Source organism: Ruegeria sp. O4 (assembly GCF_056535125.1).
This window is the reverse complement of record NZ_JBQERO010000003.1, coordinates 1-111,306: the sequence shown is the minus strand read 5'-3', so window position 1 is coordinate 111,306 and position 111,306 is coordinate 1. Positions and strand designations below refer to the sequence as shown.

The following is a 111,306-nucleotide window of genomic DNA, read 5'->3' as shown; positions in this document are numbered from 1 at the left end:
TGGGCATGGATACGTTCCCGGGCTTCTTCGCGCATGGTTTCGGCAACACCGATCCAGTGATTGAACTCGTCCGGCGGAATAACCGACAAGATCGTCACGCCGCCACCTGTATGCGCGGCACGCATCGCGGCGAACCGCATTGCGTTCAGGCATTCACGGCTGTCATCCAGAACAACTAAGAACTTACGCATGGGTGTCCTCTTCAATTTTAAGGGATCATGCCCGAGCGTTTGCGTGCTGGCAACTCGGACACGTTCATGTCGATGTACTAGCGTTCGCTTGCAGCCCAGTCCCAGTAAAGTGCGCGGGCACGGCGGGCAATGGGACCAACCTGAAACTGTGTGTCCTCCAGCGCAGTCACCGGTGTGATCTTGCTCATATTGCCGGACATGAAAACCTCGTCCGCCTGGTGAAAATCCTCGAAACCCAAGACCGTTTCATGAACTGTAACACCATCCTCGCGCAGATTCTTGATATGTCGCGCCCGCGTGATCCCTGCCAAAAATGTCCCGTTGGGGATCGGAGTAAAGACCTCGCCATCCTTTACCATGAAGATGTTGGCCGTTGCCGTTTCGGCCACATTGCCCATCGCGTCAGCGACCAGAGCGTTCGAGAATCCTTTGGAGTGTGCCTCTTGCAACATGCGCGCATTGTTGGGGTAGAGGCACCCGGCCTTGGCATTGACCACAGCCGATTCCAGTACCGGGCGACGGAATCGCGTGGTCGCCAGCGTGGCCGAAGCCGTTTCAGGTGCCATTGGGATTTCTTCCAGACAGATGGCAAACCCTGTGCTGTTTTCCTGCGGAACGATTGCCGTGCTATCGCCGTCAATGCCCCAATACATCGGGCGGATATAGACAGCCGTGTCAGGGCTGTAGGCTTGCAACCCTTCATGCACCAATTCGACCATCTGCTCGGTTGTCATGGTCGGTGTCAGCATCAGGGCTTCGGCGGACCGGTTCACCCGGGCGCAATGCGCGTGCAGATCAGGGGCCAACCCGTCGAAATAACGGGCGCCGTCAAAGACCGAAGACCCTAGCCACGACCCGTGATCCGCTGCGCGCATGATGGGAGTATCCCCGTCATGCCATTGGCCCTGAAAATAGGTCCGGATGTTTTTGCCGGTTGCCATGACGCCCTCCTGTGGTTCAGGCAGACCCTAGGAGGGCGTCAGGCGAAGGTCCAGTGCATTCAGCGTGATGCTGATCCGACCATACCGACGATTTCATAGGTCTTTTGCAGGATCGGAGCGGCGATCTGACGCGCGCGCTCGGCTCCGTGAGCCAGAATCCGGTCAATCTCGGCCTGTTCCCCCATAAGACGCGACATCTCAGTCGAGATTGGGGCCAGCTTGGCGACTGCCAGATCAGCCAACATCGGTTTGAAATCACCGAACTGCTTGCCCCCAATTTCGGCCAGAACCTGGTCGATGCTCTGGTCGCTGAGTGCTGCGTAAATATTGACCAGATTGCGCGCTTCCGGGCGGCCCTCCAGACCTTCGACATCCGACGGCAAAGCGTCAGGGTCGGTCTTGGCCTTGCGGATTTTCTTGGCGATCGCATCGGCATCATCGGTCAGGTTGATCCGGCTCATGTCCGAGGGGTCGGACTTTGACATCTTCTTGGACCCATCCCGCAAGCTCATGACCCTTGTGGCTGACCCTTCGATCACCGGCTCGGTGATGGGAAAGAAATCGACGCCAAAATCGTTGTTGAATTTTATGGCGATGTCGCGGGTCAACTCCAGATGCTGTTTCTGGTCTTCTCCAACTGGCACATGGGTTGCGTGATAGATCAGAATATCGGCTGCCATCAGAGCAGGGTAGGCAAACAGGCCAAGCGAAGCGTTCTGCTGGTTTTTGCCCGCCTTGTCCTTCCACTGGGTCATGCGCTGCATCCAACCCATGCGCGCGACACAGTTGAATATCCAGGCCAGTTGCGCGTGTTCCGGCACCTGACTTTGGTTGAACAAGATTGATTTTTCCGGGTTTAGACCGGAAGCGATGTAACCGGCACAAAGCTCCCGCGTTGCATGCTGCAACTCGGTTGGGTCTTGCCAGACGGTGATCGCGTGCAGATCGACCATGCAATAGATAGTCTCAAATTCCTCGCTCTGCATTCTCACCCAGTTCCGAAGCGCCCCGAGATAGTTGCCGAGATGCAAATTGCCCGAAGGCTGCGCACCGGAAAACACGCGTGGCGTGAATTGGGACTCAGTCATCAAAGGGAACTCCTGTCTGGAAAAATCAGCCCCCGTCGCTTACCCATGAGGCAAAGGGACGTCAACAGCCGCGAAAGGCCAGCCCAATGAGCAGTGAGCATTACACACCGCCTGTGAACCCTCTGCCACCTGCTGTGGTGGCGTTGGTTCTGTTCATCATCGGGATAGAAATTGCCTTCACGCTGGGATCACGCGGGCTGGTCGGAGGGCCAACAGCGGTGGGCTGGCGGCTGGATGCGATCCAGCATTACGCGTTCTCGGCGGATATTTTCGACTGGATGGTTCTGAACGGGCGCTGGCCATTCGAACATGTCATCCGCTTCGTGACCTACCCCTTTGTATCCGCCAATTTCACCCAGGCGATTTTCGTCTGTGTTTTCGTGCTGGCGATGGGCAAAATGGTTGGCGAAGTGTTCGGCGGTTTCCCAATGCTGCTGATTTTTGTCGTGTCGGGCATTGGCGGCGCATTGGCCTACGCCGTGTTACTGGACCCGCGCTATCCGCTGATCGGAGGGTTCCCGCCTGTGTACGGTCTGATCGGCGCATTTACGTGGTTGTTGTGGCGCAAACTGTCACTTGTAGGTGCAAACCAAGCACGGGCATTTCAATTGATTGCCGTCCTTATGGGCATACAATTTCTTTTCGGCCTGATCTTTGGTGGCAACTGGGAATGGGTTGCTGATCTGGGTGGGTTTGCCACCGGTTTTGGCTTGTCTTTTCTTGTTGCACCGGGCGCTTGGTCCCGGATCGTAGGACGCATTCGCCGGGATTGATCAGGACCGGCGCAGGGCGTGTTTGAACTCCGACAGTTTGAAAGCGCCGAAGATATGGCCCAAAAGGAAATATGAGACGGCAGCGACCATGATCAGGACCAGCAGTGCCAGATAGCGCCAGCCGGGAACATCCAATGCCCACCCGAACAGGTAGAGCGCTGCGTATAAGATCGCGCCCATCCCAAGCGAAGCGGCGACAATCCGGCCTGCGCGCTTTTTGAACCGGACATCAAAGCGCGCCTCTTCACCCATACGTCGTGCGCCGAAAGCCAGTAGCACCACCATCGCCCACCCCGCAGTCGATGCGGCAATTGCTGGCGCGATCCAGCCCACCAGTGGAAACAGACCAAACGCCAGAGCTGCGTTCACGATCATCGCAACAACCGCGTAGTGAAACGGGGAACGTGTATCCTCGCGCGCAAAGAACAGCGGTTGCAGCAATTTTTGCAACATGAAGGCCGGAAGCCCGACCCCGTAGATGGCAACCGCAAGGGCCGTGGCGGCCGTATCCTCGGGGCCGAACTGACCACGTTCGAACAGCACCGATACGAGAGGGTATGGCATAACCACGAAGGCCACAGTCGAAGGCAGCGTTAGCAGCAGTGTGAACTCACCGGCCCGGGAAAAGGCATTGCGTGCGCCCTCTTTGTCCTCCGCACGCAAACGGCGGGACAGGTCCGGCAACAAGACTATGCCGACAGCAATGCCTACAACACCCAAAGGCAACTGGTAGAGCCTGTCTGCGGCAAAAAGCCAGCTGACGGCATTTTCGGTTTTCGATGCAACCAATTGCCCGACAACCAGATTGACCTGTGTGACCCCCATCGCCAGCGCGGCCGGGACCGCGATACGTACCATCCGTCGCATTTCGGGCGTCAGGCGCGGCATGCAGGGGCGGATGTGGATGTCGGCGCGTTCGGTTGCGATCCAGACCAGCGCCAGTTGCGCGACACCGGCGACCGGAATGACCGGGATCAGCCACCGGATCACCTCGCCGCCGGACATGGCACCGGCGATTAGGGCGGTGCAGGCGAAAATATTCAGCAAAACAGGTGCGGCTGCCGCCGCCGCGAACCGTCCGGTTGCGTTCAGAACGCCTGAAAACAAGGCAGCCAGAGACATGAACAGGATGTATGGAAACACAACATATCCATAGTCCACCGCCAGATCGAACCGTTCATCGCCGTAAAACCCTTCGGCGGTCAGCCACACCAGACCGGGCATGAAAACCATGGCCAGCCCGACCAGCGCAAGAACAGCCACGGCCAGAAGATTGAATGCGTCCTGCGCAAAACCCTGAGGGTTTTCGTCTGCTTCCAGTCGTTTGGAAAACATCGGCACAAAGGCCGCGTTAAATGCCCCCTCGGCGAAAAAGCGGCGGAACATGTTGGGCAGGCGAAAGGCTGCAACAAAAGCATCCATCACTGGGCCCGGTCCGATATAGGCCGTCAGCAGTATTTCCCGTAGAAACCCCAGAATTCGGCTGGCGAGCGTCCAGAAGCCGACCGTGAACAGGCCCGAGAACAAGCGTATTTGCTTCATGAGGCCGCACGCTCGGCGCCTTCGGTGATTGCCGTGCGCAACTTGGCCTCAAGCCCGCGCTGCTTGCTTTCCGAATAATATTTCAAGCCAAACATGTCCTTGACGTAGAACGTATCGACCACCTGTTCGCCATAGGTCGCGATCACGGCATTGGCGATATACACGTTCGCCGCGGCCAGGGTCCGGGTCAGATCAAACAGCAGGCCGGGGCGGTCGCGTGTGTCCACCTCGATGATCGTGTAGATTTCAGAACCCTCATTATCGAATGTGATATGCGTTGGTACGTTGAAAGCGCGTTCGCGTTTTTTGATTTTGTCACGCGACTTCAGCGCTTCCTTGGCGACGACTTCACCGCGTAGGGTCTTGTGAATCATCTGCGTCAGGCGTGGAAGGCGTGATGCCTCGAACGGGTGCCCTTCGGCATCCTGAATCCAGAATGCGTCCGTCACGTAACCGTCTTTGGTGGTATAGCTGCGGGCATCGACGACATTCGCGCCGACCAGGGCCAGTGCCCCGGCGATGCGGGCAAAAATACCGGGGTGATCGCCCATCGCAAAACAGGCCCGCGTCGCATCCCGGTCTTCATCAGGTTGCAGGCGAATTTCCATCGCGCCGGGATCGCCGCTTTGTTCCAGCGCGTGCAGCATCTCGGCAAACTCGATATGCGTCGCAAGATTCAGGCCCTGCCAATAAGGGGCGTAGTGGCGCCCGGTCTCGACCTTGAGGTCAGCTTTGGACCAGTTGTCCAAAGCACGGCGCAGCGCTGTTTTGGCTTCGGCCCCCCGGTTTGCCCGGTTCAGGTCTTCCATACCGGTTTCCAGTGCACGCTTTGTTTCAGCATGCAGGGCGCGCAGCAAGGTGGCCTTCCAGTTGTTCCAGGTGGTCGGGCCAACACCGCGAATGTCACAAACCGTCAGAACCGTCAGCAGATCCAGCCGTTTGGTTGTCTGAACGGCCTTGGCAAAATCGCGCACTGTCCGAGGGTCGGAGATATCGCGTTTTTGGGCCATATCGGACATAAGCAAGTGATAGCGCACCAGCCATTCAACGGTTTCGGAATCCGATTTGTTCAGGCCGAGCCGAGGCGCCACCTTGCGCGCGATCTGCGCCCCGAGAATCGAGTGGTCTTCGGGGCGACCTTTCGCAATGTCGTGCAAAAGAAGCGCGACATACAGCACCTTGCGATTGACCCCGCCTTTCAGAATCGAAGAGGCCAGAGGCAGAGATTCGACCAGCTCTCCGCGTTCGATCTGGGCAAGATTGACGATGCACTGGATCGTATGCTCGTCCACCGTATAGCTGTGATACATATTGAACTGCATCATTGCCACGATGTGCTCGAACTCGGGCAGGAAAGCGGACAGCACGCCCAACTCGTTCATCCGTCGCAATGCGCGTTCCGGGTTGCCGTGTTTCAACATCAGATCCAGGAAAATGCGCTGAGCTTCCTTGTCGCCGCGCATTTCGTCATCGATCAGATGCAGGTTCGCGCTCACCAGCCGCATGGCATCAGGATGGATCAGCATACCTGTCCGCAAACCTTCTTCGAACAGGCGCAGCAGGTTCATTTTGTCGGAGAGAAATTTCTCAGGTTCCACCAGATCCAGACGACCGTGAACCACCTTGTACCCTGCCTTGACCCGTCGACGCCTGCGGAAAATGCGTTCCAGCAGGGGCGCACCTTTCATGTGCAGCGCTTCGAGTTTGGTCAGGAAGATGCGCGTCAACTCACCTACGCGTGTGGCTTCGCGGAAATACCGCTGCATGAACACTTCGACCGCGCGACGCCCGGCGCGGTCCTCGTACCCCATGCGTGCGGCGACCTCGACCTGCATGTCAAAGGTAAGCTGCTCGGTCGCGCGACCGGTGACTAGATGCAGGTGCGAGCGTACAGCCCAAAGGAACTCTTCGGCCTGAACGAAGGTCTTGAACTCTTCGGGGGTGAACAAGCCTAAAGGCACCAGTTCGGCCACGTCCTGAACGCCATAGATATATTTCGCGATCCAGTAGAGGGATTGCAGGTCACGCAGGCCGCCTTTGCCTTCCTTCACGTTGGGTTCGACCATGTAACGCTCGCCTTGTTTGTGGTGGCGTTCGTCACGTTCGTGCAACTTGGCTTCGATGAACTCGCGTTCGGTTCCCTTGAACAGTTCGTCTTTCAGCCTTCGGTCCAACCCGTCCGCCAGTGCCTTGTCACCGGCCAGATAGCGTTGCTCCAACATCGCTGTGCGGATCGTGAAATCCTCGGCACCCAACCGCAGACAATCTTTGATCGTGCGTGACGAATGCCCGACCTTAAGCCGCAAATCCCACAGGATATAAAGCATCGACTCGATGACGCTCTCGGCCCATGCGGTGATCTTGTAGGGGGTGAGGAACAGCAGGTCGACATCTGAAAACGGCGCCATTTCCCCACGCCCGTAACCGCCAACAGCCAGAACGGCGATCTTTTCACCTTGGGTGGGTGTTGCAAGCGGATGCAGGCGTGTGCTTGAGACCAGCATCGCCGTCCCAACCAGTTGATCCGTCAGGTACGTATATGAGCGCGTGAGTGCGCGCGCGTCGAAAGGACGTTCGCCAAATGCCTCTGCAATGGCCGCGCGGCCAGACTTTTGAGCCTCGCGCAGAATGCGCACCGTCTCGGACCGCATTTTGGTGTTGTCCGGGCAGACCTCAAAGGCCTGAGCCAGTGCATCATTGACGGCAGTGCTGTCGAAGATGTCTCCGGCGGGGCAGATCAACGCGCTTTCGGGCACGTTGATCGCGCCCGTCAGATCAGAAACCGGCACCAGAGAAGCTTTGTGGGGCAGGGTCAATCACAACCACCTGTTTGTTCTGGATCGTGGCAACGGCCAGACCGCGTTCGTTGGTGCCGTCCGGGCGTAGGCGGAAGATGCCGCCAACACCCTGGAAACCGGCGTTCTGTGTCAGGGCCGAAGCGGTCAGGGCGTCAGATTTGCCCTGGCTGACCAAGGCACCAATTGCAGCGATGCCGTCATAGGCCAAGCCGCTGATCGGGTGCGGCGCTTCGCCGTAGGTTGCGTTGTAACGCTGACGGTAGGCTTGTGCCTTGGACGGGTCAGGCAACGCAAACCACCCCCCCTGAACCCCAGGAAGCTCCAGAGTTTGCGGCGGGATATCCCAACGTGTCAGGCCAATGAATTGCGTGGTTGCCGGAGAAACACCGGCCTCTGGCAGCAATTGCGAGAACAGCGGCAATGCCCCTGCCGTGGTCGCCGTCAGGAAGATCGAATCCGCGCCCGTCGAATCGACAGTGGCCTTGATCGTGGGAACCGCATTGATGACGCCCTGTTGCGACCGGTCGTATGCGACAGTCCCTGCATTGTTGACCCGGCTGTTCGCTATGGCATTGGCGATTGCGGACCGGCCCAACTGTCCTGCGGCGTCGTTGCTGTGCACGACCACCGTGTTGACCTTGCCCTGACTGCCCGCATAATTCACCAGCCGGTTGGCCGTGTTGTCAAAGGTCGGGCCCAATACAAAGACGTTGCCGCCTGCAATGCTGGCGTTGTTTGAAAACGAAAGAACGTTGACGTTCTTGCTCAGCACCGCCAATCCGGCAGCATTCGCTGCCTGGGCATATACCGGACCAATGATGATTTTTGCCCCGTCCGCAACAGCCTGCTGTGCAACGGCTGTCGCCGTGTTCGGGTTTCCGGCCGTGTCATAAACGCGTAAGTCGATCTGGACATTTGGCAAATCCGACATCGCAAGTCGCGCAGCATTCTCAAGGCTTTGCGCCAGCGCTGCATCACCAGATTGCGCAGATCCTCTGGGAACCAGCAAGGCGACAGGAACCGGCTTTGCGGTATTGATCGAGGGACCTCCGCCAAGACCACTCGGTTCACAGGCAGCAAGAAACGCTGCGGTCGTCAGGGTAGCGGCGACTTTCGCCAGCTTGCTTACGGGCTTGCAAACGGTAAACATCTAAATGAAAACTCCCTGATCCGGCGGCTGCGAATGCTTCTGTTCTGTTGAGCCGCGATAATAAACGTCACGCTGTGAGGGTCCAGCTTTGAATTTCCAAAAGATCAAGTTGGCTGCGGGCCTGTATTTTGTTGCCACTCCGATTGGAACAGCACGCGACATTACGCTCAGGGCCTTGGATGTTTTGGCCTCAGCCGATGTGATTGCGGCAGAAGACACCCGCAGTTTACGTCGCTTGATGGAAATACATGGCATTCCGCTGGAAGGCCGACGAATCCAAGCCTATCACGACCACAGCGGCGCAGGCGCACGCGGCAAGATCATGGAGGCGCTGGCGCAAGGGCAATCGGTGGCCTACGCGTCCGAAGCAGGAATGCCGCTAATTGCCGATCCGGGCTATGATTTGGGCAAGCAGGCCGCCGAAGCCGGGTATACCGTGACCTGCGCCCCGGGCGCGTCTGCCGTTGTAACGGCCCTGACGTTGGCGGGGCTTCCCACGGACGCCTTCTTTTTTGCAGGCTTCCTTCCCAACGCATCCAAAGCACGCCGCACCCGTATCGAGGCGTTGAAGGACATCCCCGGCACATTGGTATTCTACGAATCTCCGAAACGCGTTGCCGCCTGTCTGTCAGACTTGGCTGAATGCCTGGGGCCTGAACGGCAGGCCGCGCTTTGTCGAGAGCTGACGAAAAAGTTTGAGGAGGTCCGCCGCGGCAGCCTGTCCGAACTGGCAGAGGAGTATCGGGGCAAGACGGTCAAAGGCGAGATCGTCCTGCTGGTGGACCGCAGTCATTCGCAAAGTGTTAACGAATCCGATCTAGAAGAAGCTTTGAAACGAGCTTTGGAAAATCACTCGGTTCGGGATGCAGCGGATCTTGTCTCGGAAATGTACGACCTGCCGCGCCGACCGATTTACCAGAAAGCTCTGAAATTGGGCAAGGGATAACATGGGGCGGCGCGAACGACAGGGTTCGATCTCTTACCACGCCGGACAGGCCGCAGAGTCACAGGTCGCTGCAGATTACGAACGTCGGGGCTTTGCCATAGCGCATCGTCGCTGGCGGGGCGCTGGCGGAGAGATCGACCTGATTGCGCGCGACGGCGACGGGCTTGTGTTTATCGAAGTTAAGAAAAGCACCAGCTTTGAAAAAGCCGCTGCCCGGATCAGCCGCAAGCAGATCGAACGAATTTATGCCTCCGCCGCGCAGTTCTTGGAAAACGAGCCGGACGGGCAGCTGACAAACGTGCGCTTTGACGCGGCGCTTGTGGATGGTTCTGGCGCGGTTCAAATCATCGAAAACGCCTTTGGTTTTGGCTAAGCCCCATTGAACCCACAGGCGTGCTGGTCCATGTATCTGGCGGGAAACTGAGGGACATGCCATGAAAATCGCCTTTCAAATGGACCCGATCGGGGCCGTGGATATCAACGCCGACAGTTCATTCCGTCTGGCAGAAGAGGCACAGGCGCGCGGGCATTCTTTGTTTTTCTATGGTCCGGATCATTTGGCCTATCAGCAGGGTCGTATCACCGCGCGAGGTCACGACATGACTGTGCAAAGGGTTGCCGGAGATCCTGCGGTTCTGGGTCCCGAACGTGAGGTGGATCTTGCCGATTTCGATGTCGTCTGGCTGCGCCAGGATCCGCCTTTTGATATGCACTACATCACGTCCACGCATTTGCTGGATCGTCTCAAGGGTCAGACGCTGGTCGTCAACGATCCGTTCTGGGTGCGCAACTACCCGGAAAAGCTGTTGGTGCTGGATTTCCCCGACCTGACCCCGCCAACAACGATTGCGCGTGATTTGCAGACGATCAAGGCGTTCAAGGAAAAGCACGGCGATATCATCCTCAAGCCGCTTTACGGGAATGGCGGCGCGGGTGTGTTCCGGCTTGACGCCAATGACCGCAACCTGACTTCCTTGCATGAGCTGTTCACCGGATTCTCGCGCGAACCTTTGATCGTGCAGAAATTCCTGCCGGATGTCAGCAATGGCGACAAACGGGTGATTCTGGTGGATGGCGAAGCGGTCGGCGCAATCAACCGGGTACCCGCCAAAGGCGAAACGCGGTCGAACATGCATGTTGGCGGACGTCCGGAAAAGATCGGCTTGTCCGAACGCGATCTTGAGATCTGTGCGGCGATTGGGCCTTTGCTGAAGGAAAAGGGTCAGGTCTTTGTCGGAATTGACGTTATTGGCGACTATCTGACCGAGATTAACGTGACTTCACCGACCGGCATTCAGGAGTTGGAACGGTTTGACGGCGTAAATATTGCTGAAAAGATCTGGCAGGCCATCGAGGCCAAGCTTTAGGCCATAACCCGGGCAGAGATCCGAAAACTAAGTGCCTCGGCCACGTGTTGGCGGCGGATATCGGTCGCGCCGTCCAGATCGGCGATGGTGCGCGCCACCCTCAGGATTCTATGGAAGGCCCGGGCTGACAGGCCGAAACGATCTGCGGCTTTCAACAGCAGCTCTTTTCCTTCGGCATCGGGCGTGGCGATCTCTTCCAGTATTTTGCCTTCTGCATCAGCGTTTTGTCGTAACTCCGGCGTGTCACAAAACCGGTCTGCCTGAATGGCACGCGCCCTTTCGACACGTGCTGCAACCGTCGCCGAACTGTCGCCCGAAGGGGGCAGATCAAGGTCGGTAAAGCCCACGGGCGGAACTTCGATCCGCAGGTCGAACCTGTCCATCAACGGGCCCGAGATTCGGGTCAGGTAATCTTCGCCACATCCCGGTGCCCGCGAACAGGCACGGGACGGATCGGTCAGATAGCCACATTTGCAAGGGTTGGCGGCGGCGACCAGCATGAAACGACAGGGGTATTTCACATGGGCGTTCGCGCGCGCCACCATGACTTCGCCGGTTTCAATGGGTTGCCGCAGGGTTTCCAGAACGGTGCGTGGAAATTCGGGGAATTCATCCATGAACAGCACACCATTATGGGCCAATGAGATTTCGCCCGGTTTGGCCCCTTTCCCGCCACCAACTATGGCCGCCATCGAGGCCGTGTGGTGCGGTTCGCGGAACGGGCGAGTGCGGTTTATTCCGCCTTCATCCAGTAACCCACATAGCGATTGGATCATCGACGTCTCCAGGGCTTCCACGGCAGTAAGCGGCGGTAAAATTCCGGGAAGCCGCGCCGCCAGCATGGATTTGCCCGATCCCGGCGTGCCGATCATGATCAAGTGGTGACGTCCGGCGGCGGCGATTTCCAGGGCGCGTTTGGCGCGCTCCTGCCCTTTCACATCGCGCAGGTCGCGGTTGGACGGTGTCAGGTTCACTTCGCCGGGTTGTGCTGCTGGCAACGGGGATTGGCCCGAGAAATGCCGCACGACCTCTCCAAGTGATCCGGCGCCGATCACTTGAGTGGCATCTACCCAGGCCGCCTCGGCGCTGGAGGCGCGCGGACAAAGCAAGGCGCGGTCTTCTGAAGCTGCCGTCATGGCGGCAGGCAAGGCACCGACAACCGGAACCAGAGAACCGTCGAGCGACAACTCTCCCAATGCAACGGTGCTTTCTGCGGCATCGGCAGGGATGATGTCGAGCGCCGACAAAAGCGCCACCGCAATGGGTAGGTCGAAATGGCTGCCTTCTTTGGGAAGGTCAGCAGGGGACAGGTTGATGGTGATCCGCTTGGACGGCAGCGCGATGGCCATCGCGTTCAGCGCGCTGCGGACGCGGTCACGCGCCTCGGACACGGCTTTGTCGGGCAGGCCCACGATGGAAAAGGCTGGCAGTCCGGGTGAGACCGCGCATTGCACCTCGACCGGGCGGGCATCGACCCCTTGAAAAGCAACGGTGTGGGCGCGGGCGACCATGGCAGTCCTGTTTTGGTTAACAGGACGTTGCTGCCACGGTTCTGGTTTAAGAGTCGTTAACGGCTGCGCGCATGGCCGCGAATTTGGGCCATGCTTCGGGGTCGGCCACAGTTTTGTTCCGGCAGAATGGGTTGCAGAACCCCCAGCATTGCCCGTCAAGCTCCAGGAAATCGGTGACAGGCTTGCCGGAATACGGGCAGGCGGCGTTGATTGACGGACCACCTGAAACCGGCTTCGCAGCAGAAACACCCCCGACTGGCCAAGGGCCGGACGGCAAGTCCTGCGCGTATGGGAAGGTGTCATACTCTACGGTCAATCCCATGGCGCGCCACTGTCTGACGATGGGATCAGAGAGCAGTTCCATGCAATAAGCCCGGTTCGCCTCTGACACCGGCAGCCCATATCCTATAATCCGCGCAGCAACGGGTGTGTAGAAGACGTCTGCCAGTGAATAGGCACCAAATAACGGGCCTTGGTCTGCCCCTGACACGCTCCTCGCATGTGCCCAGAGTGTTTCAATCCTCTCCAGGTCTGACAAAGTCGCCTCAGACGGCGTAAAGCCTTGCCACACGTTGCGCAGCTGCATGGCGCATTCTCCACGCAGGGCGCTGAATCCGGCTACCATTTCGGCGCATAGCCAGCGGGCGGTTGCCCGGGCAGCGGCATCCGAAGGCCACAACCCGGCATCGGGGTGGCGTTCGGCCAGGGTTTCGGCCATCGCCAGGCTTTCCCCCACAACCGTTCCATCCGGCAGGCGCAAGGCGGGAACAAGGCGAGCAGGGGCCAGCGGTTCCATGTCTTGCGCCATGGTACCGGAATAGAGGCCGATCATGTGGCTGCGATAGGGCAGGTTGAATTTCTCAAGCATCAACCAGCCGCGCATTGACCAGCTGGAGAAGAGGCGATCGCCGATATAAAGGTCATAAGTCATGCGCGGACGATGCCTCAGCTTTGCGGACCGGTAAATCAGTGATTTGTGTTGGACCTGTTCACGGAAGGTGATTGATCGACCCGACAGTCCACGCCTCACCGTTGACAGCGATATCCGTCACCGAAAGGTTGTCGATCCGATGCGCAAAGGTCTGCTGCCCGTCCAGACCAAGGGCGCGCTGCACTTGTGTCAGGATCACGCCGAAATGCGCGACGATCACCAGATCGCGGCCCGTATGCGCGGACATAAGCGCGTCGATCGCGGAATCGACCCGGTCGCGAACCTCATTCCAGCTTTCACCTTGCGGTGGGCGGACATCACCGGGGTTGTCCCAATAGGCAAAAGCCAGCTCGGGGTCTTCGGCTTCAATATCGGCAAACCCGCGAAGCTCCCACCGACCGAAATGGATTTCCCGCAGGTCTGGATGATGTGGCAGACGGTGACGCTGGCCCTGAATGGCCGAAGCAGTGTCAATTGCACGCGACAGGTCGGACGAAATCACAAGTGCATCGGGTGGCAAATGATCGTGCAGGCGCTTCAGCGCTGATGTATCGCTTAGATCAGCAGGCAGATCGGACCAGCCAACCATCGTCTTTGCATGCGTAGGCCCATGGCGAACAAGATGCAGTCGCGTCACGGCAGCTGCCCTTTCAGGACCAACGGCAACCCGGCGGTCACTTGCACCACCAGATCAGCCTGTGCCGCAAGTGCGATGTTCAGCCGACCCTGCGCTTCGCGAAAGCGACGGGCAAGCGGGTTATCGGGAACAATACCGTGCCCGACCTCGTTCGACACGATCACTACCTGCGCTGTACATGCGCGCAGGGCCTTTAGCAGGTCAGTTTGGACTGCCCCCAGATCGGTTTCGGCCAGCAAATGATTGCTGACCCATAGAGTGGCGCAATCTACCAGACACACCTGATCCGAGGATAGGCTGGACAGCACCGGCCTCAGATCAAGGGGCTCTTCAATCGTGGTCCAACCGCCGCCCCGCTGTACCAGATGGCGATCAACCTTCTGCCGCATCTCGTCATCAAACACTTGTGATGTCGCTAGGTAAACTCGATTTTTCCCTGTGGAAACAACGAGGTTCTCGGCAAATGCCGACTTGCCCGAAGCAGCTCCGCCCAGAATTAAGGTTAAATCTGACGCCACAGTACTTACCTAAAGATGATCCAATTGGTGCTGTTTTGCGTATCGGTCATAGGTCGGCATGGCAAGCCCGGCCAACGCCTGCAAATCAGGGGAGAGGTTTATGGCACTGGACAACGCGACAGATTTTTCGATGTCCCGGCAAGCGATGAAGGCCGAGTTGCTGGATGCGGAAACGGAACTGAGGCTGGCCTATGCCTGGCGTGACCAGCGTGATGAACAGGCGCTGCACCGCCTGATCACAGCGTATATGCGGCTGGCAATTTCGATGGCGGCCAAGTTCAAACGCTATGGCGCGCCGATGAATGACCTTATCCAGGAGGCCGGTCTGGGTTTGATGAAGGCCGCAGACAAGTTCGACCCTGATCGTGGGGTGCGGTTTTCGACTTATGCGGTGTGGTGGATCAAGGCGAGCATTCAGGACTATGTGATGCGGAACTGGTCCATGGTGCGAACGGGGTCCACCTCGGCGCAGAAATCGCTGTTTTTCAACATGCGTCGGGTTCAGGCCCGACTGGAACGCGAGGCCGCGACCGAAGGGCTTGAACTGGACCGCCACCAGCTGCATCAGATGATCGCCACGGAAATCGGGGTTCCTTTGCGCGACGTTGAACTGATGGAAGGTCGGCTGTCAGGGTCGGATTTTTCACTGAACGCGGTGCAATCCGCCGACGAAGATGGGCGCGAATGGATCGATGCGCTGGAAGATGAACGCGAACAGGCCGCCGAAGCAGTTGAACACACCCACGACACCGAACAGTTGCGCCAGTGGTTGCTGATCGCGATGAACGCACTGAATGACCGCGAGCGGTTCATTGTGCGCGAACGCAAACTGCGCGAGCCTGCGCGGACACTGGAAAGTCTCGGCGTCGAGTTGGGACTGTCGAAGGAACGCGTGCGACAGCTTGAGGCCGCAGCGTTCGCAAAAATGCGCAAGAACCTTGAAGCCCAGTCGAACGAGGTGCAACACTTCATCGCATGAAACAGCTTGCGATTCTTGCGTGTGTTCTGGGCCTTACGGTTACAGCGGCGCGACCCGGACTGGCGGAAGGTCTTATTTCCGATGATGTGGCTCTCGCGATGCGGGACGCCGATGTGGTGATTCTGGGAGAGGTTCACGACAATCCCCGCCACCACCTCATTCAAGCCGAAGCGATAAAGGAAATCTCACCCTCGGCCGTTGTCTGGGAGATGGTCACCGAAGAAGGCGCGCAACGGCTGGCGCAAAAAGCCGTCTCCAACCCGGAAGAGTTGAGCCGTATTCTGCAATGGGCAGAAAGTGGTTGGCCACCGCTCAGGCTGTATTATCCGGTGTTCAAGGCTTCAGGCGCGCCGGTTTACGGGGCCATGGTGCCGCGTGCTGCCGCGCGGGGCGCGATGGAACGCGGGGCCGCCACGGCGCTGGGTGCAGACGCGGCGCGCTATGGTTTGACTGTACCGCTGACGCCCGAGGAGCAGGCGGCGCGCGAGGCGGATCAAATGGCCGCGCATTGCGATGCTCTCCCGCCGGAAATGTTACCCCAGATGGTCGCGATCCAGCGTTTGCGCGATGCGGTTCTGGCCCGTGCGGTGATGCGCGCGATGGAAGAAACCGGCGGACCGGTTGCCGTGATCACTGGGAACGGACATGCGCGCAAAGACCGAGGTATCCCGACATTTCTTGAACGCCTTCAACCCGGGTGGAAGGTGGTCTCGGTCGGACAGTCCGAGGACAACATCATCGACGGTGACTTTGATATCGTAATCGATAGCCCCACAGTTGAGCGTGAAGATCCCTGTGCGGCGTTTCAGGTTCAGAATTAATCGCTGGAACAACCTGATGGCCTTGCCTAATGTCGGGGCCGACCGGGACAGGAAGGGCTGAACATGCTGTCATCCAAACGCATTCTGCTGATCGTCGGCGGCGGCATCGCGGCCTACAAGTCGCTGGACCTGATCCGCAGGCTGCGTGAACGCGGCGCAGCTGTGACGCCTGTGCTGACGCGTGCGGCAGAAGAATTTGTAACACCTCTGTCCGTGTCTGCCCTTGCCTCAGAAAAGGTCTATGGCGATCTGTTCGATCTGACCGCCGAGGCCGAGATGGGCCATATCCAGCTGTCACGCTCTGCCGATCTGATCGTTGTGGCCCCCGCAACAGCAGACCTGATGGGCAAGATGGCCGGGGGGTTGGCAAATGACCTGGCATCGACCCTTCTGATGGCAACGGACACGCCTGTTCTGTGTGCGCCCGCGATGAATGTACGCATGTGGGAACACCCGGCGACACAACGCAACCTGATGCAGCTTCAAGCGGATGGCGTACGCTTTGTTGGCCCAAACGAAGGTGATATGGCCTGCGGTGAATATGGGCCGGGACGCATGTCGGAACCGCTGGAAATCGTCGCGGCGGTTGAGGCGCAGCTTGCGGCAGGACCCTTGGTAGGAAAGCGCGTGCTGGTAACTTCGGGCCCGACGCATGAGCCGATTGATCCGGTCCGGTATATCGCGAACCGCTCTTCCGGGGCGCAGGGTTCGGCCGTGGCACAGGCGCTTGCGGATTTGGGGGCCGAGGTGATCTTTGTCACAGGCCCCGCAGACGTACCGCCTCCGGCGGGTGTGCAGGTCGTGCCGGTCGAGACCGCGCAACAGATGTCGGACGCGGTTGATGCGGCGCTTCCCGTCGACGCGGGCGTGTTTGCGGCTGCGGTGGCAGATTGGCGCGTGGCCAGTGCGTCGGACAAGAAACTGAAGAAAAGCCGCGACGGTCTGCCGGTTCTGGAATTTGCCGAGAACCCCGACATTCTCAAACGCGTCTCGCGGATGGAAAATGGGCGCCCACCTTTGGTTGTCGGCTTTGCGGCCGAGACCGATGACGTGATTGAACACGCCACCGCCAAGCGACTGCGCAAAGGCTGTGACTGGATTGTCGCCAACGATGTCAGCCCTTCCACCGGGATCATGGGCGGGTCCGAGAATGCGGTTATCCTGATCTCGGACAGCGGAGCCGAGGAATGGCCGCGTATGGGCAAGGCTGAGGTTGCGCGGCGGTTGGCAAGCAGGATCGCAGACGCGTTGGCGGGCTGAAGGAAAGGCAAAACCATGGTTGCAATTCGAGTGATCCGCGAAGACGGGGCAGACCCCGCCGTGGCGCTTCCGTCCTACGAAACTGCGGGTGCGGCGGGCGCGGACGTGCGTGCCAACTTGCCCGAGGGGGTTTCGATCATGTTGGAGCCCGGACAGCGGGCGCTAGTACCGACCGGTCTGCGCATTGAAATCCCGCAGGGATACGAGGTTCAGGTTCGGCCCCGCTCGGGCCTTGCACTGAAACACGGGATCACGCTGCCCAATACGCCGGGCACTATTGACAGTGACTATCGCGGACCTCTGGGGGTGATCGTGATGAATGCCGGTCAGGAACGGTTCGAGATTGCCCATGGTGATCGTATCGCGCAGCTGGTAGTTGCCCCTGTCGTGCAGGCGGCATTCGAATTGGCTGAGGCATTGGGTGAAACAGATCGCGGGGCTGGCGGTTTCGGCTCGACCGGGCGCGGCTGATGCTGCTGGTTCTTGTTCTGGCAGCGGGGCTATGGGGCGTTGGCTATATCGCCGGCACGTCTAAATCGGCGCGCGTGCTGTCGGTGAGTGTGTTGTTGGTCGGGGTGGTCCTGTCTCATCTGATCTTGCCGGATGGGCACCCCCTGCGCGAAGCAACCGGTGGGTCTGCGGCGCTGTGGCTGATCCTTGCAGGTTTCGCGGCCATCGTTTTGCTGTATGGCCGTGTGCTGAAGGCCCTGCGCAACCGAGCGGTGCAGGCCTCCAAACCGGAAGCCGCCATGCCCTCTGACCGTTTCACCGAAACCGAACTGAACCGGTACGCCCGTCACATTGTGCTGCGCGAATTGGGCGGGCCGGGTCAGAAAAAGTTGAAACAAGCCCGTGTTCTGGTGATCGGTGCAGGAGGTTTGGGCGCCCCGGCGCTGCAATATCTGGCGGCCGCAGGTGTGGGTACAATCGGGGTCATTGACGACGATATAGTCGAGAATGCGAACCTGCAGCGGCAGGTGATCCACCGCGATGCTGATATCGATATGCCCAAGGTCTTTTCCGCCCAGCAAGCGATGGAGGCGCAGAACCCGAATGTGGTGGTTCTGCCCTTTCATCGCAGATTGAGCGATGAAATCGCGGCAGATCTTTTTGCCGACTTCGATCTGATCCTTGACGGTACGGACAATTTTGAGACCCGCTATCTGGCCAACCGGACTGCCGCCGCGCTGGGCAAGCCACTGATTTCGGGGGCCTTGTCGCAGTGGGAAGGGCAGCTCAGCGTGTTTGACCCAGTCAATGGCAGCCCGTGCTACCAGTGTATCTTTCCCGAAGCCCCAGCCCCCGGTCTGGCCCCGTCCTGTTCCGAGGCAGGTGTGATTGGCCCGTTGCCGGGTGTTGTTGGATCGATGATGGCGGTTGAGGCGATAAAGGTGATCACGGGCGCTGGCATGGCGCTGCGGGGCGAGATGCTGATCTACGACGCCCTATACGGTGAAAGCCGCAAGATCACGCTGACCCGCCGTGCCGATTGCCCCATTTGCGGTGCCGCAAGCAATTAACCTTTCTTAACGTGGGCTGGGGGTTCTGGAACACCCGGCCATGGCGAACTAGCTATTGGGTCAAAGGAGATCCGCATGACCAACCCGATCCTGTCCAACTGGACCACCCCATTCGAAATAGCCCCTTTCGCCGATATTTCGGACGAAGATTTTGCACCGGCTTTGGATCAGGCGATGACTGCGCATAACGCGCAGATCGACGCGATTGCAGCAAATGCAGAGGCCCCTACTTTCGCTAACACGGTCGAAGCCCTTGAGGCTGCGGGCGAGCAGCTGGACAAGGTTCTGTCGGTCTTCTTCACTGTTGCAGGCGCAGACAGCAACCCCAAGCGGGAAGAGTTGCAGCGCACGTTTTCCCCCAAGCTGTCGGCGCATTTCTCGGGAATTTCTTCGAACAAGGCGCTGTTTGAACGCGTTGCAAACCTTTGGGCGCGGCGCGAAAACCTGAACCTGACCGAGGAGCAGGCACGCGTTCTGATGCTGACCCATCGGGGTTTTGTTCGTGCAGGCGCGGCGTTGGACGGGGACGAAGACGCTCGTATGCAAGAAATCAAGTCGCGCCTCGCCTCGTTGGGGACGTCCTTTACCCAGAACCTGCTGGCGGATGAGCGGGATTGGTTCATGGATCTGACCGAACAAGATCTGCAGGGCCTGCCGGATTTCGTTGTGAATGCGGCACGGGCTGCTGGTGCGGAAAAGGGCGCCTTGGGGCCGGTTGTTACCCTCTCCCGGTCGCTGATCGTGCCGTTTCTTCAGTTTTCACCCCGTAGGGATCTGCGCGAAAAAGCCTATCGCGCCTGGGCTGCCCGCGGGGCGAATGGTGGCGAGACCGACAATCGCGACATCGCGGCTGAGATTCTGGGTTTGCGTGAGGAACGCGCCAAGCTGTTGGGCTATGACAACTTCGCCGATTACAAGCTGGAAACTGAAATGGCTCGTACTCCGGACCGGGTACGTGAGTTGTTGATGCAGGTGTGGGAACCTGCCAAGGCCCGTGCCGATGCGGACGCGGAATTCCTGACCCGGATGATGCAGGAAGACGGTGTCAACGGCCCGCTGGAAGCATGGGACTGGCGCTATTACGCTGAAAAGCGGCGCAAGGCGGAACATGATCTGGATGAGGCGGAACTGAAACCCTACCTGCAACTGGACCGGATGATCGAGGCATCGTTTGCTTGTGCAAACCGCCTGTTCGGGCTGGAATTCAAGCCTTTGAACGTGCCGCTTTATCACCCTGATTGCCGCGCGTGGGAGGTTACGCGCAACGGTCGGCATGTCGCCGTGTTCATCGGTGACTACTTTGCACGGGGGTCAAAGCGATCAGGTGCCTGGTGCAGCGCGATGCGGGCACAGGCCAGATTCCCGAAAGAACAGGCACCGATTGTCATCAATGTCTGCAACTTCGCCAAGGGTGATCCGGCGCTGCTGTCTTATGACGATGCACGCACCCTGTTCCACGAGTTTGGCCACGCCTTGCACCAGATGCTGTCCAACGTGACCTATGAAAGCATCTCGGGGACTTCGGTTGCGCGCGATTTTGTCGAACTGCCCAGCCAGCTTTATGAACACTGGTTGGAAGTGCCCGAAGTTTTGGCCGAGTTTGCCACCCATGCCGAAACGGGCGAACCGATGCCGCAGGAGATGCTTGAAAAAGTGCTGAATGCCGCCAATTTCGACCAGGGGTTCCAGACGGTTGAATATGTCGCCTCGGCCCTTGTTGATCTGGCCTTCCACGATGGCGACGCCCCGGCAGACCCGATGGCAAAACAGGCCGAGGTTCTTGCCGGGTTGGGGATGCCGCAAGCCATTGGAATGCGCCATGCCACGCCCCACTTTGCGCATGTATTTGCAGGCGATGGCTATAGCTCGGGCTACTACAGCTATATGTGGTCCGAGGTGATGGATGCTGACGCCTTTGCCGCCTTCGAAGAAGCAGGTGGTGCCTTTGATCCTGAACGGGCCAAAGCGCTGGAAGACAATATCTTGTCCACCGGCGGTTCGCGCGAGGCAGAGGATCTGTATCTGGCGTTCCGGGGACGATTGCCGGGCGTGGATGCCCTGTTGAAAGGCCGCGGTCTGATTGCGGCGTGACGTCAGTAGCCCAGCGTGCGGTCGACCAGGTGCACAAAGGGCTCGCCGGATTCCCCGCGCCGGATGTTTTCGCAAATGACCTGTGCGGCAGTGACCGGGCGGGTCTCGGACGCGATATGCGGGGTCACGGTGACATTCGGATGCGCCCAATAGGGGTGATCGGCGGGCAAGGGCTCGACACGGAACACATCCAGCGTTGCGTGGCCCACCTGGCCCGAGTTCAGGGCATCCAATAGCGCATCATCATCAATCAGCGGCCCGCGTCCCGGGTTGATGATCCGCGCACCTTTGGGAAGCAGGGCCATCGTTTCCGCATTCAGCGCGTTTTCAGTGGCAGGTGTATCGGGCAGCAACAAGACTACGATTTCGGCATGAGAAAGCGCCTGGCGCAGCCCTTCGGCACCATGCAGGCAGGTTACACCGGGGATGTCCTTGGCTGTACGGCTCCAGCCTAAGACCCGAAACTCAAGCGCGGTCAGCGCGCGGGCCACGGCTTCGCCCAATGCTCCAAGCCCCAGAATACAAACGTTGCGCTCTTGCGCCAGCGGCGGGATATCTGGGGTCCAGACACCGTCCTGTACCGTGATTTGCCGGTCCATCCCCAGATGGTAGCGCAACACGTGGCCAACCACCCACTCGATCATGCCTTGCGTCAGACCGTGATCCACCATCCGCGCCAACGGAACGGTCAGTGTTTCGTTACCCACGATTTTTTCGACACCGGCCCAAAGGCTCAGCACCGCTTTCAGGCGCGTGAAAGGTCTGAAATCCTGTACCCCTCCGTTTGGGGCGTAAACAACGTAATCGACCTGATCCGGTTCGAACTCGGTTCCTAGCTGGACGTCCAGACCCGCCTCATCAAGATATTGTGTCAGCAGCGGCTGATACACCGGCCAAAGGGCAGGCCGCGCGGAAAACAGGACGTTCACAGACATCAGAGCCCTTTCAGATCAACGGGGGCGGTGAATATGGGCGCTTTGGACGATGCCAAAGGCTGCCATCAGAACCAGCATGGCCGAGCCACCATAGCTGACCATTGGCAGTGGTACACCCACGACAGGGGCCATACCCATTACCATCGACATGTTGACGGCGAAAAACAGGAAGAAGTTCAACGCGATACCCAGCGTGACCAGAGATGAAAACCGGTCCTTGGTTGCCAGGGCCGTGACCATGCAGAAAACCAGAATCAAGGCATAAAGGGTCAACAGGGTCGTTCCCCCGACAAACCCGAACTCTTCGGCCAACGTCGTGAAAATGAAATCGGTATGCTTCTCGGGCAGGAAGTTCAGGCGGGACTGCGTGCCTTGCATGAAACCACGCCCGTTCCATCCCCCGGACCCCAAGGCAATCTTGGACTGGGTAATGTGGTATCCGGCCCCCAATGGGTCGGTGGACGGGTCCAGAAAGGTGTCGATGCGCCGAAACTGATAGTCCTTCAATAATTGCCAGTCGGTCCCACGGCTGTTGAACACAGCGGCGATCAGGCCCACGACAGCAGCAATAACGGCGGCAAAATAGGCCCAGTGAACCCCTGCCAGAAACATCAACCCACCTCCTGCGGCCAGAAGCAGGATGGATGTGCCAAGATCGGGCTGTTTCAGAACCAGCAAGGTAGGCAGGATGATCAGGACAACCGGGATAAGAACCCAAAGCGGACGAGACGTTTTGTGCGAGGGAAGCCAGTCGTAATAAGCTGCAAGCAACATGACCAGCGTGACTTTCATGACCTCTGAGGGTTGCAGGCGCATAAACCCAAGGTCGATCCAGCGCTGCGCACCCATGCCGATGGTGCCGAACAGTTCAACAAATACCAGCAAAGCCACCGAGCCGAGATAGGCCAGCACCGACATGTTGCGCCAGAACCAGATCGGAACCAGTGCGATGATGAACATCACTGTCAGGCCAAGCCCGAAACGTTCCATTTGCGGCTCGGCCCAGGGCGTCCACGAACCGCCCGCAACAGAATACAGCATCAGAAAGCCCGCGCTGGCGGTGCTGATCAGCAGCAACGTCAGCGGCCAGTTCATATACAGGAACTTGCGAAACCCCGACGGCGTGGATTTGACGGCATATTCAAGATAGCTCATGCACGGTCCTTTCCATCCGGTCGCGCCTTGGGGCGCTTGTCACCCTCCAGCCGTTTTTGCTGTTCCTTGATGCGTTCGCGGTCGGCGACGGGGTAGGCTTCAAGCGGCGGTGTGCCGTCATAAAGAGCTTGCAGCATGATGTCGCGTGCAACCGGGGCTGCGGCTGTGGACCCGCCGCCGCCATGCTCAACAACCACGGCCACGGCGTATTTTGGGTTGTCATACGGTGCAAAGCAAACGAACAGCGCGTGGTCGCGACGCTCCCACGGCAAGTCCTCGTTTCGGATCACGCCTGCGGCCCGTTCTGCTTTGGTGATGTTTCGAACCTGGCTGGTTCCGGTTTTCCCCGCCATCCGGAACTCATCCGCGATGATGCGGCTTCGATATGCCGTTCCCCGCCTGTCATTCGAGACCGAGAACATGGCCTTGCGGACCTGTTCCAGATTGTAAGAATTAAGGCCCAGTGGTTCTCCGGCGCCCGAGGGTTGTTCAACACCGTCGATCGAGCGTACCAGGCGCGGCGTGACTGCGCGACCGGTGGCGATGCGGGCTGCCATTACAGCCAGTTGCAACGGCGAAGCCAGCATGAAGCCCTGACCGATGGACGCGTTGGCCGTATCGCCCACAAGCCACTCCTGACCGTGCGTGCGCCGCTTCCATTCCTGATTGGGAGCCAGCCCATCTGCCACCGCCGACATCGGGATGTCATGCTTGACCCCCAGTCCCAATGTGCGGGCCATGTCAGAGATCTTGTCGATGCCAACCCGCAGAGCCACGTCATAGTAATAGACATCGCAGCTGCGTTTCAGCGAAAGGTTTAGGTCGACCGTCCCGTGCCCGCCACGCTTCCAGCAATGGAAACGACGGCTGCCGACCTTCAGGTGTCCGGGGCAGTACACGGTATTGCCGGGGGAAACTACGCCAGCTTCCAACGCGGCCAGCGCGGTGACCATCTTAAAGGTCGATCCCGGAGGATATGTGCCTTGCACGGATTTATTCGCCAGCGGTCGGTACTTGTCCTCTGTCAGTGCCCGGTAATCTGCGACCGAAATGCCACGAACAAAAAGGTTCGGATCGAAACTGGGTGCAGAGGCGACCGCACGCAAGTCACCGGTTTCGCAGTCTATGACAACTGCGGCCGCACTTTCACCCGCCAGTCGCGCCTGTGCATATTGTTGCAGATCAGCGTCGATGGACAGTTGCAGGTCTGCGCCGGGTTGTCCTTCCTGCCGGTCAAGCTCGCGCATGACGCGGCCCGTCGCGTTGACCTCGACCCGCTTTGCACCGGCCTTGCCGCGCAGTTCGATTTCCTGCTTGGCCTCAAGGCCAACCTTTCCAATCTGGAACCTTGGAATGCGCAATACCGGCTCAGGGTCTTCTATCTTGCTGAGGTCATAGTCGCTGACCGGGCCGACATAGCCCACGATATGTGCGAAATCCTCGTATCGTGGGTATTGCCGTGTCAGGCCGACCTCGGGCGTTACGCCCGGCAGCGCCGGAGCATTGACCGCAACCTTCGAGATATCCTCCCACGTAACCTGATCCGCCAGCGTCACCGGCAGAAACGGGGCCGAGCGGCGCATTTCAGTCCTGGCGCGCTCGATCTCATCTTCGTTCAGAGGGATCAGTTCCGACAGTTTGGCGATGACTTTTTCCACGTCATCGGCGTCTTCACGAACGATGACGATGCGATAGGAAGGTGAGTTCTGGCCGATGATCTGGCCGTTCCGGTCATAGATACGCCCACGGGTCGGCGGGATAAGCCGGATGTTGATACGATTTTCTTCGGCCAACAGGCGGTATTCGTCGGCCTGTTCGACCTGCATGAACCGCATTCGTGCGGCCAAACCGCCTATGAACACCGCCTGTAGGCCACCCAGCAACAGCGCTCTGCGTGGCAGGCGCTTATAGGCAAGGCCCTGGGACTTGGGTTTACGCTGTTTCATGCCCGGCTTCCCACAGCGCTGACATCAGCAGCGGATATGCGGCGAACCCCCAACGCGCTTTGGCTAAGCATCACGACCAACGGGTAGACAGCGACCGTCAGCACAAGCTGAATCACGACCGGCCCCAATGCGGCCTGTTGCACGGACATCACCGATAGTACGACCCTGTTCATCAAAATGACCGCCGTGATCACAATGCCGACAGACATCCATTCTCCGGCAAATCCCGCATCCCTCATACCCAACGCCGCTGACCGCAAATAGGCCGACCCGACTACGGTCAGCGCTGCCAAAAGGCCCGGTGGACGTTGCAGTAGAAAGTCGGCCATCAGCATGACAAGCGCAACCAATACAGTCGGGACGTAATCGGGCCGTCGCAACACCCAGGCAAAAGTCAGGGCAATCAGGACGTCGGGAAAAGGCCAGCGATCGGGTTGAGCGTCCAACGGCAACAGATGCAGAAACAGCACAGCAAAAGCCAGCAAGGCATAAAGGCTGCGCATGGCCCAGATTTGCGAGGCCGGTCTATCCATCGCTGACCTCATCCGGGGTCAGCGCCGCCTCTGGGCGGGTGGGGCCTACGATACTGCCCGGATCCTGAATGGGCGGAGCCGAGTGAAACCGCAGAACCCTGAGAAATTCGAGCCTTTCGAAATCTGCCGACAGGCGGACCCGCAGGCGCCCCCCGGGATCTGCCGCGATTTGACCGATCAACAGGCCCGCAGGAAACACGCCACCATCACCCGAAGTGATCACACGGTCCCCGGGGCGAACCAGCTCGCGGTTTTCAAGAAACTCCACCGCGGGCGCGGGGTTGTTGTCGCCTTTGATCAGCGCGGTCTGGCCAGAAGGTTGAATGGTTGCGGGAATCGCGCTGGTGGCATCCGTCACAAGGATCACGCGTGCCGTGTCAGGGCCAACACCTGATATCCTGCCGACCAGGCCAATGCCGTCCATCGTGGCCCATCCATCCACGATCCCGTCACGCTCTCCGACATTCAGCAGAACGGATTGCCGGAATGGCGACCCGCTGTCGGCCATGACAACGCCGGTGATATAAGTCAGACGCGGGTCAAGGCGGACATTGTTCAAATCCAGCAGTCGCGCGTTTTCCTGTTCAAGCTGCAAAGCAGCCTCTTTCCAGGCGCGCATCAGGCGCAGTTCGCTACGCAGTTCCCGGTTCTGCTCGCTCAGGCGCTGATAGCTTTGGAAGTCACGCACCAGATTGACGGCGGCAGTCACGGGGACCATGGCCCATTCCATCGACGGTACAACCGTATCCACGATCCGCGCGCGGAACCGTTCAACGCGCGGGCTGTCGATGCGCCACAGAAGGAAGATACCAAGCAGGCACAGCACAACAATCCCCAGCAACAAACGTCGCAGGGGGGTCGTGTACTCATCGCGCTGTGATCGGTCTTTTGCCACAGGTTACCTTCCCGTGCTGCTCGCGCCGATATAACCCTATCTTCCGAGGGTGCGCGCCTTAGCTTTCGTAGTCAATCGCGTGGCGCAGCTGTTTTTCATATTCCAGTGCTTTGCCGGTGCCCAAAGCCACACAATTCAGGCTTTCGTCCGCAATGGATACCGCCAGGCCGGTCTGTTCGCGTAGGGCCAGGTCCAAATCGCCCAGCAGCGCGCCGCCGCCGGTCAGCATCACACCACGGTCGACAATGTCCGCAGCCAAATCGGGGGGCGTTGTCTCAAGCGCGGTCATAACCGCCTCGCAGATCTGTTGCACGGGCTCTGACAGCGCTTCGGCCACCTGGGCCTGGCTGATCTCGATTTCCTTGGGCACGCCGTTCAACAGATCACGCCCCCGGATATGCATCGACTGACCGCGCCCGTCGTCGGGCATGCGGGCGGTACCAATGGTTGTCTTGATGCGTTCAGCCGTGGATTCACCTACCAGCAGGTTCTGCTGGCGACGCAGGTAGGAAATGATGGCCTCGTCCATCCGGTCACCACCAACGCGGACCGAACGGGCATAGACAATGTCTCCCAACGACAGAACAGCAACCTCGGTAGTGCCCCCGCCAATATCAACAACCATGTTGCCGGTCGGGTCGGTGATCGGCATGCCGGCCCCGATTGCGGCCGCAATCGGTTCGGCAATCAGGCCCGCGCGACGGGCACCTGCTGACAGGACCGACTGCCGAATTGCACGTTTTTCGACCGGGGTTGCGCCATGAGGAACGCAGACAATGATCTTGGGTTTCGAGAAGGTCGAGCGTTTGTGCACCTTGCGGATGAAGTGCTTGATCATTTCTTCGGCAGTGTCAAAATCCGCGATCACACCTTCGCGCATGGGGCGGATGGCTTCGATCGAACCGGGCGTCCGACCCAGCATCAGCTTGGCATCTTCGCCAACTGCCAGAACTTTCTTCACACCGTCCTTGACGTGGTAGGCCACAACCGAAGGTTCAGACAGGATGACACCGCGCCCCTTGACGTAAACCAGCGTGTTTGCTGTTCCAAGGTCGATAGCCATGTCCGCTGTGAACAGGCCGCCCAGATTGCCAAAGATCCCCATGTTTTCCCTGATCCTGTAATGTCGGTTTTCTACTGCCCGCGACTCGACGGTTCCGGGACGGATGACTTATAGGGTGCCATCACGCCCGGTAAAAGGGCTGATTCCGCGACAATCAGCACCTTTCCGCCTTATTGAATGGGACTTTAGAAGGCAAAATGCTCTCTTATCAACACATTTACCACGCCGGGAATCTGGCGGATGTCCAAAAGCACGCTTTACTGGCGTGGGTGCTGGATTATCTGACACGCAAGGACAAGCCGCTCAGCTATATCGAAACGCATTCCGGGCGTGGGTTGTATCGGTTGGATGCAGACGAATCCATTCGGACAGGAGAGGCAGAGGCAGGGATCGGTCGCGCACAGCGGGAAGGGTGGTTCGGGCCCGACCACCCGATGGCGCAGGTCCTGAAGCAGGTAGAGGCCCGGTACGGCGACATGGCCTATCCAGGATCGCCGATGATTGCTGCGACTATGTTGCGGGAACAGGACAGTTTGCACCTCGCGGAACTGCACCCACAGGAATTTGCGGCCCTGTCGTTGGCGATGTCGCCGTTTGGGGCGAAAGTCTATCAGCAGGATGGGTTCGATCTGGCGCAGTCCTTGCTGCCTCCAGCTCCGCGCCGGGGCATGATGCTGATTGACCCCAGTTACGAGGTGAAAGCCGATTATGACCGCTTGCCCGGCATTATCGCCAAGCTGCACCGCAAGTGGAATGTGGGCGTGATTGCCCTTTGGTACCCGATCCTGACGGACAATCGACATGCTGGGATGACTGCGGCTCTCAAATCGCGAAACTACCCCAAAGCAATTTGCCACGAAGTGACATTCCCGCCTGCGCGTGAGGGGCACCGGATGATTGGGTCAGGTATGTTTGTTGTGAACGCGCCGTTCTGTATCGGCGACGAAATGAACCGCCTTTCCAAGCTTTTCGCGCAGCTTTAGCAGCAGACGAGACGCTGGTCGGGATAAAGCACCCAATCCATCACCGTGGGTCGTGTTGGATTTTCCGGGCAACCAAACTTGCGGTTGCCCGGATGATTTATGCAATCACGTCAGGTCTTTATAGCTGATCTCGCGCGCATCCGCGCCTGGTCCAGCTTTTTCACGGCGCACAATCAGGCGGTTGAGAGCGTGGATATAAGCCTTAGCTGACGCCACGACGGTGTCGGTGTTTGCCGACTGGCCGGTTGCGATCATGCCATCCTCTTCCAGGCGCACGGAAACCGTCGCCTGTGCGTCCGTGCCCTCGGTTACGGCATGAACCTGATAAAGCTGAAGGCGTGCCGTGTTGGGATAAATCGCACGGATCGCCTTAAAGGTCGCATCCACCGGGCCGTCGCCATGTTCAGTGGCGGTTTTGTCCACGCCTTCAACCTCCAGCTCGACCGTCGATTCCGCCTGACCACCCGTGCCGCAAGTCACCTTCATCGAAACCAGTTGCAGGTGGTCGTCAGCCTCGTCCAGCGTCATCAGTGCAATGAGATCGTCGTCGAACACCTCTTTCTTGCGATCTGCCAGATCCTTGAACCGGACAAAGATATCCTTGAGCTGGTTGTCGCCCACCTCAAACCCCAGCGTTTCGAGCTTGTCGCGCAAGGCTGCGCGGCCCGAATGTTTGCCAAGCGGCAAGGATGTTCCCGAAAGACCAATGTCCTCAGGACGCATGATTTCAAAGTTTTCGCGGTTTTTCAGCATCCCGTCCTGATGGATGCCACTTTCATGGGCAAAAGCGTTCTTGCCGACAATTGCCTTGTTGAACTGCACCGGAAAGCCCGAGACCGTCGCAACCCGACGCGAGATGTGCATGATCTTGGTGGTGTCGATGCCAGTGTGCCACGGCATGATATCGTTGCGCGTGCGCAGTGCCATGACAACTTCTTCCAGCGCCGTGTTGCCAGCGCGTTCGCCCAGACCGTTGATGGTGCATTCAATCTGGCGGGCACCACCTGCCACAGCGGCCAGCGAGTTCGCGGTCGCCATGCCAAGGTCATTGTGGCAATGGGTGGCAAATATCACGTCATCCGCCCCCGGCACCGTTTCGATCAGACGCTTGATCAGGTCCGCGCTTTCCACCGGAGCGGTATAGCCCACCGTATCCGGGATGTTGATCGTGGTTGCCCCGGCCTTGATTGCGATCTCGATCACACGGCAAAGGTAATCCCATTCGGTTCGCGTCGCGTCCATCGGGGACCACTGCACGTTTTCGCACAGGTTGCGCGCATTGCTGACCGTTTCGTGGATCTTGTCGGCCATCTCGTCCATGGTCAGGTTCGGGATGGCGCGGTGCAGCGGCGAAGTGCCGATGAATGTGTGAATGCGGTTCTTCTCGGCGTGTTTTACCGCCTCCCAGCAGCGGTCGATATCGGCAAAATTTGCACGGGCCAGACCGCAGATGCGGCTGTTTTTCGACCGCTGTGCAATTTCGGTCACAGCCTTGAAATCGCCTTCGGACGCGATGGGGAAACCGGCCTCGATGATATCGACGCCCATGTCGTCCAGCAGCTCGGCGATTTCGAGCTTTTCGTCATGGGTCATGGTGGCGCCGGGGCTCTGCTCGCCGTCGCGCAAAGTGGTATCGAAGATCAAGACGCGGTCTTGGTCGGTCACGTTGGTCATGGGGTTCTCTTTCTTCTTCTGTCCTAAAGCCTATGGCGCGCTGGCGTCCTCCTCTGAGCGGGCGCGCCGGATGGCACGCTCAGAGGCGGATTAGGATCAGTAGGCCACGCAGCGACGCACCGCGAAGGGCGGTGTCGACACAAGGGATATCTGCGCGGTTGATCATGGGATTGAGGTTATACAGAGCCCGCCGGGAATGAAAAGAACCAATTTGCAATACGCGAACTTCTGGCAACTGCCCTTGTTTCGACCGCCTTGATTGTTTGCACAGCGCCGCTAGCTGATCATGGATGGAAACTGCATTGATAATTGGTGCTTCTGGCGGGATAGGCGCAGCTGTTACCGGACGGCTGGTTGAGCAGGGCGTTTCGGTCACGCGGTTGTCCCGGTCGGAGGACGGCTTTGACCTGACCGATCCGGACGGGGTGATGCTGAAGCTTGAAAACCTACCAGGTCAGTTTGATCTGATTCTGGTGGCTTCGGGCGCCTTGGAGATAGACGGCTCTGTGCCGGAAAAGACCATTCGGGCGATTTCAGCCAACGCCATGATGGATCAGTTTGCGTTGAATGCCGTTGGTCCGGCATTGGTGCTAAGCCACGCGTATCATCTGTTGCCGCGACAAAGACGATCTGTATTCGCGGTGCTTTCGGCGCGGGTGGGATCAATCGGGGATAATCGGATAGGTGGTTGGATCAGCTACCGAGCGGCCAAGGCAGCGGTCAATCAGGTCGTCCATACCGCCGCAATTGAATTGGCCCGAACACATAAACAGGCGATTTGCGTCGCCCTTCACCCCGGCACGGTAAAAACAGAGTTCACGAACAAATACCTAGGTCGTCATCCTGCCGTCGAACCTGAAGCCGCCGCCGATAACCTGTTGAACGTGATACGCGGGTTAACGCTCGCTGATACCGGAGGGTTCTATGATTGGGCCGGTAAGCGGGTCCCGTGGTGAGCCTTCACCCGTCCGAGGTTCCGGTTGCCTCAGTATTTGCATCAGGGTTGGGTTGCGGGGCAGGGGTGTCAGCGTCGCTCTGCTGGTCCGAGGTCTGATCTGGCAACACGCCGTTTTCCCAGACACCGCTTTCCTCCTGGCCGTTGGCATAGCGCATCGTCCCACTGCCTTGCCGTTTGTTGTCGACAAAGCTGCCCTCATACACATCCCCGTTCGAGTAGGTGGCGGTACCCACGCCGTTGATTTTTCCGTCCGACCAGTCGCCCGTATACTTGAACCCGGCAGGGGTTACGATTTCCCCTTTGCCGTGCCGTTTTCCGTTCAGGAAATCACCGGTGTAGACCGTGCCATCGGAATAGGTCGCCTTGCCTTTGCCCTGACGCACGCCTTCAACCCAGTCGCCGTCATATACCGAGCCATCTGCGCGCGTAACCACACCCTTGCCGTGGCTTTGCGCGTTTTTGAATTGGCCTTTGTAGATTATACCATTGGTATAGGTGGCCGTGCCCTGACCCTCGATAACACCCGCGATCCATTCGCCTTCATAGGTCGATCCGTCCGGATAGGTGATGCTGCCGTTTCCTTCGGCCAGATCGGCAACAAAATCGCCGACATAGACAGATCCATCCGGATAGGTCACTTCGCCAAGACCTTCAATCTGCCCGGCGTTCCAGTCGCCGGTATACACAAAGCCGTCCGTTCCGGTGAACGTTCCTTTGCCGTGGCGACGGTCGTCGACAAAATCGCCTTCGTACACATCCCCTTGGGCGTGGGTCACTTTGCCCTTGCCGTGGCGGCGCCCTTCTTGAAGTTCGCCTTCGTATACATCGCCATTGGAATAGGTCAGGCTGCCCGTCCCGGTGATCTGGTCCCCGGACCAATCCCCTGAATACACCATTCCGTCGGGCATCGTCTGCGTGCCAGTGCCATCGCGCATGCCTGCGCTGACGTCGCCCTCGTAAACGCTGCCATCGGCATAGGTGATCCTTGCTTTGCCCTGCCGCTCACCGTCGACCCAGTCGCCGTCATAGATATATCCGTCGGGAAAACTCAGCACGCCCTTGCCATGTCGCTGGGCGTTCCTGAATTCACCCTCATAGCGCGTGCCGTTCGTGAATTCAGCGATGCCGGTGCCGTTGATTGACCCGTTGGACCAATCGCCCTCGTAGCTGCTGCCATTGGCATAGATAATCTTGCCGCGCCCTTCGGGCTGACCCTTGGCGAACAGGCCTTCGTAGACTGACCCGTCGGGGTAGTGTGTCGTACCCTGACCCTGAATCTCGCCTTCTACCCACTGCCCCGTGTACTCAAACCCATTCGGCAGCCGATACGTTCCTGTCCCGTGCCGCAACCCGTTCTCATAAGTGCCTTCATAGACACCGCCAACTTCATCATCCTTGACGATGACGGTCCCGTCCTGCGCGAAAGCAGTGGCAGCTGTCAGGCTCATCCCCGCCGCCAAAATTGAGTTTCGGATCACGTTCATTTCTGGTCCTGTCTGCCCGGTCGTCGCTGGTGATATCTCTTTCGCAAAACTAAGGTACCGTTGCGGGCAGAGCAACGGCTTTTGCCGCATTGGTCTTTTACTCGCGCGGTGATCTGCTAAATGGCAATAGGACTTACGAGGCAAGAGGGCAGCATGGCCGACCGTTTCCGCATCACTCTGGCGCAACTGAATCCGACCGTTGGCGATATCGAAGGCAACGCGGCAAAGGCCGTTGCGGCATGGGAGCAAGGCAAGGCAGCGGGCGCGGATCTGGTGGCCTTCCCCGAGATGTTCATCACCGGCTACAACACGCAGGATCTGGTTCTCAAACCGGTATTCCACCGCGCAGCCATGGCTGCGGTCGAAGCGCTGGCCGCAAAATGCGCTGAAGGTCCTGCAATCGCCATTGGTGGTCCCTGGGTCGACGATGGAAAGCTGTACAACGCCTACCTGATCCTGAAGGGTGGCCGGATCACCAGCAAGGTTCTGAAGCACCACTTGCCGAATGAGACGGTGTTCGACGAAGTGCGCTTGTATGATGCGGGTCCATTGGGTGGGCCGTATTCGGTAGGGAATTTCCGGATTGGCAGCCCGATCTGCGAAGACAGCTGGCACCCGGACGTGGCAGAAACGCTGGAGGAAACCGGGGCCGAGTTTTTGTTGATCCCCAACGGGTCGCCTTATTTCCGGGATAAATACGATGTGCGACTGAACCATATGGTCGCGCGCGTGGTCGAAACCGGCTTGCCGCTGATCTACTTGAATATGGTTGGCGGGCAGGATGATCAGGTCTTTGACGGTGCCAGCTTTGGCCTGAACCCGGGCGGGGAACTGGCGTTCCGGATGCCTGTTTTTGACGAACTGCTCTCGCAAGTCGATCTTGAGCGCGGCGAAGACGGCTGGCGGATCGCATCAGGTGAAATCGTGCCTCAACCGGATGAGTGGGAGCAGGATTATCGCGCAATGGTGCAGTCCCTTCGCGACTATATGGGAAAAACCGGTTTCAAGAAGGCGCTGCTGGGCTTGTCCGGCGGGGTCGATTCCGCGCTGGTTGCGACCATTGCGGTCGATGCCATCGGGGCCGAAAATGTCCGCTGCGTGATGCTGCCGTCGGAATACACCAGCCAGGCCTCGCTTGACGATGCCGAGGCGGTCGCCAAAGCGCTGGGCGTGCATTATGACTACGTGCCGATCTCGGACAGCCGCGCAGCCGTCACCAGCACTTTGGCACCGCTGTTTGCAGGGCTGGATGAAGGGTTGACCGAAGAAAACATTCAATCCCGCCTGCGCGGGTTGCTGTTGATGGCGATCTCGAACAAGTTCGGCGAAATGCTGTTGACCACCGGCAACAAATCCGAGGTCGCCGTGGGCTATGCCACGATCTATGGCGACATGAACGGCGGCTATAATCCAATCAAGGATCTGTACAAGACCCGTGTGTTCGAAACCTGCCGCTGGCGCAATGCCAATCACCGAGACTGGATGATGGGCCCTGCAGGCGAAGTGATCCGTCCCTCTGTCATCGACAAACCGCCCAGTGCGGAACTGCGCGAAGATCAGAAAGACAGCGACAGCCTGCCGGATTACCCGGTGCTGGACGGAATACTTGAGATCCTGGTCGATCAGGACGGATCGATCGCGGATTGCGTCGCCGCCGGGTACAACGAAGCAGATGCGCAGCGGGTCGAACATCTGGTCTATATCAGCGAGTATAAACGGTTTCAGTCCGCCCCCGGTACGCGCCTGAGCAACCGCGCGTTCTGGCTGGACCGGCGGTATCCGATTGTGAATCGCTGGCGTGATCGCCCCTGATTGCCGCAATTCGTGCGCTGACTTGGAAACAGTAAAGTTTCCCTCCCTTTGATTGTTTTCCGATTTCTCGTTATGGGCCTGCCACGGGCGCGAAAACCGGCCTCTGACTTGTCGCAGTGACAACTTTCTGCCACATTTTAGCTTGAAAATTGCCCTATGTGGGGCGGGTGCGACGCAATTCTCAAAGTCGCGAGTTGATTTTGATGAAGTGTGACGCATCCGGGGTTGGATGTCTGAGTAAATGGTTTGGTTTTGACATGTATGAGGAATATCAAGGATCGCATCATGCTCTTTTGAAACGGCGGACGATGGAATCTCCGCCGCAGGAGCTGGATGAGGAAAAGCTGGAAGCGGCGATTGCCGGTGTCCTGAATGAACAGCGGCTGTCCGACGAACAGGCAGCGGCGTCGCTTCGGGCTGAGTTTCCAAGCTTGTTGCCGCAGAAGGACGTAACCGCGCAGACCGTGCAAAAAGACACCGGATTGACCGCGAAGCTGCGTCAGAAATGGGCGGAACTGTCCGGCGCAGCGTGATGTGCTGAGGATTTTCGTTGCCATTGGCGTCTGGGCCACAGGCGTAAAAATAGTGCCGACGTTGTGACAATTCGTGTTGCCAAACTTCTGGGTCTTGGTCCCCATACGGGTTCAGGCGACAGAGTATTGCGTATTTATGACGGCACCAAAACCGAACCCCGTAGAATCCGATCTTGCCCTTCCCAAATCTGTTGATGTTGTCGTTGTTGGCGGCGGCATAATCGGCGTTTCAACCGCGCTGGAACTGGCTGAACGCGGCGCTTCCGTCCTTTTGTGCGAAAAGGGGCAGATTGCAGCTGAACAAAGCTCGCGCAATTGGGGGTGGGTGCGTTTGGGCATGCGTGACCCCCGCGAAATTCCCCTGATGCAAGAGGCGTTGCGGATCTGGCAGACCCTTGATGCCCGCCTGGATGGCAATACCGGCTATTCGCAATCCGGCATTCTTTTCGGCGCGTCCGGCAAGCGGGGAGAAGTCAACCTGAAGCGTTGGATGCGCCATGTGGAAGGATTGCAGACCGGAGCAAAAATGGTGTCGGGACGCGAGTTGGCAGAGTTGTTGCACGGGCACGAAACCGGCCTGACATCTGCTCTTTACATGCCGCAGGACGGGCGGGCTGAACCGCAATGGGCCGCCCCGGCCATCGCCGAAGCCGCACGTCGTCTAGGTGCTGTGATCATGACAGGCTGTGCTGTGCGAAGTGTGGACATTCAGGATGGGCGTATTGCTGGTGTATTCACCGAACGCGGCAAGGTCGCCTGCGGGCGCGTGGTTTTGGCGGGGGGTGCGTGGTCGCGTCTGTTTGCGGGCAATGCAGGTATCAACCTGCCGCAGCTTAAGGTTCTGAACACAGTTCTGCGGACCTCTCCGGTGAAAGATGGGCCCGAAACTGCGCTATGGTCGGATGATTTTGCAATCCGAAAGCGCGCAGACGGCGGGCACACCATCGCGTCCGGGCATCAGAACACGGTTGATATCGTGCCAGACAGTTTCCGGCTGGGGTTGCAGTTTCGTTTTGCCTTTGCGCAGGAATGGAAATCCCTGCGTTTTCGCTGGTCAAAACAGTGGGCTATCGAGGCCCGTCAGAACAGAAAATGGTTGCCGACCGACGTGACCCCGTTCGAGCTGTGCCGGGTTTTGGATCCTGAACCTTCGCAGAAGTTTTTGCGACAAGCCTGGGCCAGTGCACGAAAAGGGTTCCCTGCCTTGCAGGACAGTGAAATCGTCCAAAGTTGGGCGGGTATGATTGATGTTACCCCCGACGCCATTCCCGTAATCTCGGGCGTGGATGACATGCCGGGTATGTATATCGCCACAGGTTTTTCCGGCCACGGCTTTGGCATCGGGCCCGGCGCCGGCCGCCTGACGGCTGACCTTGTCACTGATTCAACCCCTTGTGTGGATCCGACCGCGTTCCGTCTGTCTCGGTTCACTGACGGCTCAAAAGTGCGACCGGATCCGGGTTACTAGGGGCTTAGCCCATCATCTGATAGCTGACCGGAACAAAGCGGAAGCCCTCGCCCCGTGTCTCGACAAAGCCCGCGGCAGGGAAGGGCATGTGATAGCCGACCATCGGCATCTTGTCGGCTGCCAGCATGCCAAGAACTTTACGGCGCGCGGCTGTTGCGGCGGCCTTGTCCATGTCAAACCGAACCTCCCATTCCGGATGGGCAAAGGACCACACGTAATGGTTGGCCAAATCCGCTGTCAGCAAAAGGCGCTGTCCGTTGCTTTCCAGATGATAGACAGTATGGCCCGGAGTATGGCCGTGGGCCGCAACCGCAGTTATGCCCGACGCCACTTGCTCTCCATCACCGATAAAGCTCATCTTCTCGGCCAGCGGCGTGACTTTTGCGGCCACAAGATCACCGACATTGTTTCCGGCCTCTTGCGCGGACCAGAAATCGTATTCCGTTGCCGAGGTCACATAGCGTGCGTTGGCAAAGGTCGGTGCGCCATCCGTTGTCATGCCGCCTATATGGTCTGGATGCATATGGGTCAGCACGACAACGTCGATCTGATCCGGGCTGACACCTGCATCGGCCAAAGCGGCTTGAATGCCGCCTTGCCCCAGACCGGTGTCGAACAACACCAGTTCCGATCCGGTGTTGACCAGTGAGGGGGTAAAGAAGAACTGGGCAGTGTCGGCGGGAATAAAGTTCTCAGCCGAAACCTTTGCAAAGTCTTCATCAGACGCGCCACCGCCAAAGATATCCTTGGCGCCGTCACGCGGCAGGCTGCCATCCAGCAGGGTCGTGACGGTAAAGTCGCCGACCTTGAAGGATTTGGCGATGGTCGAGTTGGCCTTGGCGTCAGAGCCTGCGGCCAAAACCGGCGCTGCTGTTGTGGCAAACGGTAAGGCGGCAGCAGTTCCCAAGGCGGCGCGGCGCGTAAGTTTGATTGTCATTATCGTTCTCCCTGTCAGAACACCTTTAGAAAAACTAGAACGGTGTGAGATTCTGACCAGATGTTACGACATCCACGTAGGGTGCATGGATGAACAATACGTGTTAATTTTTGTTCATGTCGCGATCGCAGAACAAAACCGTTCCAACAGATCAAAGTGTAGAAGACTTCCTTAATTCGGTCCAATCAGAACGTCGGGCCGAGGAGGCGCGCGCTCTGGATGAACTGTTTCGGGCCACCACCGGGTTTGATCCGGTCATGTGGGGCCCGTCGATGATAGGGTATGGCCGTTATCACTATCGCTACGCCTCGGGCCGAGAGGGCGATTTTCTTGCAACCGGATTTTCCCCGCGCAAGTCGGCGCTGGTGATCTATATCATGCCGGGTTACGCGGATTTTAGCGGCATTCTGGCCCGGTTGGGCAAGCACAAGCTGGGAAAGTCCTGCCTGTATGTGAACACGCTGGCGGATATCGACATGCAGGTTCTGTCGGAACTCATCCGCGCCGGGTTGGACGACCTTGGCAGGATATGGCCCGTGGAACCGCGTTGAATCACCTGATGGATCAAGCGGCGGCTGGACAAAAACGCGCCCATGTGACAAGAGCCGCGCCAACAGGAGACACCCATGACAACCACCCGTTTTGCCCCGTCGCCCACCGGTTACATCCATGTGGGCAACCTGCGCACCGCCCTGATGAACTATCTGATCGCCCGCAAGGCGGGTGGTACGTTCATCCTGCGCATCGATGACACCGACCCCGAACGCTCGAAAGAGGAATATGTCGATGCCATCAAACAGGATCTTGAATGGCTGGGTTTGCACTGGGATCGTGTCGAGCGTCAATCCGAGCGTTTGGACCGCTACGCCGAAGCGGCTGACAAGTTGCGCGCGATGGGGCGGTTCTATGAAGCGTTTGAGACGCCGACCGAGCTGGACCTGAAGCGCAAGAAACAGCTGAACATGGGCAAGCCGCCGGTTTATGACCGCGCCGCGCTGAACCTGTCGGATGCCGAGAAGGATGCCTTGCGCGCGGAACGTGGCAACGGTGTCTGGCGTTTCAAGCTGGATCACGAACGGATCGAGTGGACCGACGGAATTCTGGGCGACATTTCGATCGATGCGGCCTCGGTCTCTGATCCGGTGCTGATCCGAGGTGATGGGCAGGTTCTTTATACGATTGCGTCGGTGGTGGATGACACCGAAATGGGCGTGACAGATGTCGTGCGCGGCTCGGACCACGTGACCAACACTGCGACCCAGATTCAGATCATCAATGCACTGGGCGGGGATTGCCCGCGCTTTGCGCATCACTCGCTGCTGACCGGCCCGCAGGGCGAAGCACTGTCGAAACGCCTTGGTACGCTGGCCCTGCGCGATCTGCGTGAACAGGGTGTGCAGCCGATGGCACTGCTGAGCCTGATGGCGCGTCTGGGTTCGTCCGATCCGGTCGAGCTGCGCTCGGATATGGCCGAGTTGATCGATGGCTTTGACGTGAGCCGGTTTGGTGCCGCGCCGACCAAGTTCGACGTGCAGGACCTGTTCCCGCTGACCGCCAAATACCTGCAATCGCTGCCGCTGGCGAATGTGGCCGGAGCTGTCGCGGATGCCGGGGTGCCAGCCGAACTGGCTGAACCGTTCTGGGCCATGGCGCGGGAAAACATCACCACTTTGGCCGACCTCAAAGGGTGGTGGGATCTGTGCCGCGATGGTGCTGAGCCGTTGGTTGCGGATGAAGATCGCGAATTCATCGCTCAGGCCATGTCGCTGCTGCCCGAAGGCCCGTTTGATGGCGACACCTGGGGGACCTGGACCAATGCCGTGAAAGAGGCGACAGGCCGCAAGGGGAAAGGTCTGTTCATGCCGCTGCGCAAGGCGTTGACCGGTGCAGAGCGTGGCCCGGAAATGGCTGCGTTGCTGCCGTTGCTGCAGGTGATCCGCGCGCGCGGGTAAACCGCTACTATTCCAGAAAAAAGGGTCGTGCCCAGGCGCGACCCTTTTTATGCCAGCTGCTCAATCCGGGCCGACAGTCTGATCAGTCGATCATCAACGAAGTCACGTTCGGCTGGTTTCAGTTGTTGATGTCGTGGGTAACGGGGCTCGGCCCGGTCATTCAGGATCGGGGCATCCCAGCCGCTGGTTGTTGCAAAGAACCGGTCTGCCCCTTCCTCTCCAAATGCCCGTAGATAGCCTTGCACGACAACGTCGATATAACTGAGCAACAAGGGGTGGTGGTTGCTGGGCTCGTTATGCCGATCCTGCGGGACGGCGTAGACCGCTATTTCGACGTCATGTGTCAGCGGATGTAAAACCGACCGGGTTGCCGGAATTCGGTCATAGGCCCATTCCCGTTCATCCAGCGCAGCCCAGTCGTTCCTTGGGACATGCGCGATCATTCCCTCAATTTCAGACTCCGGGTCCGGGACAGCTGTCAGGAACGCGACCGGCCGCAGATCGGTATGACGCCATGCGCGTTTCCAACCCTTCAGCTTTGCCGGGCGGGGGTCGGGGAAATCATGTGTGGCGAGGTTCACAAGGCTTCCATAGCCAAAGAAATAGGGGTCGGCCATGCGAGAGGTGTCCTTTGGGTCGATTGATGTATGTCAAACCGCTTTTTTCCGCGACATGCAATAAGGCTTCATCTTTTATTCAGGGAGGCCCTCATGCGGATTACCAAACGGACGAATATCGCTGTGCGCCTGTTGATGTATTGCGCCGCACACCCGGACCGGCTGGTCACCAAAGCCGAGATCGCCGAAGTCTGCAACATCTCGGAAAACCATCTGGCTCAGGTGATCAACCAGTTAAGCCAGTTGAATTACCTGAGCACTCAGCGCGGCCGCAACGGCGGTATGTCGTTGGCACGTCCAGCAAGCCAAATCCGGATCGGCGCGGTGTTCAGGCACGTAGAAGGGGCCTTGCCCATCGCCGAGTGTTTTGCGGATGCGGATAACACCTGTCCTTTGACCGATGCCTGTAGGCTGCGGCTGGCGTTGCAGGATGCGGCGGAAGTTTTTTATGCATCTCTGGACGAAGTGTCGTTGGATGCGCTGGTTTGTGACAACGACCCGTTGCTGAAGCTGTTGCAGCCCGTGGCCTGCATACGCTGATCTTAGTCGCTGGCCCGCAAAATTCGGGCTGGCCGGGCAGAGAGAGGGCGCAGTGCGAAGGCAAATCCTGCGCAGAGCGTGACGCCGACACCGGCCAGAACAATGCCAATGGCCGAAGACCAGATCACGGTAAAACCTGTGTCGAAGATATAGGTGGCCACAGCCCAGCCGCCCAGGATGCCAACCAGCAAGGCGACGCAACCCGCCGCGGCACCCAGCAGGACCGAGCGCAGTCCAAAACTGCGCAGGATGCGGCCACGGTCAGCCCCCAGCGTCTTGAGGATTGCCGCCTCGTATCTGCGAGCGGGTTCACCGGCGGCTGCCGCACCGATCAGAACCAGAAATCCGGTCAACAAAGACACGCCCGCGCCATACGAGGTAGCAGCGGCGATCCCTGCCAATAGGCCCGAAACACGGTCAATGGCGTCGCGCACACGGATGGCCGTGATGTTGGGGAACTGGCCCGCAAGATCTCGCAGAATAGCGGCCTCGGCCTGTTCTTCTGCATATACCGTCGCAATAAAGCTATGTGGTGCGCCCGCCAGCGCCGACGGGTTCATCGACATGACAAAACCCATACCCGCTGTGGAAAAATCCACCTCTCGGGTTGAGGTCAGCTCTGCGGTGATATCCCGCCCCAGGATGTTGACAGTTATCTGATCGCCGAGTTTCAGACCCATCTCTTCGGCTTCTTCGGCTGCAAAGCTGATCTGTGGTGCGCCAGAATAATCCTCGGCCCACCATTCCCCCGCTGTCACCCGTGCATTTGCCGGGGGTCGGGCTGAATAGGTGACGCCGCGATCTCCCTCCAGTACCCAATGATCTCCGGCTGCCTCGCGCGCGGGGCGGCCGTTTATCTGAGTGATGATCCCTCGCAGCATTGGTGCGCTTTCAATGCGGCTGACAGCAGGATCGGTTTGCAGCCGTTCGGTAAAACCCGGCATCTGGTCTTTTTGAATATCGACAAAGAAGTATGAGGGCGCGACATCAGGCAGATTGCCGGAGATCGCATTGCGCAGCGTGCCGTCGATCTGCCCAACCGCTGCCAGCACTGACAAACCCAGACCAAGTGACAAAACCACCGACCCCGCGCCTTCACGCGGATCAGAGATGGCGGACAAGGCCCATCGCAGGGCAGGGCGGCCCCGCGCCAAAGGTGTTCCGGCCCGTGCCAGTTTGCGAATGGCATAGGCTGCGAACGCCAGCAGGATCAGTGCGCCCGCTAGTCCGCCACTGGTCCACAGGGTAAGGCGAGTTGATCCGCTGAACCAGGACGCAATCGTGATCAGGGACGCCAATCCAATCCCGGTCGCCACGACGTAAACCGCGCGTGGGATGGGACGCGCTGCGCTCAGCGCATCGCGAAACAGGGTTGCGGCGCGCACATCTTCGGTTCTGGCCAGCGGCCAGAGCGTGAACAGAAATGCTGTCAGCAAGCCATAAAGTGCGGCCTCGATCAGCGGTCGCGGATAGAGCGAGAACACCGCCGGAACCGGCAACCGGTATTCCAGCAGCGGCGCCAGCAAAAGCGGAGCCACCCCGCCCAGCACCAGCCCAATTACAATGCCGGTCAGGGACAGCACTCCGATTTGAATCAGGTAAGTTTGAAAAATGGTAGCGCGATCCGCCCCCAATGTCCGCAATGTCGCAATGGTTTCCGTTTTCTGGCTCAGATAGGCCCGCACGGCGGCGGACACACCGATGCCACCGACGGCAAGCCCTGACAAACCGACAAGGACCAGAAAGGCACTCAGGCGGTTGACGAATTCCGATATGCCCGGCGCGCCGTTGCGTGCATCGCTCCAGCGCATCCCCGTGCCCTCAAGCGCGGCGCTGGCACGTGCGGACACCTCCGACAGGTTCGCGTTTTGGGGCAAGGTCAGCCGGTACCTGGTCGAAAAAAGCGTTCCGGGTTCCAGCAGGCCAGATGCCTGCAACGCTTCGGTACGCACCATTGTACGTGGCCCCAAGGCAAAACCAGCCGCGGCGCTGTCGGGTTCATTCCGAAGTTCGGCCATCAGAATGAACTCTTGCGTGCCTAGCGCGAAGTGATCACCGACCGACAAACCAAGCCGGTCGATCAGAACAGGTTCCATAACGGCACCGGGTAATCCGGCCCTGCCGTTCAGGGCGTCGCTCAGCGTGATGTCCGGCTCAAGTTTGACCGATCCGACCAGCGGGTAAGCCTTATCCACAGATTTGACCTGGGTCAGCGCACGTTCCGGCCCGGTGTCGCGGGGTACAACCGCCATCGAGCGGAAATCGACAATCTCGGACACCTGCTCGGATGCCTGTTGCATCCAGAGGCGCTCGGCCTCAGTGGCAAAACGATAAGTGAACTCAAGCTCGGCATCGCCGCCCAACAGTGATGCCCCTTCGCGGGTCAGCCCGGTCTGAATCGCATGACGCACCGATCCGACGGCTGCGATGGCTGCGACGCCCAAGGCCAGACAAGCCAGAAAGATGCGAAACCCGCGCAGGCCCCCGCGCAGCTCTCGACGGGCCAGCCGCGCGGCAAGCCGAAGGCTCATTCTGCGGCCTCCTGCCGTATCTCGTCGGCAATCCTGCCGTCGCGCAGCCGGATCACCCGGTCACATCGTTCAGCCAGTGAACGGCTGTGCGTCACAAGAACCAGCGTCGCTTCATATTTACGCCGAAGCCCGAACAGCAGATCAACGATCGCGGCACCGTTTGTCTCGTCCAGGTTCCCGGTCGGTTCGTCCGCCAGCAAGATCTTGGGGCGTGGTGCCGATGCGCGCGCCAAGGCAACTCGTTGCTGCTCGCCACCCGACAACTGTGCTGGGTAATGATCGCGGCGATGCGATAATCCCACGGCATTCAGTTCAGTTTCGGCCCGGTCGAACGCATCTTTGTGCCCTGCCAGTTCCAGTGGTGTCGCCACGTTTTCCAACGCGGTCATCGTTGGGATCAGGTGGAAATTCTGAAACACCACGCCCATGTTGTCGCGCCGAAACCGCGCCAGGGCGTCCTCGTCCATGCTTGTCAAATTCTGATCCAAGGCCAAGATTTGACCGCTTGTTGCCTGTTCCAACCCACCCATCAGCATCAACAGCGACGATTTTCCCGACCCCGATGGCCCGATCAGCCCCAGCGTTTCCCCCCTGTTCACGGTCAATGTAATGTCATGCAAAATATCGACCCGCCCGGCATTGCCATCCAGCGATAAAGCGGCATTCTGAAGAGCGAGAACAGCAGGCGTCATGGGTCTTCCCGATAAAGGAGCGGTTTTTGGGATATGGAGTGATCACCGTATTGCGCAAGGTTTTGATGGCAAGCCCATTTGTGTTCTGCGGTTTTGCGGCCACAGCCGAACAGGTGGCGATTGCAGCCCTTGGGGATTCGCTGACGCAAGGCTACGGGCTGGTGGAAGAGAACGGGTTTGTTCCCCAGCTTGACCGTTGGCTACAGGCGCAGGACGCAGATGTCCGGGTTATCAACGCCGGTGTCTCGGGCGATACAACGGCGGGTGGTGCCGCACGGGTGGAATGGACCCTGACACCCGATGTGGACGGAATGATCGTTGCCTTAGGCGGGAATGACGTGTTGCGCGGGATCGATCCTGCTGTTTCGCAAGCCAATCTGCGCAAGATCCTTGAGGTTGCACGCGATGCGAAGGTTCCTGTCTTGTTGATCGGAATGCAGGCGCCGGGCAACTACGGCGCTGAATACAAGCGGGCATTCGATGGCATGTACCCTGCGCTGGCGCAGGAGTTTGAAGTTCTGTTTTTCAGCAGTTTCTTCGAGGGACTTGCAGCGGAGGGTGATCCCGCAGCCGTATCGCAATTCATGCAATCGGACGGCATTCATCCAAACGCGGCGGGGGTGGCGAAGATCGTTGACGCAATGGGTCCGTCCGTGTTGCAACTCGTGACGCAGGCGGGCGGGGAAGATTAGCCATCCCCGTGATAGCGATCAGACGACCGTAACAACCGTTCCGATAGGGACCCTGTTATACAGATCGATGACATGTTCATTCAGCATCCGAATGCACCCGTTTGACACCGCCCTGCCTATGGTTTGTGGTTGGGTCGTGCCGTGGATTCGGAAATAGGTATCGACACCGTTCTGGAACAGGTACATCGCGCGCGCGCCGAGGGGATTATCCCCACCTCCTGGCTGTACATAGTCATTGTCCTTGAATTTTGCATAGGCCACCGGATCGCGTTGGATCATCTCTTGGGTCGGGCGCCAGGTCGGCCATTCCTTTTTCACATCGATGGTAGCGGTGCCGGTGAATTCCAGACCAGCCTTGCCGACGCCGCAGCCATAGCGGATCGCTTTGCGTGGTTCGGTGACATAGTAAAGATAGAATGAACGGGGGGCGACCAGCAGCTGCCCAGGCAGGAACTGCTTTTTGATGCGCACGAATTGCGGTGTCGGATCATACTCGACCGCTTTCTTGGCGCTGGCAATGCCCGGCAGCAGCGTGGCCGCTGTTCCGGCCAGAAAAACTCTGCGTGTAAACATCGAAACCCTCATCAATTGACCAATGAAACCTAAGAGCCAGTTTCATCATGATATGTTATTTGGTCAATTCTGGGGCAAGCATCACGTATCCGTGATGTGATCAAACAGCCACCGAAACGGTAGCGGTTGAACAAAAGGGTGAGGGATTTCCCTCACCCTTTCAACAGCTTATGCAAGCTGGATGTTGTCGGCGCTTTCGCGGCCGTCACGACCCGAACGCAGTTCGTACGTGACTTTCTGGTTGTCGGCCAGACCGGTGAGGCCCGAGCGTTCGACGGACGAGATGTGGACGAAGATGTCCTTGCCGCCATCTTCGGGCGCGATAAAGCCGTAGCCTTTGGTGGTGTTGAACCATTTTACGGTGCCTGCTGGCATATCCGTGTCTCCTGTTTGGTGCTGCCCACGGAGTTGCGGCAGCCTGGCGTCGTAGGTCTGGATCGATAGACTGAGCGCCGTAGAAGGAGACAGTAGGTCGAAATAGAAAAACGTTAGCACCTTGCATATGGCATTGAGGCAAGCCTGTGGCAAGAGTGGTTTGCACGGATTGTACAGGGGCCAGAGGGCAGAAAGCCCTATTTGTACAAGAATCCGCTGACGGATTTGACACCGTTTGATGGCATCCCGGGTGCTCTGATCACCCTGTCTGTTGATACGCGACGGTAGTGAAAAACCCGGACCCACACTTTTCCGGTCGGCCATGCGGAGCGGTCACCACGTGCCATGCCTGCGCGGGAGAGTGACACTTTCTGGTTCCAGGCACGTGGTCAGGACCAGTGTCATTCTGGCCGGTTGAGCGGGGGGTCTTCTCACAACTGACGGTTATTATTCATCAATCACTATGTTTGGAAAATCTGCGATCCGGTGCTATACTTTCAGGCAGCCGTGGGGGGCGGATATGAAAGTTGTCTGTACGATAACCTTGTTGTGCTGGGCCGGAGCCGCGCAGGCCCTGACTGTTCCGTTTGGGACAGAGGGTTCGATGCCGGGCGCGCGTGAAGGCGGGTTCAAATTCGACAACATGTTCGAAGTTGAACACGAGTTGAAGACACCTGTCTTTGCGAAGGAGAACCCGCGCCGTAAGGAAAGACGTCCTCGTTTGGCTGAACGTGGAAGGCCGAAGCATTGGCTGGAGGTTTTGGCTGAACGGACGGAGGTCGAGGAGGACTCCGGGCCCGAATTCTGCGAGCTGTGGTGCAATGAGCCAGGGTCCGAAGAAACGCCGGTGGACGTGAACGTCTCGGCCGTGCCGCTTCCGGCCAGTTGGCTGCTGCTGGTTGGGGCGCTGACAGGGCTGTTCGGCGTCGGGCGGCTGCGTGGCAACCGGTTCGGATAAGCGCTGCACCTGCAATCATCCTTGAATGCTGTGATATGGGACACCGAAGGTTGGCGGACCACCCGACCTGCGGCAGTGGCCTGCAAAGGCGTGTGTGTTAACCACTTGGTAGTCATACCTGCGCCACCTTGCGCGCATGAGTGATTATCGCCGCGTCCGCATTCCCGGTGCCAGATATTTCTTTACGGTGTCGTTGGCCGACCGGTCATCGGACCTGTTGATCCGCGAGGTCGCACATCTGCGCGCGGCTTTTGCCGAAGCGCAGCGGGAGCGTCCGTTTTGGTGTGATGCGTTTGTGGTGTTGCCGGATCATCTGCACGCGGTGTGGACCTTGCCGCCGGGCGATGCGGATTATTCCACGCGGTGGGGTGCGATCAAAGCTCGGTTCACCATGGGCGTGAACAAGGCAAACCGTAGGCCGGGCTTCAGCTCGGCACCGGTACCGACAGTTTTGCCCGTTGTGACATCCGGCAGATATGCCGGGCTGAAGCCCGGCCTACGGGTCAACAAACGCGAAGGGGCGGTTTGGCAGCCTCGGTTTTGGGAGCATACCATTTGCGACGAACGGGATTACCGCAATCACATGGCGTATTGTTGGGGGAACCCGGTCAAGCACGGGTTGGTGGCCCGCCCGCCCGATTGGCCATATTCGTCGATCCATCGTGATATCCGCGCAGGCCGGGTTGATCCGGAATGGAGCGGCGGTGTGACGGACGGCGCGTTCGGAGAACCGTGATACAAAGAACACCCCCCCGTAGGCCGGGCTTCAGCCCGGCATTCACCATTCCCCTCAGAGCGATTGAAGGGTTTTGAGGCCATTCATCGGCGGATGTTGGTAAAGGTGTGGGTGTTTCGAGTGGTGCCGGGCTGAAGCCCGGCCTACCAGTTGGTGTGAGGGGTGCGAGCACCCACCCTAGGATTGCCTTGTTTTGTAAGGTAACCGGATAGGTGCGAACGAACTTTAATACGTTACTCACAAAATATTTTGGTGGAACTCACCATAAAAGTTTGCAAATTGTTAAGCTATGTACCAGACAATGATGGGTCACTCGTGCAACGCTGCTGACCTTGGAGAGGCAAGAGTACTGTTTTGAAAAAACTGAACTTTCACTATATCAAAGCCAACGACCATAAAGAGGTTATGGTGGATGGCGCTATGGGAAGTATCTCTGCATCGGGGGAAAAGCTTTCGGTGTCTATCTACAGCGAGAGGAACGCCCTCCCTCAGTTGGTCGTTAATGAAATTTCCGAAGACGGAAGGCTAGGTGCGGAGTTGGTTAACGAGCGTGTGTCGAAGGATGGAGTTGTGCGAACAGTATCTTGCACGCTGCACCTTGATAGACGAAACGCAGAAGGTATACGTGATTGGCTGACCGAAAGGCTCAATGAGTGGGATGAAATGTTTAAAGGAAGAGAGGAAGGATGACAGTTGCAAGTCTTAGCTATCACTCTGTGCGATCGGACAGCGTTTCTTTCACGCAGAGCCCACGCAAAAACAAAGTTGTTTCAGAGAAACGTTTCACTGCGCCTGTGCGTGAAGTGAGCCGGGTCTATTTCGATTCTGCAGTGGCGAACAGCGTCGTCACCTTCGACAAGTACGAATTGCCAAACTTTCCAAATTTTGTGCACCCAAAAAACGCAGTCGATGCGGCGCCGAAAACGGTCAGTGAAGTGTCTCACGCTAGCTTCTATATTGCGGCATTTTTTGCAGTGTTTTCTGTTGCCGCTATTATTGGAAGCAGCTTTTCAGACAGCAATTGGTTGCCTGTTGCGGCAGCTGTATTGTTTGCTCTGTCGGCTGCTGCATTCGCGAATTGGGTTACGCCTGTAAATGAGCGGAAATAAGTTTTTAGACAATCTGCAAAACAAAGCTATCGAGGCCGGTACCAAACCTCAATTTAAGGGCTTTATTTGCGCAAGTTTGGGAATTGGTCTGTCAATTCTATCGAAAAATGTACCATTGCCCTACACACCTTGGGCGATGGGGACATGTTTTTTACTAATACCATTGGGAGTTGCTGTAACAGCAGTTGCTACAGTAAGGAAGTAGAGGGCATACCTTCTTGATTTGCCCTCCTTGAAAACCCTACCGCGCAAACTTCTTATGCTTCAGCCGCTTGGGCTCCAGCGCGTCTGGTCCCAACCGCCGCTTCTTATCCTCTTCGTAATCCTCGAAGTTGCCCTCGAACCACTCCACATGGGCATCGCCCTCGAACGCCAGAATATGCGTACAAATCCGGTCGAGGAAGAAGCGGTCGTGTGAGATGACGACGGCGCAGCCGGCGAAATCGACCAGCGCGTCTTCCAGTGCGCGCAGGGTTTCGACGTCGAGGTCGTTGGTGGGTTCGTCAAGCAGCAGGACGTTGCCGCCCTCTTTCAGCAGGCGGGCCATGTGGACGCGGTTGCGCTCACCGCCAGATAGCAACGAGACCTTTTTCTGCTGGTCGCCGCCCTTGAAGTTGAAGGACGAGCAATAGGCGCGGGAATTGACCTGCGCGTCGCCCAGTTGGATGATCTCGGCGCCGCCGGTGATCGCCTCCCACACGGTGTCGTTGTCTTTCAGGTCGTCGCGGGACTGGTCGACATAAGACAGCTCGACCGTGTCGCCCAGCGTGATGGTGCCGCTGTCGGGCTGTTCCTGACCGGTGAGCATCTTGAACAGCGTCGATTTACCCGCGCCGTTGGGGCCGATGACGCCGACGATGCCGCCGGGGGGCAGGGCGAAATCCAGCCCTTCGATCAGTTGCTTGTCGCCCATGTGTTTCGACAGGCCCTCGACCTCGATCACCTTGCCACCAAGGCGCTGGCCGTTGGGGATGACGATCTGGGCACGGGTCAGCTTTTCGCGTTCGGACTGTTCGGCCAGCTCGTTATAGGCGTTGATCCGGGCCTTGGATTTGGCCTGACGGGCCTTCTGGCCCTGACGCATCCATTCCAATTCGCGCTGCAGGGTCTTCTGCTTGGACTTGTCCTCGCGGGCTTCCTGCTCCAGCCGTTTGGCCTTTTGTTCCAGCCAGGCCGAGTAGTTGCCCTCGTACGGAATGCCGCGGCCGCGGTCGAGTTCGAGGATCCAGCCGGTGATGTCATCCAGAAAATAGCGGTCGTGGGTGACGATCAGGATGGTGCCCTTGTAGTCGATCAGGTGCTGTTGCAGCCAGGCGATGGTTTCGGCGTCCAGGTGGTTGGTCGGTTCGTCCAGGAGCAGCATGTCGGGCGCTTCGAGCAGCAGCTTGCAGAGCGCCACGCGGCGTTTCTCACCGCCTGAAAGGTTGGCGATATTGGCATCGTCCGGCGGGCAGCGCAGCGCCTCCATGCTGACGTCGATCTGGCTGTCGAGGTCCCAGAGGTTTTCCGCGTCGATCGCGTCCTGCAGGGTGGTCATTTCCTCCATCAGCTCGTCCGAGTAATTCTCGGCGATCTCCATGGCGATCTCGTTGAAGCGGTCAACTTTGGCCTTTTTCGCCGCGACGCCCAGCATCACGTTTTCACGGACGGTGAGCGATTCATCCAGCTGCGGTTCCTGCGGCAGGTAACCGACCTTGGCGCCCTCAGCCGCCCAAGCCTCGCCAGTGAAGTCGGTGTCGAGGCCGGCCATGATCTTCATCAGCGTCGATTTACCGGCGCCGTTGACGCCGACAACACCGATTTTCACGCCGGGCAAAAAGCTGAGGTGGATGTTTTCAAAGCACTTCTTGCCACCGGGATAGGTCTTGGAGACACCCTGCATGTGGTAGACATATTGATAGGCGGCCATGTCGCGTCCTCTGGGTCGGGAAATTGGGTTGGAACGCTGGATATCCGAGCGGGGCGGGCGGGGCAAGCTGGTGGTTTTGTGAATTTCGTCCCGTATCTGCATGGGCTAGGTTTGCCGGGCTGTATGAGGGGCATGAAGTGGTGGCACTAGCGGAACTGATATCAGGCTGGGCGAAGCCTGGACGGGTAGAGTGGATTGGCGTCCGGCCCGAGCGGCGGGTTGGGGTGGAGGTTGTGAGGGAGGCGGTGGTCTCGGCTGATGGGCTCGACGGCGACCGGGGCCGTGCGGGCAAGCGGGCGGTTTCTCTGATCCAGCAGGAGCATTTGGCGGCGATTGGGTCCTATCTGGGGCGGGGGCCGGTTGCGCCCGAAATCCTGCGGCGCAATCTGGTGGTTTCGGGGATCAACCTTGCCGCGCTCAAGGGGCGTGAGGTGCAGGTGGGCGAGGCCGTTTTGCGCTTTACCGTGATCTGTGCACCGTGCAGCCGGATGGAAGAGGCGCTGGGCAAGGGCGGCTATTCTGCCGTGCGGGGGCATGGGGGATGGTGTGCCGAAGTTGTCAGGCCGGGGCGGGTTGCGCTGGGCGACGCCGTGCAACCGATTGATTGACAACGCGGCCCGGTTCTGAACATCAGCAGGTTATGGAGCGGTATGACATCCCATACGCGCGGCCCGGGCAGGTCGTTGGGCTGTTCGGCGGGTCATTCGATCCGCCGCATCGGGGCCATGTGCATGTAACGCGTGAGGCGATGAAGGCCTTTGGGCTGGATCGGGTGTGGTGGCTGGTGTCACCGGGCAATCCGTTGAAAGAGCGGGGGCCTGCGCCGATTGCGCGGCGGATGGCGGCGGCGCGGCAGGTGATGCAGCATCCGAAGGTGGATGTGACGGATATCGAGGCGCTGGTCGGCACGCGGGCGACTGCGGACACTCTGACAGCGCTCAGGCGGCTTTACCCGCAGGTACGGTTTGTCTGGCTGATGGGCGCGGATAATCTGGCGCAGTTTCATCGCTGGAAAGACTGGCGGCTGATCATGGACACTGTGCCGGTGGGCGTGGTGGCGCGGCCGGGCGAGCGGATCTCGGCCCGGATGTCACCTGCGGCGCGGGTCTATGCGAAGTACCGGATCGACGGGCAGGCGCGGCACCTTTTGGGGCAGGCACTGGCCCCGGCGTGGTGTTTCGTGAACGTGCCGATGATCGATGTAAGTTCGACCGAACTCCGGACGCGCGGCGAATGGGGCGCAGAAGTGTTGCCGGAATAGCCCCAACGGGCGCATAATCTAACACAGTGGTTGTGTGCTTTTGATCTGTGGGATTTTAATTCGGCTATGGCTGGTCGTTTTTCACGTCGTTTGTTTCTGGGGGGATTGGGGGCGTCCCTGATCCCGGCAGCGGGCCTTGCGCAGGCGCCGCTTGTATCGCTGAGACCGCAGGCGCGTGGGGTCATATTAAGCGGTGCCGAGCGATTGGTGGCCGCAGCAGGCCTGAAAGGCGAAGTTGTGTTTGCGGTTGCGGATGTGGCGACCGGGGCGCAACTGGAAGTGTTTGGTGAGGGCGCAAGTCTGCCCCCGGCCAGCGTTGGAAAGGCAATGACCGCGCTTTATGCGCTGGATGTTCTGGGGCCGGAACACCGGTTCGAGACTCGGCTGGTGGCGGATGGCCGGATCGAGAAGGGCGTTCTGCACGGCGATTTGATTCTGGTTGGGGGCGGCGACCCGCTGCTGGATACGGATGCGCTGGCCGCGATGGCGGCCAATTTGCGCGAGGCCGGGATTATCGAAGTGCGCGGCGCGTTCAAGGTTTATGACGGGGCGTTGCCTTATGTGTTCAGCATCGATCCCGAACAGCCGGATCATGTGGGTTATAGCCCGGCTGTCAGCGGCATTTCCCTGAACTTCAATCGTGTCCATTTTGAATGGAAACGTGCAGGCAATGGCTATGACATAACCATGGATGCCCGCAGCGAGCGTTATGTGCCTGCGGTGGATGTCTCGGCCATGCGGGTCGAGGATCGCAGCCTGCCGATCTATACCTATCAGGCAAGCGCGCGGCAGGATCGCTGGACCGTGGCCAAGGGCGCGTTGGGCAATGGCGGGGCCCGCTGGTTGCCGGTGCGCAAGCCCGCTTTATACGCGGGCGATGTGTTTCGCACCTTGGCGCGGTCGAACGGAATCGTTTTGAAGCGTGTTCAGGTGACACGCCAAAGCGTGCAGGGTGTCGATCTTGTTGTGCATCGCAGCGACAGATTGGATCATATCCTGCGCGGGATGCTGAAATACTCGACCAACCTGACGGCCGAGATGGTCGGGCTGGCCGCGACCAGGGCGCGCGGTGTTGACCCGCACACCCTGGCGGAATCGGCAGCCGAGATGAACCGGTGGGCCGCCAGTCGTTTTGGCGTGACCGGGATCGCCATGGTCGATCATTCGGGACTGAGCGATGCCTCGCGCATGGTACCGGCGGATTTGGTTGCGGCCCTTGTTGCAACACAGAAATCGGGGATGTTGCGACCCCTGATGAAACCTTTTGCACTGACCGACCGGGACGGGCGGCCCGTCAAGAACCACCCGATCAAGGTTGATGCCAAGACCGGAACATTGAACTTTGTATCCGGGTTGGGTGGTTTCCTGACAACTGCGGACGGGGTTGATCTGGCATTCGCGATATTCACCGCTGACGTGGATCATCGCGCCACGATCCCACGCGCGCAGCGTGAGCGCCCGGACGGCGCACGCAGCTGGAACAGCAGATCGCGGAAATTGCAGCGCGCCTTGCTGGAGCGCTGGGGATCACTTTACGGAAGCTGAAACCTGAAACTGGCCTGAAGCGGGCGTCAGACGGTGTGGCGCGCCCTAGCCCCGCGCTCGATCGCGGCCGCGTGCAGGCGGTCGATGTTCAGCTCGTACCGGATTTCTTCCAGCAGGCGCAGTTCGGATTCGGCCAGCGTTCCGTCAGCGGCGGCGACGTCACAGGCCAGAGCATAGGCCGTTTCGTTCAGGCGTTCGGGCAGGTTGTCCCGGATCAGGCCAAACAGCGCATCCAGCCCGTCTTCCTGTTCGAACAGGTCAAACACGACCTGCGACACGTGGCGCATCCGGTCGATGTCGTACCCGGCGAAGACCGGCAACATGTTCACGGCGACCTCGATCTTGACCAACTCGGCGGTTCGGATGGTTTCGTCGGAGGCCGAGATCGCAACCATGATCGCCACAAGGCAATCCTGTGGGGACATCGGGTGGGGAACTTGCTCGGTCATTCGGGGCATCCTGCTTGGGTGTTTCTGATCGCGCACGATATGAGGGGGGGCGGTGAGGTTCAACACCTAGCTCGTGATTTGAGGCGGAAAAGCAGGTTCTGGGGGTTAGGAATTCTGTTTAACCCCGGTCGGGCATAACCCGGAGGTGCCGGAGCATGGTTTTCTCTGAAGCATTTTTGTGGTCAATCCGTGCGAGATAGTTCTGTGCCCGCTCAACCGGGTCATATCTGTACTGGTCGGGGCCAAGAAACTTGCGTGCATTCAGATCTGCGGTACTCAGAAGGTCGAAATTCACCAGTTCCAGCCAGCAATTCCACCCTTCATCATATTCGCCGGCCCAATTGTTCGTGTAATACCTGACAAGCCGGTTCCGGATCGTATACCCGTGGCAATCGAACGCGAGCAAGCCATTGGTGACGTAGATGTGGCTTCCGGCAAACCCTTCGGCAGGGACAATTCTTTCTGCATAAAAACCGGGCAGGGGCGACATCTTCAGATAGACGCCAGCGAGTATGTGGCAGGCGCCATTGCCGAAGAATATACGGTCCGGAAGCGCCCACCTGCGCTCGGGGTCTTTCTTAACACCGGGTTTCATTCTGTACATGAGTTGCTTTCGCGCCTGGACGTGGAGGAAGAAGGGTCGTGTGCCTATTGGGAAAACTGACAGTCCTTGCGGGGTGGCGCCAGTGATCTGGTGCCGCAGGATCGCGAAAAGTGTTGCCTGTCATTGACTCATGCTGCACTGGCACAATAGGAGGGGCCGGTCGGGTTGCGTGGTGCAGCCGCGACCGTTTCCCCAATGGAGCACATTGAAATGTCTGAACTGCGCGAAACCGCGATGTCGTCCAAGGCCTGGCCCTTTGAAGAGGCGCGCCGGTTGCTCAAACGCTATCAGAAAGGTGCTCCGGAAAAGGGGTATGTGCTGTTTGAAACCGGATACGGCCCGTCGGGCCTGCCGCATATCGGCACGTTCGGCGAGGTGGCGCGGACCACGATGGTCAAGCGCGCCTTTGAAGCGCTGTCGGATATCCCGACCAAGCTGATCTGTTTTTCGGACGATCTGGACGGGATGCGCAAGGTTCCCAGCAACGTGCCGAACCCCGAGGCGCTGGAAGAGCATTTGCAGCGCCCGCTGACCTCGGTTCCTGATCCGTTTGGCGAATTTGACAGCTTTGGCGAACACAACAACGCGATGTTGCGCCGGTTCCTTGATACCTTCGGGTTCGAATACGAGTTCTATTCGGCGCGAGACTTTTATCGCTCGGGCCAGTTCGACGAGATCCTGAAGCGTGCGGTTGAACGCTATGACGACGTGATGGCCATCATGTTGAAAAGCCTACGGGAAGAACGCCAGCAGACCTATTCGATCTTCCTGCCGATCCACCCGGAAACCGGGCGGGTTCTGTATGTGCCGATGAAAAAGGTCTGCGCCGAGACCTATACCGTCACCTTCGATGATGAAGACGGCAAGGAATGGACCGTTCCCGTCACCGGCGGCAACGTGAAGCTGCAATGGAAGCCGGATTTCGGGGCGCGCTGGGCGGCACTGGGCGTTGATTTCGAGATGTACGGCAAGGAACACGCGACCAACGAAAAGATATATGACGGGATCTGCCGGGCCTTGGGTGGCCGCGCGCCCGAGCATTTCAGCTATGAGCTGTTTCTGGACGAGAACGGACAGAAAATTTCGAAATCGTCGGGCAATGGTGTCTCGATTGACGAATGGCTGACCTATGCGCCGACCGAGTCGCTGGCTTACTTCATGTACCAAAAGCCCAAGACGGCCAAGCGGATGCATTTCGACGTGATCCCGAAAGCCTATGATGAGTATCATCAGCAGCTGCGCGCCTATCCGGGGCAGGACCTGAAGGCGCAGTTGAACAACCCGGTCTGGCATATCCACGGCGGCGACGTGCCGGAATCGACCCTGATCGTACCCTTTGCAATGCTGCTGAATTTGGCATCGGTTTCCGGTGCCGAAGACAAGGAGGCGCTGTGGGGCTTTATCCGCCGCTATGCGCCCGAGGCAACGGCAGAGAGCCACCCCGATCTGGACAAGGCGGCCGGTTTCGCCGTGCGGTACTTCAACGATTTCGTCAAGCCGACGCGCAAGCATCGCGCGCCGACGGATCAGGAGCGCGAGGCGCTGGAAGCGCTGAAGGCGGCGCTTGAGGCATATGATGGCCCGACCGAGGATGAGGCGTTGCAATCGGTGGTCTATGCCATCGGACGCGAGCGGTTTGATCCGATGAAAGGGTGGTTCTCGGCGCTTTATGAGGTGCTGCTGGGGGCCTCGCAAGGGCCGCGTTTCGGGGGCTTTATCGCGCTTTACGGCGTGCCCGAGACCATCGCGCTGATCGACAAGGCACTGGCCGGAGAGCTGGTCTGATTTGACCTGAACCGGCATGGGGCTATCCTTGGAACAGGAGGTGGCCCCATGCGTCGACTACTGCTTGCATTATCCCTGAGCGCCGGGCTGGCGTCGGGCGCATTTGCGCAGAGTGCCGAGATCGAGGCCAATATCGCGGCACAGATACAGGCCTTCCGGGCGGATGACTTTGCGACCGCCTTCACCTTTGCCAGCCCCAGCATCCAGAGTCTGTTCCGAAACCCCGACAATTTCGGCGCGATGGTGCGCAATGGCTATCCCATGGTCTGGCGCCCCGCCGATGTGCGTTTTCTGGAACTGCGCGAGGTCGATGGCGCGCTGTGGCAGAAGGTGATGATTACGGACGGTAACGGGCGGGTGCATCTTCTGGACTATCAGATGATCCCGCTGACGGAAGGCTGGAAGATCAACGGGGTGCAACTGTTGGGTGCCGCTGACCCTGCGGCCTGAGGCAACACCACCGTCACGGTGAGATGAACCGTGGTTAATTCCTTTTCGATATCCAGACTGTCGCGTTCGGGGCGGACCTGAACACGGGGTTTGGACGCGTCGCCGGATTTGCGCGACGCGATTGGGAAAGGGTTTTCAATGAACAAGGCAATCACCGACGGCATCGTGTTCATGCCGCCACAATTCGCGAATGGTCTGACGGTTTGGTCTGCGGGGGACGGAACACCCGGATCGCCCACATATGGCGGGTCCGGCACGGGCGTATTTGTTCCGGCGGATGCGGATTTTGCCGGTTGTCTTGAGATCCTGAAGGTCAACACAACCCAGCAATTGCGTTACATGGGGCAGACGCCGATCCTGCCCGGTTGCTATTTGCAGATCAAAGCCCGGGTCAAGGCGATCAGCGGCCCGTTGCCGTCGGTGCGCATTGCAGCCTGGGCCGGTGGCGCGGGTGATGTGCATGTGGCCGGTGTTGTGGAACAGGGGCCGGCCACCCAGCTGTCGGGCTATGGCACCGTTCACGAGATCACCGCGATTGTCGGCACTGGCCAGCGCCCGGGCGTGGACATGCCCTGGGGGCTGGCTGCCCTTTACGGGCATTTCGGCCTGGATATCGAAGGGGCCAACGGCGCGCTGGTGCGTGTCGATGATCTTGAGATCACCGATGTCACCGGGTTCTTTCTGCGCGAGATGATCAGCCTGGTCGATGTGCGCGACTTTGGTGCCGTTGGTGACGGTGTGACGGATGACTCGGTTGCGTTTGAGGCGGCGGATCAGGCGGCCGGTGGCCGCCGGGTCTTTGTTCCGCAAGGCATCTATCACCTTGCGGAAAACACCAGCATCGATGCGGAGATTGAATTCGAAGGCACCGTCACCATGCCGGATGACAAGATGCTGTTGCTGACCAAGGATTTCCATCTGCCCGCATATATCGAGGCGTTCGGAGATGAGGAGCTGGCCTTCAAGAAGGCGTTTCAGGCTCTGCTGAACAATTCGGATCATGACTCGCTGGATCTGGGCGGACGCAAGATTTCCGTTTCCGCGCCGATCGACATGGCCGCTGCGGTTCCCAACAAGCAAAGCGGCTTTTCCACGCGCCGCGTGATCCGCAACGGGCAGTTCGATGTCAAAAGCGGTACCGCCTGGGACACCGAAACCTTCACCTCTGTCGCTACCTATGACCCGTCGGACAAGACACGCCTGACCAATGTCGCCAATGTGGCCAATATTCCCGTGGGATCGCTGGTTGAAGGCAGTGGTGTCGGGCGTGAGGTTTACGTGCGCTCGAAAAACATAGGTGCCGGTGAGATAACCCTGAGTGCACCCATCTATGACGCCGCCGGTACCCAGACCTTTACCTTTCAGTCGTTCAAATACCTGCTGGATTTCAGCGGTTTCGATACGTTGCGGAAATTCGGCATGGAACAGATCGAGTTTCAGTGCAACAGCCGGTGCAGCGGTATTCGTCTGGCGGCCTCGGGCAGTACGTTTTCGTTGAAAGACTGTTTTATCAGTCGCCCGAAGGATCGGGGCCTGACCTCGACCGCGACGGGGTGCAAGGGGCTGCTGATCGACAATTGCCAGTTCTTGTCCTCAGAAGAAGCGCTTGACGTGACGGACCGGAATTCCATCGGGCTGAACACCAACTCGAACGATGTGAAGCTGCGTCACAATCAGGCGGTGCGGTTCAAGCATTTTGCCGTTCTGGGCGGTGGCACCAATTTGGTTCTGGGCAACCATTTCTTCCAGGGCGACGGCATCCCGCAAGGGGTCCGTACCGCGGGGCTGATCATGATCGGCACCTACAACACCTCGACCATTGCCGAGAACTATGTCGACAACTGCTTTATCGAATGGACCAACGAACGCGATGCGGCGCCGAATTATACCAGTGGTTTCTCGTTCAGTTCGATGAGCATCACGGACAATATCTTTTTCTCAAGCGATGCACCGGCCTGGTTCAGTTATATCATCATCCGCCCCTATGGCGCTGGCCATTACCTGAATGGCGTGACGGTGACCGGCAACAAGTTCCGCGCCACCAGCGGTTCGATTGAGCGGGCGGAACGGGTCGATACGTCTTTTGCCGATCTGGACAATAACAGGCATTCGAACGTGACATACGAGAACAATACCTATCACGGGATTGGCAAGAGATCCTCGAACCCGCTGCGCGTCCGCAGCCAGCAGAACTCGGTTGCGAATATCTGGGCGGTTTCGGCAAACGGAGAATTGCCATTTGGCGGCAAGGCGCGTGGCTGCGACGGGGTCACTGTCATCGGGTCGCTGACCGGGGTGTTCAACAACCTTGTCTATTCGGCCCCTCATGTTCTGACCGAACAAGGGGTCAGTGGCGACAGCCTTATTCTGCGCTGGCCGGATCACCTGAAAGGCGAAGTCTCGGTCACGATGCGAATGGAGCGTTGAAACAGCGGCTGGCCGCCCATTCCGGGGTGGCCAGCCGCCTGACAAACGGGCGCAGAAAAGCGCTGATTGGCGCATCGGAAAGGAAATAGGCGACGTTTCAATCTGATGTGCTAGGCTTGGGTAAAGAAATGGAGAATCCCGATGCCGAAAATCGCCAAAAACGCCAGTGTTCAGACAGTTATCACCACGTTTGAAATGACGCCCGGCACCTGTCAGGACCTTTTGGAAGCGCTGACCGACGCCTATTCCGAGTTCATCTCAAAGCAGCCCGGCTTTGTTTCTGCCGGGCTTCATGTGAATGATGCGCAAACCCGGATCGCCAACTATTCGCAATGGCAACGCCGCGAGGATTTCCTGGCCATGCTGCGGACCCCCGAGATGCGCGACCGCAACCGCAAGATCAACGAGCTGTGCAAGAGCTTTGAGCCGGTCATGTATGACGTTGCAGAGACATTTGGCTCTACCTGACCTGAATCAAAGCCTGCGGTGCATGTCTGTTTCAAAGTAAGTCTGCAAAACGGAGGCGCATGCTATGTATCACAACATTCTCGTTCCGATCTCTTTCGATGCTGAAAGAGATACGTCCGGGCCGTTGAAACTGGCCCGGGTTCTGGCCACGCCGGACGCGCAGGTCACATTGCTGCATGTGGTTGAGCATATTCCGAATTATGCAATCTCATACATGCCGGCGGAATATCTGTCCGAGGCCCGAAAGGCGATTCAGTCAGAGCTGGATACGCTGGCGTCGCAATTGCCGAATGCCACGGGCGTGGTGGTCGAAGGGCATTCCGGCCGGACCATTCTGGACTGGGCCGAGGCGCATCACCCGGACCTGATCATCGTGGCCTCGCACCGGCCGGGGATGCAGGATCTGCTGTTGGGGTCCACTGCGTCCCATATTGTGCGCCACGCCCCTTGTGCGGTGCATGTGGTACGGTGACGGCCGGGCATCACTGGCAGTAAGCAAAATTGTGCCTGTGCGGGCGGTGGTTTCGGGCCGGGCCAGATTTTTTGAACCCGGTGGAACTGTGTTGCCTCGGCTTTGCCACATATTGCCCTTATGGGTCGGGGCATGTTGTTCAAGAAACCAACGCAGGAAGCACCTGATCTGAACCCGCGCTCGGCCAGACGACATCAGCGCGCCGAGGCGGCGCGGCGGCAGGCGCTGTCCCCGCTGCGGATACTGATCATGGTTCTGCTGCTGCCGCTGACGACCGCGCTGATTGCCACGGGCGTCTTTCTGCGCACCTCGGGCTATGAGCGGGACGAGGCGGTGATCCACCTGATCGCGCTGGCGGGATGTGATGCGACACAGGCCATGGGGATCGGGCCATTCCGCGCAGGGCAGCCGGGCTATCATGAGCGCAACGACCCGGATGGTGACGGGGTGGCCTGCGGGTATGCCGAGCTGGAGCTGCCACGCGCGACCACCGTGCAGGCACAGGACCAGCCGAAGCCGCGCGAACGGTCAGTGGGAAGCGCCAAGTTCGTGCGCCCCTGAATTCTAGGGGCGGGAAAGGGCTAACCTTTCATCGCCTGTAGCAGTTCCAGCAACCCTTTGCGGTCGTCGTCACTGGCATAATCGCCGGTGGCCAGCCGTTCGGCGATGCGCAGGCGCAGGCGTTCCTGTTGGGTGCGGACCTCTTCCCCGGCGGTTTCGGCCAGCGTCTTCATGATCACCGCCACGGCCTGTTGGCGCTTGGTGGTTGGGTTGGCGATGTAATCGACAAGGCTCTGCTGGCCGGAATCGAGGATGTTTTCGGCCAGATCGCGCAGTTGGTCACCATTGGGCAGCAGCGGGGCGGGGGTCTGTTCGGGGGGCAGGATTTCCGGCAGGTTGCGCGGGGTCTCGGCCAGGGCGTTCGCGCCATCGACAAAGGCTTCGGTGATCATCCGCGTGATCTTGATCGCGCGCGGATCCTTGAACAGAGCCGAGGCGATGGCCACGCCGTAATCGGTATAGACCCACGGATTGACCCGCCGCCCGCCGCGGCCTTTGGGTTTTGAGATCACATTCTGTGATTGCAAATCAGCGACCTCGGCATCGGTCAGCTGAAAGCGGTAGCCTTCGAACAGGTCGGTGTTTCGCGAGACGGCCTGATTGAAGGCGCTGACGGATTTTCCGTAGAACTGCGCCAGATCCTCGGCCAGCACCACACGGGTGCCGCGCACCCTGTGAATGGCGCTTTGCACCTCATGCGCGCTGGGCAGGTTTTTCGGGTTCGTCATGGCAGCCGTTTGGAATCACAATTTGTGATTTCAAACGTGGAGGAGGGTGGGGCGGGGTGCAAGGGTGGAGTGTGGGGATCTCCTTGCCCAAAACCTGATAAACCGCGTGCTCAGCCGGGCGTATTGCGCAGATAGGCAAAGCGATAGGCAAGCGCGACGCCGCCTGCGCCGCCGACAATATTGCCGATCGTGACCCAGAACAGGTTGCCCATGGCCGCGCCCAAACCGAAATCGGCACCGGCAAGCGCGCCCTGCGGCAGCAGGTACATGTTGGCGACCGAATGTTCGAGCCCCAAGAGGACAAACGCCGCTATGGGCCAGAGTACCGCCATGATCTTGCCCGCCGCTGTTCTGGCCGCGAAGCTCAGCCAGACGGCAAGGCAGACCAACGCGTTGCACAGAACGCCGCGGGCAAACGCCTGGGTGGCCGAGAGGTCGGCCTTGCCATTTGCGATTGCTGATGCGGTGGCCCCCATGGGCCCGTCCAGCAAGCCGGTTGCAGCGAAGGCCAAAGCCAGCGCGATGGCCCCGACCAAATTCCCAAGGTACACGAGGCCCCAGTTGCGCAGCAGGGCGCGCGGCGAGATTTTCCGATCCACCGCCGCGATGGTCATCAGGGCGTTTCCGGTGAACAGCTCGGCCCCGCCGACGACCACAAGGATCAAGCCCAGCGAGAACACGACGCCACCCAGAAACCGGGCCGGTCCAAACCCCGGGTCAACGCCGGTCATGACCATGGTGAAGGCGGCCCCGCCGAAACCGATGAACACACCCGCGAGTATCGCCAGAGTCAGCGTCTGACCGACCGTGAGATGTGCCTTGGCAACGCCAGCTGTTTCAACCAGCTCGGCGATCTGGGCTGGTTTGTAGGCGTCAATTCCGGTTGGGTTCTGTGTTTGCATGGGACCCACTTTGCCGACGCATTCGCGTTTCGACATTGATTGGGATCAAGCATCCATCGGTGCAAAAACAACCGCACTGGGGGCGAGGCTGCAACCCTGAAGGGACAGCCACCCGGATGCAGTGCGGTGTATGGTTGAAAATCGGCGCAAATCGCCGGTATCAATGCGAGATTTCGGACTGCCGTGCTAGAGTACGCGCGGCGGGGCCGTTCCGGCCGTGTTACATGGCAATTTTGCCAGACGACGGAGGAAAGTGATGTTTGCACGAATTACCCAATACAAAATGAAGCCCGGTACGCGCGAGGCGGCGACGGCGAAGATGAATGAATTGAAATCCGACATCATGGGTATGCCCGGCATGCACAGCTTTACCAACGTGATGAACGAGGATGGTTCGGGCTATGTGATCTCGGTGGTCGAAAGCGAGGCGACCTCGAACGCAAACGCACCCAAAGTGGCCGAGCTGTGGGGCCATTTCGCCGAATTCATGGAAGGCCCACCGACGCCGGTTGGGTACGACGTGATTGCCCATTGGGATAAGGGGTAGCGGTTAGGGCGGGGATAGACCCGCCCTTTCTTTTATTTGGAGAGAACAGCGATTTGGACCTCATGTGGTCTGGCCAGGGTGTTCGGGTTCGTCATGGCAACCGCTTGGAAACACAATTTGTGAATTCAAACGTGGAGGAGTGCGCGCTGGGCTGCAAGGGTGGAGTGTGGGATGTGACTTACCTACTCAGGCAAACGCTCATAACTCTTTCCTTAGTATCACCGCCGTAACGGGTGTTGGACGGCAGTGCGATCCAGTCTCTGTGCCGATAACTCCAAAGAAACGGCCAATTCTCGCTGTTACACGCGACGCCATGTGGGGACTGGTAACCGTCGGAGCGATCTCGAATGGACTTGAACAAAGACGAACGTTCTATGATGCGTAACTCGGATGCTTTCGCGTATCTTTTCATTTGCCATTGCACTTGCAGGTTTTGCAACGCGACCGGACCTATCACTGTAAGCATTGCGCCAACAATAATAGTCGGTATTTTTGCCTTGCCCGGCATGATCGCAGCGGCTGCGGCCACCAAAAACAGTAAAATCAACGCCGCAAAGAAAAAAACAAAAAGTCTCGCGGTTAAAGCATCTCCCAGTAAAAATAGGATTGAGGCGGGCCATACAGCTAGCGCCAGCATTCGTAAGCCGCTAAAGCTCGAATCTACTCCAAGTCCCCAGATGATCATCAAAAGGAGCACGAACCATAGCATTGATATACTTCTGCCGGGCGACGCTTCGCGCCATCCTGCGAGCACACTTACCCATACCCAAACCATTGCTAGGAGTGAAATTGTTCCGAGCAGTCCAACTGCAATAAGAAGCGTGATCAAAAAACTTTCCTAAACCGATTGTCTAAGAAGATAGATTTCCTGCTTTGAGGCAAATTGCAACCGTCAGTTGTGTGTAAGGCTACCGCTTCCGCCGCTTCACATTCCCACCCCGCTGCCCCGGCCGTCCAGCCGTTGATCGCCCGCGCGATTTGACCGCGTCCTCCGAGGCTTTCTCGACCGCCCATTGGCGGGCCATGGGGTCGTCGGCGATGGCCAGATCGACCGCTTCCAGGCGCTTGATTTCATCCCGGATATTGGCGGCCTCTTCGAATTCCAGATTCTCGGCGGCTTTGCGCATCTGGTCGCGCAGCCCGTTCAGGTGCGCCTCGAGGTTGGCGCCGTGCATCGGTTTGTCGATGGTGGCGGTGACGCGGTTCATGTCCACGTCGCCCTCATAAAGCCCGGCCAGAACATCCTCGACATTCTTTTTCACGGTCGCGGGCGTGATACCGTGTTCCTCGTTATAGGCCATCTGCTTGGCGCGGCGGCGGTCGGTTTCGGCCAGCGCGCGTTCCATCGAACCGGTGATCTTGTCGGCATACATGATCACCCGGCCTTCGGCGTTGCGCGCGGCGCGGCCGATGGTCTGAACCAGCGAGGTCTCGGACCGCAAAAAGCCTTCCTTGTCAGCATCCAGAATGGCGACCAGCCCGCATTCGGGAATGTCGAGCCCTTCACGCAGCAGGTTGATGCCGACCAGCACGTCGAACGCGCCCAGACGCAGGTCGCGCAAAATCTCGATCCGTTCCAGCGTGTCGATATCGGAATGCATGTAGCGCACCTTGATACCCTGTTCGTGCAGGTATTCGGTCAGATCCTCGGCCATGCGTTTGGTCAGCGTCGTGACCAGCGTGCGATAGCCATCGGCGGCGACCTTGCGCACCTCGTCCAGCAGGTCGTCGACCTGCATCGACACCGGGCGGATTTCGACCTGCGGGTCCAGCAGGCCGGTGGGGCGGATCACCTGTTCGGTGAAGACGCCGCCGGTCTGGTCCAGCTCCCACGCGGCGGGGGTGGCCGAGACGAAGACGGATTGCGGGCGCATGGCATCCCATTCCTCGAACTTCAGGGGCCGGTTGTCCATGCAGGACGGCAGGCGGAACCCGTGTTCGGCCAGCGTGAACTTGCGCCGGTAGTCGCCCCGGTACATGCCGCCGATCTGCGGCACGCTGACATGGGATTCGTCGGCAAAGACAATGGCGTTGTCGGGGATGAATTCGAACAGGGTCGGGGGCGGCTCGCCCGGCGCGCGGCCGGTCAGATAGCGCGAATAGTTCTCGATCCCGTTGCAGACGCCGGTGGCCTCGAGCATTTCCAGATCGAAATTGGTGCGCTGTTCCAGCCGCTGCGCCTCGAGCAGTTTGCCTTCGCCGACCAGCTGGTCGAGGCGCATCCGCAGTTCTTTTTTGATCCCGATGATCGCCTGCTGCATCGTCGGTTTCGGCGTCACGTAGTGGGAGTTCGCATAGACCCGGATATGGTCCATCGTGTCGGTTTTTTCGCCGGTCAGCGGGTCGAATTCGGTGACCTGTTCCAGTTCCTCGCCGAAGAAGGACAGTTTCCAGGCGCGGTCTTCGAGGTGGGCGGGCCAGATTTCCAAACTGTCGCCCCGCACCCGGAACGAGCCGCGCTGAAACCCCTGATCGTTACGGCGGTATTGCTGGGCCACCAGATCGGCCATCACCTGCCGCTGGTCGTATTCGTGACCGACCTTCAGATCCTGCGTCATCGCCCCGTAGGTTTCGACCGAGCCGATACCGTAGATGCAGCTGACCGAGGCGACGATGATCACGTCATCGCGTTCCAGCAGCGCCCGCGTGGCCGAGTGGCGCATCCGGTCGATCTGTTCGTTGATCTGGGATTCTTTTTCTATGTAGGTGTCAGAGCGCGGCACATAGGCTTCGGGTTGGTAATAGTCGTAGTAGGACACGAAATATTCCACCGAGTTTTCGGGGAAGAAGCCCTTGAATTCACCGTATAACTGCGCCGCCAGCGTCTTGTTGGGGGCCAGGATGATGGCGGGGCGCTGGGTTTCCTCGATCACCTTGGCCATGGTGAAGGTCTTGCCCGTTCCGGTCGCGCCCAGCAGCACCTGATCGCGTTCCCCGTCCAGCACGCCGCCCGCCAGTTCCTTGATCGCCGTGGGCTGATCGCCCGCCGGATTGAATTCGGTATGCATCACGAATTGCTTGCCGCCTTCCAGTTTCAGGCGCGCGCGCACGTCTTCGGTGGTCAGTTGGGTCTTGTCGGAATGGGCGTAAGGCATTGGTAGGCTCCGGGCGTCAGGCCCTTACATTTGTTCTTATTTTGTCCAACTGCAAGGGCCGATCCGGATTCATTGCCCGCTATGCGGTCTGAGGCCGTGCGACGGGTGAGATGGCGTGATGTTCTTGCGTACGTTTGGCGCGACCCTATCCCAGCCTGATGACAGATTCTGGCATGAGTTCGCAGGCGAGGGCCGCGACAATTGCAATCTTGCCCCCGGGCGCGCTCTGACGCATAAACGGGCTCAGCCAAGTGAGTACGGAGAGGCGACATGCGCGCACGGATCTACCAGCCCGCAAGAAATGCGATGACCTCGGGGATGGCCAAGACCCGCAAATGGGTTCTGGAATACGCCCCGGCCTCGGCGCGCGAGGTTGATCCGCTGATGGGCTGGACGTCGTCCAGCGACACGCAGGCTCAGGTGCGCCTGAAGTTCGACACGAGGGAAGAGGCGCTGGATTATGCCAAGGCCCACGGTATCGATGCTGAGGTCAGCGAGCCGCACAAGCGCAAACCCAATCTGCGTGCGCGGGGCTATGGCGAGAATTTCGCAACCGACCGGCGCGGCCCCTGGACGCACTGAATGATCGAAATCCGAGAGGCTGACCCGACATCGGACGTATTGCGCCCGATTGTCGATGCGCATTTTGCCCATGGTGAAACTGCGGGACCTGCGGAAAGCAACCACACGATGGACGCTGAAGCCTTGGCTGGGCCGGGGGTGCGGTTCTGGGCCATTTTTGACGGACAGGAGCCATTGGGATGCGGTGCGCTGAAAGCGCTGCCCGATGGAACCGCCGAAGTAAAATCAGTGCATATTCTGGCGCAGGCAAGAGGGCGCGGGCTGGCGCGCGTGCTGATGGTGCATCTGGCTGAACAGGCTGGCGCAGAGGGGTGCGAGGCTTTGGTTCTTGAGACCGGGGCGAGCCATCTTCGCGAATATGATGCCGCCCGTAAGCTGTATGAGTCGCTGGGATATTCCTATTGCGGGCCTATCTTTGGGTATGTTGACGATCCCAACAGCGCATTCATGCGCTTGCCTCTTGAACCCCGCGGGTAAAAACCGCAAGAAGGGCGCAGCGGTCCCTTAGCTCAACTGGATAGAGCAGCTGACTTCTAATCAGCAGGTTGAGGGTTCGAGTCCTTCAGGGATCGCCATTGTCAAACCAGATCAATACCGGACATGCGCCTGCTTTGGTCGGCGCGTCGTGATTTTGTGGCTGTTTGGTGTGGTATGAGGGGCTGGACGAGGGGGTCATGCCAGCCCCTCTAAGGGGGTCACAGAGTGGTAGTATGTGTTCCTTACGTACAATCTAACGTGATTCACCGTGCGGCGATATTGGGGGATTCCCGTAGGTTGGCATTTGCGCGGAAATATGCGTGTCAGGCAGTGCAATCCTGTTGAGATCAGACCGGGTTTTTGCGCGGTATTCGTGTTGAGGCTGTAGAAGCCGCTGGCAAATCCGGGGGTGATGCAAAAAATATATTGCAACCGGTTGCAAAGAAAATCATTGTCACGCACAACAACAAGATTCGGGAGAGCTGCATGTTGAGGGTCGGATTGCTGGGTGCCGGGCGTATTGGGCGCGTTCATGCGCAGGCCATATCTTCCCATCCGGGGAGCAGGTTGTGTGCGGTATCCGATGCGCTGCCCGAGGCGGCGAACAGCCTCGCGGATGAATATGGGGCCGAGGCACGCAGTTCAGAAGAAATTATCGCTGATCCCGAGATTGACGCGGTTCTGATTGCAACACCGACGGATACGCATTCCGACCTGATTGAGGCGGCCACGGGCGCTGGCAAAGCCGTTCTGTGCGAAAAGCCCGTCGATCTGAGCCTTCAGAGGGCACAGGACTGTCTGAGCGCCGTAGCGGGGCGCGGCAAACCTGTCATGATTGGGTTTAACCGGCGGTTCGATCCTAATTTTGCGGCTTTGAAGGCCGGTTTGGACGCGGGTGAAATCGGCAAGGCCGAACTGTTGTCGATCACGTCATTTGACCCGGCCCCGCCACCGGTCGCCTATGTAAAAGTGTCCGGTGGACTGTTTCGGGACATGATGATCCACGATTTTGACATGGCGAACTTTCTGATGGGGGATGTGCCTCAGACCGTCACGGCGGTGGGATCGTCGCTTGTGGATGCGGAGATCGGCGCGGCAGGCGATGTGGATACGGCTGTGGTCACAATGACTTACGCAGACGGCCGGATTGCGGTCATCAAGAACTCGCGCCGGGCGGCCTATGGCTATGATCAGCGGGTCGAGGTGCTGGGTTCGGAAGGGTTGTTGCAGGCGCATAACATGCTGGAAAACACCGTCGTGAAATCGACGGCAGATGGCGTTGTGGGCGCAAAGCCGACTTATTTCTTTCTGGAACGCTACATGCCGGCCTATCGCGTGGAATGGGCCGCATTTGTTGATGCCGTCAGCGGCGGTTCCAACGTTCCCGTCACGTTGCAGGATGGTGTGGCGGCGCTGGCGATGGCCGAGGCCGCGACCCTGTCAGCGCAGACGGGAATGCCCGTCCGGATGGAGGAAATTTTGAAACCGGTTGCAAAATGACCAAAATTCTTCAAACTAACGACAGCTCGGCCCTGAGCCGCAGCCACTGAGATTCGGCACAGCCGGATGATTGGGGCCGGTACCCCAACAGAAGATCAGACTGAACCAATGGGAGGAAACTGAAATGAAGAAATTCGTTAAAGGTGCACTTGCCGCAGGGGCACTGGCCCTGGCGACGCCCGCTCTTGCGCAGGACATCGTGGTCGTATCGCATGGCCAGGCCAATGACGCATTCTGGAACGTCGTGAAGAACGGTGTTGAACAGGCTGGCAAGGATGTCGGAGTGAATGTGGAATACCGCGCTCCGGAAACTTTCGACATGGTGGCCATGTCGCAGCTGATCGACGCTGCCGTGAACCAGGAGCCCGATGGCCTGATCGTTTCGATCCCGGATGCGGATGCGCTTGGCCCGTCGATCGAACGCGCCGTTGCCGCAGGCATCCCGGTGATCTCGATCAACTCGGGGTCGGATGTGTCGAAACAGCTGGGTGCGTTGCTGCACGTGGGTCAGGACGAGTTTGACGCCGGGAAAGCTGCGGGCGAACAACTGGCTTCGATGGGGGGCAAAACCGCGATCTGTGTGAACCACGAAGTGGGCAACGTTGCGCTGGACCTGCGCTGCGCAGGTTTCGCGGAAGGCTTTGGCGGCGATGTCGAAGTTCTGCCGACCTCGAACGATCCGTCGGAAATCGAGTCGAAGGTCTCGGCTGCTCTGGCTGCAAATGAAGCCGTCGATACGGTCATGGCGCTGGGTGCAAGCTCGGCCGGTGAGCCGACTGTTGCCGCTGTCAAAGCATCGGGCCGTGACGTGAATGTTGCGTCCTTCGACCTGTCGGCCAACTTCCTGCAATCGATTGCGGATGGCGACGCGGCCTTTGCCATCGACCAGCAGCAGTATCTGCAAGGGTACCTGTCGGTGAACTTCATGGGCCTGCACGCCAAATACGGCCTGATGCCCGGTGGTAACGTTCCTTCGGGTCCGAACCTGATCACTCAGGACAAGGCCGCGCAGGTGATCGAGCTGTCCGCGCAGGGCATCCGCTGATCCATACCGCAACCTGAACAAAACGGGGCGGCGCGGTGGCGCCGTTCCCACCCAAGTGGGAGGAAACGATGAGTGACTCAGCACAAATCGCCGGGGACGAAAGGGTCAAGAAAGAACCTTTCATGACCAAGCTCATGAAACGGCCCGAACTCGGTGCGATGGCGGGCGTCGTTCTGGTGGTCATCTTCTTTGCCATCACAGCAGACGATTCGATGTTTACCCTGGCCGGGGTCATGAACTTCATGACACCTGCGGCACAGCTGGGCATTCTGGCAATCGGTGCGGCCCTTTTGATGATCGGTGGCGAGTTTGATTTGTCCATCGGTTCAATGGTGGCGTTCGCGGGCTTGTTTTTCGGCGTCTGTGTGGTGACATGGCAGTTGCCACTGATCGTTGCGATCCCCATGACATTTGTATTCGCGGCATTCGTCGGGGCGGTGAACGGCAATATCGTCATAAGATCCGGTCTGCCGTCCTTTATCGTGACGCTGGCTTTCCTGTTCATTCTGCGTGGCTTGTCCCTTGTTGGCCTCAAAGCGGCGACCGGAGGGTCGACCCAGTTGCGCGGTGTGCGTGACGTGGTTGAAAACGACTGGCTGGCGCCGTTCTTTTCGGGCGAAGCCTTTGGCAGCCTGTTTGCCTGGCTGGCGGCCAATGGCATGATCGACACCTTCAAAAGCGGAGCACCCAAGGTGCCCGGCGTTCCGGTCGAAATCCTGTGGTTCATCGTGCTGGCATTGGCCGCCACCTATGTGTTGCTGCGAACCCCGGCGGGGAACTGGATTTTCGCGGCGGGCGGTGACAGCACTGCGGCATCGAATTCCGGTGTTCCCGTGAGCAAGATCAAGGTGTCTCTGTTCATGCTGACCGCCTGTTGCGCTGCATTGGTGGCCATCATTACGGTGATCGACGCGGGCTCGACCGACGCGCGGCGCGGTTTTCAGAAAGAATTCGAGGCGATCATCGCCGCCGTGATCGGGGGGTGCCTGCTGACGGGCGGATATGGCTCGGCCATCGGGGCGTTCTTTGGGTCGATCATCTTTGGCATGGTTGTCATCGGACTGACCTATACGGATTTCGATCAGGACTGGTTCCAGGTGTTCCTGGGCGCGATGCTGCTGATTGCCGTTCTGTTCAACAACGCGATCCGCAAACGCGTAACCGGGGAGCGCTGATATGACCGAAGATACCAAGTTCCACCACGGCGATGCGGCGGGTGATCAGGCCCCCATCGTGGAAATGAAGGATATCGAAAAGCACTTTGGCAACATCATCGCATTGGCGGGTGTCAGTTTCGACGTCAAGCCGGGTGAATGCCACTGCCTGCTGGGCGATAACGGCGCGGGTAAATCAACCTTCATCAAGACCATGTCCGGGGTACATAAACCCACCAAGGGCGAGATCTATTTCGAAGGCAAGCCGCTGCATTTCGACACCCCTCGGGATGCGATGGAGGCAGGTATCGCGACCGTGTTCCAGGACCTTGCGATGATCCCGCTGATGAGCGTCACGCGCAACTTTTTCATGGGGCGCGAGCCGACCAAGGGTAAGGGTCTGCTGAAGCGGTTCGATGTTGAACACGCGAATGAGGTCTGCATGGAAGAGATGCGCAAGATGGGCATCAACCTGCGCGGGCCGGATCAGGCGGTTGGCACCCTGTCTGGGGGGGAACGGCAGACCGTCGCCATTGCCCGCGCCGTGTACTTTGGTGCCAAGATCCTGATCCTGGACGAACCGACCTCGGCCCTGGGTGTGCGCCAGACCTCGAACGTGCTGGCCACCATCGACAAGGTGCGCAGTCAGGGCGTCGGCGTGGTGTTCATCAGCCACAACGTGCGTCACGCGTTGGCGGTGGGCGACAGGTTCACCGTTTTGAACCGGGGCAAGACGCTGGGCACAGCAACGCGTGGCGAGATCACGCCAGAGCAGTTGCAGGACCTGATGGCAGGCGGTCAGGAAATGGCCGAGCTTGAGGGATCGCTGGGCGGTACGGTTTAAAGTACAGAACTTGGATGCCCCAATGGGGCATCCATCGGGCGGTGGCACGTGACGCCACTCTGTTTTCAGGCTTTGATACAAAAGCTGGCACCTTCGCAAATGAGAAAACCCGCAGGCCGCCAAAGGCGGAGCTGAGTTGAAAGGGATCATGATGAGCAAGACAGTCCGACTGACCGCGGCGCAGGCTCTGGTGCGCTATCTGGGCGCGCAGATGAACGAGGCCGGAGAGCCCTTTATCGCAGGTGTCTGGGCGATTTTCGGCCATGGCAATGTGGCCGGTCTGGGCGAGGCGCTGCACGGTGTGAAAGACAGCCTGCCCACCTATCGCGGTCATAATGAACAAACGATGGCACATTGTGCGATTGCCTATGCCAAGCAGTTGGGGCGCAGGCGGGCGATGGCGGTCACCTCGTCCATCGGGCCGGGGGCCACCAACATGGTTACCGCTGCGGCGCTGGCCCATGTGAACCGCCTGCCGGTTTTGTTGCTGCCCGGTGACGTGTTCGCCACGCGTGGCCCTGACCCGGTCTTGCAGCAACCCGAAGTGTTCTCGGACGGAACTATTAGTGCGAATGACTGTTTCAGACCGGTCAGCCGCTATTTCGACCGCATCACCCGGCCGGAGCACCTGTTGACGGCGCTGCCGCGTGCCTTCCGCACCATGACGGACCCGGCTGATTGCGGTCCGGTGACGCTGGCCTTTTGTCAGGATGTGCAGGCCGAGGCTTATGACTATCCCGTTAGCTTTTTTGAGCCGCGCGTCTGGTATCAGCGCCGCATTCGCCCGGATGAGGGTGAGCTGACGCGTGCTGTGGCCGCGATTAAGGCAGCCAAGCGCCCTGTGATCGTGGCCGGGGGCGGTGTGCACTATTCGGACGCGACCACCGCGTTGCAGCGCTTTGCCGAGGCACACAACGTGCCGGTGGCCGAGACGCAGGCCGGTAAGTCCGCGCTGGCCTGGGATCACCCCCTGAACCTTGGTCCGATTGGCGTCACCGGCGGTGAGCCTGCCAATGATATCTGCGCCGAGGCTGATCTGGTGCTGGGCGTCGGCACCCGGTTTCAGGACTTCACCACAGGGTCTTGGGGATTGTTCGCAAACCCCGAGCGGGAGTTGATCAGCCTGAACACCGCCGCCTATGACGCGGCAAAGCACGGCGCGATGCCGCTGCAGGCTGACGCCCGCGTAGGGCTTGGTGAACTGAGCGGTGCGTTGGGCGGTTACCGCGCGCCTGATATGCCTGCAACGCTGAAACCCGAGTGGTTTGCCAAGGTCGACGCATTGACCGATGCGCCGGTGGACAGCAATGCGCTGCCCACGGACATGCAGGTGATTGGTGCCGTGCAGCGGGCGGCCAATGAAAACACCGTTGCCATGTGTGCCGCAGGCACGATGCCGGGTGAACTGCACAAGTTGTGGAAGGCACCGCGCCCCGGTGCCTATCACATGGAATATGGCTTCAGCTGCATGGGGTATGAGATCGCCGGTGCCATGGGCATCAAGTTGGCCCAGCCCGACCGCGACGTGATCTGCTTTACCGGTGACGGTACTTACATGATGGCGAATTCCGAAATGGCGACGGCGGCGATGATGGGGATTTCGTTCACCGTTGTGGTCACCGACAATCGCGGCTTTGGCTGCATCAACCGTTTGCAGATGGGAACCGGCGGGGCCGAGTTTAACAACCTGCTGGATCACGCAATCGGCGGTGAAAATTCGGTGATCGACTTTGCCAAACATGCCGAAGCAATGGGGGCGACGGCGGTCAAGGTCAGCTCGATCGCCGAGCTTGAGGAGGCACTGGCCAAACGTGGCGAGGTCAAAGGCCCCTATGTGGTGGTGATCGACACTGATCCCTACCCATCGACCGAATATGGTGGAACGTGGTGGGAAGTGGCGGTGCCCGAGGTCAGCATCCGTCCGGAAGTAAACGAAAAACGTGCGGCCTATGAGGTCGCCATCAAGGAAAGAAACACGAAATGAGCGTGAAGATCGGTATCTCTCCGATTGCCTGGCAGAATGACGACCTGCCGGACCTGACCGCAGCTTACACGATGGAGCAGGCGCTGAAAGAAGCGCGCGAGATCGGCTATACCGGTGTTGAACGGGGCCAGCGGATGCCCGGCGACACCGAAGGGTTGCGCGCCTATCTGGACGCAAACGACATCGCGCTGTGTGGCGGTTGGTGTTCGGGCAGTACTCTGGTCAATGACCTTGAGGCCGAGGTCGCCATCGTGCGCGAGCAGGTGGAACAATTTGTTGCGCTGAACAGCCCCTGCATCGTTTACGCCGAGTGTTCAAATACCGTTCAGGGGCAGATCGGAACGCCGGTCAATGACCGCCCGAAGCTGTCCAAAGACGAGGTTCTGGCCTATGCGGGCAAGCTGACCGAGCTTGCCAAATGGATGGCAGATCAGGGTATGCCGATGGCCTATCACCATCATATGGGCACGATCATCGAAAGCGAAGAGGATGTGAACTGGCTGATGCAGGGTTCAGGCCCCGAGCTGAAGCTGTGTTTCGATACGGGTCACTTGCTGTTTGGCGGTGGCGACGTGATGGCCACGCTGAACCGTTGGGGCGACCGGGTGCATCACGTGCATTTCAAGGACATCCGTCCAGACATCGTGCAGGACACGCGCGAGAACAATCGCAGCTTTCTGGATGCCGTAATTGCCGGGGCATTCACCGTGCCGGGTGATGGGTGCATCGACTTTCAGGCCGTAGCCAACGCGTTGAAAGCAATGGATTACAGCGGCTGGATCGTGGTCGAGGCCGAGCAGGACCCCGCCAAGGCGCCGCCCTATGAGTACTCCAAATTGGGCTATGACCACATCGTCGAGGTTTGCGGCAAGGCAGGGTTGGAGATCACCGTTTAATCACCGCCCCTCGGGGCAACACCGAAGCCATGAAAGAGGAGTTTGTCATGGTACATCAAGAACTTGGATATGTCGGTTATTTTGACCGGGAATCCTGTGATCTGGATGAATTCAAGGTGTTGACCTCGCAAAACCTGACAACCGGTGCGGTGCCTTATGCCGCATCGGTACAAAAGAACGTTCCGATCTATGATATGCACGCCCTGCGCCCGGCGCTGGAGAAGGCAGATCAAAGAAAAGCGCTGCTGGCGGAATGGGCAGGCGTGTTGGACAGATCTGCGGGTGTGATCGTTCTAAAAGGCGCATTTGCGGATACGTCCGTGATCGACCGGGCGACCGCTGTGTTCCATCAGATCATCGAGGAAGAACGTCAGGGCGGGGCCGGGGAAGGCGACCACTTTGCAGCCTCGGGCGCGAATGACCGGATATGGAACGCGTTACAGAAACAGTGCTTGCGCGATCCCGAGGGCTTTGCGCTCTATTTCGGGAATGTGGCCATTGCAGCGGCTTGCGAGGCGTGGCTGGGGCCGAACTATCAAGTGACCACGCAGATCAATCAGGTGCGCCCCGGCGGCAAGGCACAGCAGGCGCATCGGGATTACCATCTGGGCTTCCAGACCGCCGACAGCGCCGCCCGGTATCCGGCCCATGCCCATCTGGTGACGGCTTCGCTGACCTTGCAGGGGGCGGTTGCGCATTGTGACATGCCCGTGGAAAGCGGCCCAACCAAACTGCTGCCGTTTTCGCAGCTTTATGCGCCGGGATATCTGGCCTTTCACGATGCGGCACACCGGGCGTTTTTCGAAGAGAACTACATTCAGTTGCCCCTTGAAAAGGGGGATGCCGTTTTCTTCAACCCGGCGCTGTTCCACGCTGCCGGGGAAAACAGCAGTGCGGATATTCAGCGGATGGCGAACCTGTTGCAGGTCTCGTCTGCCTTCGGTCGTGCGATGGAGATGGTTGACCGGCAGTCCATGTCGCAGGCGGTGTTTCCGTCGCTGGTCGCCCTGAAACAACGGGGGGCGCTAAGTGCGGCAGAGCTGAATGCCGCTATTGCCGCAACGGCTGAGGGCTATCCGTTCCCGACCAATCTGGACACCGACCCGCCGATTGGTGGTAACGCGCCTGAAAGCCAGGCCGACATATTGCACCGGGCCGTATCGGAAGGGTGGGCCGAGGCCCGACTGTCCGAGGCGCTTTCGGCCCTGCAAGCACGGCAAGCGGCCTGAGGGCGATACAGGCGGGCCGTTTAGGCCCGCCCAATAAGGAGAACAAGAATGGCAGACCTGCTGAAGAAGCCTATTGGAACCCGTGGCAAGGTACATGACATCACCCCGGACAGTGCCGGATGGCGATATGTGGGTTTTGGGCTGTATCATCTGCAAGCGGGCGACAGGGCGGCCGAGGCGACAGGAGACCGCGAGATCATTCTGGTGATGGTCGAAGGCAAGGCACGGATCACCGGGGCCGGTCAGGACTGGGGTGTATTGGGCGACCGGATGAACGTGTTCGAAAAGACACCGCCGCATAGCCTGTATCTGCCCAACGGAACCGAGTGGGAGGCTGTGGCGGAAACCGACTGCGTTGTGGCGGTGTGCTCGGCCCCGGGTAAGGGCGGCCACAAAGCGCGCCGGATCGGGCCGGATGGCATCACGCTGACCGAACGCGGCAAGGGTGTGAATACGCGGTATATCAACAATATCGCGATGGAGAACGAGGATTATGCCGACAGTCTGCTGGTGACTGAGGTCTTTACGCCCAATGGGCACTGGTCCTCTTACCCCAGTCATCGACATGATGAGGACGATTTTCCCCGCATCACCTATCTGGAAGAGACGTATTACCACCGCCTCAACCCGGCCAACGGGTTCGGAATTCAGCGGGTTTATACCGATGATGGCCAGTTGGATGAGACGATGGCTGTCTCCGATGGCGATGTTGTGATCGTTCCGCGTGGCCATCACCCTTGCGGCGCGCCCTATGGGTTTGAGATGTATTATCTGAACGTCATGGCGGGCCCGTTGCGCAAATGGCGGTTTGCCCTGGCCCCCGAGGTCGAATGGATCATGGAGCGTGACGGATGAGCCAAGACTTCGCCAATTACCCTAGCCTTGCGGGCAAAACGGTTATCATCACCGGCGGGGCCGGGGGAATTGGTGCGGAAACCGTTCGCGCCTTTGCCGCGCAAGGGGCGAAGGTCGGGTTTCTGGATATCAATGCGGATGCGGGCCATGCTCTGCTGGCGGACTTGGACGGTGAACACGCCTTTGCGCAATGTGACCTGCGCGATATCGAAGGGACGCGGGCTGCGCTGGAGCAACTGGTCGAGGAGCTGGGCGAGGCGGATGTGCTGGTCAACAACGCCGCCCAGGATGACCGCCACGACTGGCGCGAGGTGACGCCGGACTATTGGGATGAGCGGATGGCGACCAATATCCGCCATATGTTCTTTGCCATTCAGGCTGTGGCCCCGGGTATGATCGCCAAGGGCGCAGGTTCGATCGTCAACATAGGATCGAATTCCTGGTGGGAGGCCGGGGCAGGTTTTCCGGCCTATGCCACCGCCAAATCGGCGGTGCATGGCCTGACCCGCACCATGGCGCGCGAATTGGGCGATCACCGCATTCGTGTGAACACGGTGGTGCCGGGCTGGATCATGACCGAGCGCCAGAAAGACCTGTGGGTCACGCCCGAGGCGCTGGCCAAACAGGTGGACCGTCAATGCCTGCCCGATCCGATAGAGCCTGTCTATGTCGCGCGCATGGTTCTGTTTCTGGCCTCGGACGACGCCGCCATGTGCAGCGCGGGCAACTTCATGGTCGAGGGCGGCTCGATCTGAAGGCGAAAGCGCGCGTTAACGTTGCGGTGGTGCGCCAAAGGCACGGATGACCATGCGCGCGGCGGCTTCGACCGGATCGTGGGTTTCTTTCAGGATCGTGACGCGATCAAACCGATCCGGGTCACGATTGACGGCCTCACGCATGGCATTTCCGAACGCCATACGCAGCTCGGTCCCGATGTTGAACTTGCAGATCGAGGTTTCGCGGGACAGCTTCACGCGCTGATCTATCGGCACGCCCGACCCGCCATGAATGACCAGAGGTACTGTGGTCATGGCGTCGATCTCGGCAATACGGGCTTCGTCCAGACCGCCTTCCTTGTTTTGTTGCAGATGGACGTTGCCGACCGATATCGCCATCGCATCCACACTGCTTTCACGTGCGAACTGGGCCGCTTCTGCCGGGTCGGTGCCGTTCGATCCTTCACCGCCCGAGTACCCGACAAAACCAATCTCGCCCTCGCAGGAAATCCCTGCCGCATGGGCCATCTCGGCAATTGCGGCGGTTTCATCGATGTTTTGCCGCAGGGGTTTGCGCGATCCGTCGAACATCAGCGAGGTGAACCCGCTGTCCAGCGCGATCTTGCAGTCCTCGAAGGTATAGCCGTGGTCCAGATGCGCCACGACGGGCACCGAGGCGTTTTCGGCCAGATACCGGAACATCTTGCCCAGGATCGGCAGTGGCGTGTGCTCGCGGCAGCTGGGTCCGGCTTGCAGGATCACGGGCGCATTCTCGGCCTCGGCCGCGGCTACATAGGCGCGCATGTCTTCCCAGCCGAGTGTGACCAGCCCGCCTACGGCATAGCCCTGTTCATAAGCGGGTTGCAGGACGTCTTTCAGTGTGACGAGGGTCATTTGAATTTCGCAATCATGTCTTTGATGCCAGGAATGGTCTCGATCTGATAGGCATGTGTGGGCTGGAAATACTGCACCAGAGAACGCTGGGTCAGGCCGCCGAGGATGGTGAAATAATACATCTCGTACCCCGGCAAAACGCAGCAGGGGTGATAGCCCTTGTCGATGCAAACGGTCGATCCATCCACGATGTGATAGGCGTCGCCCGGCTGGTTATCTTCGCGCTGCAACATCTGAAGGCCCGAGCCCCAGTTGGGCTTGAACCGGAAATTATAGGTCTCATCGTGGCGGGTCTCGTCCGGCAGGCGGTTGGTGTCATGCTTGTGGCTGGGGAAGCCCGACCAGCCGCCCTGACCGACGGTGAACAGCTCACTCACCAGCAGGCGGCCGACCTTGTCGTGTTGCTTTTGGCCAAGGATGTGTTTGATCTTGCGGTGGGTTTTGGTGTCGTCGCTGCCATATTGCACAAGGTCGTGTTCGCGCACATCGAACGGGTCCAGCACCTTGTCGTATTTCGCACCGGCAATGAACACCTCGGTCGCGTCAGAAACGCAGACCACCTGTACCTTTGCGCCGACGGGCACATAGATGCCCTCGGGCTCGCCATCCCAGACATCTTCGCCCCGGTTGCCCAGACTGGGGAAGGAAACGCCTTCGACATCCACATCGACGCTGCCGGTTGCAGGGACGATGCAGGTCTCGTAGCCCGGCACCTGGTATTCGAACGCCTCGCCTTTTTTCAGTTTGACGATGTTGAAATAGTTCAGCGGAACGGACGGATCACCGGCGTCAACGATGGGCTTGTTCTGATTGTCATAGGGCGCGATATGCATGGGATACTCCTATGTGGTCGGGCCGGGGTGAGAGGCGAGGAACGCGTTCAGTTCGGGGGTCGTCGGCATGGCGGGGGCGCAGCCGGGTTTGGAAACGACAATGGATGCGCAGGCGGAACCGCGCATCACCGAGTCTTTCAGCGAGTGCCCCGCCGCGATCGAAGCCAGAAGCCCTGCCATGAAACTGTCACCAGCCCCGACTGGCTTGATGGCGTCCACTGGGTAGATCCCGGTTCTGATTTCCTGCCCATCCGCCAGCGTCACGGCGCCTTTTTCGCCCATCTTGTAAATGACAACCCGGCCCGGTTTCCTGGCGAGGTCCTGTGCCTTGGCAAAGCCCTTTTCCATGCCGCCGGCCATGAAGCCGAACTCTTCATCATTGCCGACAATCAGGTCACAGGCTTCGCCCGCACGGGACAGAACGTCAGCGGCAATTTCTGGCGATGGCCAGCTGTAGGGGCGGTAATCAACATCGAAAATGATCGGAAGGCCAGCTTTGCGCGCGTTTTCAAACCCTTGGAACGTGGCGCTGCGCGAGGGTTCCGACGCAAAGACGGTACCAGCCGAGATCAGGGCCGAGAAGGATGAATAATCAACCTTGTCGACATCCGCGTCAGTAACCTGAAAATCGACCGCACCGTTGCGGTAGATGACATTCTGAAAGTTATCGGTCCGGCTTTCATACAGGGCAAGAGAGGTGCGATACTCACCCCCCAACACGCGGATATAAGAGGTATCCACCCCGTAATGTTGCAACCGGTTGAGGCAGAACCGACCAATTGCATCGTCCGAGACGGAGGTGATCAAGGATGCCTGACTGCCCAGCTTGACCAGACCGGCGCAGATATTCGCGGACGAGCCGCCAAGATCGGCATGGAACGTATCGGCCTCTTCGCTTTTGACACCGATCGGGTCTGCGTAAAGGTCCATACCCGCACGCCCCAGAACGGCAAAGCTGTTTCCTTTGATACCCTCCATCAAAGCGCTCACGTCATGTCCTCCGGCAAAGTGGGGTGGGCAAAGTTTGGACCTTGCGTTGAATCGATTCACACGATACTGATTTTGCAACCGGTTGCAAACACAATGTGCGAGGCCATGGCAGATGCCTGAAATCGGAGTGGGAATCGTGGGGGGCGGTTATATGGGCAAGGCCCATTCCGTTGCCATGTCGGCCGTCGGTGCGGTGTTCAACACGGCGTTGCGCCCCCGGCTTGAGGTCATCTGCGCGTCGAGCCCGGACAGTGCCGAACGCTACCGGGCGGCCTATGGATTTCAGCGGGCAACCGATGACTGGCGCATGTTGGTTGAAGACCCCAGGGTCGAGGCAATCGTGATCGCCTCGCCTCAGTCAACACATCGTCAGATCGCCGAAGCGGCTTTTGCCTTGGGCAAACCGGTCTTGTGCGAGAAACCATTGGGCGCATCGCTTGAAGACAGTCGGGCGATGGTTGCCGCGGCTGAGGCTTCGGGAGCGGTGAACATGGTGGGATTCAACTATATCCGCACACCCGCCAGCCAATATGCCCGCCAGTTGATTGCCGATGGCGCGATTGGTGACATCACGTGGTTCCGGGGCGAGCATACCGAGGATTTCTATGCAGATCCGCAGGCCCCGGCCACCTGGCGCACAACCGGTAGGGCCAATGGCACAATCGGCGATCTTGCCCCGCATATGGTCAACGGCGCATTGGCGCTGATCGGGCCCATTGCGCAGGTGATGGCAGATGTTGAGACCGTTCACAAAACCCGCCCCGGTGGTGAGGTAACAAATGACGACCATGCCCAGATGATGTGTCGGTTTGAAAACGGGGTTATGGGAAACCTGTATTTCAGCCGCGTCGCGACGGGTCGGAAAATGGGCTATGCCTATGAAATTTCGGGCACAAAAGGCGCGCTCCGGTTTGATCAGGAGGACCAGAACGCGCTGTGGCTGTACAAGCTCGAAGGGCCCGAAGCCGCGCGCGGGTTCACCAAGATCCTGACCGGCCCCGCGCACCCGGATTATGAGCCCTTCTGTCAGGGTCCGGGTCATGGAACCGGCTATCAGGACCAGATCATTATCGAGGGCAAGGACTTTCTACAGGCCATCCACACCGGCGAGGCGATCTGGCCCACGTTCCGCGACGGGCATGAAGTCAACCGCGTGCTGGCCGCTGCGCTGGCCTCGTCCGATCAGCGGCAGTGGCAGGACATGAGCGATTTCTGATCGCTCTACGAGACAATTCCAATGAGAGACAATGACCATGGCTAAGTTGAGATGGGGCATGATCGGGGGTGGTGAAGGCAGCCAGATTGGTCCTGCACACCGCCTTGGGGCGCAGGCGGACGGGTTGTTCGAATTTGCAGCTGGCGCGCTGGATCACCGGCCCGACGTGGGCCGCGAATACGCGCAGCGATTGGGTGTTGCTGCCGATCGTGCCTATGGTGACTGGCAAGAGATGCTGGCTGGCGAAAAAGACCGCGAGGATCGGGTTGATCTGGTAACCATCGCGACGCCCAATTCGACCCATTTTGAGATTACCAAGGCGTATCTTGAGGCAGGTTTTAACGTGTTGTGTGAAAAGCCGATGACCATGACGGTGGAAGAGGGCGAAGAGATTGTGCGCGTGGCCGAAGCCTCGGGCAGGATCTGTGCGGTGAACTACTGTTACTCTGCCTATCCGATGGTGCGTCAGGCCCGTGCGATGGTGCGTGCAGGCGATATCGGCAAGGTGCGTCTGGTGGTGACCAATTTCAGCCATGGCCATCATGGCGACGCCACAGATGCGGATAACCCGCGCGTGCGCTGGCGCTATGACCCAGCGATGGCCGGTGTTTCGGGGCAGTTTGCCGATTGCGGCATCCATGCGTTGCACATGGCCAGTTTCATCTGTGACGATCAGGTGAAAACCCTGTCTGCCGACATGGCTTCGACCATCGCCAGCCGTGAGTTGGAAGATGATGCAATGATCAATTTCCGGATGGAGGGCGGCACGGTTGGGCGCCTTTGGACATCATCGGTGGCGATCGGACGGCAGCATGGCTTTGACATTCAGGTTTTTGGCGAAACCGGTGGGCTGCGCTGGGCATCCGAACAGCCCAACCAGTTGATCTATACTCCAGTCGGGGGGCGTACTCAGATCATCGAAAAGGGTGAGGGCGGTTTGCACGACGAGGTGCAACGCCTGTCGCGTGTCGCCATTGCGCACCCCGAGGGGTTTCCTCTGGCGGTCGCCAACATCTATTGCGATCTGGCGGACGCGATCCGCGGTGAAAGACGCGGCGGTCTGCCCGGTGCGGCAGATGGGCTGCGGTCCATTGCGGCCGTCCACGCGGCTGTTGCATCGGGCAAGGCCGATGGCGTGTGGAAGGACGCGCGCCCGCCGATGTTTCGCTGATCAGGGGCGGGGCCGCAATGTGCCCCGTTCGATCACGCGGCAGGGGAAAATGCGGGCCTCGGGATAGCGCTGAGGCTCTTTCAGCATCTCGACAACCAGATCGACGGATGAGGTGATGATCTGCTTGATCGGCTGGTGGATCGTTGTCAGGTTAACGCTTTCCCAGCGCGACATTTCCATGTCGTTCAGTCCGATAATTCCAATGTCCTGACCGGGTTTCAGCCCATGATCAGCCAGTGCGGACAATGCGCCTACAGACAGGATGTCATCGCCGCAGAAATACGCCTCGGACGGGGAGTTGGCCAACAGGCGCAACATTTCGGCGCGGCCGGCCTCGAAGGAATAAGCCCCTGCGAAACAATGACTTAATTCGATATCGGGATGATCTGCCAATTCTTCCATGAACCCGCGATACCGGTCGAGTGCCGAGGTTGCATCTTTGGGCCCGCCCAGATAGCCGACACGCCTGTATCCGCGCGCCAAAAGCTCGCGCGCGGCCATGCGCCCGCATTCGACATTGTCGATTCCCACCACATGCACTTCGGGCGAGGTGGCCGAGCGACCGAACGTGTGCACCACCGGTACGCCCGCATCGTGAAACGCCTTGGCAAAGCTGGGCGGCAGCGTCGAAGAGGCAACGATGGCCGCGTCAACCGAATACTGGCGCAGCATGCGGACCGAGTTTGCGGGCTCGGTCTCGTCCGTCAGGTTCACGATCAAAGGACGCAGCCCGCGTTCCTGCAAGGCGCGGGTAAACTGATCGAACACCTCAAGAAAAATCGGGTTGTGAAAGTTGTTCGAAATCAACCCGATCAGTTTTGTGCGCCCGGTGGTCAGGGACGAGGCGAGGGCGTTGGGACTGTAGCCAAGCTCTCGCGCGGCCTTTTCAACTTTGCTGCGTGTTTTCGCAGAGACCGAGGCGCCTTCGGTAAAGGTGCGCGACACGGCAGATCGCGATACACCGGCCAAGGCGGCGACGTCTTTCAGGGTCACGCTCACGCAGTGCGGCTCCGGTCGTTGATGGTCAGAGATATCAAGGTGTTTTGCATCAGAGATTCATTATGCACCATCGCAAAAGTCTTGCAACCGGTTGCAGGTCGCACTCGGCGGACGAGATCATCGGCGGCCACCTATGTTTATGAGCGAATGGCGGGAAAGGAAAGACCGGTACGGGCGACAGTTTTCGCAGGAAACACCAAGGATTGAACGCTACCGGTGACGCCCTTAGAACCTTAACGAAAGGCAGGACATTCCACCATCCAGCTTTGCGCAGTCGGTGTTGTCGATCTCTACGACCTCATACCCTTCGCGATCCAACATCTCAGCGGTGCGTGGGAAGCCAGCGGCCATCAACACCAGATTGTTGAAGCGGATCGCATTGGCGGCAGCTTCCTCTCCGTCCTCAACATGCAGCACCCGGTAGCCCTCAAAACAGCCCGATGCATCCAGCCGTCGGGTCGACAGTATTGTCTCGGCGTCCATCAGCGAACAATCTGTCTTGAAGTGTAGGACGCCCTCGGGCGTGAAAACTTCGCGCAGTTTGTGCCCCCACTCCGAGGTGATTTTCGCCAGCTCGGCGACACCTTCCGCGTCAGTCCGGTCTGACCGGCCTACCAGAATTTCGCGACCGGTAACAAGGATATCTCCACCCTCGACATGGCCGGGTCCCTGAATTTCCAGAACCGTGTCGTAGCAGTCGCGAAGGGTCGGCGCCATTTCAGCCACTTCACCCATCCGCGAAGGTGCGCCGGGCCGCATCAATATCGCACCTTGCGGCAGGCAAAGGGCTGTATCCTCGACAAATTGCGCGTCGGGAAACGCGTTCAGGGGATCCAGTTCGATCACCTCTGCTCCGGTGCTTTTCAGTGCTGCCACATATGCCTTATGCGCCGTTGTCATCCCGTCGAAATCCGGGTTTCCGATATCTTCTGCACGCAACCCGCCTGCAATAGTCGGAGCCGGACGGCGGGTGATGGCGCGGGAAAACTCAAAGGTTGGGTCTGACATGTTTCAATCTTTCTGAGCTGCGAATTTCGGAGCGGTGACTTCGATCATTACCGGCCCGTTCTGGGCGGCAGTTTGGCGCAATGCCTGCGCGACAGCCTGCGGTTCAGCTGGAACCGAAGCGAATGGAATACCGTATGACTTGGCCGTCGCCGAAAAATCAGGAGGCGAGGGATCACATCCTATGACTGTCACGCCCGCATCCTGCATTGACGTGGCAATTTCCTGGTATCCGTGATTGTTCCAGATCACGAAGGTGACCGGCAGGTCTTCGTCGACCGCGGCCATAATTTCAGGCAGAGAAAACTGCGCGCCCCCATCGCCCGCGATGCATATTACACGTGCCGTGGGATCGGCGACCGAAGCGCCGATGGCTGCGGGGATTCCATAGCCCAGCGCGCCGTACCCGGTTGCCGCGTTAAACCAGCCTCCGGCCCGGTCGTGATCGTAGAAAAGATTGCCGGCATAGATTGGTTGCGTGGAGTCTCCGACCATCAGGGTGTTCGGGACCGCAGAACGCATTGCGTTGAGGATTTCCACCTGTTTGCGATAGTCTGGACCAATTTCCGCCCAGGCGGCGTCACGTGTTTTGCCTGCACGTTCCGCGCCATCGCTTTGCTTTGGCTTGTGCGGCAAGGCGTCAACCAGCGCTGATACAGCCAAGTTGACGTCACCTTGAATGATGAGCGCTGCCTCATGTCGCGCCAGTTGCCCGCCACATTGATCAACCCGTATCAACCCTGACATTTTGGCAATTTGGCCGGTGGCATACATATCATAGTCGGTTGGGCCCAGCTCGGTTCCCAGTGCAAGGACGCAATCGGCGCTTTCTATCAAGCCGCGTACGGCGTTCAGGCTGGGGCTTGCCGGAACAGTCAGCGGATGCCTGTGCATCAGGCCGCGCGCGTTGACCGTTTGCACCACGGGCGCATCGAGAGCTTCGGCCAGGGCCTGCAATCCAGCCTCGGAACGTTTTGCGCCGCCGCCCGCCAGAATGACAACGTTCTTCGCTTTGGCCAGTTGCTGTGCGGCTTGTGTAATCAAAGCCGGGTCAATCGGAGAGGCTGAGACAAGCGGTTCGACCTGTGTTTCCTGATAATCAGCCGCTGCGATATCCAACGGAACTTCGATATGCACCGGTCCGGATCGACCGTTGGCGAGGGTGTGGAACACGCGGTCCAAGACCGGGTCCAGAGCGTTGGTGGCGGAAACTTGTTCGGACAGCAACGCAACGGTCCTGGCCAGTCCCAACTGGTCTGGCAATTCATGCAGATGCCCTAAACCCCTGCCAAGAGATGCGGTTTTGTTGACACCGGACACCACCAGCATCGGTATTGAATCCGCGCGGGCCTGCGCCATCGGCGTCAATGTATTGGTCAATCCAGGCCCGGTGATCACAAAGGCCACACCCGGTTTGCCTGACACGCGCGCATAGCCGTCGGCCATAAACCCTGCACCCTGTTCGTGTCTGGGTGTAACGTGACGAATGCCCGAGCCTGCAAGCCCGCGGTAAAGCTCGACCGTATGAACGCCCGGAATTCCGAACACGCAGGTCACACCCTTTTGGCGAAGCCTTGCAACCAATGCTTCGCCCACGGTCATTTCACTCATGCAACCTCGCGTGATTTTCTGTTGGCGTGATCGATGAGGCGAGAGACCGCAGTGGCAAAGTTGGTGTCACTGATCGTCAGGGCGACCCGCACCCAGTCTTTCAAGCTGTCCCCAAAGGCGGAACCCGGCATGACAGCCACCCCGGTCTGCAACAGGTCCCAGGCATAGGCTTCGCCGTCCAACCCGGTGGCGGAGACGTTGATCATGGCGAACATTCCCGCCTGAGGCCGGTGAACGGTCAGATCCGTTTCTGCTTCGAGGCGATCAGCCAAAAGCGTAGCGCGCGCTGAAAAACGGGCGGCCATGCCGGAGGCAACCTCGGACCCGTCTCGGATCGCTTTTTCGGTCATATCGGCGATGAAGGGCTGATTGCCGAAAAGCATGGTCTCGGAATAGGGCAGCAGCGCTTCGCAAAACGCGGCTGGCCCGACACACCAGCCACTGCGGAACCCCGGCGCGGCATGTGATTTCGAGATGGATGATACGCCTATGACACGATCCGCCAGTTCCGGGTCTGCCAGTGGCGACACAAATCTGGCCCCGTCAAAGATCAGTTCTTCATAGACCTCGTCCGAGATAATCCACAAATCATGCGCAATCGCGAGCTGTCCGATCTCGGTTAACTCCTCGGCGGTCAGGATCGCGCCCGTTGGGTTGTGTGGCGTTGTCAGAAGAACGGCGCGGCTGCGCGGTGTTACGCGTGCGGCGATATCTTTGGCCTGCATGCGAAACCCGTGTTCCGGGCGCAGAGGTACGGGCACCATTTCCGCCCCGGAAGCACGCACGACCCCTTCGTAGGTTGCATACATCGGATCACCGACCAGAACTTCGTCACCGGCCTCGGCAACGCCGGCCATGGCAGCGAACAGTGCGGTCTGCGTTCCGGGAAAGCACAGAAAATTCTCGGGCCCGAAAACACGTCCGCGGGAAGCCGAGTAACGGGCGGAAAGCGCGTCAAGCAAGCCAGCTTCGCCACGGCCATTGGAGTAGCCCGTTCGCTGGGCCCGCAGTGAGGTTACGGTGGCTTCGACCAGCGCGTCCGACACCGGCACGTCCGGTTCACCTATCGTCATTTCGACGATGTCCGCTCCGGCCTTGATAAGGTCGCGCGCTTTCAGATGTACGCCCCATTTGGCGCCACCCAAGCCCGCTAACCGTTCTGTCACAGATGTGGTCTTCATGGTTGTTCCACCTCTTTGATCAATGGGATACCGACGATAGCACTGACGGAATCTAATCCGATCTGCGCCAATTGACCTTCGGAAAATTCATCTGGAAGCGCACCGCCTTCCAGCCAAAGACCATCGATAACCGCGTTGCAGGCAATGGCCAGTTGCACGGCTTGCGGCGTGGTGACTGGACGTCCGGTTTCTTGCAATGCGACGACGATCAGCTTTTCAAGCTGATCCCGGAAATAGTTATAGGTTTGCTGGTGGATGCGTTGCATTTTCGGATCACGCTGCACCTTGTTCAGGAAGCCGGCCCACAAGGCCACAGCGCTTGGATCAACGATTGGCGGTCGCAGCGACGCATCAACGAAGTTGGTCAACTGAGATACTGCGCTGCCTTTCCCTGACGACGCAGCTGTCTGATCGGTCAGCGTATTCATGTGATGTTCGTACGCAGCCTGAACCAGTTCCTCCTTGGATGAGAAATAGTGCCGGATCAGCCCTTGGGTCACGTTCGCGCGGGCCGCGATCTGACGCACAGTGGCACCCCGAACGCCCATCTCGGCAATCAGGTCCAAAGTCGCCAGGATCAGCGCCTCGCGCCGAAACTCGGCAGATTCACGTGTAAATTTACGGCTGTCGTCCTGCACGTCCGGGCCATCCATGGTACGGAATTATTATACACTTGCATAATTGCGAGATTCGAGGCTTACTGCAAGCTGAAATCAGAAGATTCTTGGATATGGACACAGCCAAAGCAGCAACACCCGCACGCGAAGCAACCACGTCTGAAGAGGCGATAAGGGTTGAGGACCTGCACAAGTCTTTCGGCACGCTGGAGGTTTTGAAAGGTGTCTCGCTGACAGCGAACAAGGGCGATGTCGTTGCCATCATTGGGGGTTCAGGCTCGGGCAAATCCACCATGCTGCGCTGTATCAACTTTCTGGAAACACCAAGCTCGGGAAAGATCACCATCGGCGGTGAGCTGGTTGAAATGCATGCCGACGGCAGCCCCTCGAACCGCCGCCAGATAGAACGTATCCGTACGCGGCTTGCGATGGTTTTCCAGCAGTTCAACCTGTGGACACATCGAACGCTTCTGGAAAACGTGATCGAGGTACCGGTACATGTCCTTAAGGTACCAAAGGCCGAAGCTGTCGCGCGGGCGCATGACCTGCTGAAAAGGGTGGGGCTTGGTGACAAGGCCGACACCTATCCGGCCTATCTTTCAGGCGGTCAGCAACAGCGCGCCGCCATCGCACGCGCGCTTGCGGTGGATCCTTCGGTGATGCTTTTCGATGAGCCAACTTCAGCGCTTGACCCAGAGCTTGTCGGCGAGGTTCTGACCGTGATCCGGGATCTTGCAGCGGAAGGGCGCACCATGCTGCTTGTGACCCATGAAATGAAATTTGCGCGCGAAGTCGCGAACCATGTCGTCTATCTTTTCGAGGGCCGCATTGAAGAGCAGGGTCCACCTGCCGAGGTCTTCGGAAATCCAAAATCAGAACGATTGAAGCAGTTCCTCAGCTCGGTCGCCTGATCCACTACAAAAAACAACAAAATAAACCTAAAGGGAGTAACAAAATGAACGTCAAGAAACTGCTCGCGTCCGGTCTTGCCGCCGCTGTCCTTTCGGCTGGTGTTGCCAGTGCAGAAGAGGTCAAGATCGGCATCGCGGCCGAGCCTTATCCGCCCTTCGCGTCGCTGGACAGTTCAGGCAACTGGGTTGGTTGGGAGATCGACGTCATCAATGCAGTTTGCGCCGCTGCGGAACTTGACTGTGTTATCACGCCGGTGGCCTGGGACGGTATCATCCCTTCGCTGACGGGGCAGCAGATCGACGCCATCATGGCCTCGATGTCGATCACCGAGGAACGGTTGAAAACCATTGATTTCAGCGATCCTTATTACAACACACCTGCGGTTATCGTTGCCGATAAATCGATGGATATCGAAGCAACCCCGGAATCGCTGGCGGGTAAAGTCATTGGCATTCAGGCTTCGACGATCCACCAAGCCTATGCGCAGGAATACTTCAAGGATTCCGAACTGCGCGTCTATCAAACTCAGGATGAGGCCAATCAGGACCTGTTTGCGGGTCGGATCGACGCCACACAAGCTGACAGCATTGCGATGGCCGATTTTGTGAACTCGGATGCCGGTGCTTGCTGCGAAATCAAAGGTGCCGTGAAGGACGATCCCGCCATTTTGGGGCGTGGTGTCGGTGCGGGCGTTCGTAAAGGGCAGGATGACCTGCTTGCGGCGTTGAACAAGGGCATCGCGGCAATTCTTGCCGATGGCACGCATGAGAAGATCACGTCGAACTATTTCTCGACCAGCATCTACTAAGCCGTTGCCGTGACCGGATTTCTGGAATCACTTGGTTTGGCGCAGAGCGCAGAGCTTCTGTCGCTCTCGCCGCCGGGGTGGGGGGCCAATCTGCTACGCGGATTGTCCCACTCCTTGCAGATCGCTTTTGGCGCATATGCGCTGGGCCTCGTGATCGGATTGTTCGGAGCGTATGGCAAACTTTACGGCGGGAAGGTCACGCGCGACCTTCTTGCCATTTATACGACCGTGATCCGGGCCGTGCCGGAACTGGTCCTGATCCTGATCCTGTATTACGTGGGATCCGATATTATCAACAAAATATCTGCTGCCATGGGTGGTGGCCGCGTCGAGATCAACGGCGTTGCCGCAGGCATTTGGGTGCTGGGCGTCGTTCAGGGCGCGTATGCGACCGAGATTCTGCGCGGTGCCATTCAGGCGGTTCCGCCCGGTCAGATCGAAGCGGCGAAATCCTACGGGATGCCGGCCTTCATGACCATGCGGCGCGTCACAATCCCCGCCATGATGAGCTTTGCGGTACCGGGTCTGGCCAACTTGTGGCTGATTGCAACCAAAGACACCGCATTGCTGGCCGTTGTCGGCTTTAACGAGCTGACGCTGGAAACGCGCCAGGCGGCCAGCAGCACGCGGGCCTACTTCACCTTTTTCCTAGCGGCGGGCTTCCTTTATCTGATGGTTACGCTGTTTTCGGGTGGAATCTTTGCGCGGATTGAGAAATGGGCCCGTCGCGGCCAACCCGCTCTGAACGGAGGCAGCAGATGATCGACCTCAGATCTCTGATGCAACCTCATCGTATCGTGATGATGCTGATCTTTGCCGGGATCGCGGTTTGGTGCGCGATGACATTGCGGTGGGATTGGATACCCAATTATGCGCCTCTTGCATTGAAGGGTATCTGGACCACGCTTTGGTTGCTGGTTGTCACGATCGTTCTTGGATTTTTACTGGCTGTACCCCTTGGATTAGCGCAGGCCGTTGGGCCATGGTATCTTGCGGCACCCTCAAAGGCGTTCTGTACCATCATTCGCGGCACACCGCTGCTTTTGCAGCTTTGGTTGTTGTATTATGGCCTCGGCTCTCTGTTTCCGCAGTTTCCATGGATACGATCGTCTGAACTTTGGCCGTACCTGCGTCAGGCTTGGCCCTATGCGGTGCTGGCGTTGACACTTTCTTATGCGGGTTATGAAGGCGAGGTCATGCGCGGAGCCTTCAAGGGTGTTGCCAAAGGACAGCTGGAGGCGGCCAAGGCATTTGGTATGCCAAGGCTGACGATGTTTCGCCGCATCTGGTTACCGCAGGCAATCCGCAATGTTCTGCCGACTTTGGGCGGTGAAACTATACTGCAACTAAAGGCAACACCGCTGGTCGCCACAATAACCGTGGTTGATATCTATGCCGTGTCGTCCCGTGTGCGTGCCGATACGTTTATCGTCTACGAACCGCTTATCCTGTTGGCTGTATTCTACATTCTCGTAGCGGGCGTAATTGCATTGGTGTTCCACTGGCTCGAGGTGAAGGTTCTGGGAACCGGACGCCGCAATGGGCTTGTCGGATAGTTTCGGCCAGTAGTTGAAAGAAACTTGCCCCGCGAATTCCGAGGCGGTTATTCGATGAATTGTTCCTAGCGACCCAGACTGCAGGCTTAAGCGTAAAACAGGTGTTTGAAACGGGATCAGGAAAGTCGGTTCGGTCGCGCCCCGCAAGTTCAACGCTCTAATGATACAGCATCTAGGGTAGCTGCACGACAAGAGGGCATGAGTGCCAGCGCGGCCATAGGTGAGAGGAACCGCTTGGCGCGATAGCCGAACAGCGAGAAAATTGAGTGGTGCTAAGACAGCGGTCCCAACATCAATGCAGTTCGGGAATTGCCACTCTGGTTGTCTTACGTTGGTAGAATATTGTGGTTCATCCTGAACAAGTTGGTGGGATCGTACTTTCCTTTGATCTTGGACAGCTTTTCGCCGTTCACACCATAGGCGCCGGTCACGTGATCTGCCTGGTCTTCAGGCATGAAGTTCACATAGGCACTGCCTGTTGAGTATGGTTTCATCTGTTCGTACAGCTGGCGTGCCCACCCGATGCAGGTGTCGTCCTTGTCAGGGTCTTCCCATCGCGTGTGGACATTCATGATGAAATGCGCAGATCTTTGTGGGTAGGCGGTAGAAGCGGGCTCAACGCGGGCCATCGCGCCACCGACATGAGCAATGAAAACCTCGCAGGCGGGATCAGGCAGAGTGGAAATCGCGCCCAGCAGGTCCGTGATGGCGGCCGGGGGCAGCGTGTTGAAGTCATGACTTTTCCAATAGTTGCGGACGCCCGGCGACAACAGGGGATCAAAAGCCGCCTGCCAGTCCACGAACCTGTGCGGTGAAATGACATCCACAATCGGCTCACCCAGCGCGCGCAAGGCCGACATCGCTTTTTCACCTTCATCCATCGGGCCGCTATAACACGCTGCGAAAATCAGCACTTCGCGCCCGTGCCACTCTTCCGGCAGGAACGGGAGCGGCGGCGCTTTTCGCATCACGCTCCAGACGGTGAGCTCATCGGGGGACGTGTCCGCAATGGCCACAAATTCGGAAAGCAATTCTGGTGCCTTTTCGATCGGGTGCACGATCAGGCCGGACAGGACATCCGGCCCAAGATCATGCAACTGGAATTCGAATGAGGTAACGACACCGAAGTTTCCGCCACCACCACGAATGGCCCAGAAAAGTTCCGGGTGGCTCGTGGATGATGCGGTGACAATCGCGCCATCCGCTGTGACGACTTCTGCCGACAGAAGGTTGTCGATTGTCATGCCGAATTTCCGGGTCGTCCAGCCGAAACCGCCGCCCAGGGTCAGCCCGGCGATGCCGGTGGTCGAATTGATGCCTGTGGGGACGACAAGACCATGGGCCTGTGTTTCGCGATCAACGTCTCCAAGCAACGCACCGGGTGCAACGCGGACAGTTTTGCGGGCAGGGTCCACGTGAACCGAACGCATCTGAGACAGGTCCAGCATGACGGCCTTGTCCGCCACGGCGTGCCCTGCAATCTGGTGCCCACCTGATCGAACGGTCATCATGAGGCCTGCTTGTCGGACGAAGTTAATTGCCTTCTGGACGTCGCTCGCCCCCATCGCACGGATCACGAAGGCGGGGAAACGCTCGAACATGCTGTTCCAGGTAATCCTGGCTTCTTCGTATTCCGGGGTTCCCGGCAGGTAGACCCCGCCGCGCAGTGAGGCATCAAGCGCGTCCAAATCGCCTTGATCCACAGTTGCGATATGTCCGTCGAGTGCTTTCGGGTCAAACATGCTTAGGCCTCCCTTGTTTCAGGAAAGGTTTCGCGCACGGCTGCCTCGTGAGTTTGTTATTGCCCTGAGAAGGGGATACTTGGTTGTGGGGGAAAGCTGGTCGTCAGGCAAATAGTCCCGGATCGATCCGATCTACCGGCGTGATGACATCGGCAGGAATGTTCAGACGCTCGGCCGCTTTTCGCAGGCTTTCTTCATCCGGGGCTTCGTAAAGGCAGTATGTTTTGCGCTTATCTGCGCTGAGGAAGGAAAAGATCCATTCAATGCCGACTTCGTCGTTGATTTCTTTGATGTGAATTTTGTCGTTGTCGCTGATATTCAGCTGCTCGGCAAAATTCCGTTCAATGATGTATCGTGGCATTATGCCCCCCAAGCATTTTCCGGGCCTTAACTGGCTACCCCTTCGAGCTTTGACTTAAGGGAAACCATACTCAATTTCTGTGATATTGCCAACGCTTCCCCTTCCAGTTGAAACGCCAGTTCCAAATCGCTGGGGCGGCCCTGTTGTCTGAGTGCGGATGCATACGCTGCCTTGGAATGCGCAATCCATGGCGGGCAATTCATCCTCGTGTCAATCTCGATGGCTTTCCGGAACATCTTCCCGGCAATTTCCCAGTCTTTCAGCACCGTTGCCAGGTTCCCCAAGCGTCGGGCTGCGGCACCTGTGCAGACTGTGGTTGCCCCTGCGGTGATCGTCAGGTCCTCGTAGGGTTGCAGCATACCGTAAAGCGTCTGGGCATGATCCGGATGCCCGACTGCCACGCAGATGTCGGCAAGATAGGACAGTGTTGTTGAATACATGGCATCTGGCGGCAGGTCGAAGCCGTTTTCCGCCATTTCATTCAGTATTTTTCCGGCTGGTTCCGTGTACCCCAGTTCGGCTGCGATAAGGCCAAAACCCGGCTTCCACGAGATGTCTTCGGGGCTGTCGGTCATCAGTTTCTTGATCACAGGCGCGACCTCGTGCAGGCGGTTCTGCTCGCGGCGGATGGTGAACATCTGAACGCCGAAAACGCCCTCGACATGTTCGCCGTGCGTTTTTCGGCCGATCTTGACTGCTTCGGTGGCGTGCTTTTCAGCCTGAACAAAGTCGCCGTCCATGATTGCAACCATGGCGCGTGCGTGTTTCTGAACCCAATAGAGTTGCAGATGATTGTCCTTTTCGGAAATCGCTGTCAGCAACTCGAGCGAGTTGTCCATCAGGTCACGGTCGGCCATTTCAGCACCGACAAACAGGCTGAGCGTCCGGTCGCGGCCCTGATCAATGGTGCCAAGCTTTTCTGCGACCCGATGCATGGCATCCAGGTTATCACGCCAATGGCGCGCCTCTCGCCCGTTGCGCGCGATGAATGGCGCCCCAAAATGCATCATCATTACCGAAAACTGGGATTTATGATCCCCAAGCTTTGCTGCCAGTTCCATGGATTGCTGACCAAAGCGGGTGCCTTCGGAAAACTGGCCGACAAACATATACGCCCGTGCTAGTTGGCTCATCAACCGGCACCGCCTGACTTCGTCACTGTCAGACAGGTCTTTCAGCGCCTTTTCACAAAGGTCAATGGCTTCGTGATGTCGCTTGCTTGTCATCATGCACGAGTCAGCAAAATGATTGGCTGCATCGGCTGACAACTGCACATCGTGGAGTTTCCGTGCAGCGTTAGATGCAGTTTTCAGAACCGCCATCGCCTCGGACAACTGACCCTGGCTGTCATGGCTGCGGCCAACCAGGATCATGCCCCTGACCATTTCCGGGCTGGTTTCCGAGTTCAGCCGCTTAGCCGCTTTGAGCGTCTCCTGGGCATTGGTCATCGCTTCCTGGCTGGCTGACCGGGCCAATGCCATTTCAGCCGCAGCTTCCCATTTGTCGAATGCGGCGCGCCAATCTTCTGCTTCTGACAGATGGCGGGCCACCAGTTCGGGGCGGCGTTCGATTTCAGCTGATCGCATTGCGATCAGTGCACGGGCAACGTTTGAATGTTGCTGCCTGCGGGTAGAGCTCAGCATGGATTGATATGCCGTATCGCGGATAAGGGCATGGCGGAACACAAAATGCCCGCGGTTGTTTCCGCTTTCAAAGATCAGTCCCGTTCGCGACAGTTCTTCGAGACGAAGATTGATATCCGCGCGTTCCAGCCCCATCGCGGCCCTCAACAAATCTGGTTCAAATTCCCGCCCAATGACTGACCCCGTCAACGCGACCTGTTTGGCCTCGGGCGAAACTGCATCAAGCCGCGCCATCAAGGCACCCTTCAGCGAGGATGGTATGCGGACTTGTGCCTGCTCATCAGCATTCACGATCGCCTGGGTCAATTCTTCGACAAACAGGGGCACACCGTCCGTTTTTTCGATGATTGTCGCGATCAAGGCATCGTCCGGGTCCTTGCCAGTGATATTGCGGACCAGATCCGAGACATCAGCAGAACCGAACCGGCGCAGCAGGAGTGTTTGAACATGCGTGTCCCCGTCATCGCGGGCCAGGTCCCACCCGGGTCTGTGGGTCATCAGGACCATCAGGGGAAGATCGGTACAAATCGCCTTGAACCGCTCCAGCAGGGCTTGCGTCGAGGGATCGATCCAATGTGCATCTTCAACACACAGAATAACCGGGCGTACACTTGCCCGGACCTGCACCGCATGGATCAGGGTTTGGATCGTTATGTCGCGTTGCTCCTGCGGCGACATCTCGAGAACTTCACGAGCCAGCGCGCTGCGCGGCGCAACCAGCGCTGCAAAGACAGGCAGAACCTGTTCCCAGTCCAGACCTTCCCGGCCTTCCAGCAGCTTCCTGACATGTTCCAGAATTTGATTGTCGTCAAAATCCGGTTCAACGCCCGCATCCTGTGAAATTCGCTGGGTGACCGGATGAAAGGGGCTGCTGGTCAGATAGGGCGAGCAGTTCAGCCTTATCACATCGGCCTGTCCGGTCGCTGTAACGTCCGCAAGAAACCCCTCAGTCAGGCGCGACTTTCCAATCCCCGCCTCCCCCGACAGCAGAACGACCTCACCATGACCGTTTTGGGCACGTTGCCACGATTGCAACAGGATACCCTTTTCGTAGTCCCGGCCAATCATGGTGCTGCCAGCGTCATCCTTGTATGACGCGCGAAACCGGCTTTCCGCGCTGCGTTCCGATACGACCTTCAACAAGGTCCGAGGGTCTTTGAAACCCTTCAACTGAGTTGATCCAAGGGTCTCGAACTCGAATATCCGGTGCAAGGCGGCTTCGGTTTCTTCTGCAGACAAAACCACCGAGTTTGGCAGGGCGTGTTCCTGTATCCGCGCCGCCAGATTGACCGCCGGCCCGGTCATGGCACCTTCTTCGTACGAGTTTTCGCCGATCGTGTCACCGACCACGACATCGCCGCTGGCAATACCCAGTCTGGCTGACAAACGCTCACCGTCAGGGGCGTTGAGCTCTTCAACCCGACGGACGCACTCAAGCCCCGCCTTTATCGCGCGAATGGCGTGATCTTCGTAGGCTGTTGGCCAGCCGAAAAACACAAGAAGACCGTCGCCAAGATATTTCGCGACATAGCCACCATACCTGCTCACTGCCCCGGCGACGGTATCCTGATAGTTCTGTAGCAGATCCCGCATGTCCTCGGGATCAAATCGGTTGGTCAACTCCGTCGAGCCGACCAGATCAGCGAACAAGACTGTCAGATGACGCCGCTCAGCCGCAGGTGCGATGGGCTTCTTCGCTGGTGCAGCTTCGCCATGCACATCATCAACGGAGGATGGCTGAGTTTTCTCGCTGGTTGGCTCCCCTGCGGCTGGCGCTGATGAAGACAGGCGCCCAGAGCCAACCAAATCCTGAACCGCCGCAAGGATGATCTTTCGGTGACCAAGGCTTACCCCAAGCTCTTTCAGGTCGTCGCCTGTCAGCAATGGCAAAACCCGCGCATCAATGTCGTTTTCCGCAAAGGCACTTGCGTACTGACCCAATCCGAGGTCGTTCAGCCACGTGTCCATTTCAACCGACATATCCGGATCATGCTGAGATACGCGTCACTAATCAAGAAAACGCTATTTATTCAGCCGGGCGATCAATGCGCAGCGGACGCAGTTTCACGCTCAGCACAGCAAAATGTGCCAGTCACGTAAGACCTTGATACATTGTGGGGAAAGGATGGTGGGTGATGAGAGACTCGAACTCCCGACATCTTCGGTGTAAACGAAGCGCTCTACCAACTGAGCTAATCACCCGTGACGCTGCATGTAGCCAAGCCAGCGGGCGGGCGCAAGAGGGTCTGTGAGATTTTTATTCCGCGATGGGTTGCGGATAGGAAATGCCGCCCTCAATGACGCCAGCCTCGGTGAGAATGGGCTAATGAGGCAGGTCTGCGTGGGTTTCAGGCGTGTGGTCTGGAAAAGATCAAAGGCGCTTGCAAGCGCCCTATGGCCTCCGATATGCCCGAAGAGACTGCAACTTTCCGGTTGGGAGCACACATGATCCTACCTTTCGCCTGCCGTATCTGGATGGTGGCACTGGTCCTTGGCGCATTTGTGCTGGCTCCGGTCCGGGCCGGGGCAGAAGGGGTTTTGGTTTTCGCCGCAGCCAGCCTCAAGACCGCTTTGGACGAAATCGCAACGGAATACACAGAGCGGACGGGGCAGGATGTCACCGTGTCTTACGCAGCGTCTTCGGTGCTGGCGCGGCAGATTCAGCAGGGTGCGCCTGCGGACATTTTCATCTCGGCCAATGCCGACTGGATGGATTATCTGGAACAGCAGGGCTTGTTGCAGCCAGGGACACGGTCGGATTTGCTGGGCAACAGTCTGGTTCTGATCGGCGCTGCGGGGCGTCCTGTTCTGGGCGACATTCGGGTGGTTCATGACCTCAGGGCCGAGCTGGGCGAAGGCTTTCTGGCCATGGCGCTGGTCGATGCGGTGCCCGCCGGTATCTACGGCAAGGCGGCTTTGCAGGGGCTGAACCTGTGGGAGGCGGTGCAGGACCGAGTGGCACAAACCGACAATGTGCGCGCTGCTCTGGCCTTTGTGGCAACGGGTGCTGCGCCTCTGGGGATCGTCTATCGATCGGATGCGCAGGCGGAACAGCGGGTCAGTGTTGTGGCCAGTTTTCCGACCGACCTGCACCCTCCGATCATCTATCCGGCGGCGATGACAGGTAATGCCACAGGTGCGGCGCGGGCTTTTCTGGATCATCTGCACAGCGATGCTGCTATGGTTATTTTTCAGGAGCAGGGATTTTCCCTGCCGGGCGGGTGATCGCGTTGGAGTGGTTGGGTCCCGCCGAAGTTGAAGCGCTGAAGCTGTCGCTGCGCGTGTCTTTCTGGGCGACGCTGGCGACCTTGCCGTTTGGCATTTTTGTTGCCTACATTCTGGCCCGCTGGCGGTTCCCCGGGTGGCAGGTTTTGAATGGTCTGGTGCATTTGCCTTTGATCCTGCCGCCGGTTGTGACGGGGTATCTGCTGTTGCTGACCTTCGGCATTCAGGGGCCGTTGGGGCGGTTCTTGGCCGAGTTCGGCATTGTGGTTGCCTTTCGCTGGACTGGGGCCGCGCTGGCCGCTGGTATCATGGCGTTTCCGCTGATGGTCCGGGCGATACGTCTGTCGATCGAGGCGGTGGACCCGAAGCTGGAACAGGCGGGGGCGACGCTGGGGGCGTCGCGGCTTATGGTGTTTCTGACCGTGACCTTGCCGATGATCCTGCCCGGTGTCATCGCCGGGGCCATTCTGGCCTTTGCAAAGGCCATGGGTGAGTTTGGGGCGACGATTACATTCGTGTCGAATATTCCGGGCCAGACGCAGACATTGCCATCGGCTGTTTACGCCTTTTTGCAGGTGCCGGGGGGCGAAGCTGCTGCAACACGGCTGGTCCTGATCTCGATCGTCATTGCCATGGGCGCGTTACTGCTGTCGGAATATGTGGGACGGCGCGCCGCCGCGCGGGTGGCCGGATCATGAGCCTGTCCGTTCGCTTGCATCATCAGCTGCCGGGGATCGATCTGGAGGTCAGTTTTGACGCGCCACCCGGTGTGACTGTGCTGTTCGGGCGTTCCGGGTCGGGCAAGACCACGATTGTCAACGCGGTGGCCGGATTGCTGCGGCCGCGCGCGGGCAGAGTGGCCGTGGATGACTGGGTGTTGATTGACACCGAACGCGGGCACTGGCTGCCGCCGCACCGGCGGCGGCTGGGCTATATCTTTCAGGAAGGGCGGTTGTTCCCGCATCTGACCGTGCGCCAGAACCTTGCCTATGGCCGCTGGTTCGCCCCCAAAAGCGCGCAGCGTGAAGACCCGGAAAAGGTCATCGAGATGCTGGGGATCGGCCACCTTCTGAATCGCCGTCCAGCCGGGTTGTCAGGGGGCGAGAAACAGCGCGTGTCGATAGGCAGGGCGTTGCTGGCCAGCCCGCGACTGATCCTTGCAGATGAACCGCTTGCGGCGCTGGACGAGGCCCGCAAGGCGGAGATTCTGCCCTATTTCGAGCGTCTCAGGGATGAGGTGTCTGTCCCGATCCTGTATGTGACCCACTCAGCCGACGAGGTGGCCCGTCTGGCCACATCGGTTGTCGCTTTGCAGGATGGCAGGGTCGTCCGCCATGGCCCCGCGTCCGAGGTTCTGTCCGATCCGTCCGTGGCGCCCGCAGGTGTGCGCGCGGTCGGGGCCGTGTTGGAAGTGCAGGTGCACCAGCACCACGCTGACGGGTTGACCGAGCTGAACGCAAATGGCGCGCGTCTGTTTCTGCCACGTATCGGGCAGGAGGTCGGCGCGCATCTGCGAATTCGCATTCCGGCGCAAGAGGTGATCCTGTCCGTCCAAAAGCCCGAGGGTCTGTCGGCATTGAACGTGCTCAGCGGGACGGTCGACTCGATCCGGTCGGGTGAAGGTCCCGGAGCGATCGTGTCGGTCAGGACACTGGCTGGGACTGTTCTTGCACGGGTCACGCGCCGGTCAGTTGCGGCGTTGAACTTGCAGCCGGGCAGCACGTGCCATGCCGTGATCAAGACGGTTGCACTGGCCCCGCAGAATGTCGGTGGCCGTATCGGGACTGGCACCTGACCTCAGGCAAGTGCGCGGGCTTCGTGTTCCAGCAGGATAAGGCGCGCGGCGCGCCCAAACCCCTGATGGCCAGAGGAGGGACGGTCGGGAAATATGGCGGCCAGTTCCTGGAGCGCGTCGGATGAAAGGGTATGTAGCGCCTCTTCCCCCAGAAACAGGCTTTCTGCCTGTGCCCCATCCGCCGAGAGGATTTCGTGCCGATCCAGCAGGATGTGAAGATACTCGACCGTTTCAACCGAGGTATCGAGCCCTATTCCGGGCCATCTGCACAGGTGCTTGGCGGCAACCAGCGCTTCGGTGGTTCCGAAAAGCAGTTCGACCCGGGGGCCTTTCACCAGAATACGGTGCTGCTGAGACACCAGAAGATCCCGCGAGGGTGTGTTGGATCCCAGACTGCTTGCCGAGATGCGAACGGGCCACATTGCGGGTTCATTGCGTAATCGGTCGGGTGGGATCGTGCTGCTTTCGATCCAGCGAACAGGTTGCAACCCGTGATCGGCTGTCGCCACCTTGTCCCCGACCTTCAGGGTCTCTATGGCGCGGGGGCCGTTTTCGGCCTCGATCAGGGTTCCGGCTACGAAACACACGCCTTCGATCCGGATGACCACCTCTACCGGGTCCGGGGAGCCGGTAAACGGAAGTGTAATCGGACCGGCTTGCGTTGTTCCCGAGACACTGATGAAGAAGGAATCAAAAACAACTTCACCATTGTCGAGGCTGTCGAAAAACGTCGGATCGACCGTATAGGTCCACTCACCGGTATTTGGGTCGATCGTGGCTGTACCGTTGGCAGGGGGTGTCGCAATTGTCCAGGTTTGGGTGAGCGGTGTAAAGTTTCCGTTGTTCAGCGTGGGTTGCCCCATCGCCACATTGGGTGGGGACCCGGTCACGTTGCCGGTCAATTCACCTGTGATCGGAACTGAAACCAACTAGACCTCGCCTTGTTGCAGCATCCGCTCAAATTCCTTCTTTCGGTACAGGCGCATATGAACCTCGCCTGCATCGTCCCGTGTCCATTCGACAATCCGGTTGCGTGTCATGTCGCTGTCCATTCGGTTGGTGCGCACGCGCGGATGCGGGATCTCTTGCTTGAGGATATCAACAATCTGGCTGGTCTGTCCAAACGGCGCGACAAGGTCGATGATCCAGAAGGAAGACCCGCTGGTAAAATCCTTGTCTGTCAGTGAGGTTTCTTTCACCGCATAGCGATATTCGGCGTCGGGGCTGAGACCGGCAAAAGTGACAAATCCGCGGGGAAAGCCATTTTGCCTGAAGATCTGGTATTGGCCCAGGCGGAACGGGGTTTCGAACGCATAAAGAACTTGCGCAAGGTTACGTTTCTGGTGCGTTTTTGTCAGACCCGCGAGATAGAACATCGCCCCCAGATCCGCATATTTCTCGGGTGGGAAATCGAACCAGTCTTTTGGAAAACTCTTGTTCAACGGAACTGCCGACAGTTTGATGCGTTATTAATTCTTTGGGGTAGTGTACTTGTTTCCGGCGATATGAATAGTGGAATTTCCCCGGATAACTGTGCCGGCGCAGCTGGTTTGCCCCACTTTACTCGCAGGGTGTCGTGGTTATGCTATCGGTATTGGTGCCATTGTTTCGGGATATCTGGATCATGCGTTTTCTCAAGCCATTCATCGCTGCCACACTTGTTATGACGCCTGCGGTGGCCGGGGCCGTTGGGTTCGGCCTGTCAGTCCGGCCGCAGTTCCGAACCGAGATCACGCCCTTGCCGGACGGGGTTTACGAAGTAAAGGCTGTCGGTTCATCCGCGCCGGTCAATTATTGGTGCGGGATCGGAGATTATGCCATTCGCACACTGGGCGTTCCGAACTCGCAGAGGATCTATATCTGGCGGGCGTATGAACCCGGCGTGCGAACGGTGCAGTTTTCCATGACTCCGCCGCCGGGGGCCGATACGAAACCCGGCTATTCGATCACGGTCAAGAAAGTCGGAGCAAACATGTCGGCGGTGTCGGCGCAGAACTATTGCTACGACAATTTCATCACGGACCCGTTCTGATCGTCAGACCCATTTTGCCATCGGAGGCAGGCTCATCAGAACGGCATCCGGGTCATGCCCGGTTTCCAGACCGAATTTTGTGCCCCGGTCATAGACAAGGTTGTATTCCGCATAAAGGCCGCGATGCACCAGTTGGGTGGTCTTGTCCGCCTCTGAGAAGTTCTGAACGCGGCGCTTTTCAACCAAGGGAAGGAAGGCGGGCAGAAAGGCCCTGCCAATATCCTGTGTCAGGGCAAAATCCGCCTGCCAGTCACCGGTGCAATAGTCGTCCATGAAGATCCCGCCGACGCCGCGCGCGCGTTTGCGGTGAGGGATATAGAAATATTCGTCAGCCCATTCCTTGAGGCGCGGGTAGTGGGCGGGTCCGTGCGGGTCCAGATGCGCCTTTTGCGTGGCATGGAAATGCGCGGTGTCCTCGTCATACTCGATGCAGGGGTTGAGGTCCGAGCCGCCACCGAACCACCAGGCATGGGGTGTCCAGAACATGCGTGTATTCATGTGGACCGCCGGGGCATGGGGGTTCTGCATATGGGCCACAAGGCTGATACCCGACGCCCAGAAGCGCGGGTCTTCGGTCATTCCGGGGATGCCTTTGCGCGCCGCCATCGCTTGTTGCGCACGTTCGCCCAGCGTGCCGTAGACAGTCGAGACATTGACACCGACCTTTTCAAACACACGCCCGCCGCGCATGACCGACATCAGCCCGCCGCCCGTGTCTGACCCATCGTCCGACTGGCGTTTGGTTTCCTTGACCTCGAACCGTCCGGGTGCGGCATCGGCAAACGGCCCGTCGGTGTGGCTGTCTTCAAGGGCTACGAACGCTGCAACGATGTCATCGCGCAATTGGCGAAACCAGGCGGAGGCGGTAGATTTTTCTGTTTCGAACATGGGTCTTAATGTGCAGGGGCTGCGACCGGGTCAAGCAAGGTACGGCCACCATCGATTGTCAGGATCTGTCCGGTGACGAAACCAGCTGCATCAGACGCAAGATATTGCGCGGTTTCCGTCAGTTCCGTGGCCGAGGCGATGCGGGCCAGGGGCGTGTGCTTTTCGATATCGACGCGGTAGTCGCGATTGTCCTTGAGGGTCGATTGCAGCGATGCGCTCATGACCGAACCCAGCGCGATCGAGTTGACGCGGATCCGTTTCGGAGCCAGCGCAACCGCAAGGGACCGGGTCAGCTGATCCAGTGCAGCGGTCGAAACGGAATAGGCCATCAGATCGGGGTGGGTCCGCCGGGCAGCGATCGAGGACAGGTTGATGATCGTCCCCGCCGGGTTTTCGACATCGCCGTCGGCCTGTTTGATCATGCGATTTGCGACCAACTGGCTGAGCCGCAAGGCGGGCATCAGGTTCTGGTTCAGCAGGGTGCGCATCGAATCGTCATCCGGATCCAGCGGATCAGACGGGATCACTTGCCGTGCGCCGTTGACCAGAATATCCACCTGGTCGAACGCATCCAGCGTCGCAGATAACAGGTTGGCTATGGTCAGCTTTTCGCGCAGATCGCCCGCAAAGTACCGGATATTGCTGCCTTCGGCCTGTTCTCCAAGCTCGTCGATCAGGCGTTTTTCATCTATGTCGGCAAACATGACATTTGCGCCCGCATCCGCGAAATGCCGCCCGATGGCCAGGCCGATGCCACTGGCCCCGCCCGTTACGATTGCTGTCTTGCCAGCGATGGAAAAGGACATCCGAATCCTCCTGAATTGGGGCGCAGGTTAACGGGCCTTAACGCCGAGGGCGAGAGGCCTGGAATACCTTGAACCGGTTGTCGCCGGCAATTTCACCGACCTGAGCGAAATGTTCGTTCAGTGTAGCTTCGTAAGGAAGGTGCCGGTTGGCGACCATCCAAAGGGTTCCGTTGCGTGTCAGATTGCGGGCGGCGGAGGTTATAAACCCTTGCCCCAAGGCGGGATCCGCGCTGCGAGACGTGTGGAATGGCGGGTTCATCACAACGGTGTCGATAGGTTCCGGGGCGGTCCAGGATACGGCATCGCTCCAGTGGAAATGCGCCTGGGATTGAGTGACATTAAGCCGCGAGCAGGTCAGGGCCGCATAGTCAGCTTCGACCAGATGCAGCGAGGTTATCCCGCAGCGCTTCAGGATTTCCGCAGACAGATACCCCCATCCCGCACCCAGATCGGCCACGCAGGGACCAAGCCGGTCAGGCAGAGTCTTCAGCAACAGGGCTGAGGCAGGATCAATCCCGTCCGCTGAAAACACACCCGGCGCTGTGTGGTATCCGTCAACCATCTGATGTTTCGGCGCGGCCCAGTCCGCAAAGGCCTGATCATCGGCCTGAAACCAGAAAATCTTGCCATGTGCTTTGGAAAGCGGTCCCTCGACCGGAACCCGCTTGCGCACATCCTTCAATATGCTGTCCACACCATCGGTCTTGGCACCGTCGATGACAATCAGGCCGCTCGCCCGCGCACAGGCCTGATGAATGAGCGACCGGGCCAGTGCCTTGGCGCGGGGCAGAAAGACAATGGCGTCCTGACAGGGGCCATCTGCGTCGGGCACCGTTTCAAAACCCTGCGCGGCGAAATGGTCGTGAAATGGTTTGAAGGGCTGCACAACTTGTGCGCCGCCCGCCAGCGCAGACAGATCATGGTCGGGCGTGGGGCAGATCACGCTAAGAGGGGGGGACAGCGTCAGGCCGTTTTGCAGGGCAAGTTCCAGACGAGGGGACATGGGCAATTCCGGCTGAGAGAGGCGCGCGCGTCAGGCCAAAGGCCTTACTCTTCGCGTTCCATTGTGCATTGCAAAGGGTGCTGGTGCCTGCGGGCAAAATCCATCACCTGACCAACTTTGGTCTCGGCAATTTCGTGGCTGAAAACACCGACTACGGCCACGCCTTTCTTGTGAACGGTCAGCATGATCTCGAACGCCTGCGCATGGGTCATGCCGAAGAAGCGTTCAAGCACATGCACCACAAACTCCATCGGTGTATAATCGTCGTTCAGCAACAGGACCTTGTATAAAGGCGGACGCTTGGTTTTTGGGCGTGTCTGTACCAGGACGGACGCGTCACTGTCGTCGTCCGGCTTGTCAGACATCATCCAGGTCAATTCAAGCATCGTGTGCAACTGTCCGATTCAGGCTTGGGGTTTATCTTGGCGCTTATATAACGTGTGCATGGCCGGTGAAAAGAGCAAGCGGACGTAAACAGGATGACGACCAAGCTGACGACAATCGGGTTCGATGCAGACGACACCCTTTGGCATAACGAACGGTTTTTTCAGCTGACGCAGGCTCGTTTTGCTGAACTCTTGGCCGATCATGCCAATCGTGATCACCTGATGGAGCGACTTCTTGCGGCTGAAAAGCGCAACATTCAGCACTATGGGTATGGCATCAAGGGATTTGTCCTGTCGATGATCGAGACGGCGATCGAAGTTACCGAAAGCCGCGTTCCGGCCTGGGTCATCCGGCAGCTGATCGAAGCGGGGCAAGAGATGCTGGCCCATCCCATCGAGTTGTTGCCCCATGCCCGCGAGGCCGTCGAAGGCGTTGCCGATGCGTATCGGGTCATTTTGATCACCAAGGGTGATCTGATCGATCAGGAGCGCAAACTGGCCCAGTCCGGGCTGGGTGATCTGTTCGATGGTGTGGAAATCGTTTCCGAAAAGACCCCCGAAACCTATCGGTTCGTATTCGACCGTCATGGTGATGGCCCGACTGCCGCAATGATGATCGGCAATTCCATGCGGTCAGATGTCGTTGCCCCGATTCAGGCCGGGTGCTGGGGTGTCTACGTGCCCCACGGTCTGGTCTGGGAGGTGGAACATGCCGAAGCCCCTGTCGACAGCCCCCGATTCCGCGAGTTGAGAGATTTGGGCGATCTGACCGATCTGCTGGGCAACCTGAAGTGATGTTGCCTTTTCGCCTCAGTTTCACATAAACCCTGCCGCATCCTGACGCAGTTTCGCCTTTATCGCGCATTTGGTGGTTCTGAGGGGGAATTTCGCAAGATATAGCCTCAGTCCAGAAGCAAATCGAAGCTGCGAAAACCTCAGCTTTCGGTTTATTTCATTGGGTCGCTGTGATAGCCTTGGGGACAATAAAATAATTTTTGCTGACCGGGAAAACCCGGCAGCGCGAGGCAGACAGAGGCAAAGATCGTGCAGATTCGGCGGACAGTTCCGGCCCGAATGGGCTTTTTCCTTATAGCGTTGCTATGTGTGCTGGCGTTTACGCCGCTCAGGTCCATAGCGGCGCCTTATGCAGCTATGGTGATTGACGCCCGAACTGGCGAGGTGCTGCATTCACGAAATGCGGATGCGCGGCTGCACCCGGCCTCGCTGACCAAGATGATGACGCTCTATATCGCGTTTGAGGCAGTGCGAAACGGCGAAATCACACTGGATACACCCGTTCGGATTACCCAGAAGGCAGCAGCCGAGCCCCCGTCGAAGCTGGGCCTGCGCGCGGGCCAGACGATTGCGTTCCGCTATCTGATCCGCGCCGCTGCGGTAAAATCGGCGAACGACGCCGCCACGGCGATCGGCATTGCCATCAGTGGCTCGGAAGCGGCCTTTGCCCGCCGTATGACCCGAACCGCCAAAGCGATGGGGATGAGCCGCACGACCTTCAAGAATGCGCATGGTCTGACTGAGGCAGGGCACCTGTCCAGCGCGCGCGACATGACCACACTGGGACGGCATCTGCTGTATGATTACCCGCAGTATTATAACCTGTTCTCGCGCCAATCGACGGATGCCGGTATCAAGACGGTTCCCAACACCAACCGCCGCCTGCTGGCTGCCTACAAAGGCGCGGACGGGATCAAGACCGGATACACACGTGCGGCGGGGTTCAACCTGGTGGCGTCGGCCAAACGCAAGGATGAGCGTATCATCGCAACTGTCTTTGGCGGTAAATCCGGGGCGTCGCGGAATGCCAAAGTTGCGGAACTGCTGGATCTGGGGTTTCGCCGTGCCCCGTCTCGTGCACCTATCCGCAAACCTGAGCGCCCGGTCTATGCGGGCAATGTCGGGTTGGGGGGCGATACCCAGGTCGCAGCGCTGAGCGGAGCACCGAAATCCAGCCTGCGCCCGCTTGGGCGCCCGAGTGCCGGGACACAGGTTGCAAGTGCGGTTGCTGCATCGGCAGACCAGAACAGCGACCGTATCAGCAGCGGCATTGCCGCAGCGATTGCCGAAGCGGATGTTGCCCCAACCGCCCCGCCGGTTGAAACGTCGGACACCCGCCCGGCATTGCGCCCGGACAATCTGGTGCTGGCCTCGACCGAGCCCGCCAGCCCACCAGAGCCCGAGCAGGAAGTGATTACCCGCCTGTCCTCGTCCGGTGGGCATCTGTGGGGGGTCAATGTGGGCCGCTACACCACACGATATGAGGCCGAGAAGATCCTGCTGAAAACGGCGCTGTCGGAAATGACCACGCTGGATGGCAGTCTGCGCAAGGTCAGTCAGAGCTCGCGCGGATTTGATGCGACATTCCAGGGCATGACGCGGGAACAGGCCGATCTGGCGTGTCGTCGTCTGCAAGCCCGCAATGTCACCTGTTTTATGATCGGGCCATCATAAGGTCCGGCATAATCTCTCCTGTTGGGTCTGGGCTGCGGTAATCCGCGGCCCTTTTTTAATCGAAGACGTGACCGTGCTGATATTGCTCGTCCTGTCCCGCGGCGGCGGTCAGGGCGGCGACATTGTCCTTGGTGAAGAACCCGTCATACTTGTGACACCGCTCGATATATTCGGTGATCAGAAGCGTATTCTGCGAGTGTTTCGAGAAAATCTGTTTCAGGTTCGGGTCGTCTTTGCATTCGCCCACCACATGGGCCAGGAACGGCACGCCCTTGTCCTTCAGCGTGTTCACGACAAAGTCGACATTCTTTTCCCCGGCGCCATGGTCGCCATCCTTGATCTCGACGGCCATGTGATGCAGGCGGCGGCCAAAATTGCGCACAAAATCCTCGGTCGGCATCGGCAGCTTGGCGAATGAGTTGACGAAGGACGGCGTGTTGTTGGCGGTGAAAACCTTGGCCGGAGATTTCTTGTCATCGTCCACATTGGCGTTGCGGTTCACATTGGTGGACGAGTTCATGTCGAAGATGTTGTAAGCCCCCCAGAAATAGTAGGGCACCATGGTCAGGAATTCGAGGATCGCATCCTCGCGCTCACCCGCCAGCACGCGGGTCGCCAGATGATCGATGCCCAGCATCAAAGGCGCGATTTTGCTGTCCGACCCGAACGCGGCTGCCTGATCCAGCCGCGCCTGTTCCGCGTCGCTCAATAACACGCGATCACCAAGGCCGAGGCCGTCTGTGTCGTTAAAGTCATGTGTCGAATACCCGACCCGGTTGCAGGTGAAATCCGACGGGGTCGTAAAGCGGAAGCCGTCCAATGTGTAGAACGGGTTTTCTGTGTCTCCTGCATATTCGAAGCGGATATTCTGATCCTCAAGCGTCCCGGTCAGCGCCTTCAGATCGCTGGCGCCGAAAACCTCGCCAACATACCGCGTTTGCGGCGTGTTGCGGGCCAGCGGGTACATGCGATTGATGCGGGGAATGAAGTCTTCGAAACCGGGGCTGAGCGGGGCCATCACGATCAGCGCGGGATAATCGGGATGCGAATGCAGGACCGAAAATTTGTGGGTCTGCCCCAGATAGCTGGCGGTGTGGCGATAGGGTGTCATCACGTAAAGCTCGACCAGCGTATCGAACAGCGCGCCGGTTTCGACCTGCATACAGATCGCGCGCATTGGCCCGACCTGATCGGCAATTCCCGAGCTTGTCCGGCGCTCGTAGATTTTCGGCAGGTATTCCGCAAAGAAGTCCGAGTTCTTCTTGTCGCCCCGGGGTTGATAGGACATCAGATCAAAGGACATTCGACTACCTCCGTGCACGAAGCCCTGACTGCAGCAAGGCATCGCTTGAAATTGTGGTTTTCAGAACATGTGCTTGCCCGCCATGCTAGGCGCTGAGACCTGTGCGGGCAACAGTCGTGAAATTGGGTTGCTGACGTTAACGCATGATGTTCAGCGGGTGAATTTCGTCACCTCGACACTTCCCCCGATCAGGCTTTCGCGAACTGAGCGGGCAATCTGAACGGCAGTTGGACCATCCCCGTGCAGGCAGATCGTGTCGATGGACGTTTCCAGCCGCTTGCCGCTTTCGGTGATGATCGCACCTTCGCGGACCATGTTCAGGATGCGAGGTCCGGCGACGTCGGCGTCGTGGATGACGGCGCCGGGCAGGCTGCGATCAACCAGTGTTCCGTCGTCGTTATATGCACGGTCGGCGAAAATCTCGCCCACCCAATTGCACCCGAGTTCACGCACGGCCTCTTCCTGTTTTGTCGCGGCCAGCACCATGACGATGATATCGGGATCAACATCCAGTGCACCCTGATAACAGGCGTGCGCCATATTGATATCGGCTGAACACATATTGGCCAGCGCCCCGTGCAGTTTCAGGTGCCGTACCTTGGTACCAACCGCCGTGGCCATGCCGATTGCGGCCCCCAACTGATACCGGACCAGATTGCACAGGTTGTCATGGGGCAGCTTCATGTTCCGCCGGCCAAACCCCTGCAGATCTGGAAAGCCGGGATGCGCGCCGATGCCTACGTCGTTTTCGGCCGCCAGTTTCATCGTTGATGCCATCACATCCGGATCACCGGCATGAAACCCACAGGCGATGTTGGCCGAGGTGATGATTTTCAACAGGCTTTCGTCATCGCCCATTTTCCAGGGACCAAAGCTTTCCCCCATATCGGCATTCAGATCGACGCTTGGCATTGGCACATCTCCTTAGTCGGTGGCAGAGATCACTCCGCCGATCAATTGGTAGGACAACAGGTCCGGTATGTCATGGGGATCACGCACCAGTGCCTCGACTTTTGAGGGCAGGCGCGCAAGGTCTGACAGGAACGCTTTGTGCATTTCTTCAGCCTGTTCCATGCTGACAAATTCGAACCGGATGTCGCCGCCTGCGGGTGTCTGTGCCGCGCGGGACATATCGCATGGCAGAACGGTCGCGATACGAGGGTACCCGCCCGTGGTCTGACATTCCGGCAACAGGATGAACGGATCGCCAGTGCCGGTCATCTGGATATCGCCGGGGGTGATCACCTCGGACAGGATATTCAGCTGGCCCGAGGCGGCAAAGCCGTCACCGTCGCTGTCCACCTGCATGCCCATCCGGTTGGCGCGTGCGCCGCGCCGGAAATTGGTTTGGGCAAACCGTTCAAGCGTCGCGCCGTCAAACAAAGATGTCTGAAAACTGGCAACCACATGCAGCACCCCGCCCGAAAACCGCTCGACAGCAGCCAGTTTCATCCCGCTGTTGCCTGCATCCGGTCCACAGGTCAGCCTGTCACCCTGCTGTAACGCCCGGCCAATCCGCGCTGTCAGATGGGTGGAGCGGGACCCCAGAAAAACCTCGGCATCAATACCGCCGCCCAGATGCAGATAGCCGTAGTTTCCAGCCAGCGTCGCCCCGATGACCAGCCTTTGCCCGGCGCTCAGTTGGTGCGAGGCGTTCCAGGCGACAGGGCTGCCATCAATGCTGGCCTGCATTCGTGCGCCAGTCAGGGCGATGCGCGTGTTATGCGTCGCCTCGAACTCGCCTCCCATCCCGGCCATCTCCAGCGCCGCAAGGTTTGGGCTTTGATCCAGCAACGCCGCCCCTTCATGCAAGGCCAGAATATCCGCGGCCCCTGATCGGGACAGCCCCTGATCCAGAAAACCTGTGCGCCCCTGATCCTGAATGGTGCAGGCCGGGCCAATCCGGTGGACGATCAGGCTCATGGCGCGATCTCCTCACAGGTTGCGCCGCCTGTGCCGTCCTCGTTGTTGACTCTGATGTGTTCCAGAACGTCGCGGGAAACGGGCTCGAACAACAGTTCATCGCCAGGTCTAAGGGTAAAGGCCTCGACCCTTTCGGGACGGAAACACCGAAAGGCGGTCTGCCCGATATGCCGCCACCCGGTTGGCGTCGGCCCGGAAAACAGAACAAATTGCGAGATCGCCAGAACCAGAGCCCCTTCCGGCACCATGGGGGTCAGGCTTTGCAGCCGGGGAATGTTGAATTCGGGTCCCAGAGGCCCAAGATAAGGCTGCCCCGGAGCGAAGCCGATGGTCAGAACCCGCACGCGGGATTGTCCAAGCCGACGTATTGCTTCTTCCGGTGACAGGCCGGCAGCAGCGGCGGCATCGTCAAGCTGGGGCGCAAGGTCGGTCCCGTAAACCGTCGGAACGCGCCACAACCTGCGACCCGCGGGCAGGGGTGTAGTGTACCAGTCCTTCTGGTCAACCAGATCCCGAAGCTTTTGCAGCATCTTCTGATGAGAGATGCGCTGCGTGTCGAACCGAACAAAGGCTGAGCCCAGGGAGGCTGACGACTCGGTCACCTCATCCCAGTGCAGACGATCGACTTCAGACCGAAACGCCAGTGCTGCCCGGTTCGCGGTGTCGGTCATCCTATCCGCAAAGGTCACCAGCGCGCCGTCAAATCCGACGGTTCTGACCAAAGGAAACTGAATGTTGCGCGCCATTGCTGATCTGCTTTCGGATCGAAGAGTGAATTGGTGGAACCTGACCGCATCTTTAGGCGATGCGCAAGACAGGGCGTTCAATAGCGGACATCGTGCCTGTTCCGTCCACATCCCGGCAGGGAGCGACCCGCAGTATTAGGCGTCCGGCGGGGGTGAGAGGTTTTTGACCGGATTCTGGCCGCAGTTCCGACTCGTTTTCCCGTTTCGAGTCGCCCTGACTTGTATCTTGAAATCGCGGAGTCTCTATATCTTGTGTCGGCCCATTTTGTCTCATGGGGCTTGCCAGTCAGATCGTGCCCAATAGTACCCGGACAGAAGGGTGGAGGTCAATTTTGAATGAATGTAAGCCGTTGAAGTAAAACAATAAACAAAGAAAATTCAAAAAAAAGACCAATAACGTCATTTTCCGCTTGCGGGTTTTGAGAGTAATACTTAGAACCCCCTTCACCGGCGCAACTGAGGTTGGCCTGACGGACTGGAAAGACGGTTGA

General features: G+C 58.8%; 108 protein-coding genes and 2 tRNA genes (1 of these 110 only partly in view). 57 read left to right on the top strand and 53 right to left on the bottom strand.

The genetic code is table 11. The annotated features are described in order from the left end of the window. The 3 genes from ACR0J7_RS06325 to trpS form a co-directional block, all read right to left on the bottom strand. Positions 1-191, bottom strand: the start of a protein-coding gene (locus tag ACR0J7_RS06325; RefSeq protein ID WP_267366250.1) for a universal stress protein. The gene continues 265 nt to the left of window position 1, outside the view; 191 of the gene's 456 nt are visible here — the first part of the coding sequence; its start codon is at positions 189-191; its stop codon lies beyond the left edge, outside the window. A gap of 77 nt (positions 192-268) precedes the next feature. Beyond that, positions 269-1,132 (bottom strand): branched-chain amino acid aminotransferase, encoded by an 864-nt coding sequence (locus tag ACR0J7_RS06320; protein ID WP_480913615.1) that lies wholly within the window; start codon positions 1,130-1,132, stop codon positions 269-271. 59 nt (positions 1,133-1,191) lie between these two features. After that, positions 1,192-2,220, bottom strand: coding sequence for a tryptophan--tRNA ligase (gene trpS / locus ACR0J7_RS06315; RefSeq protein ID WP_480773314.1), 1,029 nt, complete (start codon positions 2,218-2,220; stop codon positions 1,192-1,194). An 86-nt stretch (positions 2,221-2,306) separates the two neighbouring features. Between trpS and ACR0J7_RS06310 the strand changes: the two genes are divergently transcribed. Beyond that, entirely contained in the window at positions 2,307-2,993 is a 687-nt protein-coding gene (locus ACR0J7_RS06310; RefSeq protein ID WP_480773313.1) for a rhomboid family intramembrane serine protease, read from the top strand. Here the strand turns inward: ACR0J7_RS06310 and murJ are convergent, their stop codons facing one another. The 3 genes from murJ to ACR0J7_RS06295 are packed head-to-tail and all read right to left on the bottom strand — an operon-like array spanning position 2,994 to position 8,483. Next, the gene (murJ, locus tag ACR0J7_RS06305; protein ID WP_480899269.1) at positions 2,994-4,535 is read right to left on the bottom strand and encodes a murein biosynthesis integral membrane protein MurJ; all 1,542 of its coding nucleotides are present in this window, start codon (positions 4,533-4,535) and stop codon (positions 2,994-2,996) included. It abuts the gene before it with no gap. Continuing rightward, positions 4,532-7,351 (bottom strand): [protein-PII] uridylyltransferase, encoded by a 2,820-nt coding sequence (locus ACR0J7_RS06300; RefSeq protein WP_267365490.1) that lies wholly within the window; start codon positions 7,349-7,351, stop codon positions 4,532-4,534. The genes murJ and ACR0J7_RS06300 overlap by 4 nt, the downstream gene beginning before the upstream one ends. Continuing rightward, on the bottom strand, positions 7,311-8,483 hold the full coding sequence (locus ACR0J7_RS06295; RefSeq protein WP_480913613.1) for a penicillin-binding protein activator: 1,173 nt from the start codon (positions 8,481-8,483) through the stop codon (positions 7,311-7,313). Before ACR0J7_RS06295 ends, ACR0J7_RS06300 begins: the two co-directional genes overlap by 41 nt. A gap of 88 nt (positions 8,484-8,571) precedes the next feature. Here ACR0J7_RS06295 and rsmI point away from each other — a divergent pair, with 88 nt between their 5' ends. The 3 genes from rsmI (at position 8,572) to gshB (ending at position 10,796) form a co-directional block, all read left to right on the top strand. Then, positions 8,572-9,429 carry a 16S rRNA (cytidine(1402)-2'-O)-methyltransferase gene (rsmI, locus tag ACR0J7_RS06290; protein ID WP_480913611.1) on the top strand — a complete coding sequence of 286 codons (858 nt, stop codon included), beginning with the start codon at positions 8,572-8,574 and terminating at the stop codon, positions 9,427-9,429. 1 nt (position 9,430) lies between these two features. Further along, positions 9,431-9,802 carry a YraN family protein gene (locus tag ACR0J7_RS06285; RefSeq protein ID WP_480483210.1) on the top strand — a complete coding sequence of 124 codons (372 nt, stop codon included), beginning with the start codon at positions 9,431-9,433 and terminating at the stop codon, positions 9,800-9,802. Between the two features lie 61 nt (positions 9,803-9,863). Next, complete coding sequence (gshB, locus tag ACR0J7_RS06280) at positions 9,864-10,796, top strand: glutathione synthase (protein WP_480832263.1); 933 nt, start codon at positions 9,864-9,866, stop codon at positions 10,794-10,796. Here gshB and ACR0J7_RS06275 read toward each other — a convergent pair. The 4 genes from ACR0J7_RS06275 to cobU are packed head-to-tail and all read right to left on the bottom strand — an operon-like array spanning position 10,793 to position 14,393. Beyond that, entirely contained in the window at positions 10,793-12,307 is a 1,515-nt protein-coding gene (locus tag ACR0J7_RS06275; protein WP_480913609.1) for a YifB family Mg chelatase-like AAA ATPase, read from the bottom strand. The genes gshB and ACR0J7_RS06275 overlap by 4 nt on opposite strands. A gap of 46 nt (positions 12,308-12,353) precedes the next feature. Then, complete coding sequence (locus ACR0J7_RS06270) at positions 12,354-13,238, bottom strand: glutathione S-transferase (protein WP_480913607.1); 885 nt, start codon at positions 13,236-13,238, stop codon at positions 12,354-12,356. Between the two features lie 58 nt (positions 13,239-13,296). Further along, positions 13,297-13,875 (bottom strand): histidine phosphatase family protein, encoded by a 579-nt coding sequence (locus tag ACR0J7_RS06265; protein ID WP_480913605.1) that lies wholly within the window; start codon positions 13,873-13,875, stop codon positions 13,297-13,299. After that, positions 13,872-14,393, bottom strand: coding sequence for a bifunctional adenosylcobinamide kinase/adenosylcobinamide-phosphate guanylyltransferase (cobU, locus tag ACR0J7_RS06260; RefSeq protein WP_480913604.1), 522 nt, complete (start codon positions 14,391-14,393; stop codon positions 13,872-13,874). The genes ACR0J7_RS06265 and cobU overlap by 4 nt, the downstream gene beginning before the upstream one ends. 100 nt (positions 14,394-14,493) lie before the next feature. Between cobU and ACR0J7_RS06255 the strand changes: the two genes are divergently transcribed. The 6 genes from ACR0J7_RS06255 (at position 14,494) to ACR0J7_RS06230 (ending at position 21,064) form a co-directional block, all read left to right on the top strand. Then, positions 14,494-15,372 (top strand): RNA polymerase factor sigma-32, encoded by an 879-nt coding sequence (locus ACR0J7_RS06255; protein ID WP_267365420.1) that lies wholly within the window; start codon positions 14,494-14,496, stop codon positions 15,370-15,372. Continuing rightward, the gene (locus tag ACR0J7_RS06250) at positions 15,369-16,193 is read left to right on the top strand and encodes a ChaN family lipoprotein (protein WP_480913602.1); all 825 of its coding nucleotides are present in this window, start codon (positions 15,369-15,371) and stop codon (positions 16,191-16,193) included. The genes ACR0J7_RS06255 and ACR0J7_RS06250 overlap by 4 nt, the downstream gene beginning before the upstream one ends. 63 nt (positions 16,194-16,256) lie before the next feature. Further along, positions 16,257-17,453 carry a bifunctional phosphopantothenoylcysteine decarboxylase/phosphopantothenate--cysteine ligase CoaBC gene (gene coaBC / locus ACR0J7_RS06245; RefSeq protein WP_480910202.1) on the top strand — a complete coding sequence of 399 codons (1,197 nt, stop codon included), beginning with the start codon at positions 16,257-16,259 and terminating at the stop codon, positions 17,451-17,453. Positions 17,454-17,468: 15 nt separating this feature from the next. Continuing rightward, positions 17,469-17,924, top strand: a complete 456-nt coding sequence (gene dut / locus ACR0J7_RS06240) for a dUTP diphosphatase (RefSeq protein WP_480869958.1) — start codon at positions 17,469-17,471, stop codon at positions 17,922-17,924. Then, positions 17,924-18,973, top strand: a complete 1,050-nt coding sequence (locus ACR0J7_RS06235) for a HesA/MoeB/ThiF family protein (RefSeq protein WP_480869960.1) — start codon at positions 17,924-17,926, stop codon at positions 18,971-18,973. The genes dut and ACR0J7_RS06235 overlap by 1 nt, the downstream gene beginning before the upstream one ends. A gap of 75 nt (positions 18,974-19,048) precedes the next feature. Further along, on the top strand, positions 19,049-21,064 hold the full coding sequence (locus tag ACR0J7_RS06230; RefSeq protein ID WP_480899284.1) for a M3 family metallopeptidase: 2,016 nt from the start codon (positions 19,049-19,051) through the stop codon (positions 21,062-21,064). Positions 21,065-21,066: 2 nt separating this feature from the next. Here ACR0J7_RS06230 and ACR0J7_RS06225 read toward each other — a convergent pair whose 3' ends face one another. Genes ACR0J7_RS06225 through ACR0J7_RS06200 form a run of 6 tightly spaced genes read right to left on the bottom strand, consistent with a single transcriptional unit; the run spans position 21,067 to position 27,633 of the window. Then, positions 21,067-21,999, bottom strand: a complete 933-nt coding sequence (locus ACR0J7_RS06225; protein ID WP_480913599.1) for a 2-hydroxyacid dehydrogenase — start codon at positions 21,997-21,999, stop codon at positions 21,067-21,069. A 15-nt stretch (positions 22,000-22,014) separates the two neighbouring features. After that, positions 22,015-23,154: a rod shape-determining protein RodA gene (gene rodA / locus ACR0J7_RS06220; RefSeq protein ID WP_209506418.1), complete on the bottom strand. Its 1,140-nt coding sequence runs from the start codon at positions 23,152-23,154 to the stop codon at positions 22,015-22,017. Beyond that, on the bottom strand, positions 23,151-25,100 hold the full coding sequence (mrdA, locus tag ACR0J7_RS06215; RefSeq protein WP_480486706.1) for a penicillin-binding protein 2: 1,950 nt from the start codon (positions 25,098-25,100) through the stop codon (positions 23,151-23,153). Before mrdA ends, rodA begins: the two co-directional genes overlap by 4 nt. Then, on the bottom strand, positions 25,097-25,633 hold the full coding sequence (locus ACR0J7_RS06210; protein WP_480832246.1) for a rod shape-determining protein MreD: 537 nt from the start codon (positions 25,631-25,633) through the stop codon (positions 25,097-25,099). The genes mrdA and ACR0J7_RS06210 overlap by 4 nt, the downstream gene beginning before the upstream one ends. Further along, positions 25,626-26,528 carry a rod shape-determining protein MreC gene (mreC, locus tag ACR0J7_RS06205; RefSeq protein WP_209506411.1) on the bottom strand — a complete coding sequence of 301 codons (903 nt, stop codon included), beginning with the start codon at positions 26,526-26,528 and terminating at the stop codon, positions 25,626-25,628. Before mreC ends, ACR0J7_RS06210 begins: the two co-directional genes overlap by 8 nt. Before the next feature lie 58 nt (positions 26,529-26,586). Continuing rightward, positions 26,587-27,633, bottom strand: a complete 1,047-nt coding sequence (locus ACR0J7_RS06200) for a rod shape-determining protein (protein ID WP_039523195.1) — start codon at positions 27,631-27,633, stop codon at positions 26,587-26,589. 155 nt (positions 27,634-27,788) lie between these two features. On the opposite strand from ACR0J7_RS06200, the gene ACR0J7_RS06195 reads away from it, so the two are divergent. Then, a complete protein-coding gene (locus ACR0J7_RS06195; RefSeq protein WP_480486707.1) occupies positions 27,789-28,574 on the top strand; it encodes a 23S rRNA (adenine(2030)-N(6))-methyltransferase RlmJ in 786 nt (261 codons plus the stop codon). A 105-nt stretch (positions 28,575-28,679) separates the two neighbouring features. Here ACR0J7_RS06195 and ACR0J7_RS06190 read toward each other — a convergent pair whose 3' ends face one another. Next, a complete protein-coding gene (locus ACR0J7_RS06190; RefSeq protein ID WP_480913597.1) occupies positions 28,680-30,248 on the bottom strand; it encodes a 2-isopropylmalate synthase in 1,569 nt (522 codons plus the stop codon). Positions 30,249-30,538: 290 nt separating this feature from the next. Between ACR0J7_RS06190 and ACR0J7_RS06185 the strand changes: the two genes are divergently transcribed. Then, entirely contained in the window at positions 30,539-31,204 is a 666-nt protein-coding gene (locus ACR0J7_RS06185) for an SDR family NAD(P)-dependent oxidoreductase (RefSeq protein WP_480545928.1), read from the top strand. Between the two features lie 4 nt (positions 31,205-31,208). On the opposite strand, the gene ACR0J7_RS06180 is transcribed toward ACR0J7_RS06185, so the two are convergent. Beyond that, positions 31,209-32,690: an MORN repeat-containing protein gene (locus tag ACR0J7_RS06180; protein ID WP_480899291.1), complete on the bottom strand. Its 1,482-nt coding sequence runs from the start codon at positions 32,688-32,690 to the stop codon at positions 31,209-31,211. A 153-nt stretch (positions 32,691-32,843) separates the two neighbouring features. Here ACR0J7_RS06180 and ACR0J7_RS06175 point away from each other — a divergent pair, with 153 nt between their 5' ends. The 3 genes from ACR0J7_RS06175 to ACR0J7_RS06165 all read left to right on the top strand — a co-directional run bounded on the left by ACR0J7_RS06175 (position 32,844) and on the right by ACR0J7_RS06165 (position 36,503). After that, the gene (locus tag ACR0J7_RS06175; RefSeq protein WP_480483248.1) at positions 32,844-34,502 is read left to right on the top strand and encodes an NAD+ synthase; all 1,659 of its coding nucleotides are present in this window, start codon (positions 32,844-32,846) and stop codon (positions 34,500-34,502) included. Between the two features lie 308 nt (positions 34,503-34,810). Further along, the gene (locus ACR0J7_RS06170; protein WP_245220582.1) at positions 34,811-35,035 is read left to right on the top strand and encodes a hypothetical protein; all 225 of its coding nucleotides are present in this window, start codon (positions 34,811-34,813) and stop codon (positions 35,033-35,035) included. Between the two features lie 136 nt (positions 35,036-35,171). Further along, complete coding sequence (locus ACR0J7_RS06165; protein ID WP_480913595.1) at positions 35,172-36,503, top strand: NAD(P)/FAD-dependent oxidoreductase; 1,332 nt, start codon at positions 35,172-35,174, stop codon at positions 36,501-36,503. Between the two features lie 4 nt (positions 36,504-36,507). Here ACR0J7_RS06165 and ACR0J7_RS06160 read toward each other — a convergent pair whose 3' ends face one another. After that, positions 36,508-37,440: an MBL fold metallo-hydrolase gene (locus ACR0J7_RS06160; RefSeq protein ID WP_480913593.1), complete on the bottom strand. Its 933-nt coding sequence runs from the start codon at positions 37,438-37,440 to the stop codon at positions 36,508-36,510. A gap of 116 nt (positions 37,441-37,556) precedes the next feature. Between ACR0J7_RS06160 and ACR0J7_RS06155 the strand changes: the two genes are divergently transcribed. Both ACR0J7_RS06155 and gltX read left to right on the top strand, forming a co-directional pair. Continuing rightward, the gene (locus ACR0J7_RS06155; protein WP_480910181.1) at positions 37,557-37,991 is read left to right on the top strand and encodes a DUF1801 domain-containing protein; all 435 of its coding nucleotides are present in this window, start codon (positions 37,557-37,559) and stop codon (positions 37,989-37,991) included. Between the two features lie 75 nt (positions 37,992-38,066). Further along, positions 38,067-39,392 carry a glutamate--tRNA ligase gene (gene gltX / locus ACR0J7_RS06150; protein WP_480910179.1) on the top strand — a complete coding sequence of 442 codons (1,326 nt, stop codon included), beginning with the start codon at positions 38,067-38,069 and terminating at the stop codon, positions 39,390-39,392. Positions 39,393-39,439: 47 nt separating this feature from the next. Here gltX and ACR0J7_RS06145 read toward each other — a convergent pair whose 3' ends face one another. Further along, positions 39,440-40,009, bottom strand: coding sequence for a gamma-glutamylcyclotransferase family protein (locus ACR0J7_RS06145; protein ID WP_480913591.1), 570 nt, complete (start codon positions 40,007-40,009; stop codon positions 39,440-39,442). A 93-nt stretch (positions 40,010-40,102) separates the two neighbouring features. On the opposite strand from ACR0J7_RS06145, the gene ACR0J7_RS06140 reads away from it, so the two are divergent. Next, entirely contained in the window at positions 40,103-40,549 is a 447-nt protein-coding gene (locus ACR0J7_RS06140; protein ID WP_209598591.1) for an RrF2 family transcriptional regulator, read from the top strand. Positions 40,550-40,551: 2 nt separating this feature from the next. On the opposite strand, the gene ACR0J7_RS06135 is transcribed toward ACR0J7_RS06140, so the two are convergent. Both ACR0J7_RS06135 and ACR0J7_RS06130 read right to left on the bottom strand, forming a co-directional pair. Continuing rightward, entirely contained in the window at positions 40,552-43,080 is a 2,529-nt protein-coding gene (locus tag ACR0J7_RS06135) for an ABC transporter permease (protein ID WP_480832226.1), read from the bottom strand. Continuing rightward, positions 43,077-43,772: an ABC transporter ATP-binding protein gene (locus ACR0J7_RS06130; RefSeq protein ID WP_480773295.1), complete on the bottom strand. Its 696-nt coding sequence runs from the start codon at positions 43,770-43,772 to the stop codon at positions 43,077-43,079. Before ACR0J7_RS06130 ends, ACR0J7_RS06135 begins: the two co-directional genes overlap by 4 nt. Before the next feature lie 65 nt (positions 43,773-43,837). Between ACR0J7_RS06130 and ACR0J7_RS06125 the strand changes: the two genes are divergently transcribed. Beyond that, positions 43,838-44,464, top strand: a complete 627-nt coding sequence (locus tag ACR0J7_RS06125) for an arylesterase (RefSeq protein ID WP_480913679.1) — start codon at positions 43,838-43,840, stop codon at positions 44,462-44,464. Positions 44,465-44,482: 18 nt separating this feature from the next. Here the strand turns inward: ACR0J7_RS06125 and ACR0J7_RS06120 are convergent, their stop codons facing one another. Together ACR0J7_RS06120 and ACR0J7_RS06115 are read right to left on the bottom strand one after the other, a co-directional pair. Continuing rightward, positions 44,483-45,037 carry a L,D-transpeptidase gene (locus ACR0J7_RS06120; RefSeq protein WP_209506382.1) on the bottom strand — a complete coding sequence of 185 codons (555 nt, stop codon included), beginning with the start codon at positions 45,035-45,037 and terminating at the stop codon, positions 44,483-44,485. A 168-nt stretch (positions 45,038-45,205) separates the two neighbouring features. Continuing rightward, positions 45,206-45,412 (bottom strand): cold-shock protein, encoded by a 207-nt coding sequence (locus tag ACR0J7_RS06115; RefSeq protein WP_209506380.1) that lies wholly within the window; start codon positions 45,410-45,412, stop codon positions 45,206-45,208. A gap of 520 nt (positions 45,413-45,932) precedes the next feature. Between ACR0J7_RS06115 and ACR0J7_RS06110 the strand changes: the two genes are divergently transcribed. From ACR0J7_RS06110 to ACR0J7_RS06095, 4 genes are all read left to right on the top strand, one after another. Beyond that, complete coding sequence (locus ACR0J7_RS06110; protein ID WP_480913589.1) at positions 45,933-46,370, top strand: hypothetical protein; 438 nt, start codon at positions 45,933-45,935, stop codon at positions 46,368-46,370. 136 nt (positions 46,371-46,506) lie between these two features. After that, positions 46,507-47,106: an REP-associated tyrosine transposase gene (locus ACR0J7_RS06105; RefSeq protein WP_480913587.1), complete on the top strand. Its 600-nt coding sequence runs from the start codon at positions 46,507-46,509 to the stop codon at positions 47,104-47,106. A 354-nt stretch (positions 47,107-47,460) separates the two neighbouring features. After that, on the top strand, positions 47,461-47,796 hold the full coding sequence (locus ACR0J7_RS06100; protein ID WP_480913585.1) for a hypothetical protein: 336 nt from the start codon (positions 47,461-47,463) through the stop codon (positions 47,794-47,796). Then, the gene (locus tag ACR0J7_RS06095; protein WP_480913583.1) at positions 47,793-48,215 is read left to right on the top strand and encodes a hypothetical protein; all 423 of its coding nucleotides are present in this window, start codon (positions 47,793-47,795) and stop codon (positions 48,213-48,215) included. The genes ACR0J7_RS06100 and ACR0J7_RS06095 overlap by 4 nt, the downstream gene beginning before the upstream one ends. 241 nt (positions 48,216-48,456) lie before the next feature. Here ACR0J7_RS06095 and ettA read toward each other — a convergent pair whose 3' ends face one another. Next, positions 48,457-50,124, bottom strand: coding sequence for an energy-dependent translational throttle protein EttA (ettA, locus tag ACR0J7_RS06090; protein ID WP_010442471.1), 1,668 nt, complete (start codon positions 50,122-50,124; stop codon positions 48,457-48,459). A 137-nt stretch (positions 50,125-50,261) separates the two neighbouring features. On the opposite strand from ettA, the gene ACR0J7_RS06085 reads away from it, so the two are divergent. The 3 genes from ACR0J7_RS06085 to dacB all read left to right on the top strand — a co-directional run bounded on the left by ACR0J7_RS06085 (position 50,262) and on the right by dacB (position 52,930). Continuing rightward, the gene (locus ACR0J7_RS06085) at positions 50,262-50,732 is read left to right on the top strand and encodes an MOSC domain-containing protein (protein ID WP_480913581.1); all 471 of its coding nucleotides are present in this window, start codon (positions 50,262-50,264) and stop codon (positions 50,730-50,732) included. A 32-nt stretch (positions 50,733-50,764) separates the two neighbouring features. Further along, on the top strand, positions 50,765-51,385 hold the full coding sequence (locus ACR0J7_RS06080; RefSeq protein ID WP_480773290.1) for a nicotinate-nucleotide adenylyltransferase: 621 nt from the start codon (positions 50,765-50,767) through the stop codon (positions 51,383-51,385). Positions 51,386-51,451: 66 nt separating this feature from the next. Beyond that, positions 51,452-52,930: a D-alanyl-D-alanine carboxypeptidase/D-alanyl-D-alanine endopeptidase gene (gene dacB, locus ACR0J7_RS06075; protein ID WP_480913579.1), complete on the top strand. Its 1,479-nt coding sequence runs from the start codon at positions 51,452-51,454 to the stop codon at positions 52,928-52,930. A gap of 26 nt (positions 52,931-52,956) precedes the next feature. Here dacB and ACR0J7_RS06070 read toward each other — a convergent pair whose 3' ends face one another. Both ACR0J7_RS06070 and ACR0J7_RS06065 read right to left on the bottom strand, forming a co-directional pair. Then, complete coding sequence (locus ACR0J7_RS06070; protein WP_209507905.1) at positions 52,957-53,379, bottom strand: tellurite resistance TerB family protein; 423 nt, start codon at positions 53,377-53,379, stop codon at positions 52,957-52,959. A 118-nt stretch (positions 53,380-53,497) separates the two neighbouring features. After that, the gene (locus ACR0J7_RS06065) at positions 53,498-53,974 is read right to left on the bottom strand and encodes a hypothetical protein (protein WP_480492798.1); all 477 of its coding nucleotides are present in this window, start codon (positions 53,972-53,974) and stop codon (positions 53,498-53,500) included. A gap of 219 nt (positions 53,975-54,193) precedes the next feature. On the opposite strand from ACR0J7_RS06065, the gene ACR0J7_RS06060 reads away from it, so the two are divergent. The 6 genes from ACR0J7_RS06060 (at position 54,194) to ACR0J7_RS06035 (ending at position 60,146) form a co-directional block, all read left to right on the top strand. After that, complete coding sequence (locus tag ACR0J7_RS06060) at positions 54,194-55,768, top strand: lysine--tRNA ligase (protein ID WP_480475248.1); 1,575 nt, start codon at positions 54,194-54,196, stop codon at positions 55,766-55,768. A gap of 48 nt (positions 55,769-55,816) precedes the next feature. Continuing rightward, positions 55,817-56,218: a DUF4864 domain-containing protein gene (locus ACR0J7_RS06055; protein WP_480913578.1), complete on the top strand. Its 402-nt coding sequence runs from the start codon at positions 55,817-55,819 to the stop codon at positions 56,216-56,218. 138 nt (positions 56,219-56,356) lie between these two features. Then, on the top strand, positions 56,357-58,645 hold the full coding sequence (locus tag ACR0J7_RS06050; RefSeq protein ID WP_480897925.1) for a glycosyl hydrolase family 28-related protein: 2,289 nt from the start codon (positions 56,357-56,359) through the stop codon (positions 58,643-58,645). A gap of 141 nt (positions 58,646-58,786) precedes the next feature. Then, positions 58,787-59,113 carry an antibiotic biosynthesis monooxygenase family protein gene (locus ACR0J7_RS06045; protein WP_209507893.1) on the top strand — a complete coding sequence of 109 codons (327 nt, stop codon included), beginning with the start codon at positions 58,787-58,789 and terminating at the stop codon, positions 59,111-59,113. Positions 59,114-59,177: 64 nt separating this feature from the next. Further along, positions 59,178-59,585, top strand: coding sequence for a universal stress protein (locus tag ACR0J7_RS06040; RefSeq protein ID WP_209507891.1), 408 nt, complete (start codon positions 59,178-59,180; stop codon positions 59,583-59,585). Between the two features lie 132 nt (positions 59,586-59,717). Further along, the gene (locus ACR0J7_RS06035; protein ID WP_480913576.1) at positions 59,718-60,146 is read left to right on the top strand and encodes an excalibur calcium-binding domain-containing protein; all 429 of its coding nucleotides are present in this window, start codon (positions 59,718-59,720) and stop codon (positions 60,144-60,146) included. Positions 60,147-60,166: 20 nt separating this feature from the next. Here the strand turns inward: ACR0J7_RS06035 and ACR0J7_RS06030 are convergent, their stop codons facing one another. Both ACR0J7_RS06030 and ACR0J7_RS06025 read right to left on the bottom strand, forming a co-directional pair. Further along, complete coding sequence (locus ACR0J7_RS06030; RefSeq protein WP_480913575.1) at positions 60,167-60,874, bottom strand: ORF6N domain-containing protein; 708 nt, start codon at positions 60,872-60,874, stop codon at positions 60,167-60,169. Positions 60,875-60,984: 110 nt separating this feature from the next. Further along, on the bottom strand, positions 60,985-61,776 hold the full coding sequence (locus ACR0J7_RS06025) for a formate/nitrite transporter family protein (RefSeq protein ID WP_480913574.1): 792 nt from the start codon (positions 61,774-61,776) through the stop codon (positions 60,985-60,987). Positions 61,777-62,032: 256 nt separating this feature from the next. On the opposite strand from ACR0J7_RS06025, the gene ACR0J7_RS06020 reads away from it, so the two are divergent. Then, positions 62,033-62,323 (top strand): antibiotic biosynthesis monooxygenase family protein, encoded by a 291-nt coding sequence (locus tag ACR0J7_RS06020; RefSeq protein WP_209507883.1) that lies wholly within the window; start codon positions 62,033-62,035, stop codon positions 62,321-62,323. A gap of 178 nt (positions 62,324-62,501) precedes the next feature. On the opposite strand, the gene ACR0J7_RS06015 is transcribed toward ACR0J7_RS06020, so the two are convergent. Both ACR0J7_RS06015 and uvrB read right to left on the bottom strand, forming a co-directional pair. Beyond that, positions 62,502-63,152: a hypothetical protein gene (locus tag ACR0J7_RS06015; RefSeq protein WP_480506789.1), complete on the bottom strand. Its 651-nt coding sequence runs from the start codon at positions 63,150-63,152 to the stop codon at positions 62,502-62,504. 79 nt (positions 63,153-63,231) lie between these two features. Further along, positions 63,232-65,418, bottom strand: a complete 2,187-nt coding sequence (gene uvrB / locus ACR0J7_RS06010; protein WP_209598575.1) for an excinuclease ABC subunit UvrB — start codon at positions 65,416-65,418, stop codon at positions 63,232-63,234. Positions 65,419-65,688: 270 nt separating this feature from the next. Here uvrB and ACR0J7_RS06005 point away from each other — a divergent pair, with 270 nt between their 5' ends. The 12 genes from ACR0J7_RS06005 to ACR0J7_RS05950 all read left to right on the top strand — a co-directional run bounded on the left by ACR0J7_RS06005 (position 65,689) and on the right by ACR0J7_RS05950 (position 76,739). After that, positions 65,689-66,000, top strand: a complete 312-nt coding sequence (locus tag ACR0J7_RS06005; protein ID WP_267366439.1) for an ETC complex I subunit — start codon at positions 65,689-65,691, stop codon at positions 65,998-66,000. Further along, positions 66,001-66,477 (top strand): GNAT family N-acetyltransferase, encoded by a 477-nt coding sequence (locus ACR0J7_RS06000; RefSeq protein ID WP_480899323.1) that lies wholly within the window; start codon positions 66,001-66,003, stop codon positions 66,475-66,477. A gap of 21 nt (positions 66,478-66,498) precedes the next feature. Then, positions 66,499-66,575: transfer RNA gene (locus ACR0J7_RS05995), tRNA-Arg, on the top strand. Between the two features lie 388 nt (positions 66,576-66,963). Continuing rightward, on the top strand, positions 66,964-67,977 hold the full coding sequence (gene iolG, locus ACR0J7_RS05990; protein WP_480913571.1) for an inositol 2-dehydrogenase: 1,014 nt from the start codon (positions 66,964-66,966) through the stop codon (positions 67,975-67,977). Between the two features lie 124 nt (positions 67,978-68,101). Continuing rightward, positions 68,102-69,022 carry a sugar ABC transporter substrate-binding protein gene (locus tag ACR0J7_RS05985; protein ID WP_480625471.1) on the top strand — a complete coding sequence of 307 codons (921 nt, stop codon included), beginning with the start codon at positions 68,102-68,104 and terminating at the stop codon, positions 69,020-69,022. Between the two features lie 68 nt (positions 69,023-69,090). Then, on the top strand, positions 69,091-70,197 hold the full coding sequence (locus ACR0J7_RS05980) for an ABC transporter permease (protein WP_480506793.1): 1,107 nt from the start codon (positions 69,091-69,093) through the stop codon (positions 70,195-70,197). Between the two features lies 1 nt (position 70,198). After that, positions 70,199-71,020, top strand: coding sequence for an ATP-binding cassette domain-containing protein (locus ACR0J7_RS05975; RefSeq protein ID WP_209507866.1), 822 nt, complete (start codon positions 70,199-70,201; stop codon positions 71,018-71,020). Between the two features lie 151 nt (positions 71,021-71,171). After that, on the top strand, positions 71,172-73,004 hold the full coding sequence (gene iolD / locus ACR0J7_RS05970) for a 3D-(3,5/4)-trihydroxycyclohexane-1,2-dione acylhydrolase (decyclizing) (RefSeq protein ID WP_480913569.1): 1,833 nt from the start codon (positions 71,172-71,174) through the stop codon (positions 73,002-73,004). Beyond that, complete coding sequence (gene iolE / locus ACR0J7_RS05965) at positions 73,001-73,900, top strand: myo-inosose-2 dehydratase (protein ID WP_480604840.1); 900 nt, start codon at positions 73,001-73,003, stop codon at positions 73,898-73,900. The genes iolD and iolE overlap by 4 nt, the downstream gene beginning before the upstream one ends. Positions 73,901-73,947: 47 nt before the next feature. Further along, positions 73,948-75,129 carry a phytanoyl-CoA dioxygenase family protein gene (locus ACR0J7_RS05960; protein WP_480913567.1) on the top strand — a complete coding sequence of 394 codons (1,182 nt, stop codon included), beginning with the start codon at positions 73,948-73,950 and terminating at the stop codon, positions 75,127-75,129. Between the two features lie 48 nt (positions 75,130-75,177). Further along, positions 75,178-75,984, top strand: coding sequence for a 5-deoxy-glucuronate isomerase (gene iolB / locus ACR0J7_RS05955; RefSeq protein WP_480506798.1), 807 nt, complete (start codon positions 75,178-75,180; stop codon positions 75,982-75,984). Continuing rightward, positions 75,981-76,739 (top strand): SDR family NAD(P)-dependent oxidoreductase, encoded by a 759-nt coding sequence (locus ACR0J7_RS05950; RefSeq protein WP_480483303.1) that lies wholly within the window; start codon positions 75,981-75,983, stop codon positions 76,737-76,739. Before iolB ends, ACR0J7_RS05950 begins: the two co-directional genes overlap by 4 nt. 15 nt (positions 76,740-76,754) lie before the next feature. Here the strand turns inward: ACR0J7_RS05950 and ACR0J7_RS05945 are convergent, their stop codons facing one another. From ACR0J7_RS05945 to iolC, 3 genes are read right to left on the bottom strand one after another with little or no spacing between them, the layout of a single operon-like run. After that, on the bottom strand, positions 76,755-77,594 hold the full coding sequence (locus ACR0J7_RS05945; protein WP_480913565.1) for a class II fructose-bisphosphate aldolase: 840 nt from the start codon (positions 77,592-77,594) through the stop codon (positions 76,755-76,757). Then, positions 77,591-78,427, bottom strand: coding sequence for a 5-deoxy-glucuronate isomerase (locus ACR0J7_RS05940; RefSeq protein WP_480483307.1), 837 nt, complete (start codon positions 78,425-78,427; stop codon positions 77,591-77,593). Before ACR0J7_RS05940 ends, ACR0J7_RS05945 begins: the two co-directional genes overlap by 4 nt. Positions 78,428-78,436: 9 nt before the next feature. After that, complete coding sequence (iolC, locus tag ACR0J7_RS05935; RefSeq protein WP_480483371.1) at positions 78,437-79,405, bottom strand: 5-dehydro-2-deoxygluconokinase; 969 nt, start codon at positions 79,403-79,405, stop codon at positions 78,437-78,439. Between the two features lie 124 nt (positions 79,406-79,529). On the opposite strand from iolC, the gene ACR0J7_RS05930 reads away from it, so the two are divergent. Further along, the gene (locus ACR0J7_RS05930; protein ID WP_480913563.1) at positions 79,530-80,633 is read left to right on the top strand and encodes a Gfo/Idh/MocA family protein; all 1,104 of its coding nucleotides are present in this window, start codon (positions 79,530-79,532) and stop codon (positions 80,631-80,633) included. A gap of 37 nt (positions 80,634-80,670) precedes the next feature. Then, the gene (locus tag ACR0J7_RS05925; RefSeq protein WP_480913561.1) at positions 80,671-81,804 is read left to right on the top strand and encodes a Gfo/Idh/MocA family protein; all 1,134 of its coding nucleotides are present in this window, start codon (positions 80,671-80,673) and stop codon (positions 81,802-81,804) included. Here ACR0J7_RS05925 and ACR0J7_RS05920 read toward each other — a convergent pair whose 3' ends face one another. The 5 genes from ACR0J7_RS05920 to ACR0J7_RS05900 form a co-directional block, all read right to left on the bottom strand. Beyond that, on the bottom strand, positions 81,805-82,803 hold the full coding sequence (locus ACR0J7_RS05920; RefSeq protein WP_480773274.1) for a LacI family DNA-binding transcriptional regulator: 999 nt from the start codon (positions 82,801-82,803) through the stop codon (positions 81,805-81,807). Positions 82,804-83,028: 225 nt separating this feature from the next. After that, positions 83,029-83,811, bottom strand: coding sequence for a dimethylarginine dimethylaminohydrolase family protein (locus tag ACR0J7_RS05915; RefSeq protein ID WP_480538906.1), 783 nt, complete (start codon positions 83,809-83,811; stop codon positions 83,029-83,031). Between the two features lie 3 nt (positions 83,812-83,814). Further along, complete coding sequence (locus ACR0J7_RS05910) at positions 83,815-85,419, bottom strand: 5-guanidino-2-oxopentanoate decarboxylase (RefSeq protein WP_480913560.1); 1,605 nt, start codon at positions 85,417-85,419, stop codon at positions 83,815-83,817. Further along, a complete protein-coding gene (locus ACR0J7_RS05905; protein WP_480486768.1) occupies positions 85,416-86,600 on the bottom strand; it encodes a pyridoxal phosphate-dependent aminotransferase in 1,185 nt (394 codons plus the stop codon). The genes ACR0J7_RS05910 and ACR0J7_RS05905 overlap by 4 nt, the downstream gene beginning before the upstream one ends. Further along, entirely contained in the window at positions 86,597-87,253 is a 657-nt protein-coding gene (locus ACR0J7_RS05900) for a TetR/AcrR family transcriptional regulator (RefSeq protein WP_480913558.1), read from the bottom strand. The genes ACR0J7_RS05905 and ACR0J7_RS05900 overlap by 4 nt, the downstream gene beginning before the upstream one ends. Before the next feature lie 77 nt (positions 87,254-87,330). On the opposite strand from ACR0J7_RS05900, the gene ACR0J7_RS05895 reads away from it, so the two are divergent. From ACR0J7_RS05895 to ACR0J7_RS05880, 4 genes are read left to right on the top strand one after another with little or no spacing between them, the layout of a single operon-like run. Beyond that, a complete protein-coding gene (locus ACR0J7_RS05895) occupies positions 87,331-88,128 on the top strand; it encodes an ABC transporter ATP-binding protein (RefSeq protein WP_480483321.1) in 798 nt (265 codons plus the stop codon). A 44-nt stretch (positions 88,129-88,172) separates the two neighbouring features. Beyond that, the gene (locus tag ACR0J7_RS05890; protein ID WP_480475308.1) at positions 88,173-88,937 is read left to right on the top strand and encodes a transporter substrate-binding domain-containing protein; all 765 of its coding nucleotides are present in this window, start codon (positions 88,173-88,175) and stop codon (positions 88,935-88,937) included. A gap of 9 nt (positions 88,938-88,946) precedes the next feature. Further along, the gene (locus ACR0J7_RS05885) at positions 88,947-89,699 is read left to right on the top strand and encodes an ABC transporter permease (RefSeq protein WP_480475310.1); all 753 of its coding nucleotides are present in this window, start codon (positions 88,947-88,949) and stop codon (positions 89,697-89,699) included. Further along, on the top strand, positions 89,696-90,493 hold the full coding sequence (locus ACR0J7_RS05880; protein ID WP_480483323.1) for an ABC transporter permease: 798 nt from the start codon (positions 89,696-89,698) through the stop codon (positions 90,491-90,493). Before ACR0J7_RS05885 ends, ACR0J7_RS05880 begins: the two co-directional genes overlap by 4 nt. Positions 90,494-90,819: 326 nt before the next feature. Here ACR0J7_RS05880 and ACR0J7_RS05875 read toward each other — a convergent pair whose 3' ends face one another. The 4 genes from ACR0J7_RS05875 to ACR0J7_RS05860 all read right to left on the bottom strand — a co-directional run bounded on the left by ACR0J7_RS05875 (position 90,820) and on the right by ACR0J7_RS05860 (position 96,441). Further along, positions 90,820-92,235: an FAD-binding oxidoreductase gene (locus ACR0J7_RS05875; RefSeq protein WP_480913556.1), complete on the bottom strand. Its 1,416-nt coding sequence runs from the start codon at positions 92,233-92,235 to the stop codon at positions 90,820-90,822. Between the two features lie 103 nt (positions 92,236-92,338). Then, positions 92,339-92,596 carry a DUF4242 domain-containing protein gene (locus ACR0J7_RS05870; RefSeq protein WP_267366859.1) on the bottom strand — a complete coding sequence of 86 codons (258 nt, stop codon included), beginning with the start codon at positions 92,594-92,596 and terminating at the stop codon, positions 92,339-92,341. A 26-nt stretch (positions 92,597-92,622) separates the two neighbouring features. After that, positions 92,623-96,219 carry an adenylate/guanylate cyclase domain-containing protein gene (locus tag ACR0J7_RS05865; RefSeq protein ID WP_480913555.1) on the bottom strand — a complete coding sequence of 1,199 codons (3,597 nt, stop codon included), beginning with the start codon at positions 96,217-96,219 and terminating at the stop codon, positions 92,623-92,625. Between the two features lie 146 nt (positions 96,220-96,365). After that, positions 96,366-96,441 (bottom strand) — tRNA-Val (locus tag ACR0J7_RS05860). 243 nt (positions 96,442-96,684) lie between these two features. On the opposite strand from ACR0J7_RS05860, the gene modA reads away from it, so the two are divergent. Genes modA through modC form a run of 3 tightly spaced genes read left to right on the top strand, consistent with a single transcriptional unit; the run spans position 96,685 to position 99,259 of the window. After that, entirely contained in the window at positions 96,685-97,464 is a 780-nt protein-coding gene (gene modA / locus ACR0J7_RS05855) for a molybdate ABC transporter substrate-binding protein (RefSeq protein WP_480913553.1), read from the top strand. A 5-nt stretch (positions 97,465-97,469) separates the two neighbouring features. After that, on the top strand, positions 97,470-98,162 hold the full coding sequence (gene modB, locus ACR0J7_RS05850; RefSeq protein WP_480913678.1) for a molybdate ABC transporter permease subunit: 693 nt from the start codon (positions 97,470-97,472) through the stop codon (positions 98,160-98,162). Further along, positions 98,159-99,259 (top strand): molybdenum ABC transporter ATP-binding protein, encoded by a 1,101-nt coding sequence (modC, locus tag ACR0J7_RS05845; protein WP_480483333.1) that lies wholly within the window; start codon positions 98,159-98,161, stop codon positions 99,257-99,259. The genes modB and modC overlap by 4 nt, the downstream gene beginning before the upstream one ends. A gap of 2 nt (positions 99,260-99,261) precedes the next feature. Here the strand turns inward: modC and ACR0J7_RS05840 are convergent, their stop codons facing one another. Then, positions 99,262-100,149, bottom strand: coding sequence for a Hint domain-containing protein (locus ACR0J7_RS05840; protein WP_480492799.1), 888 nt, complete (start codon positions 100,147-100,149; stop codon positions 99,262-99,264). 39 nt (positions 100,150-100,188) lie between these two features. Beyond that, entirely contained in the window at positions 100,189-100,701 is a 513-nt protein-coding gene (locus ACR0J7_RS05835) for a toxin-activating lysine-acyltransferase (protein WP_209507836.1), read from the bottom strand. A 140-nt stretch (positions 100,702-100,841) separates the two neighbouring features. On the opposite strand from ACR0J7_RS05835, the gene ACR0J7_RS05830 reads away from it, so the two are divergent. Continuing rightward, the gene (locus ACR0J7_RS05830; protein ID WP_480832173.1) at positions 100,842-101,291 is read left to right on the top strand and encodes a hypothetical protein; all 450 of its coding nucleotides are present in this window, start codon (positions 100,842-100,844) and stop codon (positions 101,289-101,291) included. A 3-nt stretch (positions 101,292-101,294) separates the two neighbouring features. Here ACR0J7_RS05830 and hemF read toward each other — a convergent pair whose 3' ends face one another. From hemF to clpS, 4 genes are read right to left on the bottom strand one after another with little or no spacing between them, the layout of a single operon-like run. Next, a complete protein-coding gene (gene hemF / locus ACR0J7_RS05825; RefSeq protein WP_480913551.1) occupies positions 101,295-102,179 on the bottom strand; it encodes an oxygen-dependent coproporphyrinogen oxidase in 885 nt (294 codons plus the stop codon). Between the two features lie 5 nt (positions 102,180-102,184). Beyond that, positions 102,185-102,985 (bottom strand): SDR family NAD(P)-dependent oxidoreductase, encoded by an 801-nt coding sequence (locus ACR0J7_RS05820; RefSeq protein ID WP_480483341.1) that lies wholly within the window; start codon positions 102,983-102,985, stop codon positions 102,185-102,187. A 37-nt stretch (positions 102,986-103,022) separates the two neighbouring features. After that, on the bottom strand, positions 103,023-103,988 hold the full coding sequence (locus tag ACR0J7_RS05815; protein ID WP_480913549.1) for a class I SAM-dependent methyltransferase: 966 nt from the start codon (positions 103,986-103,988) through the stop codon (positions 103,023-103,025). A 44-nt stretch (positions 103,989-104,032) separates the two neighbouring features. Beyond that, positions 104,033-104,374 carry an ATP-dependent Clp protease adapter ClpS gene (gene clpS / locus ACR0J7_RS05810; RefSeq protein WP_209507827.1) on the bottom strand — a complete coding sequence of 114 codons (342 nt, stop codon included), beginning with the start codon at positions 104,372-104,374 and terminating at the stop codon, positions 104,033-104,035. Positions 104,375-104,467: 93 nt separating this feature from the next. Between clpS and ACR0J7_RS05805 the strand changes: the two genes are divergently transcribed. Continuing rightward, positions 104,468-105,169 (top strand): HAD family hydrolase, encoded by a 702-nt coding sequence (locus ACR0J7_RS05805; protein ID WP_480913547.1) that lies wholly within the window; start codon positions 104,468-104,470, stop codon positions 105,167-105,169. Positions 105,170-105,448: 279 nt separating this feature from the next. Then, positions 105,449-106,843, top strand: a complete 1,395-nt coding sequence (locus ACR0J7_RS05800; RefSeq protein ID WP_480913545.1) for a D-alanyl-D-alanine carboxypeptidase family protein — start codon at positions 105,449-105,451, stop codon at positions 106,841-106,843. A 55-nt stretch (positions 106,844-106,898) separates the two neighbouring features. Here the strand turns inward: ACR0J7_RS05800 and ACR0J7_RS05795 are convergent, their stop codons facing one another. The 4 genes from ACR0J7_RS05795 to ACR0J7_RS05780 form a co-directional block, all read right to left on the bottom strand. Continuing rightward, positions 106,899-108,146 carry a hypothetical protein gene (locus ACR0J7_RS05795; protein ID WP_480506811.1) on the bottom strand — a complete coding sequence of 416 codons (1,248 nt, stop codon included), beginning with the start codon at positions 108,144-108,146 and terminating at the stop codon, positions 106,899-106,901. Positions 108,147-108,296: 150 nt separating this feature from the next. Continuing rightward, entirely contained in the window at positions 108,297-109,058 is a 762-nt protein-coding gene (locus ACR0J7_RS05790) for a LamB/YcsF family protein (RefSeq protein WP_480558938.1), read from the bottom strand. A gap of 12 nt (positions 109,059-109,070) precedes the next feature. After that, positions 109,071-110,069, bottom strand: a complete 999-nt coding sequence (locus ACR0J7_RS05785) for a 5-oxoprolinase subunit C family protein (RefSeq protein WP_480773259.1) — start codon at positions 110,067-110,069, stop codon at positions 109,071-109,073. After that, positions 110,066-110,815 (bottom strand): 5-oxoprolinase subunit B family protein, encoded by a 750-nt coding sequence (locus ACR0J7_RS05780; protein WP_480538879.1) that lies wholly within the window; start codon positions 110,813-110,815, stop codon positions 110,066-110,068. Before ACR0J7_RS05780 ends, ACR0J7_RS05785 begins: the two co-directional genes overlap by 4 nt. Positions 110,816-111,306: the final 491 nt, after the last annotated feature.

What these genes read in the sequence shown, in the direction of transcription:
- ACR0J7_RS06320 (WP_480913615.1), bottom strand. Translation starts at nt 1,132, where the DNA reads ATGGCAACCGGCAAAAACATCCGGACCTATTTTCAGGGCCAATGGCAT.
- trpS (WP_480773314.1), bottom strand. Translation starts at nt 2,220, where the DNA reads ATGACTGAGTCCCAATTCACGCCACGCGTGTTTTCCGGTGCGCAGCCT.
- ACR0J7_RS06310 (WP_480773313.1), top strand. Translation starts at nt 2,307, where the DNA reads ATGAGCAGTGAGCATTACACACCGCCTGTGAACCCTCTGCCACCTGCT.
- murJ (WP_480899269.1), bottom strand. Translation starts at nt 4,535, where the DNA reads ATGAAGCAAATACGCTTGTTCTCGGGCCTGTTCACGGTCGGCTTCTGG.
- ACR0J7_RS06295 (WP_480913613.1), bottom strand. Translation starts at nt 8,483, where the DNA reads ATGTTTACCGTTTGCAAGCCCGTAAGCAAGCTGGCGAAAGTCGCCGCT.
- ACR0J7_RS06285 (WP_480483210.1), top strand. Translation starts at nt 9,431, where the DNA reads ATGGGGCGGCGCGAACGACAGGGTTCGATCTCTTACCACGCCGGACAG.
- gshB (WP_480832263.1), top strand. Translation starts at nt 9,864, where the DNA reads ATGAAAATCGCCTTTCAAATGGACCCGATCGGGGCCGTGGATATCAAC.
- ACR0J7_RS06275 (WP_480913609.1), bottom strand. Translation starts at nt 12,307, where the DNA reads ATGGTCGCCCGCGCCCACACCGTTGCTTTTCAAGGGGTCGATGCCCGC.
- ACR0J7_RS06270 (WP_480913607.1), bottom strand. Translation starts at nt 13,238, where the DNA reads ATGACTTATGACCTTTATATCGGCGATCGCCTCTTCTCCAGCTGGTCA.
- ACR0J7_RS06255 (WP_267365420.1), top strand. Translation starts at nt 14,494, where the DNA reads ATGGCACTGGACAACGCGACAGATTTTTCGATGTCCCGGCAAGCGATG.
- ACR0J7_RS06250 (WP_480913602.1), top strand. Translation starts at nt 15,369, where the DNA reads ATGAAACAGCTTGCGATTCTTGCGTGTGTTCTGGGCCTTACGGTTACA.
- coaBC (WP_480910202.1), top strand. Translation starts at nt 16,257, where the DNA reads ATGCTGTCATCCAAACGCATTCTGCTGATCGTCGGCGGCGGCATCGCG.
- dut (WP_480869958.1), top strand. Translation starts at nt 17,469, where the DNA reads ATGGTTGCAATTCGAGTGATCCGCGAAGACGGGGCAGACCCCGCCGTG.
- ACR0J7_RS06235 (WP_480869960.1), top strand. Translation starts at nt 17,924, where the DNA reads ATGCTGCTGGTTCTTGTTCTGGCAGCGGGGCTATGGGGCGTTGGCTAT.
- ACR0J7_RS06230 (WP_480899284.1), top strand. Translation starts at nt 19,049, where the DNA reads ATGACCAACCCGATCCTGTCCAACTGGACCACCCCATTCGAAATAGCC.
- ACR0J7_RS06225 (WP_480913599.1), bottom strand. Translation starts at nt 21,999, where the DNA reads ATGTCTGTGAACGTCCTGTTTTCCGCGCGGCCTGCCCTTTGGCCGGTG.
- rodA (WP_209506418.1), bottom strand. Translation starts at nt 23,154, where the DNA reads ATGAGCTATCTTGAATATGCCGTCAAATCCACGCCGTCGGGGTTTCGC.
- mrdA (WP_480486706.1), bottom strand. Translation starts at nt 25,100, where the DNA reads ATGAAACAGCGTAAACCCAAGTCCCAGGGCCTTGCCTATAAGCGCCTG.
- ACR0J7_RS06210 (WP_480832246.1), bottom strand. Translation starts at nt 25,633, where the DNA reads ATGGATAGACCGGCCTCGCAAATCTGGGCCATGCGCAGCCTTTATGCC.
- ACR0J7_RS06200 (WP_039523195.1), bottom strand. Translation starts at nt 27,633, where the DNA reads ATGGGGATCTTTGGCAATCTGGGCGGCCTGTTCACAGCGGACATGGCT.
- ACR0J7_RS06195 (WP_480486707.1), top strand. Translation starts at nt 27,789, where the DNA reads ATGCTCTCTTATCAACACATTTACCACGCCGGGAATCTGGCGGATGTC.
- ACR0J7_RS06190 (WP_480913597.1), bottom strand. Translation starts at nt 30,248, where the DNA reads ATGACCAACGTGACCGACCAAGACCGCGTCTTGATCTTCGATACCACT.
- ACR0J7_RS06185 (WP_480545928.1), top strand. Translation starts at nt 30,539, where the DNA reads ATGGAAACTGCATTGATAATTGGTGCTTCTGGCGGGATAGGCGCAGCT.
- ACR0J7_RS06180 (WP_480899291.1), bottom strand. Translation starts at nt 32,690, where the DNA reads ATGAACGTGATCCGAAACTCAATTTTGGCGGCGGGGATGAGCCTGACA.
- ACR0J7_RS06175 (WP_480483248.1), top strand. Translation starts at nt 32,844, where the DNA reads ATGGCCGACCGTTTCCGCATCACTCTGGCGCAACTGAATCCGACCGTT.
- ACR0J7_RS06170 (WP_245220582.1), top strand. Translation starts at nt 34,811, where the DNA reads ATGGAATCTCCGCCGCAGGAGCTGGATGAGGAAAAGCTGGAAGCGGCG.
- ACR0J7_RS06165 (WP_480913595.1), top strand. Translation starts at nt 35,172, where the DNA reads ATGACGGCACCAAAACCGAACCCCGTAGAATCCGATCTTGCCCTTCCC.
- ACR0J7_RS06160 (WP_480913593.1), bottom strand. Translation starts at nt 37,440, where the DNA reads ATGACAATCAAACTTACGCGCCGCGCCGCCTTGGGAACTGCTGCCGCC.
- ACR0J7_RS06155 (WP_480910181.1), top strand. Translation starts at nt 37,557, where the DNA reads ATGTCGCGATCGCAGAACAAAACCGTTCCAACAGATCAAAGTGTAGAA.
- gltX (WP_480910179.1), top strand. Translation starts at nt 38,067, where the DNA reads ATGACAACCACCCGTTTTGCCCCGTCGCCCACCGGTTACATCCATGTG.
- ACR0J7_RS06145 (WP_480913591.1), bottom strand. Translation starts at nt 40,009, where the DNA reads ATGGCCGACCCCTATTTCTTTGGCTATGGAAGCCTTGTGAACCTCGCC.
- ACR0J7_RS06140 (WP_209598591.1), top strand. Translation starts at nt 40,103, where the DNA reads ATGCGGATTACCAAACGGACGAATATCGCTGTGCGCCTGTTGATGTAT.
- ACR0J7_RS06135 (WP_480832226.1), bottom strand. Translation starts at nt 43,080, where the DNA reads ATGAGCCTTCGGCTTGCCGCGCGGCTGGCCCGTCGAGAGCTGCGCGGG.
- ACR0J7_RS06130 (WP_480773295.1), bottom strand. Translation starts at nt 43,772, where the DNA reads ATGACGCCTGCTGTTCTCGCTCTTCAGAATGCCGCTTTATCGCTGGAT.
- ACR0J7_RS06125 (WP_480913679.1), top strand. Translation starts at nt 43,838, where the DNA reads ATGGCAAGCCCATTTGTGTTCTGCGGTTTTGCGGCCACAGCCGAACAG.
- ACR0J7_RS06120 (WP_209506382.1), bottom strand. Translation starts at nt 45,037, where the DNA reads ATGTTTACACGCAGAGTTTTTCTGGCCGGAACAGCGGCCACGCTGCTG.
- ACR0J7_RS06115 (WP_209506380.1), bottom strand. Translation starts at nt 45,412, where the DNA reads ATGCCAGCAGGCACCGTAAAATGGTTCAACACCACCAAAGGCTACGGC.
- ACR0J7_RS06110 (WP_480913589.1), top strand. Translation starts at nt 45,933, where the DNA reads ATGAAAGTTGTCTGTACGATAACCTTGTTGTGCTGGGCCGGAGCCGCG.
- ACR0J7_RS06105 (WP_480913587.1), top strand. Translation starts at nt 46,507, where the DNA reads ATGAGTGATTATCGCCGCGTCCGCATTCCCGGTGCCAGATATTTCTTT.
- ACR0J7_RS06095 (WP_480913583.1), top strand. Translation starts at nt 47,793, where the DNA reads ATGACAGTTGCAAGTCTTAGCTATCACTCTGTGCGATCGGACAGCGTT.
- ettA (WP_010442471.1), bottom strand. Translation starts at nt 50,124, where the DNA reads ATGGCCGCCTATCAATATGTCTACCACATGCAGGGTGTCTCCAAGACC.
- ACR0J7_RS06080 (WP_480773290.1), top strand. Translation starts at nt 50,765, where the DNA reads ATGGAGCGGTATGACATCCCATACGCGCGGCCCGGGCAGGTCGTTGGG.
- dacB (WP_480913579.1), top strand. Translation starts at nt 51,452, where the DNA reads ATGGCTGGTCGTTTTTCACGTCGTTTGTTTCTGGGGGGATTGGGGGCG.
- ACR0J7_RS06070 (WP_209507905.1), bottom strand. Translation starts at nt 53,379, where the DNA reads ATGACCGAGCAAGTTCCCCACCCGATGTCCCCACAGGATTGCCTTGTG.
- ACR0J7_RS06065 (WP_480492798.1), bottom strand. Translation starts at nt 53,974, where the DNA reads ATGAAACCCGGTGTTAAGAAAGACCCCGAGCGCAGGTGGGCGCTTCCG.
- ACR0J7_RS06060 (WP_480475248.1), top strand. Translation starts at nt 54,194, where the DNA reads ATGTCTGAACTGCGCGAAACCGCGATGTCGTCCAAGGCCTGGCCCTTT.
- ACR0J7_RS06055 (WP_480913578.1), top strand. Translation starts at nt 55,817, where the DNA reads ATGCGTCGACTACTGCTTGCATTATCCCTGAGCGCCGGGCTGGCGTCG.
- ACR0J7_RS06050 (WP_480897925.1), top strand. Translation starts at nt 56,357, where the DNA reads ATGAACAAGGCAATCACCGACGGCATCGTGTTCATGCCGCCACAATTC.
- ACR0J7_RS06045 (WP_209507893.1), top strand. Translation starts at nt 58,787, where the DNA reads ATGCCGAAAATCGCCAAAAACGCCAGTGTTCAGACAGTTATCACCACG.
- ACR0J7_RS06040 (WP_209507891.1), top strand. Translation starts at nt 59,178, where the DNA reads ATGTATCACAACATTCTCGTTCCGATCTCTTTCGATGCTGAAAGAGAT.
- ACR0J7_RS06035 (WP_480913576.1), top strand. Translation starts at nt 59,718, where the DNA reads ATGTTGTTCAAGAAACCAACGCAGGAAGCACCTGATCTGAACCCGCGC.
- ACR0J7_RS06030 (WP_480913575.1), bottom strand. Translation starts at nt 60,874, where the DNA reads ATGACGAACCCGAAAAACCTGCCCAGCGCGCATGAGGTGCAAAGCGCC.
- ACR0J7_RS06025 (WP_480913574.1), bottom strand. Translation starts at nt 61,776, where the DNA reads ATGCAAACACAGAACCCAACCGGAATTGACGCCTACAAACCAGCCCAG.
- ACR0J7_RS06020 (WP_209507883.1), top strand. Translation starts at nt 62,033, where the DNA reads ATGTTTGCACGAATTACCCAATACAAAATGAAGCCCGGTACGCGCGAG.
- uvrB (WP_209598575.1), bottom strand. Translation starts at nt 65,418, where the DNA reads ATGCCTTACGCCCATTCCGACAAGACCCAACTGACCACCGAAGACGTG.
- ACR0J7_RS06005 (WP_267366439.1), top strand. Translation starts at nt 65,689, where the DNA reads ATGCGCGCACGGATCTACCAGCCCGCAAGAAATGCGATGACCTCGGGG.
- ACR0J7_RS06000 (WP_480899323.1), top strand. Translation starts at nt 66,001, where the DNA reads ATGATCGAAATCCGAGAGGCTGACCCGACATCGGACGTATTGCGCCCG.
- iolG (WP_480913571.1), top strand. Translation starts at nt 66,964, where the DNA reads ATGTTGAGGGTCGGATTGCTGGGTGCCGGGCGTATTGGGCGCGTTCAT.
- ACR0J7_RS05985 (WP_480625471.1), top strand. Translation starts at nt 68,102, where the DNA reads ATGAAGAAATTCGTTAAAGGTGCACTTGCCGCAGGGGCACTGGCCCTG.
- ACR0J7_RS05980 (WP_480506793.1), top strand. Translation starts at nt 69,091, where the DNA reads ATGAGTGACTCAGCACAAATCGCCGGGGACGAAAGGGTCAAGAAAGAA.
- ACR0J7_RS05975 (WP_209507866.1), top strand. Translation starts at nt 70,199, where the DNA reads ATGACCGAAGATACCAAGTTCCACCACGGCGATGCGGCGGGTGATCAG.
- iolD (WP_480913569.1), top strand. Translation starts at nt 71,172, where the DNA reads ATGAGCAAGACAGTCCGACTGACCGCGGCGCAGGCTCTGGTGCGCTAT.
- iolE (WP_480604840.1), top strand. Translation starts at nt 73,001, where the DNA reads ATGAGCGTGAAGATCGGTATCTCTCCGATTGCCTGGCAGAATGACGAC.
- ACR0J7_RS05960 (WP_480913567.1), top strand. Translation starts at nt 73,948, where the DNA reads ATGGTACATCAAGAACTTGGATATGTCGGTTATTTTGACCGGGAATCC.
- iolB (WP_480506798.1), top strand. Translation starts at nt 75,178, where the DNA reads ATGGCAGACCTGCTGAAGAAGCCTATTGGAACCCGTGGCAAGGTACAT.
- ACR0J7_RS05950 (WP_480483303.1), top strand. Translation starts at nt 75,981, where the DNA reads ATGAGCCAAGACTTCGCCAATTACCCTAGCCTTGCGGGCAAAACGGTT.
- ACR0J7_RS05945 (WP_480913565.1), bottom strand. Translation starts at nt 77,594, where the DNA reads ATGACCCTCGTCACACTGAAAGACGTCCTGCAACCCGCTTATGAACAG.
- ACR0J7_RS05940 (WP_480483307.1), bottom strand. Translation starts at nt 78,427, where the DNA reads ATGCATATCGCGCCCTATGACAATCAGAACAAGCCCATCGTTGACGCC.
- iolC (WP_480483371.1), bottom strand. Translation starts at nt 79,405, where the DNA reads ATGGAGGGTATCAAAGGAAACAGCTTTGCCGTTCTGGGGCGTGCGGGT.
- ACR0J7_RS05930 (WP_480913563.1), top strand. Translation starts at nt 79,530, where the DNA reads ATGCCTGAAATCGGAGTGGGAATCGTGGGGGGCGGTTATATGGGCAAG.
- ACR0J7_RS05925 (WP_480913561.1), top strand. Translation starts at nt 80,671, where the DNA reads ATGGCTAAGTTGAGATGGGGCATGATCGGGGGTGGTGAAGGCAGCCAG.
- ACR0J7_RS05915 (WP_480538906.1), bottom strand. Translation starts at nt 83,811, where the DNA reads ATGTCAGACCCAACCTTTGAGTTTTCCCGCGCCATCACCCGCCGTCCG.
- ACR0J7_RS05910 (WP_480913560.1), bottom strand. Translation starts at nt 85,419, where the DNA reads ATGAGTGAAATGACCGTGGGCGAAGCATTGGTTGCAAGGCTTCGCCAA.
- ACR0J7_RS05905 (WP_480486768.1), bottom strand. Translation starts at nt 86,600, where the DNA reads ATGAAGACCACATCTGTGACAGAACGGTTAGCGGGCTTGGGTGGCGCC.
- ACR0J7_RS05900 (WP_480913558.1), bottom strand. Translation starts at nt 87,253, where the DNA reads ATGGATGGCCCGGACGTGCAGGACGACAGCCGTAAATTTACACGTGAA.
- ACR0J7_RS05895 (WP_480483321.1), top strand. Translation starts at nt 87,331, where the DNA reads ATGGACACAGCCAAAGCAGCAACACCCGCACGCGAAGCAACCACGTCT.
- ACR0J7_RS05890 (WP_480475308.1), top strand. Translation starts at nt 88,173, where the DNA reads ATGAACGTCAAGAAACTGCTCGCGTCCGGTCTTGCCGCCGCTGTCCTT.
- ACR0J7_RS05880 (WP_480483323.1), top strand. Translation starts at nt 89,696, where the DNA reads ATGATCGACCTCAGATCTCTGATGCAACCTCATCGTATCGTGATGATG.
- ACR0J7_RS05875 (WP_480913556.1), bottom strand. Translation starts at nt 92,235, where the DNA reads ATGTTTGACCCGAAAGCACTCGACGGACATATCGCAACTGTGGATCAA.
- ACR0J7_RS05870 (WP_267366859.1), bottom strand. Translation starts at nt 92,596, where the DNA reads ATGCCACGATACATCATTGAACGGAATTTTGCCGAGCAGCTGAATATC.
- ACR0J7_RS05865 (WP_480913555.1), bottom strand. Translation starts at nt 96,219, where the DNA reads ATGTCGGTTGAAATGGACACGTGGCTGAACGACCTCGGATTGGGTCAG.
- modA (WP_480913553.1), top strand. Translation starts at nt 96,685, where the DNA reads ATGATCCTACCTTTCGCCTGCCGTATCTGGATGGTGGCACTGGTCCTT.
- modC (WP_480483333.1), top strand. Translation starts at nt 98,159, where the DNA reads ATGAGCCTGTCCGTTCGCTTGCATCATCAGCTGCCGGGGATCGATCTG.
- ACR0J7_RS05830 (WP_480832173.1), top strand. Translation starts at nt 100,842, where the DNA reads ATGCTATCGGTATTGGTGCCATTGTTTCGGGATATCTGGATCATGCGT.
- hemF (WP_480913551.1), bottom strand. Translation starts at nt 102,179, where the DNA reads ATGTTCGAAACAGAAAAATCTACCGCCTCCGCCTGGTTTCGCCAATTG.
- ACR0J7_RS05820 (WP_480483341.1), bottom strand. Translation starts at nt 102,985, where the DNA reads ATGTCCTTTTCCATCGCTGGCAAGACAGCAATCGTAACGGGCGGGGCC.
- ACR0J7_RS05815 (WP_480913549.1), bottom strand. Translation starts at nt 103,988, where the DNA reads ATGTCCCCTCGTCTGGAACTTGCCCTGCAAAACGGCCTGACGCTGTCC.
- clpS (WP_209507827.1), bottom strand. Translation starts at nt 104,374, where the DNA reads ATGCTTGAATTGACCTGGATGATGTCTGACAAGCCGGACGACGACAGT.
- ACR0J7_RS05805 (WP_480913547.1), top strand. Translation starts at nt 104,468, where the DNA reads ATGACGACCAAGCTGACGACAATCGGGTTCGATGCAGACGACACCCTT.
- ACR0J7_RS05800 (WP_480913545.1), top strand. Translation starts at nt 105,449, where the DNA reads ATGGGCTTTTTCCTTATAGCGTTGCTATGTGTGCTGGCGTTTACGCCG.
- ACR0J7_RS05795 (WP_480506811.1), bottom strand. Translation starts at nt 108,146, where the DNA reads ATGTCCTTTGATCTGATGTCCTATCAACCCCGGGGCGACAAGAAGAAC.
- ACR0J7_RS05790 (WP_480558938.1), bottom strand. Translation starts at nt 109,058, where the DNA reads ATGCCAAGCGTCGATCTGAATGCCGATATGGGGGAAAGCTTTGGTCCC.
- ACR0J7_RS05785 (WP_480773259.1), bottom strand. Translation starts at nt 110,069, where the DNA reads ATGAGCCTGATCGTCCACCGGATTGGCCCGGCCTGCACCATTCAGGAT.
- ACR0J7_RS05780 (WP_480538879.1), bottom strand. Translation starts at nt 110,815, where the DNA reads ATGGCGCGCAACATTCAGTTTCCTTTGGTCAGAACCGTCGGATTTGAC.